General features: G+C 74.5%; 98 protein-coding genes (2 of these 98 running past the window's edge). 51 read left to right on the plus strand and 47 right to left on the minus strand.

All coding sequences use genetic code 11. The annotated features are described in order from the left end of the window. Window positions 1-66 carry the end of an EF-hand domain-containing protein gene (locus ACGFX4_RS03525; RefSeq protein WP_393069872.1) on the plus strand. It extends 498 nt beyond the left edge of the window, so only the last 66 of its 564 coding nucleotides appear in the window; the start codon falls outside the window, past its left edge; the stop codon is at window positions 64-66. Window positions 67-73: 7 nt separating this feature from the next. Here the strand turns inward: ACGFX4_RS03525 and ACGFX4_RS03530 are convergent, their stop codons facing one another. Continuing rightward, window positions 74-1,312, minus strand: coding sequence for a glycosyltransferase (locus ACGFX4_RS03530; protein WP_393069874.1), 1,239 nt, complete (start codon window positions 1,310-1,312; stop codon window positions 74-76). 69 nt (window positions 1,313-1,381) lie between these two features. Between ACGFX4_RS03530 and ACGFX4_RS03535 the strand changes: the two genes are divergently transcribed. Further along, window positions 1,382-1,807, plus strand: a complete 426-nt coding sequence (locus ACGFX4_RS03535; RefSeq protein WP_393069875.1) for a DUF4440 domain-containing protein — start codon at window positions 1,382-1,384, stop codon at window positions 1,805-1,807. A gap of 73 nt (window positions 1,808-1,880) precedes the next feature. On the opposite strand, the gene katG is transcribed toward ACGFX4_RS03535, so the two are convergent. After that, window positions 1,881-4,091, minus strand: coding sequence for a catalase/peroxidase HPI (katG, locus tag ACGFX4_RS03540; RefSeq protein ID WP_393069877.1), 2,211 nt, complete (start codon window positions 4,089-4,091; stop codon window positions 1,881-1,883). 278 nt (window positions 4,092-4,369) lie between these two features. On the opposite strand from katG, the gene ACGFX4_RS03545 reads away from it, so the two are divergent. Next, window positions 4,370-4,900, plus strand: coding sequence for a formyltransferase family protein (locus ACGFX4_RS03545; RefSeq protein ID WP_393069878.1), 531 nt, complete (start codon window positions 4,370-4,372; stop codon window positions 4,898-4,900). Here the strand turns inward: ACGFX4_RS03545 and ACGFX4_RS03550 are convergent. The 6 genes from ACGFX4_RS03550 to ACGFX4_RS03575 form a co-directional block, all read right to left on the minus strand. Continuing rightward, a complete protein-coding gene (locus ACGFX4_RS03550) occupies window positions 4,852-5,688 on the minus strand; it encodes a lysozyme (protein WP_393069880.1) in 837 nt (278 codons plus the stop codon). The two genes, ACGFX4_RS03545 and ACGFX4_RS03550, sit on opposite strands and share 49 nt — an antisense overlap. Window positions 5,689-5,860: 172 nt before the next feature. Next, window positions 5,861-9,790, minus strand: a complete 3,930-nt coding sequence (locus ACGFX4_RS03555) for an SAV_2336 N-terminal domain-related protein (RefSeq protein ID WP_393069882.1) — start codon at window positions 9,788-9,790, stop codon at window positions 5,861-5,863. Further along, window positions 9,787-10,818 carry an AAA family ATPase gene (locus ACGFX4_RS03560; RefSeq protein ID WP_393069884.1) on the minus strand — a complete coding sequence of 344 codons (1,032 nt, stop codon included), beginning with the start codon at window positions 10,816-10,818 and terminating at the stop codon, window positions 9,787-9,789. Before ACGFX4_RS03560 ends, ACGFX4_RS03555 begins: the two co-directional genes overlap by 4 nt. Next, complete coding sequence (locus ACGFX4_RS03565) at window positions 10,815-12,791, minus strand: hypothetical protein (protein WP_393069885.1); 1,977 nt, start codon at window positions 12,789-12,791, stop codon at window positions 10,815-10,817. The genes ACGFX4_RS03560 and ACGFX4_RS03565 overlap by 4 nt, the downstream gene beginning before the upstream one ends. A 172-nt stretch (window positions 12,792-12,963) precedes the next feature. Continuing rightward, a complete protein-coding gene (locus ACGFX4_RS03570) occupies window positions 12,964-14,202 on the minus strand; it encodes a cytochrome P450 (RefSeq protein WP_393069887.1) in 1,239 nt (412 codons plus the stop codon). 154 nt (window positions 14,203-14,356) lie between these two features. Continuing rightward, on the minus strand, window positions 14,357-14,767 hold the full coding sequence (locus tag ACGFX4_RS03575; protein WP_393069889.1) for an NTP pyrophosphohydrolase: 411 nt from the start codon (window positions 14,765-14,767) through the stop codon (window positions 14,357-14,359). A 149-nt stretch (window positions 14,768-14,916) separates the two neighbouring features. Here ACGFX4_RS03575 and ACGFX4_RS03580 point away from each other — a divergent pair, with 149 nt between their 5' ends. The 8 genes from ACGFX4_RS03580 (at window position 14,917) to ACGFX4_RS03615 (ending at window position 23,275) form a co-directional block, all read left to right on the plus strand. After that, window positions 14,917-15,084, plus strand: coding sequence for a hypothetical protein (locus ACGFX4_RS03580; protein ID WP_345700858.1), 168 nt, complete (start codon window positions 14,917-14,919; stop codon window positions 15,082-15,084). Window positions 15,085-15,232: 148 nt separating this feature from the next. Beyond that, window positions 15,233-18,565: a lantibiotic dehydratase gene (locus ACGFX4_RS03585; RefSeq protein ID WP_393069891.1), complete on the plus strand. Its 3,333-nt coding sequence runs from the start codon at window positions 15,233-15,235 to the stop codon at window positions 18,563-18,565. 290 nt (window positions 18,566-18,855) lie between these two features. After that, on the plus strand, window positions 18,856-20,181 hold the full coding sequence (locus tag ACGFX4_RS03590; protein ID WP_393069893.1) for a lanthionine synthetase C family protein: 1,326 nt from the start codon (window positions 18,856-18,858) through the stop codon (window positions 20,179-20,181). Between the two features lie 68 nt (window positions 20,182-20,249). Beyond that, complete coding sequence (locus ACGFX4_RS03595) at window positions 20,250-20,870, plus strand: flavoprotein (RefSeq protein ID WP_393069895.1); 621 nt, start codon at window positions 20,250-20,252, stop codon at window positions 20,868-20,870. A gap of 96 nt (window positions 20,871-20,966) precedes the next feature. Further along, window positions 20,967-21,494 (plus strand): GNAT family N-acetyltransferase, encoded by a 528-nt coding sequence (locus tag ACGFX4_RS03600; RefSeq protein WP_393069897.1) that lies wholly within the window; start codon window positions 20,967-20,969, stop codon window positions 21,492-21,494. A 135-nt stretch (window positions 21,495-21,629) separates the two neighbouring features. Then, window positions 21,630-21,818 (plus strand): hypothetical protein, encoded by a 189-nt coding sequence (locus ACGFX4_RS03605; RefSeq protein WP_393069899.1) that lies wholly within the window; start codon window positions 21,630-21,632, stop codon window positions 21,816-21,818. Window positions 21,819-21,986: 168 nt separating this feature from the next. Further along, the gene (locus tag ACGFX4_RS03610) at window positions 21,987-22,379 is read left to right on the plus strand and encodes a tyrosinase cofactor (protein ID WP_393069901.1); all 393 of its coding nucleotides are present in this window, start codon (window positions 21,987-21,989) and stop codon (window positions 22,377-22,379) included. 65 nt (window positions 22,380-22,444) lie between these two features. After that, complete coding sequence (locus ACGFX4_RS03615) at window positions 22,445-23,275, plus strand: tyrosinase family protein (protein ID WP_393069903.1); 831 nt, start codon at window positions 22,445-22,447, stop codon at window positions 23,273-23,275. On the opposite strand, the gene ACGFX4_RS03620 is transcribed toward ACGFX4_RS03615, so the two are convergent. Both ACGFX4_RS03620 and ACGFX4_RS03625 read right to left on the minus strand, forming a co-directional pair. After that, window positions 23,257-23,679 carry a YkvA family protein gene (locus ACGFX4_RS03620; RefSeq protein ID WP_393069904.1) on the minus strand — a complete coding sequence of 141 codons (423 nt, stop codon included), beginning with the start codon at window positions 23,677-23,679 and terminating at the stop codon, window positions 23,257-23,259. The two genes, ACGFX4_RS03615 and ACGFX4_RS03620, sit on opposite strands and share 19 nt — an antisense overlap. 192 nt (window positions 23,680-23,871) lie before the next feature. Then, window positions 23,872-24,447 (minus strand): hypothetical protein, encoded by a 576-nt coding sequence (locus ACGFX4_RS03625; RefSeq protein WP_393069906.1) that lies wholly within the window; start codon window positions 24,445-24,447, stop codon window positions 23,872-23,874. Window positions 24,448-24,646: 199 nt separating this feature from the next. On the opposite strand from ACGFX4_RS03625, the gene ACGFX4_RS03630 reads away from it, so the two are divergent. After that, window positions 24,647-24,877: a hypothetical protein gene (locus ACGFX4_RS03630; RefSeq protein WP_345700869.1), complete on the plus strand. Its 231-nt coding sequence runs from the start codon at window positions 24,647-24,649 to the stop codon at window positions 24,875-24,877. A 314-nt stretch (window positions 24,878-25,191) separates the two neighbouring features. Next, the gene (locus tag ACGFX4_RS03635) at window positions 25,192-25,827 is read left to right on the plus strand and encodes an HNH endonuclease family protein (protein WP_393069907.1); all 636 of its coding nucleotides are present in this window, start codon (window positions 25,192-25,194) and stop codon (window positions 25,825-25,827) included. 58 nt (window positions 25,828-25,885) lie between these two features. On the opposite strand, the gene ACGFX4_RS03640 is transcribed toward ACGFX4_RS03635, so the two are convergent. After that, window positions 25,886-26,374 carry a glutathione peroxidase gene (locus ACGFX4_RS03640; RefSeq protein WP_393069909.1) on the minus strand — a complete coding sequence of 163 codons (489 nt, stop codon included), beginning with the start codon at window positions 26,372-26,374 and terminating at the stop codon, window positions 25,886-25,888. Between the two features lie 159 nt (window positions 26,375-26,533). Here ACGFX4_RS03640 and ACGFX4_RS03645 point away from each other — a divergent pair, with 159 nt between their 5' ends. Continuing rightward, window positions 26,534-27,265, plus strand: coding sequence for a flavodoxin family protein (locus ACGFX4_RS03645; protein ID WP_393069911.1), 732 nt, complete (start codon window positions 26,534-26,536; stop codon window positions 27,263-27,265). Between the two features lie 50 nt (window positions 27,266-27,315). Here the strand turns inward: ACGFX4_RS03645 and ACGFX4_RS03650 are convergent, their stop codons facing one another. The 3 genes from ACGFX4_RS03650 to ACGFX4_RS03660 form a co-directional block, all read right to left on the minus strand. Then, window positions 27,316-27,711: a universal stress protein gene (locus ACGFX4_RS03650; RefSeq protein WP_393069912.1), complete on the minus strand. Its 396-nt coding sequence runs from the start codon at window positions 27,709-27,711 to the stop codon at window positions 27,316-27,318. Between the two features lie 65 nt (window positions 27,712-27,776). Continuing rightward, window positions 27,777-29,471 carry a GAF domain-containing protein gene (locus ACGFX4_RS03655; protein WP_393070272.1) on the minus strand — a complete coding sequence of 565 codons (1,695 nt, stop codon included), beginning with the start codon at window positions 29,469-29,471 and terminating at the stop codon, window positions 27,777-27,779. A gap of 186 nt (window positions 29,472-29,657) precedes the next feature. Then, window positions 29,658-30,059: a pyridoxamine 5'-phosphate oxidase family protein gene (locus ACGFX4_RS03660; protein WP_393070273.1), complete on the minus strand. Its 402-nt coding sequence runs from the start codon at window positions 30,057-30,059 to the stop codon at window positions 29,658-29,660. A 205-nt stretch (window positions 30,060-30,264) separates the two neighbouring features. Here ACGFX4_RS03660 and hemG point away from each other — a divergent pair, with 205 nt between their 5' ends. Then, window positions 30,265-31,683 (plus strand): protoporphyrinogen oxidase, encoded by a 1,419-nt coding sequence (hemG, locus tag ACGFX4_RS03665; RefSeq protein WP_393069914.1) that lies wholly within the window; start codon window positions 30,265-30,267, stop codon window positions 31,681-31,683. Window positions 31,684-31,817: 134 nt separating this feature from the next. Further along, entirely contained in the window at window positions 31,818-32,702 is an 885-nt protein-coding gene (locus ACGFX4_RS03670) for a DUF3105 domain-containing protein (protein ID WP_393069916.1), read from the plus strand. Between the two features lie 266 nt (window positions 32,703-32,968). Here ACGFX4_RS03670 and ACGFX4_RS03675 read toward each other — a convergent pair whose 3' ends face one another. Together ACGFX4_RS03675 and ACGFX4_RS03680 are read right to left on the minus strand one after the other, a co-directional pair. Next, on the minus strand, window positions 32,969-33,784 hold the full coding sequence (locus ACGFX4_RS03675; RefSeq protein WP_393069917.1) for a leucine-rich repeat domain-containing protein: 816 nt from the start codon (window positions 33,782-33,784) through the stop codon (window positions 32,969-32,971). A 123-nt stretch (window positions 33,785-33,907) separates the two neighbouring features. Next, window positions 33,908-34,768 (minus strand): haloalkane dehalogenase, encoded by an 861-nt coding sequence (locus tag ACGFX4_RS03680; protein WP_393069918.1) that lies wholly within the window; start codon window positions 34,766-34,768, stop codon window positions 33,908-33,910. 106 nt (window positions 34,769-34,874) lie between these two features. Between ACGFX4_RS03680 and ACGFX4_RS03685 the strand changes: the two genes are divergently transcribed. Then, entirely contained in the window at window positions 34,875-35,477 is a 603-nt protein-coding gene (locus tag ACGFX4_RS03685; RefSeq protein ID WP_393069919.1) for a TetR/AcrR family transcriptional regulator, read from the plus strand. A gap of 213 nt (window positions 35,478-35,690) precedes the next feature. On the opposite strand, the gene ACGFX4_RS03690 is transcribed toward ACGFX4_RS03685, so the two are convergent. Genes ACGFX4_RS03690 through ACGFX4_RS03710 form a run of 5 tightly spaced genes read right to left on the minus strand, consistent with a single transcriptional unit; the run spans window position 35,691 to window position 43,632 of the window. Then, on the minus strand, window positions 35,691-36,899 hold the full coding sequence (locus ACGFX4_RS03690; RefSeq protein WP_393069921.1) for a molybdopterin molybdotransferase MoeA: 1,209 nt from the start codon (window positions 36,897-36,899) through the stop codon (window positions 35,691-35,693). After that, window positions 36,896-37,666 (minus strand): respiratory nitrate reductase subunit gamma, encoded by a 771-nt coding sequence (gene narI / locus ACGFX4_RS03695; RefSeq protein ID WP_393069922.1) that lies wholly within the window; start codon window positions 37,664-37,666, stop codon window positions 36,896-36,898. The genes ACGFX4_RS03690 and narI overlap by 4 nt, the downstream gene beginning before the upstream one ends. After that, a complete protein-coding gene (narJ, locus tag ACGFX4_RS03700) occupies window positions 37,663-38,424 on the minus strand; it encodes a nitrate reductase molybdenum cofactor assembly chaperone (RefSeq protein ID WP_393069924.1) in 762 nt (253 codons plus the stop codon). The genes narI and narJ overlap by 4 nt, the downstream gene beginning before the upstream one ends. 4 nt (window positions 38,425-38,428) lie before the next feature. After that, window positions 38,429-39,940 carry a nitrate reductase subunit beta gene (gene narH, locus ACGFX4_RS03705; RefSeq protein WP_393069925.1) on the minus strand — a complete coding sequence of 504 codons (1,512 nt, stop codon included), beginning with the start codon at window positions 39,938-39,940 and terminating at the stop codon, window positions 38,429-38,431. Continuing rightward, window positions 39,940-43,632, minus strand: coding sequence for a nitrate reductase subunit alpha (locus ACGFX4_RS03710; protein WP_393069927.1), 3,693 nt, complete (start codon window positions 43,630-43,632; stop codon window positions 39,940-39,942). The genes narH and ACGFX4_RS03710 overlap by 1 nt, the downstream gene beginning before the upstream one ends. Window positions 43,633-43,850: 218 nt before the next feature. Between ACGFX4_RS03710 and ACGFX4_RS03715 the strand changes: the two genes are divergently transcribed. Beyond that, window positions 43,851-45,110, plus strand: a complete 1,260-nt coding sequence (locus tag ACGFX4_RS03715) for an MFS transporter (RefSeq protein ID WP_393069928.1) — start codon at window positions 43,851-43,853, stop codon at window positions 45,108-45,110. A 225-nt stretch (window positions 45,111-45,335) separates the two neighbouring features. Further along, window positions 45,336-46,010, plus strand: coding sequence for a CBS domain-containing protein (locus ACGFX4_RS03720; RefSeq protein WP_393069930.1), 675 nt, complete (start codon window positions 45,336-45,338; stop codon window positions 46,008-46,010). A gap of 115 nt (window positions 46,011-46,125) precedes the next feature. Here ACGFX4_RS03720 and msrA read toward each other — a convergent pair whose 3' ends face one another. Beyond that, window positions 46,126-46,632 carry a peptide-methionine (S)-S-oxide reductase MsrA gene (msrA, locus tag ACGFX4_RS03725; RefSeq protein ID WP_393069932.1) on the minus strand — a complete coding sequence of 169 codons (507 nt, stop codon included), beginning with the start codon at window positions 46,630-46,632 and terminating at the stop codon, window positions 46,126-46,128. 93 nt (window positions 46,633-46,725) lie between these two features. Then, the gene (locus ACGFX4_RS03730) at window positions 46,726-47,901 is read right to left on the minus strand and encodes a cytochrome P450 (RefSeq protein ID WP_393069934.1); all 1,176 of its coding nucleotides are present in this window, start codon (window positions 47,899-47,901) and stop codon (window positions 46,726-46,728) included. 92 nt (window positions 47,902-47,993) lie between these two features. Between ACGFX4_RS03730 and ACGFX4_RS03735 the strand changes: the two genes are divergently transcribed. After that, complete coding sequence (locus ACGFX4_RS03735; protein WP_393069935.1) at window positions 47,994-48,995, plus strand: DUF389 domain-containing protein; 1,002 nt, start codon at window positions 47,994-47,996, stop codon at window positions 48,993-48,995. A 66-nt stretch (window positions 48,996-49,061) separates the two neighbouring features. On the opposite strand, the gene ACGFX4_RS03740 is transcribed toward ACGFX4_RS03735, so the two are convergent. Continuing rightward, window positions 49,062-51,212 (minus strand): cellulose binding domain-containing protein, encoded by a 2,151-nt coding sequence (locus tag ACGFX4_RS03740; protein ID WP_393069937.1) that lies wholly within the window; start codon window positions 51,210-51,212, stop codon window positions 49,062-49,064. Window positions 51,213-51,466: 254 nt separating this feature from the next. Here ACGFX4_RS03740 and ACGFX4_RS03745 point away from each other — a divergent pair, with 254 nt between their 5' ends. From ACGFX4_RS03745 to ACGFX4_RS03770, 6 genes are all read left to right on the plus strand, one after another. Next, window positions 51,467-52,201, plus strand: coding sequence for an ABC transporter ATP-binding protein (locus tag ACGFX4_RS03745; protein ID WP_393069939.1), 735 nt, complete (start codon window positions 51,467-51,469; stop codon window positions 52,199-52,201). Continuing rightward, on the plus strand, window positions 52,198-54,903 hold the full coding sequence (locus ACGFX4_RS03750; RefSeq protein WP_393069941.1) for an FtsX-like permease family protein: 2,706 nt from the start codon (window positions 52,198-52,200) through the stop codon (window positions 54,901-54,903). The genes ACGFX4_RS03745 and ACGFX4_RS03750 overlap by 4 nt, the downstream gene beginning before the upstream one ends. A 76-nt stretch (window positions 54,904-54,979) precedes the next feature. Next, window positions 54,980-55,327 carry a PadR family transcriptional regulator gene (locus ACGFX4_RS03755; RefSeq protein WP_393069943.1) on the plus strand — a complete coding sequence of 116 codons (348 nt, stop codon included), beginning with the start codon at window positions 54,980-54,982 and terminating at the stop codon, window positions 55,325-55,327. After that, window positions 55,324-56,274 (plus strand): hypothetical protein, encoded by a 951-nt coding sequence (locus ACGFX4_RS03760; protein WP_393069945.1) that lies wholly within the window; start codon window positions 55,324-55,326, stop codon window positions 56,272-56,274. Before ACGFX4_RS03755 ends, ACGFX4_RS03760 begins: the two co-directional genes overlap by 4 nt. 146 nt (window positions 56,275-56,420) lie before the next feature. Continuing rightward, entirely contained in the window at window positions 56,421-57,344 is a 924-nt protein-coding gene (gene surE / locus ACGFX4_RS03765; RefSeq protein WP_393069947.1) for a 5'/3'-nucleotidase SurE, read from the plus strand. Between the two features lie 234 nt (window positions 57,345-57,578). After that, the gene (locus tag ACGFX4_RS03770; protein ID WP_393069948.1) at window positions 57,579-59,228 is read left to right on the plus strand and encodes a carbohydrate binding domain-containing protein; all 1,650 of its coding nucleotides are present in this window, start codon (window positions 57,579-57,581) and stop codon (window positions 59,226-59,228) included. Window positions 59,229-59,297: 69 nt separating this feature from the next. On the opposite strand, the gene ACGFX4_RS03775 is transcribed toward ACGFX4_RS03770, so the two are convergent. The 4 genes from ACGFX4_RS03775 to ACGFX4_RS03790 form a co-directional block, all read right to left on the minus strand. Then, on the minus strand, window positions 59,298-60,167 hold the full coding sequence (locus tag ACGFX4_RS03775; protein ID WP_393069950.1) for an endonuclease/exonuclease/phosphatase family protein: 870 nt from the start codon (window positions 60,165-60,167) through the stop codon (window positions 59,298-59,300). Between the two features lie 204 nt (window positions 60,168-60,371). Next, a complete protein-coding gene (locus ACGFX4_RS03780) occupies window positions 60,372-60,839 on the minus strand; it encodes an ATP-binding protein (RefSeq protein WP_393069952.1) in 468 nt (155 codons plus the stop codon). A gap of 136 nt (window positions 60,840-60,975) precedes the next feature. After that, window positions 60,976-61,347, minus strand: a complete 372-nt coding sequence (locus ACGFX4_RS03785) for an STAS domain-containing protein (RefSeq protein ID WP_393069954.1) — start codon at window positions 61,345-61,347, stop codon at window positions 60,976-60,978. Window positions 61,348-61,401: 54 nt separating this feature from the next. After that, on the minus strand, window positions 61,402-62,301 hold the full coding sequence (locus ACGFX4_RS03790) for a SigB/SigF/SigG family RNA polymerase sigma factor (RefSeq protein ID WP_393069955.1): 900 nt from the start codon (window positions 62,299-62,301) through the stop codon (window positions 61,402-61,404). 228 nt (window positions 62,302-62,529) lie between these two features. On the opposite strand from ACGFX4_RS03790, the gene ACGFX4_RS03795 reads away from it, so the two are divergent. Genes ACGFX4_RS03795 through ACGFX4_RS03805 form a run of 3 tightly spaced genes read left to right on the plus strand, consistent with a single transcriptional unit; the run spans window position 62,530 to window position 64,397 of the window. Beyond that, window positions 62,530-62,898 (plus strand): SRPBCC family protein, encoded by a 369-nt coding sequence (locus ACGFX4_RS03795; protein ID WP_393069957.1) that lies wholly within the window; start codon window positions 62,530-62,532, stop codon window positions 62,896-62,898. A gap of 37 nt (window positions 62,899-62,935) precedes the next feature. Then, window positions 62,936-63,331, plus strand: a complete 396-nt coding sequence (locus tag ACGFX4_RS03800; protein ID WP_393069959.1) for an SsgA family sporulation/cell division regulator — start codon at window positions 62,936-62,938, stop codon at window positions 63,329-63,331. Between the two features lie 37 nt (window positions 63,332-63,368). Continuing rightward, window positions 63,369-64,397: a mechanosensitive ion channel family protein gene (locus ACGFX4_RS03805; RefSeq protein WP_393069961.1), complete on the plus strand. Its 1,029-nt coding sequence runs from the start codon at window positions 63,369-63,371 to the stop codon at window positions 64,395-64,397. A 44-nt stretch (window positions 64,398-64,441) separates the two neighbouring features. Here ACGFX4_RS03805 and ACGFX4_RS03810 read toward each other — a convergent pair whose 3' ends face one another. Beyond that, window positions 64,442-65,269: a PIG-L family deacetylase gene (locus ACGFX4_RS03810; RefSeq protein ID WP_393069962.1), complete on the minus strand. Its 828-nt coding sequence runs from the start codon at window positions 65,267-65,269 to the stop codon at window positions 64,442-64,444. Between the two features lie 107 nt (window positions 65,270-65,376). Between ACGFX4_RS03810 and ACGFX4_RS03815 the strand changes: the two genes are divergently transcribed. The 5 genes from ACGFX4_RS03815 to ACGFX4_RS03835 all read left to right on the plus strand — a co-directional run bounded on the left by ACGFX4_RS03815 (window position 65,377) and on the right by ACGFX4_RS03835 (window position 70,203). Continuing rightward, complete coding sequence (locus ACGFX4_RS03815; RefSeq protein ID WP_393069964.1) at window positions 65,377-66,174, plus strand: glycerophosphodiester phosphodiesterase; 798 nt, start codon at window positions 65,377-65,379, stop codon at window positions 66,172-66,174. Beyond that, window positions 66,171-67,550: an MFS transporter gene (locus ACGFX4_RS03820; protein WP_393069965.1), complete on the plus strand. Its 1,380-nt coding sequence runs from the start codon at window positions 66,171-66,173 to the stop codon at window positions 67,548-67,550. The genes ACGFX4_RS03815 and ACGFX4_RS03820 overlap by 4 nt, the downstream gene beginning before the upstream one ends. Before the next feature lie 69 nt (window positions 67,551-67,619). After that, window positions 67,620-67,976, plus strand: coding sequence for a hypothetical protein (locus tag ACGFX4_RS03825; RefSeq protein WP_393069967.1), 357 nt, complete (start codon window positions 67,620-67,622; stop codon window positions 67,974-67,976). A 127-nt stretch (window positions 67,977-68,103) separates the two neighbouring features. Then, window positions 68,104-69,360 (plus strand): hypothetical protein, encoded by a 1,257-nt coding sequence (locus tag ACGFX4_RS03830; protein ID WP_393069968.1) that lies wholly within the window; start codon window positions 68,104-68,106, stop codon window positions 69,358-69,360. A 111-nt stretch (window positions 69,361-69,471) separates the two neighbouring features. Further along, window positions 69,472-70,203: a DUF2278 family protein gene (locus tag ACGFX4_RS03835; protein WP_393069970.1), complete on the plus strand. Its 732-nt coding sequence runs from the start codon at window positions 69,472-69,474 to the stop codon at window positions 70,201-70,203. Between the two features lie 14 nt (window positions 70,204-70,217). Here the strand turns inward: ACGFX4_RS03835 and ACGFX4_RS03840 are convergent, their stop codons facing one another. Together ACGFX4_RS03840 and ACGFX4_RS03845 are read right to left on the minus strand one after the other, a co-directional pair. Then, window positions 70,218-70,724, minus strand: coding sequence for a histidine kinase (locus ACGFX4_RS03840; RefSeq protein WP_393069971.1), 507 nt, complete (start codon window positions 70,722-70,724; stop codon window positions 70,218-70,220). Window positions 70,725-70,849: 125 nt separating this feature from the next. Beyond that, complete coding sequence (locus ACGFX4_RS03845) at window positions 70,850-73,306, minus strand: tetratricopeptide repeat protein (RefSeq protein WP_393069972.1); 2,457 nt, start codon at window positions 73,304-73,306, stop codon at window positions 70,850-70,852. Window positions 73,307-73,483: 177 nt separating this feature from the next. Between ACGFX4_RS03845 and ACGFX4_RS03850 the strand changes: the two genes are divergently transcribed. The 3 genes from ACGFX4_RS03850 to ACGFX4_RS03860 all read left to right on the plus strand — a co-directional run bounded on the left by ACGFX4_RS03850 (window position 73,484) and on the right by ACGFX4_RS03860 (window position 75,158). After that, complete coding sequence (locus tag ACGFX4_RS03850; RefSeq protein WP_393069974.1) at window positions 73,484-73,939, plus strand: carboxymuconolactone decarboxylase family protein; 456 nt, start codon at window positions 73,484-73,486, stop codon at window positions 73,937-73,939. 100 nt (window positions 73,940-74,039) lie between these two features. Beyond that, window positions 74,040-74,495, plus strand: a complete 456-nt coding sequence (locus tag ACGFX4_RS03855) for an iron chaperone (protein ID WP_393069975.1) — start codon at window positions 74,040-74,042, stop codon at window positions 74,493-74,495. Window positions 74,496-74,528: 33 nt separating this feature from the next. After that, the gene (locus ACGFX4_RS03860) at window positions 74,529-75,158 is read left to right on the plus strand and encodes a rhomboid-like protein (RefSeq protein WP_393069976.1); all 630 of its coding nucleotides are present in this window, start codon (window positions 74,529-74,531) and stop codon (window positions 75,156-75,158) included. A gap of 63 nt (window positions 75,159-75,221) precedes the next feature. On the opposite strand, the gene ACGFX4_RS03865 is transcribed toward ACGFX4_RS03860, so the two are convergent. Beyond that, window positions 75,222-77,570, minus strand: coding sequence for a hypothetical protein (locus ACGFX4_RS03865; RefSeq protein ID WP_393069978.1), 2,349 nt, complete (start codon window positions 77,568-77,570; stop codon window positions 75,222-75,224). A gap of 191 nt (window positions 77,571-77,761) precedes the next feature. Between ACGFX4_RS03865 and ACGFX4_RS03870 the strand changes: the two genes are divergently transcribed. The 5 genes from ACGFX4_RS03870 to ACGFX4_RS03890 are packed head-to-tail and all read left to right on the plus strand — an operon-like array spanning window position 77,762 to window position 83,684. After that, window positions 77,762-79,114, plus strand: coding sequence for an ABC transporter substrate-binding protein (locus tag ACGFX4_RS03870; protein ID WP_393069979.1), 1,353 nt, complete (start codon window positions 77,762-77,764; stop codon window positions 79,112-79,114). Further along, entirely contained in the window at window positions 79,111-80,037 is a 927-nt protein-coding gene (locus ACGFX4_RS03875; RefSeq protein WP_393069981.1) for a carbohydrate ABC transporter permease, read from the plus strand. Before ACGFX4_RS03870 ends, ACGFX4_RS03875 begins: the two co-directional genes overlap by 4 nt. After that, a complete protein-coding gene (locus tag ACGFX4_RS03880) occupies window positions 80,034-80,891 on the plus strand; it encodes a carbohydrate ABC transporter permease (RefSeq protein ID WP_393069983.1) in 858 nt (285 codons plus the stop codon). The genes ACGFX4_RS03875 and ACGFX4_RS03880 overlap by 4 nt, the downstream gene beginning before the upstream one ends. Before the next feature lie 5 nt (window positions 80,892-80,896). Further along, entirely contained in the window at window positions 80,897-82,651 is a 1,755-nt protein-coding gene (locus ACGFX4_RS03885; protein ID WP_393069985.1) for a glycoside hydrolase family 36 protein, read from the plus strand. Between the two features lie 34 nt (window positions 82,652-82,685). After that, window positions 82,686-83,684 (plus strand): LacI family DNA-binding transcriptional regulator, encoded by a 999-nt coding sequence (locus ACGFX4_RS03890; protein ID WP_393069986.1) that lies wholly within the window; start codon window positions 82,686-82,688, stop codon window positions 83,682-83,684. A 46-nt stretch (window positions 83,685-83,730) separates the two neighbouring features. Here the strand turns inward: ACGFX4_RS03890 and ACGFX4_RS03895 are convergent, their stop codons facing one another. The 5 genes from ACGFX4_RS03895 to ACGFX4_RS03915 all read right to left on the minus strand — a co-directional run bounded on the left by ACGFX4_RS03895 (window position 83,731) and on the right by ACGFX4_RS03915 (window position 89,727). Further along, entirely contained in the window at window positions 83,731-84,147 is a 417-nt protein-coding gene (locus ACGFX4_RS03895) for an ATP-binding protein (RefSeq protein ID WP_393069987.1), read from the minus strand. Window positions 84,148-84,262: 115 nt separating this feature from the next. Beyond that, on the minus strand, window positions 84,263-84,700 hold the full coding sequence (locus tag ACGFX4_RS03900) for an SsgA family sporulation/cell division regulator (RefSeq protein WP_393069988.1): 438 nt from the start codon (window positions 84,698-84,700) through the stop codon (window positions 84,263-84,265). Between the two features lie 168 nt (window positions 84,701-84,868). After that, window positions 84,869-85,963, minus strand: coding sequence for a PP2C family protein-serine/threonine phosphatase (locus ACGFX4_RS03905; protein WP_393069990.1), 1,095 nt, complete (start codon window positions 85,961-85,963; stop codon window positions 84,869-84,871). A 121-nt stretch (window positions 85,964-86,084) separates the two neighbouring features. Beyond that, complete coding sequence (fusA, locus tag ACGFX4_RS03910; RefSeq protein ID WP_393069992.1) at window positions 86,085-88,151, minus strand: elongation factor G; 2,067 nt, start codon at window positions 88,149-88,151, stop codon at window positions 86,085-86,087. A gap of 286 nt (window positions 88,152-88,437) precedes the next feature. Further along, complete coding sequence (locus ACGFX4_RS03915) at window positions 88,438-89,727, minus strand: cytochrome P450 (protein ID WP_393069994.1); 1,290 nt, start codon at window positions 89,725-89,727, stop codon at window positions 88,438-88,440. Window positions 89,728-89,904: 177 nt separating this feature from the next. Between ACGFX4_RS03915 and ACGFX4_RS03920 the strand changes: the two genes are divergently transcribed. The 4 genes from ACGFX4_RS03920 (at window position 89,905) to ACGFX4_RS03935 (ending at window position 92,871) form a co-directional block, all read left to right on the plus strand. Next, the gene (locus ACGFX4_RS03920) at window positions 89,905-90,780 is read left to right on the plus strand and encodes a hypothetical protein (protein WP_393069995.1); all 876 of its coding nucleotides are present in this window, start codon (window positions 89,905-89,907) and stop codon (window positions 90,778-90,780) included. A gap of 93 nt (window positions 90,781-90,873) precedes the next feature. Continuing rightward, complete coding sequence (locus ACGFX4_RS03925) at window positions 90,874-91,293, plus strand: hypothetical protein (RefSeq protein ID WP_393069997.1); 420 nt, start codon at window positions 90,874-90,876, stop codon at window positions 91,291-91,293. 73 nt (window positions 91,294-91,366) lie between these two features. Beyond that, the gene (locus tag ACGFX4_RS03930; RefSeq protein ID WP_393069998.1) at window positions 91,367-92,137 is read left to right on the plus strand and encodes an SDR family NAD(P)-dependent oxidoreductase; all 771 of its coding nucleotides are present in this window, start codon (window positions 91,367-91,369) and stop codon (window positions 92,135-92,137) included. After that, window positions 92,137-92,871: a polysaccharide deacetylase family protein gene (locus tag ACGFX4_RS03935; protein ID WP_393069999.1), complete on the plus strand. Its 735-nt coding sequence runs from the start codon at window positions 92,137-92,139 to the stop codon at window positions 92,869-92,871. The genes ACGFX4_RS03930 and ACGFX4_RS03935 overlap by 1 nt, the downstream gene beginning before the upstream one ends. Before the next feature lie 21 nt (window positions 92,872-92,892). Here the strand turns inward: ACGFX4_RS03935 and ACGFX4_RS03940 are convergent, their stop codons facing one another. The 3 genes from ACGFX4_RS03940 to ACGFX4_RS03950 are packed head-to-tail and all read right to left on the minus strand — an operon-like array spanning window position 92,893 to window position 96,079. Next, window positions 92,893-93,939, minus strand: a complete 1,047-nt coding sequence (locus tag ACGFX4_RS03940) for a hypothetical protein (protein ID WP_393070000.1) — start codon at window positions 93,937-93,939, stop codon at window positions 92,893-92,895. 59 nt (window positions 93,940-93,998) lie between these two features. Further along, window positions 93,999-94,937 carry an NAD-dependent epimerase/dehydratase family protein gene (locus tag ACGFX4_RS03945; RefSeq protein ID WP_393070001.1) on the minus strand — a complete coding sequence of 313 codons (939 nt, stop codon included), beginning with the start codon at window positions 94,935-94,937 and terminating at the stop codon, window positions 93,999-94,001. A 17-nt stretch (window positions 94,938-94,954) separates the two neighbouring features. After that, window positions 94,955-96,079 (minus strand): DegT/DnrJ/EryC1/StrS family aminotransferase, encoded by a 1,125-nt coding sequence (locus ACGFX4_RS03950; RefSeq protein ID WP_393070002.1) that lies wholly within the window; start codon window positions 96,077-96,079, stop codon window positions 94,955-94,957. 186 nt (window positions 96,080-96,265) lie between these two features. Between ACGFX4_RS03950 and ACGFX4_RS03955 the strand changes: the two genes are divergently transcribed. Then, on the plus strand, window positions 96,266-98,485 hold the full coding sequence (locus ACGFX4_RS03955; RefSeq protein ID WP_393070003.1) for an NADP-dependent isocitrate dehydrogenase: 2,220 nt from the start codon (window positions 96,266-96,268) through the stop codon (window positions 98,483-98,485). A gap of 69 nt (window positions 98,486-98,554) precedes the next feature. On the opposite strand, the gene ACGFX4_RS03960 is transcribed toward ACGFX4_RS03955, so the two are convergent. The 3 genes from ACGFX4_RS03960 to ACGFX4_RS03970 are packed head-to-tail and all read right to left on the minus strand — an operon-like array spanning window position 98,555 to window position 101,645. Beyond that, window positions 98,555-99,241 carry an SMI1/KNR4 family protein gene (locus tag ACGFX4_RS03960; RefSeq protein WP_393070005.1) on the minus strand — a complete coding sequence of 229 codons (687 nt, stop codon included), beginning with the start codon at window positions 99,239-99,241 and terminating at the stop codon, window positions 98,555-98,557. Then, window positions 99,238-100,047, minus strand: a complete 810-nt coding sequence (locus tag ACGFX4_RS03965) for an arylamine N-acetyltransferase (protein ID WP_393070275.1) — start codon at window positions 100,045-100,047, stop codon at window positions 99,238-99,240. The genes ACGFX4_RS03960 and ACGFX4_RS03965 overlap by 4 nt, the downstream gene beginning before the upstream one ends. Before the next feature lie 11 nt (window positions 100,048-100,058). Further along, window positions 100,059-101,645, minus strand: a complete 1,587-nt coding sequence (locus tag ACGFX4_RS03970; protein ID WP_393070007.1) for a serine/threonine-protein kinase — start codon at window positions 101,643-101,645, stop codon at window positions 100,059-100,061. Window positions 101,646-101,791: 146 nt separating this feature from the next. On the opposite strand from ACGFX4_RS03970, the gene ACGFX4_RS03975 reads away from it, so the two are divergent. Then, a complete protein-coding gene (locus ACGFX4_RS03975) occupies window positions 101,792-102,799 on the plus strand; it encodes an NADP-dependent oxidoreductase (RefSeq protein ID WP_393070009.1) in 1,008 nt (335 codons plus the stop codon). A gap of 8 nt (window positions 102,800-102,807) precedes the next feature. On the opposite strand, the gene ACGFX4_RS03980 is transcribed toward ACGFX4_RS03975, so the two are convergent. Next, the gene (locus tag ACGFX4_RS03980) at window positions 102,808-103,437 is read right to left on the minus strand and encodes a TetR/AcrR family transcriptional regulator (protein ID WP_393070011.1); all 630 of its coding nucleotides are present in this window, start codon (window positions 103,435-103,437) and stop codon (window positions 102,808-102,810) included. A 146-nt stretch (window positions 103,438-103,583) separates the two neighbouring features. Here ACGFX4_RS03980 and ACGFX4_RS03985 point away from each other — a divergent pair, with 146 nt between their 5' ends. After that, on the plus strand, window positions 103,584-104,837 hold the full coding sequence (locus ACGFX4_RS03985; protein WP_393070012.1) for a YncE family protein: 1,254 nt from the start codon (window positions 103,584-103,586) through the stop codon (window positions 104,835-104,837). A 61-nt stretch (window positions 104,838-104,898) separates the two neighbouring features. After that, window positions 104,899-107,829: an SCO7613 C-terminal domain-containing membrane protein gene (locus ACGFX4_RS03990; RefSeq protein WP_393070013.1), complete on the plus strand. Its 2,931-nt coding sequence runs from the start codon at window positions 104,899-104,901 to the stop codon at window positions 107,827-107,829. A 50-nt stretch (window positions 107,830-107,879) separates the two neighbouring features. Here ACGFX4_RS03990 and ACGFX4_RS03995 read toward each other — a convergent pair whose 3' ends face one another. Further along, the gene (locus ACGFX4_RS03995; RefSeq protein WP_393070015.1) at window positions 107,880-108,530 is read right to left on the minus strand and encodes a tetratricopeptide repeat protein; all 651 of its coding nucleotides are present in this window, start codon (window positions 108,528-108,530) and stop codon (window positions 107,880-107,882) included. A gap of 28 nt (window positions 108,531-108,558) precedes the next feature. After that, window positions 108,559-109,596, minus strand: a complete 1,038-nt coding sequence (locus ACGFX4_RS04000; protein WP_393070016.1) for an SMP-30/gluconolactonase/LRE family protein — start codon at window positions 109,594-109,596, stop codon at window positions 108,559-108,561. Window positions 109,597-109,787: 191 nt separating this feature from the next. Between ACGFX4_RS04000 and ACGFX4_RS04005 the strand changes: the two genes are divergently transcribed. After that, the gene (locus tag ACGFX4_RS04005; RefSeq protein ID WP_393070017.1) at window positions 109,788-110,774 is read left to right on the plus strand and encodes an aldo/keto reductase; all 987 of its coding nucleotides are present in this window, start codon (window positions 109,788-109,790) and stop codon (window positions 110,772-110,774) included. Window positions 110,775-110,799: 25 nt separating this feature from the next. Here the strand turns inward: ACGFX4_RS04005 and ACGFX4_RS04010 are convergent, their stop codons facing one another. Then, window positions 110,800-111,212, minus strand: partial view of a dihydrofolate reductase family protein gene (locus ACGFX4_RS04010; protein WP_393070019.1) — the 3' portion only. The gene runs 157 nt beyond the window's last position; only the last 413 of its 570 coding nucleotides appear in the window; the start codon falls outside the window, past its right edge — the gene reads right to left on this strand; the stop codon is at window positions 110,800-110,802.

The following is a 111,212-nucleotide window of genomic DNA, read 5'->3' on the forward strand; positions in this document are numbered from 1 at the left end:
TGGACCAGCACCGACCCCGACGCCCCCGGCAACTGGTGGACCGGCCGCCCGACGACCGCGCGGTAGCGCCGGCTCAGCCGGGCAGGGCGGCCAGGACCGGTGTGGTGGAGTCCTCGGCGGCCAGGCGGCCGGCGAGGGTGCGGGCGCGGTCGGTGAAGGCGGGGTCGACGGTGGCGGCGCGCAGGGCGGCGGCGAGGTGTCCGGGGGACACCCGGCGCAGCGGGAGGGCTGCGGGGGCCACGCCGAGGGCGACCTGGCGGGAGGCCCAGAACGCGGCGTCGAACTGGATCGGCACCGGTACGGACGGCACCCCGGCCCGCAGGGTCGCGGCCGTGGTGCCGGCGCCGCCGTGGTGCACCACGGCGGCGGTGCGCGGGAAGAGCAGGCTGTGCGGCAGCTCGTCCACGGTGAGCATGTCCTCGCCCTCGGCGTGGAGTTCGGCCCAGCCGCGCTGGACGATCCCGCGCAGGCCCGCGGTGCGCAGCGCGGTGACGACGGTCCGGCTGAGCCGCTCGGGGTCGGGCACGGTGGCGCTGCCCAGCCCGACGTACACCGGGGGCGGGCCGGAGGCGAGGAAGTCCTCGACCGCGTCCGGGAGTCGGGCGTCCGGCGGGTCGTACGGCCACCAGTAGCCGGCCAGTCGCAGGCCGGGCCGCCAGTCGCGCGGCCGGGGGACCACCAGCGGGCTGAAGCCGTGCAGCACCGGCCAGTCCTGGCGTTCGCGGGCCCGCCGGGAGGCCCGCGGGCCGCTCGGCGGCAGGCCGAGGCGGCGCCGGACGTCGCGTACCGCGTCGCGGAAGACCTCCTCCAGGGCGAGGTTCACGCCCTGCCCGGCGAGCCGGTTGGCGTGCGGCCCCCAGGACCGGGCGGTGACCAGGGGCGGCGCGAACACGGCGGTGGCGCCGATCGGTTGGAGGTTCAGGCCGACGGTGGGCAGGCCCAGGCCGGTGCCGATCGCGTGGCCGAGCGGCGCGAAGGAGGCGGACAGTAGCAGCGCGTCGGACTCCCGGGCGGCGGCGAGCAGGTCGTCGGTCATCCGGCCGACCAGCGAGCGGGCCATCGACAGCATCCGGACCAGTTTCGCGGCACCGCCGGCACTGCGGTGCAGGCCCTGTCCGCGGCCGGACTCCAGGACCGCGCGCGGATCCACCGGCAGGGCGTGGAAGCCCAGCCCGGCATCGGCGGCCAGCCCGGCGAAGCGCTCGTGGGTGACCAGGGTGACCCGGTGGCCGGCCTGCTCCAGCGCATGCCCCAGGCCGGTGAACGGCGCCACGTCGCCCCGCGACCCGGCCGTCATCAACGCCACCCGCATACCTGCCAGTATCGACGAGCGCCCGCCCGACGGACAGTGCGCCGCGCCGGTCGTGCTAGCTTCGCGCGCATGTCCGGACCCGATACCACCGCCGACACCACCGCCGAGATCACTGCCCTGACCGGCGCGTTCTTCGCCGCCTTCGACAGCAGGGAAGGCCGAGTGCCGCCGCTGGAGATGCTGCGCGAGCTGTTCGTGCCGGGTGGGCTGCTGGTCGTCACCGCGCCCGCGTACGCGTGCTGGGGCGTGGAGGAGTTCGTCGAGTCGCGGCGCGCGGTGCTGCTGCCGGGCGGGCGGGTCACCGAGTTCGCCGAGTGGGAGACCGGGGGGCGGACCGAGCTGTTCGGCGGGATCGCCTCGCGCTTCGCCGAGTACGCCAAGTCGGGCCGCCTGGACGGGGATCCGTTCACCGGCGGCGGGGCGATCGCCTTCCAGTACGTGCGCACCCCCGAGGGCTGGCGGATCACCTCCGCCGTCTGGCACGACCACGCCTGAGCCGTGCGCACCCGGGTCCGGGAACGCCGGACCGGGCCGGCCCGTGGTGGGCCGGCCCGGTCGGGGGAGTGCGTCAGACCAGGTCGAACCGGTCCAGGTCCATGACCTTGGCCCAGGCCGCGACGAAGTCCGCCACGAACTTCTGCTTGGCGTCGTCGCTCGCGTACACCTCGGCCAGCGCCCGCAGCTCGGAGTTGGAGCCGAACACCAGGTCGGCCCGGGTGCCGGTCCACTTCACCGCGCCGCTCGCGTCGCGGCCCTCGAACGCGCTGCCGTCCGAGGAGGTCGCCGTCCAGGTGGTGCCGAGGTCCAGCAGGTTGACGAAGAAGTCGTTCGTCAGCGTGCCGGGCGCGGTGGTGAGCACGCCGTGCGCCGACTCCTGGTGGTTGGCGCCGAGCACCCGCAGGCCGCCGACCAGGACGGTCATCTCGGGCGCGCTCAGGGTGAGCAGGTTGGCCCTGTCGATCAGCAGGAACTCGGCGGGCAGGCGGGTGCCCTTGCCGAGGTAGTTGCGGAAGCCGTCCGCGGCCGGCTCCAGCGCGGCGAAGGACTCGGTGTCCGTCTGCTCCTGCGAGGCGTCGACGCGGCCCGCGTGGAACGGCACCTCGACCGTGAACCCGGCGTCCGCGGCGGCCTTCTCGACGCCCGCGTTGCCCGCGAGGACGATCAGGTCGGCCAGCGAGATGTGCTTGCCGCCGGTGTTGAAGGACGCCTGGACGCCCTCCAGGGTGCGCAGCACCTGGGCGAGCCGGTCGGGGTCGTTGGCCTCCCAGGCGCGCTGCGGCTCCAGGCGGATCCGGCCGCCGTTGGCGCCGCCCCGCTTGTCGCTGCCGCGGAAGGACGAGGCGGCGGCCCAGGCGGTGGAGACCAGCTGGGCGACGCTCAGGCCGGAGTCCAGCACCTGCTGCTTGAGCGCGGCCAGGTCGGCGGCGGTGGGCAGTTCGCCGGTGCGGGCCGGCAGCGGGTCCTGCCAGATCAGCTCCTCGCCGGGCACCTCCGGGCCCAGGTAGCGGACGACCGGGCCCATGTCACGGTGCGTCAGCTTGTACCAGGCGCGGGCGAAGGCGTCCGCGAACTGGTCCGGGTGCTCGTAGAAGCGCCGGGAGATCGGCTCGTACACCGGGTCGAAGCGCAGCGACAGGTCGGTGGTGAGCATGGTCGGCAGGTGCTTCTTGGTCGGGTCGAAGGCGTCCGGGACGACCGCCTCGGCGTTCTTCGCCACCCACTGGTTGGCCCCGGCCGGGCTCTGCGTGAGCTCGTACTCGTACGCGAAGAGGTTGTGGAAGAAGTTGTTGCTCCACTGGGTCGGCGTGGTGGTCCAGGTGACCTCCAGGCCGGAGGTGATCGCGTCCGCGCCCTTGCCGCTGCGGAAGCTGCTCCGCCAGCCGAGGCCCTGCTCCTCCAGCGGAGCGTCCTCGGGGTCGGCGCCCACGTTGTCGGCCGGGCCGGCGCCGTGGGTCTTGCCGAAGGTGTGGCCGCCGGCGATGAGGGCGACGGTCTCCTCGTCGTTCATCGCCATCCGGTAGAAGGTCTCGCGGATGTCGCGGGCCGCCGCGATCGGGTCCGGATTGCCGTTGGGGCCCTCCGGGTTGACGTAGATCAGGCCCATCTGGACGGCGCCGAGCGGGTTCTCCAGGTTGCGGTCGCCGGTGTAGCGCTCGTCGCCCAGCCAGGTGGTCTCCGGGCCCCAGTAGACGTCCTCCTCCGGCTCCCAGACGTCCTCGCGGCCGCCGCCGAAGCCGAAGGTCTCGAAGCCCATCGACTCCAGCGCGACGTTGCCGGCCAGGATCATCAGGTCCGCCCAGGACAGGCTCTGGCCGTACTTCTTCTTCACCGGCCACAGCAGCCGGCGGGCCTTGTCCAGGTTGGCGTTGTCCGGCCAGCTGTTCAGCGGGGCGAAGCGCTGCTGTCCGGCGCCCGCGCCGCCGCGGCCGTCGCTGATCCGGTAGGTGCCGGCGCTGTGCCAGGCCATCCGGATGATGAACGGGCCGTAGTGGCCGAAGTCGGCGGGCCACCAGTCCTGCGAGGTGGTGAGCGCCGTCTCGATGTCCCGCTTCACCGCGGGCAGGTCCAGCGCCGTGAACGCCGCCGCGTAGTCGAAGCCCTCACCGAGCGGGTTCGCCACCGCGGGGTTCTTGGCGAGGATCTTCAGGTTGAGCCGCTGCGGCCACCACTGGCGGTTGCCACCGCCCTGGGTCGGATGCAGCGCCCTGCCGTGCGGGACCGGGCAGCCGCCACCCCCCTGGGGCTCCTCGGTGACGATGGGGTCGTTGTTCTCAGACATGGGAATCCTTCCGGAACTGGGCGGATCACGGTGCTGAAGAAGCGATTTTGTTTGACGTCCTCGGAACCGATCCTACGGTGGACAAGATCCAAGTCAAGAAACGAACCAGACCTGAGGATGTCTGCGTTGTAGGCTTGCCATGTGACATTGCACAGCCCTGTCGAACCCGTCCGAGCGGCCGTCCCGGTGTCCCGTGCCGGGTCCGATCTGCAAGCCCTGCGCCAGGCCTCCACCAGGCCTCCACCAGGCCCGATGCGTCCTTCGCGGTGGCGCTGGTGGTGAGCAACAACAGTGGCGCCGGCGGCCTCGCGTACGCGCGGGCGCACGGCATTCCCGTGCGCCACCTCTCCGGGCGCACGCACCCGGACGCCGACGAACTGGACGCCGCGCTGCACGCCACCCTGGTCGAACACCGGGTCGAGCTGATCGTGACCGCCGGATATCTGAAGAAGCTCGGCCCGCGCACGCTGCACGCGTACGCGGGCCGGGCCGTGAACATCCACCCCTCCCTGCTGCCCCGGCACGGCGGCCCCGGTATGTACGGCGAGGCCGTGCACCGCGCCGTCCTCGCCGCCGGCGACCGGGTGTCCGGGGCCTCCGTCCACCACCTCGCCGGCGAGTACGACCAGGGTGCGGTGATCGGGCGCCGCGAGGTGCCCGTGCATCCGGACGACACGGTGGAAGCCCTTGCCGCCCGGGTGTTGGCCGCCGAGCACGAACTGCTGCCGGCCGTGGTGGCGCGGCTCGCGGCGGTGGTGCGTCAGCCGTTCGCGAGGGCCTGGACGCGGTCGAAGGCGCCGTTGAAGTAGTTCTGGTCGCCCGGGAAGGTGCCGGAGTCGGCGTACTGCCAGATGGTCTGGTAGGACCAGCCGGCCGGCAGGGTGCCGACGGAGGACGCGTAACGGGCCACCCAGAGCGGGTTGGTGGCGCCGAAGGAGGAGTTGTTGCCGGTGCAGGTCTGCCACCAGTTGGTGGTGGTGTAGATGACCGGGTACCGGCCGGTGCGGGTGTGCACCGTGTTGGAGAAGGAGCGGATCCAGCTGACCATCGAGGACTGGCTCAGGCCGTAGCAGGTCGCGCCGTACGGGTTGTACTCGATGTCGAGGGCCGGCGGCAGGGTCTTGCCGTCCTTCGACCAGCCGCCGCCGTGGTCGACGAAGTAGTTCGCCTGGGTGGCGCCGCTCGACTTGTCCGGGAGGGCGAAGTGGTAGGCGCCGCGGATCATGCCGGCGTTGTACGAGCCGTTGTACTGCTGGGCGAAGTACGGGTTGGTGTAGCCGGTGCCCTCGGTCGCCTTCACGTAGGCGAACCGGGCGCCGTTGGCCCGGGCGGTGCTCCAGGCCACGTTGCCCTGCCAGCCGGAGACGTCCATGCCGGGCGTCTGGGTGGCGGCCAGTGCGGCGATCGGCGCGCCGGCGCCTCTTCCCTCGTGGGCGGCGACGGTGGAACCGGCGTAGTCGAGCTCGGGGTGGAACGCGGGTGTCGGCTTGGCCGCCTGCGCGGGTACCACGGCGGCGGTGCCGAGCAGCAGGGCGGAGGTGGCGACCGCGGTGGCGGTGCGGCGGAGCAGGAGTGCGGTGGTGCCGGGAGCGGGCATGACGTCTCCTCAGTCCGTGGATCTGGACGTGGACGCGGCCGGGGTCGGCCGCGTACGCAGCAAGATATAGTCATGCCCGCGACATTCAACAGGGTGTTGACGTTACATCGTTGAAAGTGTGAACGTGTGACGAACACACATATCTGGTGCTGTGAGCAGGAGTTGGGAGTTCTCAGCCGCCGGTGACCCGCCGGGCGGCAGTGAGTTCGGCGGGGAAGAAGGGGCCCGAGCGGCGCAGCACGACCTCCGGGGCGAGCTCGATCTCGTCGCCGGGGGCGAAGGGCTCCGCACGGTCGAACGGGAGCGCGCTCCACGGGACGGGGGCGCTTCCTGGGCGGGCCGGGTCCGCCCTGCGCAGCCGCGAGCCGTTGCGGCCGACCGAGCGGGCGGTGAGGACGCCCTCCGGGCTGGCGAGGACGAGGTGCGTGCGGCTGACCGCCTGGCTGCGGACCCCGGCGAGGCCGGACAGGTCGACATCGACCGCGTCGCCCCGGCCGAGAACCGTCTCGGCCCCCTGCTCGACAGTGAGCTGGAGTGCGCAGACACCGCCGACCAGCAGCTTCAGCAGGGTGGTCGGGGGGCGCGGGCCGGCCTCGACCAGCCAGAAATCGTGGATCTCGCAGACCGGCACCGAACCGGAGAGCCGGGGCAGCCGCGGGCGGGCGGTGTAGAGCGTGCAGCCGTCGTGGGGACAGCGCCAGCGGTGGCCGACCAGGTGGCCGAGGTGCGTGCTGGGAACGGGCGCGGCCTGCGCCGGGCCGGGGGCGGTGGGCGACGGGTTGGTGTGCGACACCAGGCGGACCGTGCCGTTCGGGCGGAGCGCCGGCTGCAGCAGGAGGTGGGAGGAGTACGTCAGCCAGGGGTGGTCGGCGTGGAACGCGACGAAGCGGTCGGAGCTGATCAGGGGGATGCCGAGGAGCTCGGTGAGTTCCACGAGGCGCTGGTCCGCGTGGCGGGACGGCTCGACCAGTCCGCGGGCCAGCCAGTCGCGGAAGGTCGCCGCCTCGGAGCCCAGCAGGGCCGGTGTGGAGGCGTCGAGGGCCGGGAACACCGCGATGGTGGGGTCGCCGGTGCGGGCGATCAGGGCCCGCAGCACCAGGAAGACGCGGGCGAGGGGGCCGGTGTGCCGGTCGCCCAAGCGCTTGTTGTGGACCACGTTCGACAGGTCGAGCAGGAAGTCCGCCGACTCCGCGGTGGCGGTGAAACAGCCCTCGACCAGGCGGAGTTGCTCGCTCCTGGAGGGCAGCCTCGAGGCGGCGGCGCGACCGGCCAGGTCGGCCAGCCGCGCCAGTGCGGTGGCGACGGCGGAGCGGTCCTCCAGTGTCTCGGCGGTGTTGTGGGCGTTCGCGTAGTACCGTTCGGCCTCACCGAAGTCGAGCCGGTCCAGCGCCCGGTCGCCGGCCTCGACGGCGCGGGTGAACGCGCCGTGGTCGACGCCCAGGTCGAGGAGGACCGCGTCGACGCCCAGGAGGCGGCGCCGACCGTTGCGGGTGCCGATCACCAGTCGGATGCCGACCGTGGCGAGCGGCCGGAGGAACTCGTCGACGATCCGTTCCCGCTCGTCCGGTGACGCCTCGTCGAGCGCGTCGATGATCACCACCGTCAGGCCGGGCAGGGCGGCGAGGGCGCCGAGCATCTCCGAGACGTCGTCGACCGACGGGACCAGGCGGCCCGCCAGGGCACGCCAGAGTCCTTCGGCGTCCGCCGCGGTGGCGCTGAGCAGGACGGTCCGCAGGGCGCCGGCGGCGAGGTGGAAGCGTTCGAGGACGGTGCTCTTCCCGCAGCCGGGCGGCCCGGTGACGATCCGTGGACGGCGATCGGACTCGACGGTGTCCAGCCACGCGGACAGCTGGTCGAGCACCCTGAACTGGGCGTCCGCGTACGCTGCGCTGGTGGCGGCCGAGGCGGGACGCGGCGGGGGGAAGAACGGCAGCGTGAGGGCCGGGGGTACCCAGAGCCGGTGCAGCACGACCCCGTCCCGGTCGGCCACGCTTCGGGTCAGCCGGTCGAGGAAGTCTCTGACTCTGACGGCCGGGAAGTCGGCCGCGGCGACCGGGAGTTCCGCGACGAGGGCCGCCGCGATGGAGGGAGGCGAGGGTTGCGAGGTCTCCGGGGCCCCGGTCGAAGGCCGATGGACGAGCATGGTCCTCGGGTGGACGCCGTGCGGGGCAGGGTTGTTGAGCGGGGCGTCGACGAAGTACACCACCCCGCCCGCGGCCTCGAACACCGGGTGCATGCGCTCGTGGGGCAGATCGGCGCCCGCGTAGGCGACGGGTGCCTGCCGGGCCAGGGACAGGACGGCGTCGGCCCGGGAGCCGTCGGCCACGTACACCGTCACCAGGTCGGTCGCGCGGAGGTCGGTCCGCTCTGTCCAGTCCTGCAACCAGCTGATCGGATCCTGCGCCGGTATGGCGTCGGTGAGGTAGCCGGCGCGGTTGAAGGACGCGCGGACGGCTTCGGCGGTTCCCTGGGCGTCGGCATCGGCGGCCGTGAGGAGGAAGTGGCGGCCCGTGGGGAGCGGGCGCGCGGGGGCGGTGCGGCGGCGTCGGCGGGGGGCGTAGGCCCAGGGGCGGGCGGTGCCGGGGAGGGGGAGCGGGCCGGAGGGGTCGGTGAGCGCCGCGGTGAAGCGGGGGCCGGCCGGGTGGGACTCCAGGTGGGCGGAGACCAGCGTGACCACCTGGTCCGCCTCGTCGCGGCGCAGGGTGGCGACCAGCCGCTCGCGAATGCCGGGAGCGAACTCGTAGGCCCGGGAGAGGGGTTCGGCCGGCTGCTGGTCGGCGGTGTGCAGGATGCCGCTGAAGACGATCTCGGCCAGGTCGGAGGGCGGGCTGTCGGGCAGCAGGACGGACTGCACCAGCCGCATCACGGCGAGGTTGAGCGGGGCGACGGCGAGGTACGCGGCGAGGCGGAACACCCGAGGCTGCGCCTGGGCGAGGAACTCCTCGAAGGTGACCGTGCGGTGCGGCGGCGCCGGGTCGGCGGGCGCGGGCGTGCCGGGCGCCAGCAGGACCGCCGCGGCGTCGAAGCCGGCGGGTGCGGCGACGGCCCGGGCCCAGGGCGCGAGCCAGTCGGGGGTGAGGCCGAGGACCGGGACCGGGACGGCGGCGGCGGAGCCGGGAGCCGGGGCGAAGGCGTACGGGGTGAAGTGCGGGTGGGAGCCGCCCGGCACGGTGCGGAAGCGTCCCGGTTCGGGGGCGAGCGCGGTCTGCGGCCACAGGCGTTCCGGCAGGGTCTGCAGCAGCGCGGTGGGTCCTGCGCAGGCCCAGCGGTGGAGGGCGGCGCGCAGGGCGGGGCCGCCCCAGGCGGGGTGGACGCCGTCGGTGAGGACCAGGGTGGCGGTGCGCCCGTCCGCGGGGCCGAGGGCGGCGGCCCGGCCCGGTGCGGAGCGTCCGCCGGTGGTGAGGACGGGGACGCCGTCGTGGTCGGTGAGGCGGTGGTGCCGGACGTCCCGGAACACCCCGGAGCGGGCGAGCACGGCGAGGAGTTCGCGGCTGAGCGGCTCCCAGAGCTCGGCGCTGTCGCCGTGGGCGTCGACGACCAGGTTGACGTCCAGTCGCCGCTCGGCGGCCGGGACGAGCACCGGCCACCAGCGGGGGTCGTGGGCGAGGCGCTCGGCGGTGGCGTCCTCGTCCAGCACGGAGCGGCTCGGCGAGGGCACCGGGCCCCTCAGCGGACGCAGGGCGCGGGCGAGCGCGCGGTGCCGGGGGAGGACGGCCGCGGTGCCGAGCCGGACGGGTGCGGCGCGGTGGGCGCCGGGGGCGGTCCCGGAGCCGGTGGGGAGGTAGAGGTGGGGCTGGTCGGGGCGCGGTGCCGGGTCGGGTGAGGAGGCCGGGCCGGGCTCGGCCGGCGCGGGGCCGGGCGGGTCGGGTGCGGCGGCCGGGGGCATCGCCGCTGTCGGCCCGTCGCCGTCCGGCGGGCGTGGCGGGATGCCGCCGACCAGGGAGCCGAGCCAGATCAGTTCGGCGACCTCGCGGGGTGTGGGCGCGGGGCCGTCGTCGGCGAGGGCGCGCAGCAGCCCGGCGAGCCGGTTGACAGCGTCCGGTGGGGCGCCCGGATCCGGCCGGTCGGGCGGATGCGACTGGTCCGGCGGATGCGGCGTCACATTGTGTCCGTGGCGGTCGTGTTGAGGTGCTGCATCACCAGCCGGACCAGGCGTTCGGGGTCGGGTACGCCGTCGCCGGTGGGCGGCGTGAGCAGGTAGACGGCGTTCAGGAGCTGGTCGGTGGCGAGTTCGCCGGTGGCGGCGCGGGAGAGGAACGCGTCGATAGCGGTCTCGGCGGCGGCGTCCGCGCCGGGCAGGTGGGCTTCGACGATGGCCCGCAGCCGGTCGCGGTCCTCGTGCGCGGAGGGCAGGTGGAGGCGGATGCAGCGGCGCAGGAAGGCCGGTGGGAACTCGCGTTCGCCGTTGCTGGTGAGGATGACGAACGGGAAGTGCCGGCACTGGACCGCGCCCCGGGTGACGGGGATGGCGGGCCCGCCGTCGAACGGGCGGACCGCGACCGTTGGCTGCTGATCGGCCGCGCGGGTGAGTTCGGGGATCTCGAACCCGCCCTCCTCGAACACGTCGAGCAGGTCGTTGGGCAGGTCGAGGTCGCTCTTGTCGATCTCGTCGATCAGCAGCACCCTGGGCAGGGAGTACGGTGCAAGGGCGGTGCCGAGCGGGCCGAGGCTGACGTAGCGCCCGAGGTCGGCCGGGGCGGCGGGTACGCCGGCGTCGAGCTGGTGACGGGCCAGCCCGGCATCCTCCAGCCGGCCGAGCGAGTCGTAGCGGTAGAGGCCGTCGCGGAGTGCGGTACGGCTGTTGATGGACCAGCGCAGCACCGGGCCGAGGCGCAGTTCGCGGGCGACGGCGTCGGCCAGGGTCGACTTGCCGACGCCGGGGTCGCCGGTGACCAGCAGCGGGCGGCGCAGGTAGAGCGCGGTGTTGACGGCGTCGACGGTGCGCTCGTCCGCCCGGTACGCGGCGCCGGAGGGCAGCCGGCGCCGGCCGCTGCCGGTGGCGTCCCGGTCGACCACGGCGACCGTGTCGTCCGCGCCGTCGTCGAAGCGGCGCCATGGCGGCGGGGCGGGCAGTTCCGAGATCCGGTCGTGGGGCTGGTCCGCGCCCCGGTAGATCCGCCAGTGGGTCATCGCTGTCGTCCTTCCTCCGCGCGGCCGCCGGCCGGGGTGAGCCTGGTGCGGGGGATCTGTCGGGCGGGGTCGTCCCAGAGCAGGACCACCCGTTCGCCCACGGGTTCGTCGGAAGTGCCGTGGAGTTCCGCCTCGTTGCGCAGCTGGCAGACCCGGTGGGGCACCGCGTCGCGGTGGGTGTCGGCGAGTGCGGCGCGCGCCTGGTGCAGGAACCGGCCGTCCGGGCAGTCGCTCAGGCCCGGTGCGCCGCAGCTGCGGCCGCAGTCCAGCGGGGCCGGCTCGGCGCCGCGCTGCCACAGCATCACGGGGACGCCGGAGGCCAGTGCTACCCGGTAGGCCTGGGCGACCGGACCGGAGCGGGGCGATCCGGCCAGGGCGAGCGCGGTCAACTCGGGGTTGGTGTTGAAGGCGGCGTCCAGCGTGGTCTGGCGCTGCAGGTCGCGGCCGCAGACGCAGACCAGCGCTTCGCCGACCGCCTGCCCCGCGAGCTTCCCCCACCGGCGCTGCCAGGCGTCGTAGAACCGGGGTTCCTCGTGCCGCTCCAGCGGACGGACCACCAACTGGTGCTTGCGGCCCAGCGTCCACCACTCCAGTCCGGGCCACGGCTGCCAGCCGGCGAAGTCCTCGTCGAGGGCTTCGCGGGGCAGGATCAGTTCGACCAGGGGATCGCGGTCGGTGGTGTCGAGCGCCTCCAACTGGGCGGGGAGCAGGGTGCGGAGCCACTGCAGGGCCTCCGGGAGCGGAACGGCCGGGGACTCGGGACCGGCCGGGACGATGTCCCCGGCCGCCCGGAACCGCCACACCATCACGTGGTACTGCTCGTGGTCGCGGACCGAGTGCCGGATCCGGCCGATCACCGACGGGCGGGGCGGCTGTTCGGCCGGGTCGGCGAGGCGGCCGCGGACCTGCTCGCCGAGCCCGAGCTGCCCGGCACGGAGCAGCAGTTCGTCGCGCAGCCGCAGGGTGCGCGGGTCGCTCGCGGGCAGGGTGCGCACCAGGTCGGCGCAGTAGGCCAGTTCGTGGGGGAGCTCGTCCTCGGCGGCCGGCTCGTGCGCGGCCAGTTCCAGGTACACGTCGCGGTGCGCGAGCAGCGGGTACCGCGGCGGGGGCGTGCCCGGAGCGGCGGCGGCCAGGAAGGCGCCGGTGTGGCCGGCGGGGCGCGCGGCGCGGTCGCCGTCCGGGGCGGGAACGCCGGGGGCGGTCAGCTCGGCGAGCAGGGCCAGGAAGCGGCGGTCGGCGGCGCGCAGCTCCCACTCGGTGTCGTCGTGCCGGTCGGCCAGCCGGTCCGCGAGCCCGCGCCAGCGGTGGTCGGTCAGGTGGAAGGTGTCGTGCGCGGCGAGGACCAGCCGGTACACCCGCGGATCCAGCAGCCTCAGGGCGGCCACCGGCACCGCGTGGCCGCCCTGAGGGGTGCCCGCCCGCCGGGTGGCGCCGACGACCGCGCACACGCCGCCGGAACGGTGGCTGAGCACCGGACCGCCGGAGTGCGCCGCGTCGATCCCGGCGCCGAGCAGTTCGAGCAACGGCCCGCCGGGGGGATCGGTGCGGCCGTCATGGCGAAACTCGGCGGTGCGACCGGCGGTGACCGGGTCGACCCGGCCGGCGACCGTCAACGTGGTTCCGGAGGACGGCAGTTCGGTGTCGAGCCAGACGCAGGGATGGTGCGGCGGCCGGGTGGTGAGCTCCAGGACGGCGAGGTCGGGGAACGGGTGGGCCTCGCCCGGCCGGGGCGGCGCGGCGGAGGCGGCGAGCAGCGAGGCCCGGTGGGCGACGCCGGCGTGCACGACGGTGAGCGGGCGGGCGGGGTCGGTCCCGGTGACGTGCGCGGAGGACAGGACGAACCCGGGCGCGACCAGGAAGCCGCTGCCGGTGGTCCGGCCCTCCACCGTGACCCGGCACTGCTCCAGCAGCCTGGCGAGCGCGGGCAGCGGATCGAGGGAGGGCGAGGAGCGGCCTCGGTGGGCGGCGCTCACGCGGTGGCGGTCCGGCCGTCCGGCCGTTCCCGCCGGAGCAGCTCCTGCTGCACGGTGCCCCCTCCTGCCGACGACTCGCTGGAGGCCATGGTAGGAGCCGGAACGCCGGCTCGTGGGTGAAACCGGGTGTCCCGTCCGGCCGTTGGGCCTACGGCCGGACGGTGGCCCGGTCTCAGGGGCGGAGCAGGACCGGCAGCTCCCGGTGGCCGTTGGAGATGAAGGACTCCAGCGGGCGCAGCTCGGCCGGCGGGACGGCCAGGGTGAGCCGGGGGAAACGGTCGAAGAGCGCGGCGAGCGCGATCCGGGCCTCCAGGCGGGCGAGTTCGGCGCCCAGGCAGTAGTGGGTGCCGTGGCCGAAGGAGAGGTGGTCGCGGCGGGTCTCGCGGTCGAGGTCGAAGCGGTCGGCGCTCTCGCCGTGCAGGCCGGGATCGCGGCCGGCCGCAGCGAAGTTGACGACCAGCATCTCGCCGCGCGGAAAGGTGATGCCGGTCTCCTCGTCGTGCAGGTCCTCGACGGCGAAGCGCGGGATGATGCTGGCGACCGGCGCCTGGTGGCGCAGGGTCTCCTCGATCGCGTCCACCCAGCGGGCCGGGTCCTTGCGGACCGCCTCCAACTGCTCCGGGTGCGCGGTCAGGTTGACCACGGCGTGGTCGAGCAGGTTGACGGTGGTCTCGTGGCCCGCGCCGATCAGCAGCAGGATGGAGTCCAGCAGCTCCTGCTCGGACAGGCCGGTGCCGGTCTCGTCGTCGTGCGCCTGGATGAGCGCGCTGGTGACGTCCTCGCCGGGCTCCTGCCGCTTGGTCTCGACCAGGCGGGCCAGCAGCGCGTACACCGCCTGCGCGTTGAGCACGGCCTGCTCGGCGCCGGCGTCGGTGTCGAACAGGCTGCCGACGGTGTTGCGGAACGCGTCGTGCAGGTCTTCCGGCACGCCGAGCAGGGTGTTGACCACCATCAGCGGCAGCACCCAGGTGAAGCGGGCGTGCAGGTCGACGGGCGTCCCGGCCGGCTCCTCGGCGAGCCGGTCGACCAGCTCGGCGGTGATCCGCTCGATCGCCGGGGCGAGCGCGCGGACCCGGCGGGCGGTGAAGGCCGGGCCGATCAGCCGGCGCAGCCGGGTGTGCTCGCTGCCGTACGCGGTCAGCGCGTTGCGGACGTCCACCCAGATCCGCAGCGGCCAGTCCTCGGCTATCTCCCCGTCGACGTACGCCGGCCAGTGCTGGTGGGCGTCCTTGGACACCCGCGGATCGGTCAGCAGCCGTTTGATCAGGCCCGGGTCCGTCACTGACCACGCCCGCAGGCCGCCGGGCAGCTCGACCGGCGTCGCCGGGCCGAGCGCACGCAGCGCGGCGCCCTCGCCCTGCACGTCCGCACCGGCCGGGTCGATCCGGAACGGGCAGCGCTGAGTGTCCATCAAGAGGCCTTCCTGGGAGGTGAATCGGGCCTCGGGAGGTCGGCCCGCCTGGATCGGACTGTACCCGTACGGTCGGAGCGGCGGGCGCGGAATTCCGAACACGCCTGCGATTCCCGGCCTGTGGGCGGGGGTCGGCCCGGCGGGGGATAGTCGGTCAGGCCGGGCGGACGGTGCGTGGGCCGGTGACCTCGGCGCCCAGGGCGGTGACGCGGGAGCGGAGTTCGCGGTCGGCGGTGACCACCAGGCAGGCGCGGCCGGGCGCCTCGGCCAGCGCCCCGGCGACCAGCTCGACGATCCGGTCGTCGCCCGAGCCGCTCGCTGCCACCACCCGTACGGCGGGCACCGGTTCCACCGCCCTGGCGGCGCCCTCCACCACCAGGACCACCTCCAGCGGCCCGGCCCACGGCCCGCCGGGCAGCCCGTCGGCGGCCACCGGGACCAGCGCGTCGCGCAGCCGCTCCGCCGCGCCCCGGCGGTCGCGCCACCAGCCGTCCGGCACCGAGCCCACCACGTTGGCGGCGTCCACGACCAGCAGGGGGAGGGGCGGCTGCACGTCCGTGTCCATGGGCCCAAGCCTGTCACGCCCGGTGCGGGGGAGTGCTCCGGCGGCGCTCCAGGGGATCTGCAGATCGGTTCGAGGGCGACCGGGAACAGTGGGACCGCGCACGTGCGAAGGAACCGTTCGTCCATCCCTACCGAGCCCCAGGAGGCACCATGCCCACCGCGACCCTCCCCGTCGACGTCGACGCGGCCCAGCTCGACGAGCTCTTCGACCTCGACGTGCGCATCGAGGTGACGGAGACCGGCGCCGAGGCCGGCTTCACCAGCTTCGGTTGCAGCCTGACCTGCAGCTCCTGCGTGCCGAGCACCTGCTACTGCTGACCCGCCGCCGTCGCTCGTCGACGGTCCGTCGCGGGTGCTGAAGCCCGCCGCACCGGGCCCGGCGGTCCCGTCCGACCGCCGGGCCCCGGGCCCCGCGCCCGCAGGCCGCTCCGTCCGCCCACCGTTCCGACCCCGGGGGACCGACCCGATGCCGTCACCGCACGCCGCACCGCATCCGCCGCTCTTCCGCCCCGCACCGGTCGCCCTGCTCCGGGCCCCCGCGCGCGGCCGCGACCGCCGCCCCGGCTGGGCGCGGCCCGCCGCCGGTGCCGCCACCGACCCGTGGGCCGGACTGAGCCCCGCCGCCTGCCGGGACCTGCTGCGCGGCGCGGCGGCCGACGGCCCGTTCATGGACGCGCTGCGGGTGGCCAGCCCCTCGCTCGCCCGGCTGGTCGACGCCGCCACCCGCCCCGCCGGACTCGCCACCCGGACCGACGCCCAACTGCGCCGCGCCGTCGTCTCGGTGCTCCGCTACGAGCTGCGGCTGCGCTCGCGCAGCACCCCGTTCGGGCGCTTCGCGGGCGTCGCGCCGGTGCGCTTCGGGGACGGCGGCACCCCCGTCAAACTGGCCTGGGACGCCCCGGACTCCACCCGCACCCGGGCCGACCTCGACTGGCTGTTCCGGGTCATCCAGCAGTTGGAGCGGGACCCCGAACTGCTGCCCCACCTCACCCTGCACGCGCACGCCGGGATCCTCACCCGCGGCGGCCGGCTGGTGATGGCCGCGCCGTCCAACCCGGGCGCGGGCGCCGGCGACGCCGCACGCAGCGAGGTGTCCGTGCGGCTCACGCCCGCCGTCGCGGCGGCCCTCGAACTCTGCGCCGACGGCGCGGAGTTCGGGTCGGTCGTCGGGGAGCTGGAGCGGCGGTTCCCGCAGGCTCCGGCTGGGGCGTTCGCGGGGATGCTGAGCACGCTGGTGGGCCAGGAGTTCCTGATCACCGGCCTGCGTCCGGTGCTCGACGGCGGCGACCCGCTCGGCCGGGTGGTGGACGTGCTGGCGGCCGCCGAGCACGCCGCCGGCACCCGGCTGCCGATGCTCGCCGCGCTGCGCTCGGTCGCCGCCGACCGCGACCGGTACGACGCCGCCCGCCCGGCCGGGCGGACCGCCGCCCTCGCCGCACTGGAGGACGGCATGCGCAGGCTCGCCGACTCCGACCGGCTGGTCCACGTCGACCTCGCGCTCGGCGCGGAACTGCACCTGCCGTCCGCTGTCGCCGAGGAGGCGGCCCGGGCCCTCGGCGCGCTGTGGCGGCTCTCGCCGCCCGGCCCCGGGATGCCGACCCTGCGCGGCTACCACCGTGACTTCCTGGAGCGGTACGGCACCGACCGGGTCGTCCCGCTGCTCGAACTCCTCGACGAGACCGTCGGCCTGGGCGCCCCCGCCGGGTACCGGTGGCCGCAGTCCACCCGGAGCGAGGACCCACCGCGGCCCGCCGATCGCCAACGCGACCTGCTGCTCGGCCGGTTGGCGGCGGAGGCGGTCCGGGACGGCCGCCGGGAGGTCCTGCTCGACGACGCGCTGGTGGACCGCCTCGCCCCGGCCGGCGCGGACCGGGCCCGGCCGCCGCACTCCTGCGAACTGTTCTGCACCCTGGTCGCCGCCGATGAACAGGCCCTGGCAGAGGGGGAGTTCCTGCTGGTCGGCGGCAACGGTCCCGGGCCGGCCGAGGCGGGCGCGACGTTCGGACGCTTCGCGGGCCTGGCGGGCGGGGTGCACGAGGAACTCGCCGCGCTGCTCCACCCGCCGGGCACGGAGGCCGGGCAGGGCGCCGGGGACGGGCCGCTGGAGCTGGCCGTCGCGTACCAGCCGCGCACCACGCGCGCGCTCAACATCGCCAACAGCCCGCGGACGGTGGCGCACCAGGTGGCGATCGGACTGCCGCCCGACCCCGAGGCCACCACGGTGCCACTGGACCGGATCGGCGTCGCCGCCACCACCGAGTACCTGTACGCCGTCCACATGCCGTCCGGACGGCGCCTGCGCCCGCACGCCCACCACGCCCTCGACCTCCACGGCCAGGCCCCCAACGCCGCCCGCCTGCTGCTCGAACTCGGCCGCGACGCCCACCGCAGCTACGCCGCCTTCGACTGGGGCGCCGCCGCCGGCGCACCCTACCTGCCGCGCGTCCGGTACGGTCGCACCGTCCTCGCCCCCGCACGCTGGCGGCTCGACGAGCTCGCCGACCACGCCACCCTCCCCCCGGACCGGTGGCACGACGCCGTCGCCGACTGGCGCCTCCGCTGGCGCGTACCCCGGCAGGTCGTCCTCACCAGGATGGACCAGCGACTTCCCGTCGACCTCGCCGAACCCTGGCACCGCGAACTCCTGCGCGACGCCCTCACCAAGGACCCCGACCTCATCGCCGTCGAACTTCCCGGCGGCGAGGACCGGCCGGACGGCTGGCTCCTCGACCGCCACGGCCACCCGCACACCGCCGAACTCGCCCTCGCCTTCACCGCCGCCCGCGACGAACCGCCCGCGCGGGCCTTCGAGCGGCCCTTCGACCGGGCCACCGAACGGGCCGCCGAGCGGACCGCCGACCGGGCCTGCGGCGACCACGCCGGCACCCGCACCGGCACCCGCGCCGCCGAACCCGGCGGCGACTGGCTCTACGCCAAGCTCTACCTCGCCGGACGCCAGACCGAGGCCTTCCTCACCGAACGCCTCACCCCCTACCTCGCCGCACTCCCCGACGACGTGCGCCAGGTGATCGACCGCTGGTTCTACATCCGCTACCGCGACCCCGACGACCACGTCCGCCTGCGCTTCCACGGACCCGCCGAACGCCTCTGGGGCGACCTGCTGCCCCGACTCCGCACCGCCGTCTGCGGCTGGACCGCGGAAGGCCTCGTCGGACGCGTCGTCCTCGACAGCTACGAGCCCGAATGGGAACGCTACGGCGGCCCCGAGGCCCAACCCGCCGCCGAACGGTTCTTCGCCGCCGACAGCCGCACCGCCCTCACCCTGCTCCGCGTCGCCCGCGGCACACCCGTCACCATCGACGGCATCACCTGGGACCGGGAGACACTCACCGCCCTGTCCCTCGCCTCGATCGCCCACGCGGCCGGCATGCCACCCGGCGACACCCCCCGGTACTGCGAGCCCGCCGCCGCCTGGCTCGCCGACAGCGCCGCGGCCGGCGCCGACCTGCCCGACGGATTCCGCGCCCGGCGCGCCCACTGGCTGCGCCTCGTCGACCCCGCCGGCGGCTGGCCCGCCCTCGACCTCCACCCCGCCGGGGCGGCCGTCCGCGCCGCACTCCAGGACCAGGCCGCCCACCTGCACGCCTACCGGCAGGAACTCGACGCCCTCGCCGCCCGCAACGCCGACTGGTCACCCCTGCCCCGGGTCGTCGCCGGACTCCTGCACATGTCCTCCAACCGCCTGCTCGGCCCCGACCACGAAGCCGAACGCCGCGCCCTCGCCCTCGCCCGCGCCTGCGTCCTCGGCAACGCCGACCGCCGCCGCCACCAGCCCTGACCACCCACCCGGGAGACCCGCCCATGCGTACCCAGCCGCCTGCGACCACGGACACCCCGCCCCCGCCCGAGCCGGGCACCGCACGACCGTCGGCCGCGCCGAGCGGCAGCCCGGATCGTCCGGCGGGTGGGGCGCCTGCGGCGGATCCGGCGGGTGGTCGGCCGGCCGGGGCTGCGGCGCGAGCAGGCGCCGGCTCGGACGCGGTGGCGGGACCGGACGCCTCCCGGCGAACCGGGGCGGCGCCGAGCGGCGGTGCCGGCCGTCCGGCGGGTGCTCGCGGGGAGGACTCGGTGACTGCGGACGGGGCGGTCGGTGACGTCGTCGGGCGGGTGGCGGCGGCTCTGGCCCGTGGGGTGGTGGGCGGGTCGGCGGTGGCGTTGGAGGGGGCGGCCGGGGCGGCGCTGTTCCTGGGGGAGCTGGCCCGGCGGGACGCCCGGTGGCGGGCGGCGGCGCACACGCAGGTGGTCGCCGCCGCGAACGCGCTGGCGGGCACCGGCTCCGCCGGGCTGCAGTACGGTCCGGCGGCGGTGCTCGCCGCCGTCCAGGTCGCGGCCCGTCCGGGCGGCCACTACCCGCGGCTGCTGCACACCCTGACCTCGCACGTCGCGGGCGAGCAGCAGCAGCGCCTCGCCGCGGACCCGCCCGGCCCGGGTGTGGGCTGGTCCACGTACGACGCGATCAGCGGTGCCGCGGGTACCGGGCGGCTGCTGCTCGCCGCGGTCACGGAGGGCGACGCGCAGGAGCGGGCCGCCGCCGAGCCGGCGCTCCGCGACACGCTCCGCCACCTGGTCGCGGTGGCCCGGCCGGTGACGGTCGACGGCCGCCGGCTGCCCGGCTGGTGGGTGCCCGCGCACCGGCAGCCGACCGACGCCGACCGCCGCCACTTCCCGCGCGGGGACGTGAACCTGGGTCTGGCCCACGGCATCGCCGGCCCGCTGGCGCTGCTCGCCCGCAGCGCCGAGCTGGGGGTCACCGTCGACGGCCAGCCGGAGGCGATGCACCGGATCGGTGACTGGCTGGCCGACCGGGCCGACCACGACGCGTACGGCCCGTACTGGGAGCCACGCCTCCCGTACGACGACGAGCTGGCCCGGGCCCGCGGCGAACGCACCCCGCCGTCCGGGTTCGCGGCCGCGGAGTCCGGTGGCGCTTGGTGCTACGGCGCGGCCGGTGTCGCCACCGCGCTGCTGCGGGCCGCGCTGGTGACCGGTACGGGCGCCTGGCACCGGCTGGCGGTGGCGGGCGCGCACGCCCTGCTCGCCCGGCCGCACACGCTCGCGCACCTGAAGGGGCCGTCGCTCTGCCACGGCGAGGCGGGCCTGGTGCAGTGCCTGTGGCGGGCCGGCCGGCTCGCCGGGGACGCGGAGCTGACCGGTCACGCCCTCGCGCTGGCCTCGCGGCTCGCCGGGCAGTGGGACGCCGACGCCCCGTACGGCTTCCGTCACCACGCCCCCGCGGACCGCGCGCTCGGCTGGGACCGCGCCCAGCCGCTGGTCGGCGAGGACAACCCGGGCATCCTGGAGGGCGCGGCGGGGGTCGGGGCCGTGCTGCTCACCGCGCTCCCGCACCCGGACGACCCGGACCCGGTCTGGGACCGCGTCCTGCTCCTCTCCTGACCCCACTCCCAGGTCCCCTTCCCGCTCCCACGTCCCTTTCCCGCTCCCGCTCCGGAGGACCGCTCGCCATGACGACCGAACCGGCTGCCGCAGGCCCGCGGCCCCCGCTGGAACTGCCGCGCGGACAGGTGCTGCTGGTCGGTACCGGCGCGTTCGCGGTGGTGAACCTGCCGACCTGGGCGATGTGGCTGCGGGGCAGTTGCGGGTGGTCGGTGCGGGCGTGCCTGACGGCGTCCGCCGAGACGCTGGTGTCCCGCCGCGCGGTCGCGGTGGCGACGGGCGCGCCGGTCAGCGGGCCGGGCTGGGACACCGAGCAGGGCACCATTGCGCACCAGGAGCTCGCCGCCTGGGCGGACCTGGTCCTGGTGCTGCCCGCCACCACGAACTTCGTCGGCAAGCTGGCCAACGGCATCGCCGACGACCTGGCGCTGACGACCGTCCTGAACACGGAGGCGCCCGTGGTGGTGGGCCCGGCGATCCCGGCGACCGCGCTGCGCCGGCCGGCGGTGCGGCGGAACCTGCGCACGCTGGCCGAGGACGGCTACCACCTCGTTCCGCGCAGCCGGGGCCACTCGCTGCACGAGGGCCGCACCACCGACGGCTGGGCCAGTGACCTGCCCGCCGCCCTGGCGTGCGCGGCGAAGGCGCTGGGAGCGACGGCGGAGGCGGAAGCGGAAGCGGCGGGGTAGCGGCCCGTTGCCCGTGATGATCCGCTGCCCGTGATCCGTTCGGGTGGGCGGCTGTGGCACGATGGCGGCGGTTTCCGTACGACGTCTGGAGCATCCGTGGCACCCGAGCTGACCTTCCGCACCGCCGAGCAGACGGACGTCCCGGCGCTGGTGGCGCTGGTGGAGTCCGCGTACCGGGGCGACGCCAGCCGGGACGGCTGGACGACCGAGGCGGACCTGCTGGACGGGCAGCGCACCGACGCGGCCGGCGTCGCGGAGGTGATCGGCAAGCCGGACTCGGTGGTGCTGGTCGCCGAGCAGGACGGCGAGCTGCTGGCCTGCTGCCACCTCGAACGGCGGGGCGACAGCGCGTACTTCGGGATGTTCTCGGTCCGCCCGGTGCGCCAGGGCGGTGGTCTCGGCCGGGTGGTGCTGGAGCGTGCCGAGCGGCTGGCCCGCGAGGAGTGGGGTGTCGCGGAGCTGGAGATGACGGTGATCGAGCAGCGGGCCGACCTGATCGCCTGGTACGAGCGGCGCGGCTTCAGCCGGACCGGCGAGTTCTCGCCCTTCCCGTACGGCGACGAGCGCTTCGGCATCCCGCTCCGGGCGGACCTGCGCTTCGAGCGTCTCGCCAAGGCTCTCTGAGCCCTGCCCCGCCCCAGCCCGCCCGTTCCCGGAGGCCCCGCCCTGTCCGCGCAGTCGCCCGCATCTCAGTCCGCATCCCGGCCCGCACCGCAGTCCTCGCCGCCGTCCCCGCCGCCGTCCGTGCACGTCCGCGCGGTGATCACCTGGCTGGCGATCTTCCCGCTGGTCGCGATCGGGATGACCGCCATCGCCCCGGTGTCCGCCGACTGGCCGCCGGTGCTGCGGGCGTTCGTGCTGACGCTGGTCGTGGTTCCGCTCGCCGTGTACCTGGTCGTCCCCGCCCTGCTGAAGGGGTACGCCCGGCTGGCGGGCCGCCGCAGGTAGCAGCGGGTGCGACTCCGCCGATCGACCCCCGCCGATCGGCCGTTCCGCCCGCCCGGACCGGTTTGCGATCATGAAGGTGTCACCGCGAACGGGGAGTCGCGGTGCGCGCGCCTGCCCACCGTTCGTGGGCGCGCCTTCCACCACCTTCGCAACCCGGGGGGTTCCCGCATGCCTGAAACCGGCATCACCACCACCGAACTGACGCGCCGTCGGATGCTCCAGGGCTCCGGCGTCGCCCTCGCCACCGCCGCCGGCCTGGCCGTCGTGGGCCGTACCGGCCCCGAGGCCCAGGCCGCACCGGCCGCAGGTCACCAGCACCCCGTCGAGGGCTTCGACGAGGTCTACCGGGGCCGCCGCATCCAGGGCCGGCCGTCCGCCGAGCACCAACACCACGGCGGCTGGACCGTCCTGATCGACGGTCAGGAACTGCACGCGATGCAGAACGCCGACGGCAGCTGGATCAGCGTCGTCAACCATTACCAGACGTACGGCACTCCGCGGGCGCTCGCCCGTGCCGCCGTGCTCGACCTCCAGGGCGCCGCGCTGCTCCCGATCGGCTGACGCCGAACCGCCGTCAGCCGTACGGCACCACCCGCAGCAGCAGACCGACCCCCGAGGAGCCACGCATGGCCACCGTCCGCAAGAACCAGTCCACCTTGACGCCCAAGGAGAAGCGCGACTTCGTCGCCGCCGTCCTGGAGCTCAAGCGCCAGGGCAAGTACGACACGTACGTCTCCACCCACAACCGCTTCATCGTCGGCGACACCGACAACGGCGAGCGGACCGGGCACCGCTCGCCGTCCTTCCTGCCCTGGCACCGCCGCTTCCTGCTCGACTTCGAGCGGGACCTGCAGAGTGTCAACCCCGAGGTCTCCCTCCCGTACTGGGACTGGACCGCGGACCGCACCGCCGACGCCGGCCTGTGGGGGCCGGACCTGCTCGGCGGCAACGGCCGGTCGAGTGACGGACGGGTCACCACCGGGCCGTTCGCCGCCTCCGGCGGGCGCTGGACGCTCGGTGTCCGCCCGGACACCCGCGACTACCTGCGCCGCTCGCTCGGCACTGCCGTCGCCCAACTGCCCACCCGGGCCGAGGTGGAGACGGTGCTCGCGATCGAGACGTACGACGCGCCGCCGTGGAACAGCGCCTCCGAGGGCTTCCGCAACCGGCTGGAGGGGTGGCGCGGCGCCAACCTGCACAACCGGGTGCACGTCTGGGTGGGCGGCCTGATGTCCACCGGCATGTCGCCCAACGACCCGGTGTTCTGGCTGCACCACTGCTTCATCGACAAGCTGTGGGCCGAGTGGCAGCGCCGCCATCCGGACCGGGGCTACCTGCCGACCGCCGCCACCCGCAACGTGGTCGCGCTGACCGGCACGATGAAGCCGTGGAACGACACCACCCCGGCCGACATGCTCGACCACACCCGGCACTACACCTACGACAGCGGCTTCTGAGCCGCCTGCGCGGCCTGTCCCTCCGGACCGGCACCGCCGGCCAGCCACTCCACGTACCGGCCCGACTCCCGGGTCAGGCCGGACAGGAACCAGAGCAGGACGGCGGTGTCGTCGGTCCAGCCGAGCACCGGGATGACGTCCGGGACCGCGTCCAGCGGGCTCACCAGGTACACGCCGACCAGCAGCGCCAGCACCAGCAGCTTCCCGCGGCCCACGCCCGGGTAGCTGCCGCGCAGCACGTCCCGCACCAGGCGGGGCAGCGCGGCCAGCCGCGACCCCATCCCGGGCGCGCCCGGCCGCTTGGTCTCCATGTACAGCCCCCACGCGGAGCGGCTGACGGCATCCCCGTCGAGTCCGCGCGCGCGGCGCCCGGAAGCGGGGCGGGACGGAACGGACTTGCTCACGGAGGCCTCCAGGTCGGGTACGGTGCGGCCTCCACGGTACGGCAGCGGGCCCGTCCCGCCCCAGGGGTGTAGCGGAACCGTGGCCCACGTGATGCCCGCACGGGTCATTGCCGTCGCGGGCATCCGGCCGCCCCGGGGCGGCCGGGGTCCTTGCCGCCCCGGGTGCACCGCGCACCGGCGGTCCCGGCCGCCTCAACCGCCGTAGAGGCTGCGGCAGATCCGGGCCTGCTCCGAGCCCGGCGCCCACTCGCCGACGCGCTCCGCCGCCGCGCAGAGCTGCACGGAGGAGAGCGGCGCGGCGCCGTCCGACGCCTTCGGCGAGGCCGCCGCGCCGGCCGGGCGGCGGGACGCCGAGGGCTTCGGGCGGGTCGTACGGCGCGGGCTCGGTGCCGCCGAGGCCGACGGCGCACCGGTGGCGCTCGGTGCGGCGGGCGTCGCGGAGGGCGGCGACGACCGAGGCGAGGGCGGCGGGGTCGGGCTCGGGTTCGCGGCGTCGGGGGTGCCGGTGGAGGACGGGGCCGAGGCGGACGGTGTGGGCAGGCGGCCGGCGGTGAGCACGGCCCGGTCGGGGTCCTCGCCGCCCCCCGAGCACATCGCGAGCGAGCCGCCGAGCAGCAGGGCGCCGCCCAGCGTGGCCGCCGTGACCCCGACCGCGCGCCGGCGGCGGCGCGGCGGCGGGGCGACCGGTGGCGCCCACGGTGCGGGCGGCGGGGGAGCGGGCTGCTGCTCCCAGCCGTACTGCCACGGCGGCTGCCACTGTTCGTTCACGTCCGTCCTTCCGTGCCGTACCGTCCCGCCGACCGGTCGGCCCGGCGGGACGTCCTGCTCAACGAGCCGCGGGCGGATCCGGCACGTCCGCACACCGCGGAGCCCCGGTGTCACGGCGGCGCGCCGAGGGGCCCGGGCGTTGCCACCGCACGGAGGACGCGGGCGTGCATCCGCGCGGCGGGCGCCCGATGCTGGCGGCATGCAGAGCAACAGCACCGAGGAACCACTCGTCAAGGTCGCGGAGTTCCGCACCGACAGCCGCTACCGCCTGGTCCATTTCCAGGGCTCGGGGTGGAAGCCCCTCGCCCCCGAGGAGTTCGAACCCGAGGTCAAGCACCACTTCCCGGACCTCGACCCGCACGACCCGGTCAAGGTGGTGTGGGACGACCGCCCGTGGGAGTGGCCCGCCTGGCACCCCGGCGAGGCCTGACCGTCCGTCCGGCCCCCCGGCGTCCGACCCCGCGTCCACCACGTCCACCGCAGCTCATCCATCGCACCGCCCCCACCGCCCCCGTCGGCCTCGCCGGCGGGGGCGGTTCGTCGTGCGGCCCCGCTGCTCCGCGGACGGGGTGCGACAACCGGTGTTGCCCGGCAGACGTCTGACGGGGGTTCGGGTGTTCGGAAAAGTTAACGTCCCGGGTCTACCCGCGTAGCCCCCGGGCGCGGCATGCTGACACACCGTCCGGCCGGGATCCCCGAGCACCGGATGCTTCCCCCTGCCCCCGCGCCCCCTGGGAGTCACGCATGTCCGCGATACGCCGCACCGCCGCCGCCCTCAGCGCCGCCCTGCTCGCCGCGACCGGCCTGCTCGCCGGTGCGGGCACCGCCAACGCCGCCCTGCCGACCCCCGTCTCCACCGCGACCGCCAAGACCTACCTGGCCTCGCTCACCGTCGCCGCCGAGTCGCACACCACCACCTACGACCGCGCGCTCTTCCCGCACTGGATCACCATCTCCGGCGCCTGCAACACCCGCGAGACGGTCCTCAAGCGCGACGGCAGCAACGTGGTCACCGACTCCGCCTGCGCCGCGACCAGTGGCAGCTGGTACTCGGTGTACGACAGCGTCTCCACCACCACCGCCTCCAGCTTCGACATCGACCACCTGGTGCCGCTCGCCGAGGCCTGGCGCTCCGGCGCCTGGAACTGGACCACCGCCCAGCGCCAGAACTTCGCCAACGACCTCACCCGCCCGCAGCTGATCGCCGTCTCCGCCAGCTCCAACCGCTCCAAGGGCGACCAGGACCCGGCGCACTGGCTGCCCCAGTCCTCCTACCGCTGCACCTACACCCGCGCCTGGGTGCAGGTGAAGTACTACTACGGCCTGAGCGTCGACAGCGCCGAGAAGTCCGCGCTGACCAGCCTGCTCAACGCCTGCTGAATCGTTCCTGCGCTGTGACCGGCCTGCCCCGCCGCATGCGGGGCAGGCCGGACCGGACTCACGCCGGCAGCTGCGCCTCGATGGCCGCGACCAGCTCCGCCGCCTCCGGCTCGGTACGCGGACGGAACCGGCCCACCACCGTGCCGTCCGGCGACACCAGGAACTTCTCGAAGTTCCACTGCACGTCGCCCGCCTCGCCGGCCTCGTCCGCTACCTCGGTCAGCCGGGCGTACAGCGGGTGCCGGTCGTCGCCGTTCACGTCCAGCTTCTCGAACAGCGGGAACGACACCCCGTACGTGGTCGAGCAGAAGGTCTGGATCTCCTCCGCGCTGCCCGGCTCCTGCCCCAGGAACTGGTTGCACGGGAAGCCCAGCACCGTGAAGCCGCGCTCGCCGTACTGCTGCTGCAGCCGCTCCAGGCCCGCGTACTGCGGGGTCAGCCCGCACTTCGACGCGACGTTCACCAGGAGCAGCGCCTTCCCCTTGTGGTCGGCCAGCGAAGCGGGCTCGCCCGCCAGGGTGCGCAGCGGGATGTCGTACAGGCTCATGAGGGTTCTCCTAATCGGAACGGGACCGGTCCGCCAGCCAAGAACTCACCCGCCGCCCGGAATGTTCCCGACCCGCCGGGAATCCTCCCGACCCGCCGGAGTGGGCCGGACGGGGGACGATGCTCGACCCCGCCGGGACGGTGTGCTGGCATGGCGGGCATGACCAGCCATGGCGATGAGGCGGCCGGGCCGCGATTCGACGGACTGTCCGCCCTGTTCATCAACTGCACGCTCAAACGCTCCCCGGAACGCAGCCACACCCAGGGCCTGATCGACATCAGCACCGGGATCATGCAGCGCCAGGGCGTCACCGTCGACCAGCTGCGCGCCGTCGACCTGGACCTCGCCACCGGCGTCTGGCCCGACATGACCGAGCACGGCTGGGAGACCGATGAGTGGCCGGTGGTCTACTCGCAGGTGATGGCCGCCGACATCCTCGTCCTCGCCGGCCCGGTCTGGCTCGGGGACAACTCCTCCGTCATGAAGAAGGTGATCGAGCGGCTGTACGCCTGCTCGTCGATCCTCAACGAACACGGCCAGTACGCGTACTACGGCCGGGTCGGCGGCTGCCTGATCACCGGCAACGAGGACGGTGCCAAGCACTGCGCGATGAACGTCATCTACAGCCTGCAACACCTCGGCTACGTCATCCCCCCGCAGGCCGACGCCGGCTGGGTCGGCCCCGCCGGCCCCGGCCCGTCCTACCTCGACGAGGGCTCCGGCGGACCGGAGAACGACTTCACCAACCGCAACGCGACCTTCATGACCTGGAACCTGCTCCACCTCGCCCGCATGCTCAAGGACGCCGGCGGAATCCCCGCCCACGGCAACCAGCGCTCCGCCTGGGACGCCGGCTGCCGCTTCGACTTCGAGAACCCCGAGCACCGCTGAGCGGCGGACCGGCGGACCGGCTGAGTGCGGCTGAGTCGGACGGGGCGGGCTCAGTCGTGCGGGACGACCGCGACCGGGCAGTGGGCCCGGTGGAGGACGGCGCGGGCGACCGGGCCCAGGCCGGGCGTGCCCATCGGGTGGCCGCCGGTGCGGCGGCCCACCACCAGGAGGGAGGCGGTGCGGGAGGCCTCGGCCAGGCTCCGGGCCGGACTCCAGGCGATCACCTCGGCCTCGGCGCGGACCTCGGGGAACTTCTCCCGCCACCGGGCGAGGGTGTCCTGGAGGCGTAGCTGCTCGGTGGCCGCCAGCGAGTCCCTGATCTCCCGCTGCTCGATCGGCGCCTCGGTGGTGTACGGTCCGGCGGGCTCGGTCCGGCTCTGCACCGCGCGCAGGGCCATGCCCCGCTCGGCCGCCTGCTCGAAGGCGAGCGCAGGACCGCGTCGCACGGCCGGCTGCCTCCACGCCCACCACCACGTCTCCGCCAGCCGGTCCGGCGTGCCGCCGGGGGCGGTCAGCCCAGTGGTGCCGACCAGACCAGCCGGGTGCCGCCGTCCGGCGCGGCCGCCAGCTCCAGCGTGCCCCCGACGCTCTCGGCGCGTTCCGCGAGATTGCGCAGACCGCTGCGCCGGCCCTGCTCCGGGATGCCCACGCCGTCGTCCTGCACGGTCAGGACGACGCGGCTCCCGACGGCCTGCAGCGCCACCTCGACGCGGCGGGCCCGCGCGTGCCGGGCCGCGTTGCTGAGTGCCTCACCCAGGACCGCCACCACGTGATCGGCCACCTGCGCCGGCACGTCGGTGTCGAGCAGGCCCTCCATGCTCAGTCTGGGCGCGAAGCCCAGTGCCGGCTGCGCCTCCTCGACCACCCGGACCACCTGGGCGCGCAGGCCCTGGATCGTGTGCTCGTCCCGGGCGCGCAGGCCGAAGATCGTCGACCGAATGATCTTGATGGTCTCGTCCAGGTCGCCGACCGCCCGCAGCACCCGGTCGGACGCGCCGGGATGGTCGATGAAGCGGGCCGCGCTCTGCAACGTCATCCCGGTCGCGAACAGCCGCTGGATCGCCAGGTCGTGCAGGTCGCGGGCGATCCGGTCGCGGTCCTCCAGCATGGCCAGCTGCTCGGCGTCCTTGCGTCGCTCCGCGAGCTCCAGCGCCAGCGCGGCCTGGTCCGCGAAGCCCACCAGCGGGCCGATCTCCCGCTCGGTGAAGGCGGGCTCACCCGAACGCCTGGCCAGCAGCAGCACGCCCTCCACCTGCCCGGCGGTCCGGCCGAGCGGCACCGCCACCGCCGGCCCCAGTCCGTCGAAGCGCCGGGGGCCGGCCGACAGCCTCGGGTCACCGGCAAGGTCGGCAGTCGTCGCCGGTGCACCCGTGGCGCGGGCCTCACCCGACAGCGAGCCGGCCAGCGGCACCACCAGGCCCAGCCGCGCGGCCTCGTCCGCACCCAGCGCGAGCTCCACCCGCACCGCATCGGTGTCCGGCACCGGCACCGACACGTCCGCCAGCTCCGCCCCGGTGATCTCCCGGGCCCGCTGGGCGATCAGCTCCAGCACCTGCGACCGCGACCGGCCGGACAGCAGCCCCCGGGTGATCTCCGCACCGGCACTCAGCCAGCGCTGCTGGCGCTGCGCCTCCTCGTACAGCCGGGCGTTGTCGATCGCCACACCGGCGGCCACCGCCAGCGTCGAGATCACCGACTCGTCGTCGGCCTCGAAGTCCTCGCCGCCGCGCTTGTCGGTGAGGTACAGGTGGCCGAACACCTCGTCACGCACCCGCACGGGTACGCCGAGGAAGGTCCGCATCGGCGGATGGTTCGCCGGGAAGCCGTAGGACCCCGGGTGCGCGGACAGGTCGGACAGCCGCAGCGGCTCGGGATGCCGGATCAGCTCGCCCAGGATGCCCCGGCCCGTCGGGTGCGGACCGATCTTCGCGATCTCCTCCTCCGACAGCCCCACGGTGAGGAACTCCGACAGGGTCTCGCCGTCGGGGCCGATCACGCCGAGCGCCGCGTACTGGGCGTCCACCAGAACGGCGGCGGCTTCGACGATGCTCCGCAGCACGTGGGTCAGATCCAGCTCACGGCCCACCGACAGCACGGCCTCCAGCAGGCTGTGCACCCGGTCCCGGGTGCCCCGGGCAGCGTCGATCCTCGCCTGGAGTTCCGTCAGCAGCTCGTCCAGCCGCAGCTGCGGAATCCTCGGACGCATCTCGTTCCCGTCCAAGGGGAGCCTCCCGACCTCTGTATCCGCTCTTGTGTTCGACCGCCTGATTCTCGCAGACAGGCGTTCCGGGCAGAACAGGCCGCAGGCACGGCGGAGCCTGCCGCGATCGTGCCGCGGCCGGCCGGCCGCCCCGGGCGGGCGGCAGCGGGGCGTGGACGAGTTGTGGGTGCGTCAATCCGCGGTGAGGCGGAAGCCGGTGACCAGGTCGGGCCGGATGCGGACGACCGAGTCCATCGCGCCCTCGATCCAGGGGTGGACCTGCCGGGAGTACCGCCGGATCTCGGCCGGATCGGTGACCAGTTCGGCGAAGCCCGTGACCACGATGCTCCAGCCGAGGCGGTCGACCGGGTCGATGGCGTCGGCCTCGAAGGCGACCACCACGCCCCGGGTGTCCGGGTTCTGCGCGGCGATGGTCAGCGCGCTGCCCTCGTTGGTCCGGATCACCACTGCCCCGTCGACGACGACGTGGTTGACCGGCCTGATGGCCGGCAGCGCGCGCTGGGTGAAGACGATCCGGCCGAACGGGACGCTGCCGGCGAGGCGGAGGCACTCGGCCGGGTCGAGCGGCTCCATCCGCCGGGCCCGCCCCGGGGTGCCGGTGATCAGCTCGCTCACATCCTCGATCCTTCCGCGATACCGGGCGCGGGCATTCGCACCTGTGTTCCCCCACCCTGTTCCGGCCGTCCACGGACAGGAAGGGCCGAACGGCCCCAATGACGCGGATCGGGGGTCGTTCGGCCCTGGCCGGGGCACGGCCGGCCACCCGAGGGTGGCGGCCATGAACAACAACAGCGCACGTTCGGGGCGGGTCGTCGTCATCGGGGGCGGAATCGCCGGGCTCGCCGCCACGCACCGGCTGGCCGACGCAGGCCTGCGGGTGACGGTCCTGGAGGCGGACGGCCGGGTCGGCGGCAAGCTCCGGGCCGGCGAGATCGCCGGAGCGCCGACCGACCTGGGGGCGGAGGCCCTGTTCGCCCGGCAGCCGGAGGCCGTCGAACTGGCCCGCGCGGTCGGCCTCGCGGACCGGCTGCAGCCCGCCGCCACCACGGCCACCGCGCTGTGGAGCCGCGGGGCACTGCGGCGGATGCCCGCCGGGCACCTGATGGGCGTACCCGGCGACCTCGACGCGCTGGCCGCCTCCGGCGTGCTCTCCGCCTCCGGCCTCGCCCGGATCGCCCAGGACCGGGTCCTGTCGCCCACCGCGATCGGCGAGGACGTCGCGATCGGCGGCTACGTCGCGGAGCGCTTCGGCCGGGAGGTGGTCGACCGGCTGGTCGAGCCGATGCTCGGCCTGTACGCCGGCGGGGCCGACCGGATCTCGCTGGGTGCCGTCCTGCCGCGGCTCCTCGAAGCGGCCCGCAAGCACACGTCGCTGCTGGAAGCGGTGCAGGAACTCCAACGCCCGGCCGCCGCCCGGACGGACGGGCCCGCCGGACCGCTCTTCCTGGGCATCGACGGCGGCGTCGGACTGCTCGCCGACGCGGTCGCCTGCAAGATCCGGGCCGCCGGCGGGGAGTTCCTCCTCGACCGGCCCGCCCGCGCCCTCGCCCGCACCGGCGCCGGCTGGGAGGTCCGCACCGACGACCGGGTGCTGGCCGCCGACGCCGTGGTGCTCGCCACGCCGGCCCGCCCCGCGGCCACCCTGCTCGCACCGCACGCGCCCGGCGCGGCAGCCGAACTGGGCACCGTCGAGTACGCCTCGACAGCCCTGGTGACCATGGCGTTCCGGCGCGCGGACATCGGAACCCTGCCGGAAGGCTCCGGCTTCCTGGTGCCACCCGTCGACGGACGCACCGTCAAGGCCGCGACCTTCTCCGGCACCAAGTGGCGCTGGATCACCGACGCCGCGCCCGACCTGTACGTCCTGCGCACCTCGATCGGACGCCACGGCGACGAGCAGCAGATCCGATGGGACGACGCCGACCTGGTCGCGGCCTCGCTGCGCGACCTCGCGGACGCCATCGGCCTCACCGCGCAGCCGGTCGCGACCGAGGTCACCCGCTGGATCGACGGACTGCCGCAGTACACCCTCGGCCACCCGGCCCGGGTCGACCGCATCCGCCGATCGGTCGCCGACCTGCCCGGACTCGCGCTGTGCGGCGCCCACCTCGACGGCATCGGCGTCCCCTCCTGCGTCGCCGGCGGGCAGCGCGCCGCCGAGCAGACCCTGGCGGCACTCGCGGTACCGGCCCACTGAGCCGGACCCGACGGGCGTGAGCGCGCTGCCCGTCCGGCCACCGGGGACAGGGCCGAACGGCCCCGGACGACGGCCGCACGGCGAACCTACGGTGGCGTCACCTCGACCGCCACCCGCGCGTGCCCAAGGAGCGGATGCCCCACGAGTACGTGCCGTGGAGCCGGCGCCGGGACTTCGACGGGCCGCTCGACGGGGAGCCCCGGCCGGTCGGGCAGTCGCCGCTCACCCAGGGCAACCTGCCCAGCTACCACCACGAGACCCACCACATCGTCAGTCCGGCAGGCCCCCGACAGGGACAGGCCGGAACCGCTTACTCAAGGATCAGGACACCTGCCATGGGCCCCACCACCGACCGTCCGGACCGACCGGCCGACCGGCGCACCGAACGCGCGGTCCGTCGAGCCCGCATCGCCGAGCTGCGCGAGCAGGAGCAACGGCGCGAACGCCGACGGAGACTGACCACCTTCGCGGCGGCCGGCGCCGTCCTGGCCGGCCTCGCGGGCGGCGGCACGCTGGCCGTGCTCCACGCCAAGGACGACCGCACGGCGCGGGCCGACGCCCCCGCAGCGCCGATACCCGGCGTGCGGACCTACGACCACCTCTCCCGGACCCACGTCACCGGCAAGGTGGCCTACCCGCAGACCCCGCCGGTCGGCGGCGACCACAACCCGGTCTGGCTCGACTGCACCGGCAAGGTCTACGACCGGCCGGTCGCCGACGAGAACGCCGTCCACTCCCTGGAGCACGGCGCCGTCTGGGTCACCTACAACGGCCGGGCCACCCCGGAGGACATCCGGACCCTGTCGGCGAAGGTCGAGGTCACGCCGTACTCCTTCATGAGCCCCTACCCCGACCAGCAGGGCACCGTCACCCTGACCGCCTGGGGCACCCAACTCGTCCTGGACAGCGCCTCCGACCCCCGGGTGGAGAGGTTCTTCACCACGTACGTCCAGGGCCCGCAGACCCAGGAGCCAGGTGCGTCGTGCAGCCCCGGATCCATGCCGCTGACCAACGGCTGACGACAGAACAGACCCGCAGAGGAGTCCCCGATGGAGGCCGGCGCGTCGCTGGTAGCGGGTGCGGAGGCGCTTGAACGGTGCGGCGTGCCGTCGCACATCGCCCAGGTCATCGCCGGGCACTTGGACATCAATGTCACCCTCGGCCACAAGGCGGTCCATCCCGATGAGGCCGTCCGAGCCCACCTGGCTTTCCCGGCCCGCCGGCGAGCCATCCACGAGCGCGCCTGCTGCTCTGAACTACGGGCTTCTTCTGGGTCCGCACCGCGTCAGCGAGGCTGTCGGCCGGCCGGCGGCTGCTCGACGCCTGGCCCGCCGGAGTGCGGCACCTGGACGTAGCCTTCGGGCGGCACGGACAGCGCCTCGATGCACGTCGTCGAGCAGGCGTTGACCAGCAAGGGCAGAACGTCAGCGCCTGACGTCCATAGGGAGATCCAGGCCTGGTGGAGGTTCACGCCCTCGATGTGCTGATCGCAGACGCTGCACGTACGGATCGAGGTGGCACCCCATACGCCGGGGTCGAGGTCTTCGAGGTCAATGCCTTGCGTGCCGGTCGCTGCGGCTGACAACGACGGAAACGGCGGCCGCCGCTTGTCATTTCCGTAGATGGCGCGAGTGCTCACCGTGCTGCGCCGCAGATCGGGGCACCGGGTGATCTCGTACGGGAACCAGTGCAGGCGGTAGGAGGTGTACGGGGTGAACTCCTCAAGGCTTCGCATAGCGCCGATCTCAGGCGGGATACGCACCAGGTTGCTGCCGTACAGCACGAGGTGCTTCACCGAGGTGAGTTTGGCGATCGTCGGCGGGAGCGTGACGACCTGGCGCCGCTGTTCCGCGGTGAGTTCGACCAGCGGCTTGAAGACCTCCCGTCCGTCGGCGGCCGCCTCTTCAACAAGCTCGAGAAGGCGGATCCAGCCCGGTGCAGTGGTGTCCTGGCGTTCCCGATGGAAGCGTGTCGGTCGCTGCGGCTCTGTGCTGATCTGCTCGATGCACCCGCAGAGATCACGAGGCGAGCCGTGACCGCCAGGACCAACGGCGTCAGCCCAGCGGTTCGAGAACACCTGCGGTTTCAACTCCTCACTCATCCGCTCACAGTAACGTCACAGCCGGCGAGCTGTGAGTGTGATTTCGGGGCTCACCGGCGAAATCACCCCGACCTGGCGCGGAACCTGACCGTCAGGAGTCAGGACCAGGGACGAAACGCCCAGTCAGGGGAATCGTTCGATGATCGCTGCTGCGATCTGATCCGGTGCGTCTTCCTGGATGAAGTGCTTCGCCTGGCGGAGTTCGACAATGTCGAGTTCGATGAACGAGGAGCGAATCCGTGGGATGCATGCTTTCGGTCGGAACACCATGTCCCGCATGCCCCATAGCGCCAGAGCGGGTTTGTTGCCGAGGCGGGCAGGTACCTCTTGGGCGAGTTTCTCCAGCAGCGGTCGTGCGGCGCGGATCTCCCCGGGCATGACCGCGAGTCCGCGTCGGGCTTCCTTCGTGGGTTGCACCATGCGGTAGTGGTCGGCCTCGGCTGCGGTCAGGGTGGGGCCGGTTCTGCCGAGTAAGAACTGTTCTACGAGAAGGTTCTGTTCGAGGATGCGCCGTTGCATGGGGCGACTGCTCATGATCACGCTGAACGCCCGGTTCGCCAGCGGCTCGATCGGCCAGAACGCGGTGTTGCCGAGCACGATGCCCTTGACGCGATCTGCGCGTGTGGTCGCTGCGTCGAGCCCGATGGGGCCACCCCAGTCCTGTCCCATCAGGACGAAGTCATCGAGCTGCAGATGGTCGATGAGCTCACCTACGACTGCCGTGTGATCCGAAATCGTATAGCCGAAGCCGGCCGGACGCTCGGACAGGCCGAAGCCCAGGTAGTCGACGGCGATGCAGCGATACCGATCGCGAAGGCCCTTCACGATGTGGCGGTAGAGGAAACTCCAGGTTGGGGAGCCGTGGCAGAACACGATCGGCGGACCCGTCCCCTCGTCGATGTAGTGAACCCGACCGGCGGACGAGTCGAACCACCGTGATGCGAAGGGGTACAGGCTCGGGTCGGGAACGAAGTCGATCATCATTGCGCTCTCCTCCTGGTCTGCGCCGCATCGTGTCGGCCTGACCCACATTGCCACTACAGGTGTAGAGCCTCCGCGAGTCGAGACTCTACACCTGTAGCATCAGGTCGTGGCTCTGAATGCGGTAAGTGGCAGTGAGCGGCGGGAGGCGATCGCCGACAGCGGGATTCGCATCATCGCCCGCGACGGTGTTCGCGCCCTGACGCATCGGGCTGTCGACCGCGAAGCGGGCCTACCGCAGGGATCGACCTCCTACCATGCGAAGACGCGGCTCGCGCTCGTGGAGCTCATCGTCGATGCGCTCGCTGCCCGTTCAAAAGCTGACGCCGAAGAACTCGCCGACTCTCTGAGCGCGACGTTCGAGCCCGACCATCGGCTCGGCATCGGCGAGCTTGCCGCGCTGATCGCAGGACTCGTCGAAACTCTCGCGTTCCGCCGCGACGACATGAGGGCCCGATACGCCCTCATCCTCGAACTCGATGACGCGCCGCATCTTCGTGCAAAGCTGACGGCGGAGTCCGAAGTCCACGCCATCACCCAACAGGTGACGGTGTCGGCCCTGACCAGAGCAGGACTGCCCCACTCGGACGCGCACGTCGAGGAACTGATCGCCCTCACGGACTCGCTGGTGTTCTACCGGACCGCCATCAACGAGACCACCTCGCTACAGACCATTCTGGCCGCGTACCTGCACGGCACAGCCTTGGCCTGACTTGATCTCCAACCTGAGCCGCGAGGTCGTGGGGTTGTTGCACACGGGGCATGAACTACTCAGGCATCGCCCGCTCGACGGCGCCAGCAGGGCAGGGGCACGAGGACCGGGCGGGAGAAGCGCGGTGAGGTCCAGGCGGGTGTCCATGTCGAGATTCACTGTGATCTTTAACTGGGCGTTTCGTCCCTGACCGTCAGGACCAGGACGAAACGATCAGTAAACCGTGCGGCCGGGGACGTCCAGCAGTTCGACGACGTCACCGGCCGCACGGCCGCCGGGTGGGACGACCGCGAGGGCGTCGGCGAGGGCGAGGCCGCGGAGCATGGCCGGGCCGTCGAAGGGCAGTGGCGCCGCGGCGTGGCCGACGAGGCGTACGGGCTGCAGGCGGGTGTCCCGCGGATGGCCCGGCAGGTCGGCGGTGGTGGTGGCCCGGCGGGGCGGGGCGGGCTGCCCGGCGAGCCGGGCGAGCAGGGGCAGGGCCAGGGTCACCGTGCCGGCCACGGCGGCGAGCGGGTTGCCGGGCAGCCCGACCAGGTGGCGGCACGGACGGCCGGCGGCGGCCGGCAGTTCGGCGAGCAGCATGGGGTGGCCGGGCCGGACGGCGACGGAGTCGACCAGCAGCCGGGCGCCCGCCGAGGCGAGTGCCCGGTGCAGGAAGTCGGCGGGCCCGGCGGCGGTGCTGCCGGTGGTGACCACCACGTCGGCGGGCGAGTGGTGCAGCGCCTCGGTCAGCAGCCAGGGATCGTCGACCAGCCGCCGGACGGCGACGAGTTCGGCGCCGGCGCCGCGCAGCCAGGGCGGCAGCAGTGGGCCGAGGGCGTCGCGGACCCGGCCCCGCCCGGGCAGCCCGGACTCCAGCAGTTCGTCGCCGAGCAGCAGCAGTTCCACGGTGGGCCGACGGTGGACCGCAAGGCGGTCGTACCCGGCGGCCGCGGCCAGGCCCAGCACGGCCGGGGTGACCACGGTGCCTGCCGGGAGGAGCAGCTCGCCCCGGCGGCACTCCTGGCCCTGCGGTCGGATGTCGTGCCCCGGGGCCAACGGACCGGGCAGGGACGGGTGCAGGAGGCCGTCGGGAGCCGTCGGCCCGCCGTGCTCGCGGCGGAGGACCGCCGTTGCGCCCGGCGGCAGTTGGGCGCCGGTGGCGACGGGCACGGCGGTGCCGTGGTCCAGCGGCCCGGCCGGTGCGCCGGCCAGGACGCCGGGGCCGCCGAGCCGCCAGGGCCCAGGCCCGGCCACCGCCCATCCGTCCATCGCGGAGGTGGCGAACGCGGGCAGGTCGGTGAGGGCCGTCAGTGGCTCGGCAAGGGTGTGACCGAGTGCGGCGGGGAGGTCGCGCGCGACGGCCGGCAGCGGTCCTCGGGCGGTGTCCCGCGCGAGGGCCCGGGCCCGGTCCCACGGCGCGGTCGTGAGTGTCGCGGTCACCACGGGCTGCGCACGGCCGCGGCGCGCCGGCGGTAGACCAGGTACGGGCGGACCAGGTAGCCGACCGGGGCGCTCCAGACGTGGACCAGGCGGGTGAACGGCCAGGCGGCGAAGAGCAGGCAGGCTGTGAGCGCGTGCAGCTGGAACAGCAGCGGGGCGTCCGCCATCGCCTCGGGGTGGGGGTGCAGCGCGAAGACGCCGCGGAACCAGACCGAGACCGTCGACCGGTAGTCGTAGCCGCCGCCGATCACGTTGTGCACCGTGGTGGCGGCGATCCCGAGCAGGACGGTGAGGGCGAGCAGCGGGAAGAGCAGCTTGTCGCTCCGGTCGGTGGTGAGGCGGATCCGCCGGGTCAGCAGCCGGCGGGCGCAGAGCATGCCCAGGCCGGTGAGCATCGCCAGGCCGGCCAGCGTGCCGAGCGAGACCGCCGCCAGGTGGTAGGCGTGCTCGGAGATCCCGGCGGCCTCGGTCCAGCCGGCCGGGACGGCCAGCCCTACGACGTGCCCGCCGATCACCGCGAAGGCGCCGAGGTGGAACAGCGGGCTTCCCCAGCGGAGCCAGCGGTGTTCGAGCAGTTGGCTGGTGCGGGAGGTCCAGCCGAACTGGTCCTGGCGGTAGCGCCAGACGTGCCCGACCGTGAAGACGGCGAGGCAGATGTAGGGGAGGCCGACCCACAGCAGCAGGTCGGCGGCGCTCGGCGTGGCGGCGGGCGCGGCGGCGAGCGAGGCAGCGGGTGCGGCGGCGAGCGCGGTACCTGCGGGGCTCATTGGTGGTCCTCCAGGGTCCGGGTCGGCAGCAGCGGAATCAGGGTCGGCGGGGCGGGGGCGGGCGGCACGAAGGTCTGCGGCGGCGCGAACAGGCCGCCGCCGTACGGTTCGAGGCCGACCTCCTCGACGGGCGGGCCCTGGGCGGCCAGCTCGGCCACCGCCGCCAGGTCGGCGGTGGTCGGCGGCGGGAGAAGGGCGAGGAGCGCGGCGAGCAGGTGCCGGTAGGGGGAGCCCGCGTCGGCCAGGGCGTGCCGGATCAGCTCCAGTCCGCGCCGGTGCTGGCGCAGCGGCGCCTCGCCCGGGCCCGGCCCTTCGAGTGCGGCGAACTCGAGGACGACCGGGAGGTGGTCCGGGAGTTCGGCGGCGTCGGCGTCCCAGCCGGCGGCCTTGTAGCGCTGGGCGAGGGCCAGCAGCGCCACGCCCCGGCGGCGGGTGTCGCCGTGCAGGTAGTAGGTGAGGTAGAGGCTGCTGCGGCGGCGCAGGTCGAAGACCTCGACGTAGTGGCGTTCGAGCACGTCGGCGGGCTGCCCGGCGAACCAGGTGGTGAAGGCGGCGAGTCCGGCGGCAGTCGGTGACGGCTCCAGCGCCTCGACGGAGGCGACCAACTCCGTTCGCGTGGAGGTAAGTTCGGCGTCCGGGTACTGCAGCAGCAGGGAGAGCAGGCGCAGCAGGAGCAGGCGCTGCTCGGTCTGCTGCGCCGTGTCGGCCGGGCGGGTACGGCGGGCCCACGGCCGGATGCCGATGTGCGGTGCGTTCATGCCGCTACTCCCCCGTCCTTCTGCGCAGGGTGGGGATGCCGAGCATCACCCGGCCGCCCCGGTCGCCGGAGACCTCGACCGGGCAGCGGTCCTCGATCCCGGCGAGGGCGGCGGCGTCCTCCTTGTGCGCGGCCGGCACGACGTACCGGTCGGCGTACTTGGCGACGGCGAGCAGCCGGTGCAGGTCCTCCGCCTCGCGGGCGGTGAGCCCGACCGCCTTCAGCGCGCTTTCGTCGCCCGCCTCGCCGAGGGTGCGCCCGCGCATGTGGGAGCGCAGCGCGGTGAGCTTCATCAGCACGCCGGCCACCACCTCGGTGTCCCCGGCGCTGAACAGCTCGGCCAGGTACTCCAGCGGGATGCGCAGCCGGGTGACGGCGGCGAAGACGTGGTCGGGGTTGTCCTGGTTGCCGCCGGCCGAGTCCACCGCGTCGAGCACCGGGGAGAGCGGGGGGACGTACCAGACCATCGGCAGGGTGCGGTACTCCGGGTGCAGCGGCAGGGCGACCTTGTAGGTGGAGACCAGCGCGTGCACGGGGGAGCGCCGGGCGGCCTCCAGCCAGTCCTCGGGTATGCCGGACTCCCGTGCCGCCGCGATGACTTCGGGGTCGTGCGGGTCGAGGAAGACACCGCGCTGGGCGTCCAGCAGGTCCTTCTCGTCGGGGGTGGCCGCGGCCTCGCCGACGCGGTCGGCGTCGTACAGCAGGAGGCCGAGGTAGCGCAGCCGGCCGACGCAGGTCTCGGAGCAGACGGTGGGCTGGCCGGCCTCGATCCGCGGGAAGCAGAAGGTGCACTTCTCGGCCTTGCCGGTGGCGTGGTTGACGTACACCTTCTTGTACGGGCAGGCGGTGACGCACATCCGCCAGCCGCGGCAGCGGTCCTGGTCGACCAGGACGATGCCGTCCTCGACCCGCTTGTACATCGCGCCGGACGGGCAGGCCGACACGCAGGCCGGGTTGAGGCAGTGTTCGCACAGCCGGGGCAGGTGGAAGAGGAAGGTCTGCTCGAACTCGAACTTCACCTTCTCGGCCCACTCGCCGGTCAGGTTGGGGTCGCCGCCCGCGTGTTCGGGCGCGCCGCCGAGGCCGTCCTCCCAGTTGGCGCCCCAGGTGATCGCCGTCGGCTGTCCGGTGAGGACGGAGCGCGGGCGGGCGACCGGGACGTCGTTCCCGGCCGGGGCGCTGACGAGGTTGTCGTAGTCGTAGGTGACCGGCTCGTAGTAGTCCTCGATGGACGGCAGGCCGGGGTTGGAGAACAGCGACAGCAGCCGCTTGACGCGTCCGCCCGAGCGCAGGACGAGCCGCCCGCGCGCGTCGAGCATCCAGCCGCCCTTCCACTTCTCCTGGTCCTCGTAGCGGCGCGGGTAGCCGACGCCGGGCTTGGTCTCGACGTTGTTGAACCAGGCGTACTCGACGCCGGTGCGGTTGGTCCACGTCTGCTTGCAGGTGACCGAGCAGGTGTGGCAGCCGATGCACTTGTCGAGGTTCATCACCATGGCGATCTGAGCCATGACGCGCATCAGTACTCCACCTCCTGGGAGCGACGCCGGATCACGGTGACCTCGTCGCGCTGGTTTCCGGTCGGGCCGTAGTAGTTGAAGGCGTAGGTGAACTGTGCGTAGCCGCCCGCGAGGTGGGTGGGCTTGAGCAGCAGCCTGGTCAGGGAGTTGTGGATGCCGCCGCGCTTCCCGCTGACCTCGGTCTTCGGCACGTTCACGTTGCGGTCCTGGGCGTGGTACATGTACACCGTGCCCTCGGGCATCCGGTGGGTGACCACCGCCCGGGCGGCGACGACGCCGTTGCGGTTGTACGCCTCGATCCAGTCGTTGTCCTGCACGCCGATCTTCTCGGCGTCGCCGGTGGACATCCAGATGACCGGGCCGCCGCGGGACAGGTCGAGCATGTACTTGTTGTCCTGGTAGTTCGAGTGGATGGACCACTTGGAGTGCGGGGTGAGGTAACGGACCGTCACTTCGGCCCGGTCGCCGCCCAGGTGCTCGTCGCCGTAGTGCCGGGGCGAGTTCAGCGGGGGCCGGTAGACGGGGAGTTGCTCGCCGACCTCGGACACCCAGTCGTGCTGGACGAAGAAGTGCTGGCGGCCGGTGAGGGTGTGCCAGGGCTTCTTGTGCTCGGTGTTGATGACGAACGGCGAGTAGCGCCGGCCGCCGGTCTCCGAGCCCGACCACTCGTACGAGGTCAGCACCGCGCGGGGCTGGGTGCGGGTGTCGGCGAAGGTGATCCTTTCCGCCTCGCGTTCGGCGGCGAGTTCGACCAGGCCCTCGCTGCCGGTCTGCCGCTCCAGCACCCGGAAGCCCTCGGCGGCCAGCCGCCCGTTGGTGGTGCCGGACAGCGCGAGGACCGCCTCGCACATGTGGCTCGCGGTGGCGAGCGAGGGCCGTCCGGCGGCGATCCCGTCCCTGACGGTGCCGTTGCGGTGCCGGAGTTCGTCGATCTCCTTGTCGGGGACGACGGTGACGCCCTTGGTGGTGGTGCCCAGGGTGTCGAGCAGCGGGCCCACGGCGCGCATCTTCTGCGCGATCGCGGTGTAGTCCCGTTCGACGACCGCCAGCTTCGGCATGGTCTTCCCGGGGACCGGTTCGCATTCGCCGGTCTTCCAGTCCCGCACCACACCGCCGGGCTGGGCGAGTTCGTCCGGGGTGTCGTGCAGCAGCGGTACGGCGATGACGTCGGTGCGGGTGCCGAGGTGGTCGGCCGCCAGCTCGCTGAACCGGTCGGCGAGGGTCAGGAAGGTGTCGTAGTCGGTGCGCGCCTGCCAGGGCGGGGCGATGGCCGGGGTGAAGGCGTGCATGAAGGGGTGCATGTCCGTACTGGACAGGTCGTCCTTCTCGTACCAGGTGGCGGCCGGGAGGACGACGTCGGCGTACAGGCCGGTCGAGGTCATCCGGAAGTCCATGGTGACCAGCAGGTCGAGCTTGCCCTCGGGTGCCTCCTCCCGCCAGACCACGTCCTTCGGACGCCCCTCGGGCGGGGTCTCCTCGGAGCGGACGGACCCGTCCGTGCCCAGCAGGTGGCGCAGGAAGTACTCGTTGCCCTTGCCGGAGGAGCCGAGCAGGTTGGCCCGCCACACGGTCAGCACGCGCGGGAAGTTGGCGGGGTCGTCGGGGTCCTCGGCGGCGAACCGCAGCCGTCCCGACTTCAGCTCGTCGACGATGTGCTCGGCGACCGGCCGGCCGGCCGCGGCGGCTTCGTCCGTCAGGTCGAGCGGGTTGCGGTTGAAGCCGGGGTGGCCGGGCGTCCAGCCCAGTCGCACGGCCTGCGCCAGGCAGTCGGCGAAGCCCTTGCCCTTGAACCGTCCTTCGCCGAGCGGGGAGGCGATCTCGTCGGGCCCGAACGCCTCGTAGCGCCACTGGTCGGAGTTCAGGTACCAGTACGAGGTGCCCGCCATGTGCCGGGTGGGCCGCTGCCAGTCGAAGGCGAACGACAGGTGCTGTTGCCCGGTGACCGGGCGGACCTTCTCCTGGCCGACGTAGTGTGCCCAGCCGCCGCCGTTGACGCCCTGGCAGCCGGTCATGGTGATGAGCGCCAGGAAGGCCCGGTAGATGGTGTCGGAGTGGAACCAGTGGTTGGTCCCGGCCCCCAGCGCGATCATGGACCGGCCGTTGGTGCGCTCGGCGTTGCGGGCGAACTCGCGGCCGATGCGGGCCGCCTGCTCGGCCGGCACGGAGGTGATCGTCTCCTGCCAGGCCGGGGTGCAGGGCTGCGACGCGTCCTCGTACGAGGACGGCCAGCTGCCCGGGAGGCCGGGGCGGTGCACCCCGTACTGGGCGAGCATCAGGTCGAAGACGGTGGTGACGAGCCGGCCGCCGATCCGGCGCACCGGCACCCCGCGCACCAGGAACGAACCGCCCTCGGTGGCACCCTCGTCGAAGCGGGGCAGCGCGATCTCGACGGTCTCCTCGGCCCGCTCCAGCAGGCTGAGCTCGGGCACGACGTCGCCCAGGTCGAGGTTCCAGTGGCCCTGTTCCTTCGCCCAGCGGAAGCCGAGCGAGCCGTTCGGCACGACCGGCTCGCCGGTGGCCGAGTCGACGAGGACGGTCTTGGACCCGGCGTGCTCGGTGTCCTGCCCGAGGTCGGCCGCGGTCAGGAAGCCGTCCGGGACGAGACCGTGCTCGTGCTCGCGCAGGGCCACCAGGAACGGGGCGTCGGTGAACGTGCGCAGGTAGTCCCGGAAGTACGGCACCTCGCGGTCGACGAGGAACTCGCGCAGGACCACGTGGCCCATGGCCATGGCCAGCGCGCCGTCCGTACCGGGGTGCGGGGCGAGCCATTCGTCGGCGTGCTTGACGTTGTCGGCGTAGTCGGGGCTGACCGCGACGATCTTGGTGCCGTTGTAGCGGGTCTCGGTCAGGAAGTGCGCGTCGGGCGTCCGGGTCACCGGGATGTTGGAGCCCCACATGATCAGGTAGCCCGCGTTCCACCAGTCCGCGGACTCCGGCACGTCGGTCTGGTCGCCCCACACCTGCGGCGAGGCGATGGGCAGGTCCGCGTACCAGTCGTAGAACGACAGCAGCGTCCCGCCGATCATCGAGTGGTACCGGGCCCCGGCCGCGAACGACGCGATCGACATCGCCGGGATCGGCGAGAAGCCCGCCACCCGGTCCGGACCGTACGTCTTGACGGTGTGCACCTGGGCCGCGGCGACCAGCTCGGTCACCTCGTCCCACTCCGCGCGCACCAGGCCGCCCTTGCCCCGCGCCCTCTTGTACGCCCGCGCCTTCGCCGGGTCACCGGTGATCTCGGCCCACGCCGCCACCGGATCGCCGAGCCGCCGCCGGGCCTCGCGCCACAGCTTCAGCAGCTCGCCGCGTACGTACGGGTAGCGCACCCGGCTGGGCGAGTAGGTGTACCAGGAGAAGGACGCCCCGCGCGGGCAGCCGCGCGGCTCGTACTCCGGGCAGTCGGTGCCGATGGAGGGGTAGTCGGTCGCCTGGTGCTCCCAGGTGATGATCCCCTCCTTGACGTACACCATCCACGAGCACGAGCCCGTGCAGTTGACCCCGTGGGTGGACCGCACCACCTTGTCGTGGGACCAGCGGTCCCGGTAGAAGCCCTCCCACTCGGTGCCGCCCTCGCCGAACACCGCCCGGCCGTCGGCCGACACCTCACGCCGCGTCAGCAGGCGCCTCGCCGCCAGCGGCCATCGCTCCCCGTCGCGGGCGCCGAGGGGGCCCGCGGTCTCGTCATGCTCCATGACGCGAAAGCTAGGCGACCCGCGCGGCGGTCCGCGTGGGCCGAACGGCCCTGGTCGGGGTGGCCGACGAGTCCCCTCCGCGGGGCGGAACGGGGCCCTCCGGCCCGCGATCACGGGCCCATCGGCACGGACGGCGACCGCCCCCCGCCCAGCATGCTGGCGCTGCCGGCCACCCGAACCGTGCCGGCCGGCACCATCAGGAGAGGTGACACACCGCCATGGACACCGAGCAGAACCCGGACCGACCCGCCGCACCGGCCGCAGCGGCTGCACCCGCCGCATCGGCCGCACCGGCCGACCCGCCGACCTCCGGGCGACGGGCGCTGATGCTGACCCTGGCCACCCTCGGCTTCGCGCTCAACTTCTGGGCCTGGGCGCTGCTCAGCCCGCTCGGCACGCGGTTCAAGGACTCCCTGCAGCTCGACTCCTTCCAGGTGTCGCTGCTCGTCGCCGTCCCGGTGGTCGTCGGATCCCTCGGCCGGATCCCCGTGGGTGCGCTCACCGACCGCTACGGCGGGCGCGTGATGATGCCGCTGGTGTCCGCCGCCACCATCGTCCCGGTGCTCTACCTCGGCCTCGCCGGGCACACCTCGCTGACCGCCCTGCTGATCGGCGGCTTCTTCCTGGGCATCGGCGGCACCTCGTTCGCGGTCGGCGTGCCGTTCGTCAACGCCTGGTACCCGCCCGAGCGGCGCGGCATGGCGATCGGCGTCTTCGGCGCGGGCATGGGCGGCACCGCGATCAGCGCGCTCACCACCGTGAAGCTGGTCAAGGCGAACGGCCTGGCCACCCCGTTCGTGATCACCGCCGTCGTGCTGGCCGTGTACGCGATCGTCGCGTACCTGCTGATGCGGGACGCCCCCGGTCGCCAGGTACCCACCGAGCCGCTCGCCCGCCGCCTGCGCGACACGCTCCGCCTGGGCGTCACCTGGCAGGCCTCGGCCCTGTACGCGGTCGTCTTCGGCGGCTACGTCGCCTTCTCCGTCTACCTTCCCACCTACCTGAAGACCGCCTACGGGCTCCAGCAGGCCGACGCGGCGAACCGGATGGCGGGCTTCGTCCTGCTGGCCGTGGTGATGCGCCCGGCCGGCGGCTGGCTGTCGGACCGGCTCGGCCCGGTCCGGATCCTCACCGGGGCGCTGGCGGTGGTCGCGGCCGCGGCGCTCGTGCAGAGCGCCACCCCGGCGCTGGCCCCGCTCGGCACCGCCGCCTTCCTCGCCATGGCCGCGGCCCTGGGTGCCGGCAGCGGTGCCACGTTCGCCCTGGTCGCCCGGCTCGCACCGGCGAGCAAGGTCGGCACGGTCACCGGCGTCGTCGGCGCGGCCGGCGGCCTCGGCGGGTTCGTTCCGCCGCTGGTGATGGGCGCGCTCTACGGCGCGTACCAGACCTACGCGGCCGGACTGGCCGCACTGACCGTCGTCGCGGCCGCGACCCTCGCCTTCACCGCCGTCCGGGTACGGCGGGCGGCCACCGCCTGAGACCGCACGGCGTGGAGGTCCCCCGGGCGGCTACGGCGCCCGGGGGACCTCCGTCATGTTCGTGAGCAGTTGGCCGGGCCCTCGCGCGGGTGGGCGGTGCGCCGCACCGGACTGAAGGTCCCGGCACGGCCGGACCCGACGGCCCTGTGCGCGGTCCGGCCGAGGGCCGAGGGTTGGAGGCAGTCGGGGCGGCAGGCCCGCCCCCGGACGAGAGGAGGACCGGCGATGCGACACCGGATCGTGGGAGAGCTGATGACGTCCGCCGTCGTGCACGTGGGGCCCGACACCGGATTCAAGGAGATCACCCGGCTGCTCGCCGAGAACGACATCACCTCGGTGCCGGTCCTCGACGACCAGGACCGGCCGCTCGGCCTGGTGTCCGAGGCCGACCTGATCCTCAACCAGGCCGCCCAGGAGGACCCCGCAGGGCTGCTGATCACCCCTCACCTCCCGTCCGCCGCCCGGGCCAGGAGCCGCGCCACCACCGCCGGCGAGCTCATGACGAGCCCGGCCGTGTGCGCCCGGCCCGAGTGGACCGTCGTCGAAGCCGCCCGCCTGATGCAGCGCAAGCGGCTGAAGCGGCTCCTCGTCGTCGACGAGGCGGGACGCCTGGTGGGCATCGTCAGCCGCGCCGATCTGCTGCGCGTCTACCTGCGCCACGACCGGGCCATCCGCGAGGAGATCCGCAACGACGTCCTGTTCCACGTCCTGGGGATCGCCCCGGACTCGCTGGACGTCCAGGTGGCGGACGGGCAGGTGTCGCTCGCCGGCCGGGTCGACCGCCGCAGCGTGATCCCCGTGCTGGAGCGGCTGTGCCGGAGCGTGGACGGCGTCATCTCCGTCACCAACCGGCTCGACCACCGGACGGACGACGCCGCCCCCCTGCAGACGGCCGGCTGACCCACCCGCCCTGGCCCGGGCCCTCGCCCGGACCGTCCGCAGCATCGGCGCGCTGCACTTCCGAGCTGTCCGCCGAGGACCGGCCTCACCCCGACCGGCCCTCGGCGGGACGGGGTCAGGCGCCGGCGCGGCGGGGGAGCTTCCAGCCGGGGCGGGGGAAGTGGCAGGTGTACCCGTTGGGGAACTTCTGCAGGTAGTCCTGGTGCTCGGGCTCGGCCTCCCAGAAGTCCCCGGCCGGGGTGACCTCGGTGACGACCTTGCCCGGCCACAGGCCCGAGGCGTCGACGTCGGCGATGGTGTCCTCGGCGACCTGCTTCTGCTCGTCGGTGAGGTAGAAGATCCCCGAGCGGTAGCTGGCACCGAGGTCGTTGCCCTGGCGGTCCCTGGTCGACGGGTCGTGGATCTGGAAGAAGAACTCGAGCAGGGCCCGGAAGTCGGTCCGGGCGGGGTCGTAGAGCACCTCGATGGCCTCGGCGTGGTTGCCGTGGTTGCGGTAGGTGGCGTTCGGGACCTCGCCGCCGGTGTAGCCCACGCGCGTGGACACCACTCCGGGCTGGCGGCGGAAGAGCTCCTCCATGCCCCAGAAACAGCCTCCGGCAAGGACGGCCTTCTCGGTCGCCATGGTCTTCTCCCTCAGTGACGGTCGTCGGGTTGCCCTGGTACTGACAACCTACGAGGCCGCCGTATTCCTGCGCACCGCCGAGCGGCGGCCCGGTCACGGCAGGACGGGCAGCGAGACCAGGCCGCGCATCAGGCGGGTGTGCCGCCACTCCAGGTCCTCGGCGGGGACGGCGAGGCGGATCGCGGGGAAGCGGGCGAGGAGGGCCCGGAGCGCGACGGTGGCCTCGGCGCGGGCCAGGGGTGCGCCGAGGCACCGGTGGATGCCGTGGCCGAAGGCGAGGTGCCCGGTGGTGTCGCGGTCGAGGTCGAGGCGGTCCGGCTCGGGGAAGCGGGCGGGGTCGCGGTTGGCGGCGCCCGGCGCGATGAGGACGGGCGATCCGGCGGGGATCTCGGTGCCGCCCAGCGTGATGTCCTCGGTCGCGAACCGGAAGGTGGCGGTGCTGACGGGGGAGTCGAGCCGGAGCAGTTCGTCGACGGCCGTTCCGACCAGGTCGGGGTTCCGGTGCAGGCGGCGGAGGGCCTCCGGGGTCCGGAGCAGGGCCAGGAGTCCGTTGCCGATCAGATTGGTGGTGGTCTCGTGCCCGGCGACGAGGAGCAGTGCCGCGAGGGAGACCAGCTCGTCCTCGCCGAGGCGGTCGCCGCCGTCGCGGACCCGGATCAGCTCGGTGAGCAGGCTGTCGTCGGGGCTGCGGCGCTTGGCCGCGACGAGGCCGGCGAGGTAGTCGGCGACGGCGTGGGAGGCGGCGTCGATCCGGTCGGGCCGGCCGGCCGCGAAGAGGTCGTTCGACCAGCTGCGGACCGCCGTGCGGTCGGCCTCGGGGACGCCCAGCAGCTGGCAGATGACGGTGACGGGCAGCGGGGCGGCGAGGCTCGCGACGGCGTCGGTCCGGTCGCCGGGCACCCAGGCGTCGAGCAGCTCGTCCGTCACGCTCTCGATGTACGGCTGCAGCCGGGCGACGGCCCCGGAGGTGAACGACTTCGCCACCAGGCCGCGCAGCCGGGTGTGCTGCGGCGGGTCGGTCGCCAGCATGCTCCGGGAGACGGCCGGGTGCAGGTTGCGCCCGGTGTCCCGGCCGGCGAAGAAGCGCGCGGTGTCCTTCGACAGCCGGGGGTCGGCGAAGGCCTCCCGGGCTTCGGCGTGTCCGGTGACGAGGTAGCTCGACCGGCCTCCGCCGCCGGGTACCTGCTGGACCGGCGAGGCGCTGCGGAGGGCCGCGAAGGTGGGGTACGGGTTCCGGAGGAACTCCGGATCCTGGAGTGGGTTGCTCACACCCCGAGCGTAGCCAGGGGTTGATGGCCCGTTCGGAGTGCCGGTGCGTGTGGTGCGGGGGCGGACGGGCCGTGCGGTGTGACAATCGGCTGGTGCTCAGCAGCCTCCGTGATCGTGTCCTGCCTGATCATCAGCGGCGCTCCCTGGAGGAGCTGGAGGAGGACCTGGACCTGTCGGCGGGGGACCGGCGCTCGAAGCAGTCGGCGTTCTGGACGATGCTGGTCCTGGCGGCGGTGATCGCGGCCGCCGGGGTGCTGACGGACTCCACGGCCACCGTGATCGGCGCGATGATCATCGCGCCGCTGTCGACGCCGATCATGGGGATCGCGCTCGGCGCGGTGCAGCGCCGCAGGTCGACGGCGGTCCTGTTCGTGACCGGCGGCGGACTGCTGGTGGTGGCGATCGGCGCGCTGGCCTCGCTGGTGGTGCCCGCCTCGTACGACCTGCTGTCGGACAGTCAGATCTCCAGCCGCACCTCGCCGGGGCTGCTGGACCTGGTGGCCGCGCTCGCCACGGGCTTCGCCGGGGCCGTGGCCCTCTCCCGCCGGGACGTCGCGGCGGTCCTGCCCGGGGTGGCGATCGCGATCTCGCTGGTGCCGCCGCTGGTGGTGACCGGCGTCTGCGCCGGGCAGGGGGCGTGGTGGCTGGCCCTGGGTTCCTTCGTGCTCTTCGTGTCCAACCTGGTGGCCCTGGTGGCGGCCGGTATGGCGGTGTTCGGCGGCCTGGGGTACGCGACGGCGGGCCGGCGGCGCGAGACGGGTTCGGTCCGCCGTACCTACGTGGTGCTCGGGCTGCTGTTCGCCGCGGCCGGACTGGTGCTGGCGGCGAACACCGCGGGCGCCTTGCTGGTCCAGCTGTGGACGACGCGGGCCACGAACGCCACGGCCGACTGGCTGGCGGACTCGCCCGGGGCGTCCGTGGTCAACGTCCAGGCGCACTCGCGCACCCTGTACGTCCAGGTCCGCGCCCCCGCGGACCTGCCACCGGTCGAGTCGCTGCTGGCCGCGCTCCACGGGCAGATCCCGGACGGCGTGCCGGTGGTGGTCACCACCACCGAGGGCCGCCAGATCCAGGCCGGCCGGGTCGGCGACTGAGCCCGCGCCGCGTCCGGAGCGGCACCCCGGGTGGGGGCGGAGGGCCTCCACCCGGGGTGGTGCGGGTCAGCTGACGGTGCGGCAGACCGTTCCGTTGAGGCGGAAGACCGTCGGGGTCGGGTTGGCGCCGTTGTTGGCGCCGACGAAGCCGAAGCTCGCGGTGTTGCCGCCGTTCGGCGCGAGGTGCGCGTTGGAGTCGCCGTTGGTGACACGGACGTGCTGTCCGTCCCCGTGGACGACGGCGTTCCACCAGGAGGTGGCGGACTGCCCGGTGGAGGGCCAGTCGAAGTCGAGCGTCCAGCCGTTGATGTCGGCCGGGCCGAGGTTGCTCACCGCGACGTCGGCGACGAAGCCGTTGCCCCAGCCGGTGGTGACCCGGTAGGTGACGGCGCAGGTGCTGTCGCTCGGCGTGCCGGTGGTGAAGGTCAGCGGCTCGGAGGGCCGGGAGAGGCGCCCGGCCTGGTCCCGGGCCAGGACGTTGACGGTGTGCCGGGAGCCCGGCGGCAGGTTGTGGAGGGTGGCGGTGGTGCCGGTGGACGAGCCGAGCAGTTGGAGGGTGGTGCCGAGCTGCTCGTAGACCTCGTAGCGGTCGACCGCGCCGCCGGCGGCGGGCCAGTCGAGGGCGACGGTGTTGGCGTCCACCGAGGTGGTCCGCGGGGTGCCGGGGGTGCCGACGGTGGCGGCGGAGGAGCCGGTGCCGCTCTTCGGGTGCAGGGTCAGCACGGTGAGGGAGTACGGGGCCAGGGTCACCGAGGTGGCGGTGGCGGTGCCGGTGGCGTCCACCAGGCCGTCGTCGCCGGGCGCCCAGCGCTGGACGGCGGGGGCCGCGGGGCCGGCGGTGAAGCCCAGGTACCGCAGGTCGACGGTGTGCTGGGCGGAGGAGCTCTTGTTGAGCAGCAGGACGCCGAGGTCGCCGTTGGCGCGGAGCACCGCGTGCGAGGAGACGTCCGAGCCGGAGGAGCCGGAGGAGCCCGAGGAGCCGGAGGAGCCCGAGGAGCCGGTGGAGCCCGAGGCGACCATGGTGTCGCCCGGGTCGCCGAGCGCGCCGAGGGCCTTGATGCCGTGGTACGGCGCGAACGGGGTGTTCACCGCCGGTTCGCAGACGCTGCCGGTGCAACTGCCGTTCGACAGCATGCCCATGTCGCCGTAGTCGGTCTCGCCGCCCACGGTGGTGATGGCGCCGGCGCCGTTGTGGGTGTCCCACCAGTCCACGGTGAAGACGCCGTTCTCCAGCGCCGTGCTCATGGCCTCGGCGGCGAACAGGCCGTTGGGGCGGGTGGTGAAGGCGCCGCCGCCGGCGTTGGAGTTCACCTCGGTCATCGCGATGCCGATGCGGGCGGAGTCGGCGCCCGCGTACCGGTCCAGCAGGTCGCGCACTTCGCGGAGCTCGCCGGGCAGTTGCCGCACGGCGGCCAGCGACTGGTCGCCGGTGCTGGTGTTGGGGTACCAGTGGACGCTGACGAAGTCGACGTCGTGGGCGACGGCGGCGAGCACGGTGTGGTTCCAGTCGCCGGTGCCGCCGGCGGCGACGATGCCGTCCGGCCAGTTGCCGGGCATGGTGAGCACCGCGCCGATCTTCACGGTCGGGTCGACGGCCTTCATCGCGGCGGCGTACGCCTTGACCTCGCGGGCGTACTGGTCGGGCGACTTGTCGGCGTGGGTGTCGTTCTCCCAGCCGCTGCCGTAGACGCCGTTGCCGTAGATCTCGTTGCCGATCTCCCAGTACTTCGCCCCGTAGCCCTTGGTGAGGTTGGCGTAGCGGACCCAGTCGGCGGCCTCCTGGGCGGTGCCGGAGCCGTAGTTGGCGATCAGGATCGGCTGGGCGCCGGTGGCCCTGACGGTCCCCATGAAGGCGTCGAAGCCGGTGCCCGGGGCGACGTAGCCGCCGGGCGCGGTGTTGTCGACCCAGTGGTAGATGTCGGAGTAGGAGCCGCCCGGGTAGCGCAGCGCGCCGATCCCGGCGGCCCGGTAGAGGGTGGCCACCTCGGGGTCGTTCATGGCCGAGTCCCAGATGGCGGTGTTGGCGCCGAGCGCGGCGGGGCCGACGGTGCCGAGGCCCGCGCTCGCGTTGATCGTGACCGTGGTGTCCGCGCCGGCGGCCGGGTCGGCCGCGGCGGGGGTGGACAGTGGCAGGGCGGCGGCCGCCAGGACGAGGGCGGCCGAGGCCGTCACGGCGAGGGGGCGGCGGAGCCCGGTGGGTCTCCTGCGGAACAGCATGGGGTGTTCCTCCCGGGTGGGGGACGCCGACCCGGGGCCAGGCCCCGGAGCCGGTCGGTGGACGGAGGACGGTGCGGCGCGGGTGCGCCGCGTCCGGCCGTCGACGACGCGTGCGACGGATGGGGCGTGGGAGCGCTCCCATCATGGGAGGGTGCGTCGGGCATGTCAATCGCCCCGGCGGCTGAGCATACTCAGCTAGACTACTTATGTCGTGCACTTGAGTATCGCGCCCGACCTCGCTATACATACTCGGTATGCAACATGATTCGTTGATCCTTGAGGGCGTCAGTCGGGTGCACGGCAGCGGTGCGGCCGAGGTGTACGCATTGCACGAGGTGGACCTCGCGGTGCACGCGGGGGAGTTCGTGGCGGTGATGGGCCCGTCCGGTTCCGGCAAGTCCACGCTGCTGGCGCTGGCCGGGGGACTGGACCGGCCGACCGGCGGCCGGGTGCTGGTCGAGGGCACGCCGCTGGAGGGGCTGAGCCGCGGCCGGCTGGCCGATGTGCGCCGCCGCTCGGTCGGGTACGTGTTCCAGAACTACAACCTGATCCCGGCGCTGACCGCCGCCGAGAACATCGCGCTGCCGCGGGAGTTGGACGGCTGCTCCGCCCGTACGGCCCGGCGCGAGGCGCTGGCCGCACTGGAGGAGCTGGGCATCGGCGAGCTCGCCGAGCGCTTCCCCGACGCCCTGTCGGGCGGCCAGCAGCAGCGGGTGGCGATCGCCCGCGCGCTGATCGGTGAGCGCCGCCTGGTGCTGGCGGACGAGCCGACCGGCGCGCTGGACTCCGCCACCGGCGAGGCGGTGCTCGGCGTGCTGCGGGCCCGCTGCGACGCGGGGGCGGCGGTGGTGATGGTCACGCACGACCCGGCGCACGCGGCCTGGGCGGACCGGGTGGTCTTCCTGCGCGACGGCCGGATCGTCGACCAGGCGGTGCAGCGGCGGATCACCGACCCGTCCCTGCGCGCGCAGGCCGGGGTGACCCGGTGAGCGCCGGGTCGTGGCGGGTGGCGCTGCGGATCGCCCGCCGGGACGCCTGGCGGGCGCGCGGCCGCAGCGCGCTGGTGGTGGCGATGGTCGCGCTGCCGGTGCTGGGCGTGGCCGGCGCGGACGTGGTGCACCGCAGCGGACAGCTGACCGCGGCCGAGCGCTCGGACCGGCTGATGGGCCGGGCCGACGCGCTGATCGGGGCCTACGCCCCGGGGCGGACGGTCGAGCAGGCGGTCTTCCCCGACGACGGGGTGCGCACCCTGCCGCAGCCGGCGGGCGCCGCGCCGAGCGCCGAGCAGCGCCGCGCGGCGGAGACCGAACCGACCGCGCTGCTGGGCGGGTTGCTCCCGGCGGGCAGCTGGTTGGTGCCGGCCCGCAGCGGGCCGGTGGCGGGGGTGCGGACCCCGGACGGGCTGACGCCGGTCGAGACCTTCGAGGCGGACCTGACCCGGCCCCTGTGGCAGGGGCGGCTGGACCTGGTGGCCGGCCGCGCGCCCGCCGCCCCGCGCGAGGCCGCCGCGACCCGGGAGTTCCTGGCGGAGACCGGGCTGCGGCTGGGGGACACGGTGACCGTCCAGGGGCTGGAGTCCGCGCCGTTCACCCTGACCGGGACGGTGGAACACCCCGGTGACCTGCGCAAGGTCGAACTGGTCGCCCGCCCTGGCGAGTTGTACGGGCAGTTGGACGGCGCCCAGGCCGCCGCGGGCCTCGCGCCGCTCGGCACGCAGGCGGACGAGGCCGCCGCCCGCAAGGCCGCCTGGCTGGTCCAGCTGCCCGCCGGCGCCACGCTCGACTGGGACCGGGTACGGGAGTTGAACCGCTACGGCTACACGCTGGCCGCCCGGCAGGTGGCGCAGAACCCGCCCGCCGCGGCGATGGACCGGCAGGAGGCGATCGGCGCAGCGGACCAGCGCGAGCGCACCGCGATGGCGGCGGCCACCACCGCGGCCCTGGCGCTGCTGGAGGTGACCCTGCTGGCCGGCCCGGCGTTCGCGATCGGCGCCCGGCAGGCCAGGCGCCGGCTCGCCCTGATCGGCGCCGCGGGCGGCCGGCCCGGGCACGTCCGCGCGGTGGTGCTGGGCGGCGGCCTGGTGCTGGGCGCCGTCGGGGCCGGGCTCGGCACGGCGGCCGGCTGCGGCCTGGTGGCACTGCTGCGGCCCTGGATCGAAGGGGCCGGCGGCAGCCGGTTCGGGCACCTGGCGCTGCGTCCGCTCGACCTGGCGCTGATCGCCGCGACCGGCGTGGCGACCGCGCTGCTGGCGGCCCTGGTGCCCGCCGTCCAGGCCGGGCGGCGCGAGGTGCTGGCCGGACTGAACGACCGTGACACCGTCCGCCCGCCCGGCCGCTGGGTGCCGTTGCTCGGGCTGCTGACCGTCGCCGCCGGGGCCGGGCTCGCCCTGTACGGCGCGGTCGCCGGGCAGGCCGGCGGGGAACCGGTGCTCGCCGGGCTGTCCCTGCGCACCCTGTCGGTGCTGGCCGGGGCGGTCACCGCCGAACTCGGGCTGCTGCTGCTCACCCCGTCGCTGCTGGCCCTGTGCGGCCGGCTCGCCGGCCGGCTGCCGCTGGGCCCCAGGCTCGCGCTGCGCGACACCGCCCGGCACCGCTCCCGGACCGCTCCCGCGGTGGCCGCCGTGCTCGCCGCGGTGGCCGGAGCTGTCGCCGTCGGCGTGCACACCACCGGCTCGCAGGTCCAGGACCGGGCCGCCTACCGACTCCAGCGGCCGGTCGACGCCGTCCAGTTGGAGATCCACGGCGACGCGGCGGCCCTGCCCCGGCTGCGCACCGCGCTCGCCCAGGACCTGCCCGGACTCGGCGAACGCGCCGACCTCTACCAGGCGGAGTACCTCTTCTGCGAGGGCTGCCGGGCCACCGTGTACGCGGACGGCGGCCGGCGCTACGGACAGCCCGTCACCAGCCCGGTGACGGTCGGCGACGCGGCCGTCCTGCACAACCTGCTGGAGCTGCGCGACCCGGCCGCCGAGGCCGCGCTCACCGCCGGGAAGGCGGTCGTCACCGACCCCGGCTACCTGCACGACGGGCGGGTGCTGCTGCGGATGCAGGGCGCGAACGGCGCGGTGCGGGAGGAGAGCGTGGCGGGCGTGCTGGTCGAGCAGCCGGCCGACCGGCGCTACGCGCCGCTGGTGCTCGGCCCGCAGACGGTCCGCCGGATGGGGCTGGCGGTCGAGCCGACCGGCTCGATCTGGCTGCCGTCGGCCCCCACCCCGGAGAAGGCCGAGCGGCGGGCCGCCGCCACGGTCGTCCGGCTCGCCCCGTACGCCACCCTGGAGGTGGAACGCGGCTACCGGCCGACCACCGGCCTGACCGGCGTGGCGCTCAGCGCCTTCGCCGCCCTGGTGGTGCTGGGCGCCGCGGTGGTGGCCACCGCGCTGGCCGCCGCCGACGCCCGCCGCGACCGGGCGGTGCTCAGCGCGATCGGCGCCCGGCCGCGTACCCGGCGCACCCTGGCCGGACTGCAGGCCGGTCTGATCGCCTTGCTCGGCGCGGTGCTCGGCACGGTCAGCGGCGCCGTTCCGGCCTTCGCCCTGCTGCGCTCGCGGGCCGCCGGGCAGCCGGGCTCGCCGTCGGTCCACCTCGCCGACGCGCCGTGGCCGACGATCGCCCTGCTGGTCCTGGTACTCCCACTGCTGGCCGGCCTGCTGGGCGCGGCCCGACGGGAGCGCGGCGGGCACCGCTACGGGTGAGCGGGCACCGAGCGGTGGGCGGTGGGGGGGTGTGTGCATTGGCCCGGATAGGACGTCCGGCGGTATATGTAGTCCCATGACCGAACGTGCGATGCAGGAGTCCACCCTGCTGCTGCTCACCGCCCTCGCCGACGCCCCCCGGCACGGATACGCGCTGATCGGCGAGGTCGACGCGATCTCCGGGGGGCGGGTACGGATGCGCACCGGCACGCTCTACGGAGCCCTCGACCGGCTGCTCCAGCAGGAGCTGATCGAGATCGCCGCCGAGGAGGTGGTCGACGGGCGGGCCCGCCGCACCTACGCCCTCACCGCCGCCGGGCGCGAGGTCCTGGCCGTCGAGGCCGAACGGCTGCGCACCGTCGCCGCCGAGGCGCAGCGCCGCCTCGGCACCGCGGCGGTCCGCCCGCGCGGGGCCGGCGCGTGACCGCCCGTACGGCGGCGCTGCGCACCGCCCTCGCGCTCTACCCGGCCGGCTACCGCCGCGAGCGCGGCGCCGAACTCGCCGAGGTGTTCACCGACACCACGGCCGGCGCCGGGCCGCTGGCCTGCGCCCGGGAGACGTTCGACCTCGCCGCGTACGGCCTGCGGCTGCGCACCGGCGTGGCCGCCACCGCCGTCGGCGGGCGGCTGCTGGCCGCCACCGCACCGCTGCTGGCCGGCGCGCTGGCGGGGCTGGTGGCCCTGCCCGGCCTCGCCGACCCGCGCACCCGCGAAGTGCGGGTCGCCGCCCGGGCGGGCCTCGCCGCACCCTGGGCCGAACTGCCCGGCCACCTCGCCGTGCTCGGCCTGACCGTGGTCCCCGTCCTGCTGGCCGCGGCGGCCGCGCTCGGCGCCTGGCGGGCGGTCCGGACGCTCGCCCTCGGGACGGCCCTGCTCGGCACGGTGCGGATCGGCCTGCTGGCCGCCGGTGAGCCGGACGGCTGGCTGCTGATGTACGGCGCCACCGCGCTGCTGCCGTACCTGCTCGGCGGCGTGCTGCTGACCGCCGCCCCGCCCGACCTGCTGGAGCGGCCGGACCGGCGCTCCCGGCTGCTGGTGCTCGCCGGCCTGGCGGCCGGCTTCGCGCTGACGCGGGCCCAGGGCGGCTACGACACGCGGTACCTGATGGACGGCTGGTGGCCGCTCGCGCTGCTGGTGCTGCCGGCGCTGCTCGCGGCCGTGTGCACGGCCCGCGGCCGGCTGCGCACCGCCGCCGCCGGGGTCGCGGTGCTGCCGCTGACCGCCTCCTTCAGCCTGTTCAGCCTGTGGGAGCAGGCGGGCGGGGTGTTCCGGCTGCTGCCCGGGGCCGCGGCCGTCGCGGTGGTGGTGGCCGCGGTGGCCGTCGCGGCCCGGCGGTGGACGGGCGGTCGGCCACGCCGGATGGCCGGGTGACCGGGTAGCCGGTGGGCGGCCCGCCGCGGGGGCGGGATTCCTGGCGTCATGGGTCTGGTGCTGTTCCGTGGGCGGCTGCTAGACATTGGTTACACGTGTAACTGATGGCACGTGCAACCACCCCCACCCCATGGAGTCGACCCCGCGTGAGAACCTCCAGATCGCTCCCGCTCGCCGCCGTCCTGCTCTCCCTCGCCGCGCTCGGCCCGGTCGGCCCCGCGGCGGCCGAGTCGGCGGCCGAGTCCGCGGCCGGGCCCGCGGCCCCCGCCCGGCCGCTGCGGATCCTGCTGTCGAACGACGACGGCTACGACGCCCCGGGCATCCGTGCCGTGTACGAGCGGCTGACCGCCGCCGGGCGCGAGGTGACGATCGTCGCGCCGCTGCACAACGCCAGCGGATCCGGGACCAGGGTCACCCTGCCGCCCGTCCTGGCGGTCGAGCACCCGGAGCCGCGGGTCTGGGCCGTCGACGGCACCCCCGGTGACGCGGTGCTCTTCGGGCTGCGCCAGGTCTTCGCCGGCCGCGCGCCGGACCTGGTGGTCTCGGGCACCAACTTCGGCCCCAACTACGGCGGCATCGCCAACCACTCCGGTACGGTGGGCGCCGCCGTCGCCGCCCTGGAGAGCGGCGTTCCGGCGATCGCCGTGAGCACCGACCTCGACCCGGCGGCCGGGCCGCAGCCGACGCTGAACGCGATGCGCCCGACCGCCGAGTTCGCCGCCCGGCTGATCGACCGGCTCCGGGGTGGCGCCAAGTCCCGCGGCCTGCTGCCGCCGGGCGTCGGACTGAACGTCAACTACCCGGTGATCGGCGACGGCACCGGCACCCCGGCCGGCGTGTCGGTCACCACCCAGGACGCCCAGCCCGTGCTGGTCCCCGACTTCGCCGACCGGGGCGACGGCACCTGGAAGGTCACCGTCTCGTACGCCCCGCGCACCCCCGCCAGGGGCTCCGACCTGGCCGCGCTGGGCGAGGGCCGGATCTCGGTCGCGCCGATGAGCGCCGACTGGAACGTCGGCCCGGCCGACTTCGCCGGCGCTGCCGCGCGACTCGCCGGCCTGCGCCCGTAGCGGCTGCCGCCGGGCCCGGGTCGCGGTCCCGGCCGGGGCCCGGCGGCGTGCGGCTGACCCTCGCTCAATTGGTCCATACCCCTTGTATTGGTCCAGACCTATTGACGGGACTTGCCGCCCCTTTCTACGATCCGGTCCGGCACACCCCCACATGTCCCCACCTCACCCAGAGCCGGGCGTCACGCCCCCACGCGTCGGTCATGCCCATGACGCTCGGCGGGAAGGGAGCACAGCATGTTCCGCGCATCGCAGGTGAACCGGATCAGTCATGCCGAGAACCGACCAGTGGCGCTGAGGCGTTCACTCGCCGGAGTCAGCGCCGCCGCCGTCATCGCCGCGGGCCTCGCCGTCACCGGCTCGGTCACGGCCGGCGCCGCCGTCCCCAACCTGGTGTCCAACGCCGGCTTCGAGGACGGGCTCTCCGGCTGGACCTGCACCGGTGGTTCCGGCGCGGTCGTCGGCAGCCCGGTCCACGGCGGCACCTCCGCGCTGAAGGCGACCCCGTCCGGCCAGGACTCCGCGCAGTGCAGCCAGACCATCAGCGTGCAGCCCAACTCCCAGTACACGCTCAGCGCCTACGTGCAGGGCAGCTACGTCTACCTGGGTGCCACCGGCACCGGCGTCAACGCCTCCACCTGGACGCCGAGCAACGCCTCGTACGGGCAGCTCAGCGTCGCCTTCACCACCGGGGCGAGCACCACCTCGGTGACCGTCTTCGTGCACGGCTGGTACGGCCAGCCCGCGTACTACGCGGACGACCTCTCGCTCACCGGCCCCGGCGGCACCAGCCCCTCGCCGAGCACCAGCACCAGCGCGAGCCCGTCCACCAGCGCCAGCCCGTCGACCAGCGCCTCGCCGAGCACGAGCACCAGCGCCAGCCCGTCCAGCAGCACCTCGACCAGCCCCTCCCCGACCGGCACGGGCACCGAGACCTGCGCCACCAAGCCCAAGCCGGCCGGCAAGGTCCTCCAGGGCTACTGGGAGAACTGGGACGGCGCCTCCAACGGCGTGCACCCGGGCATGGGCTGGGTGCCCATCACGGACAGCCGGATCGCCGCGCACGGCTACAACGTCATCAACGCCGCGTTCCCGGTGATCCTCTCCGACGGCACCGTCCTGTGGCAGGACGGCATGGACGCGGGCGTCAAGGTCTCCACCCCCGCCGAGATGTGCCAGGCCAAGGCGGCCGGCGCGACGCTGCTGATGTCGATCGGCGGCGCCGCCGCGGGCATCGACCTGAGCTCCAGCACCGTGGCCGACAAGTTCGTGGCGACCGTCGTCCCGATCCTGAAGAAGTACAACTTCGACGGCATCGACATCGACATCGAGACCGGCCTGTCCGGCAGCGGCAGCATCGGCACGCTGTCCGCCTCGCAGTCCAACCTGATCCGCATCATCGACGGCGTCCTCGCCCAGATGCCGGCCGGCTTCGGCCTCACCATGGCGCCGGAGACCGCGTACGTCACCGGCGGCAGCGTCACCTACGGCTCGATCTGGGGCGCGTACCTGCCGATCATCAAGAAGTACGTCGACAACGGCCGCCTGTGGTGGCTGAACATGCAGTACTACAACGGCAGCATGTACGGCTGCTCCGGCGACTCCTACTCCGCCGGCACCGTCCAGGGCTTCACCGCCCAGACCACCTGCCTCAACAACGGCCTGACCATCCAGGGCACCACCATCAAGGTGCCGTACGACAAGCAGGTGCCCGGCCTGCCGGCCCAGCCGGGTGCGGGCGGCGGCTACATGGCGCCGAGCCTGGTCAGCCAGGCGTACAGCTCCTACAGCGGCCAGCTGAAGGGTCTGATGACCTGGTCGATCAACTGGGACGGCTCCAAGGGCTGGACCTTCGGCGACAACGTGAAGTCCCTCCAGGGCCGTTGATCGCAGGCGGTCACCGCTGAACAGCCGTGCCCCGGGCCCAGGCCCGGGGCACGGCTGCGTGCCGCGTGGCTACAGGTGCAGGTCGACCACCAGCGGCCGGTGGTCCGAGACCGCGGCCCTGGGGGCCCGCGCGGGGGCGGTACCGGGCAGCACCGGGCCGGCGGCGAGGACGTGGTCGAGCTGGACGCGCGGGCGGTGCGCCGGGAAGGTCCGGACCCGGGCCAGTGCGCGCCAGGGGGAGCGGGGCCGTGACGGGCGGAGCAGTTCGGCCGCGCCCAGCACGGCGGCGGGGAGCGGCCCGGCGAGGTTGAGGTCGCCCAGCAGGAGGTGCGGCCGGGGCAGGTCGGCGATCCACCGGCGCACGGCGAGGAGTTGGAGGACGTTCCACCCCGGGACGAACGACAGGTGCAGCGCCACCGCGGTGAACGGGCCGCGCGGCCCCGCCAGCACGGCGGCCAGGGCGGCCCGCGGATGGTCGCGGACCACGGTGAGGCCGGCCCGTCCGGCCAGCGGCAGCGGAACGGCCAGCGGCGGCGCGGGGAACCGCCGGGAGTGCCAGCTCAGCACCGGGAGCCGGGAGAGCAGCGCGATGCCGTGCGAGGGGAGGTCGCCGTCGTGGCCCCCGTCGTGCGGGCCGTGCACCCGCAGCCCGGGTTCGGCGGGGTCGCGGGCCCAGGTCCGGCCCGGCAGGGCGCGGGCGTGGAAGGCGGAGGCGTAGCGCCAGTCGGCGGCGCCGGTGGCCTCGGCGACCGCCCGGGCCTGGTCGAGGCGGCCGGAGCGGGGTTGGCGGCGGTCGAGCTCCTGCAGGGCCAGTACGTCGGCGTCCAGCGCGGCGACGGCGTCGACCAGCGGGCCGGCGGTGGCGGGTTCGGGGCCCGGGAGCCGTCGCCCGTGCAGGACGTTGAAGGTCGCGACGCGTACCCGAGGGGAGCCGGTCATCGTCCGACGGTACACCGGCGTCCGGCCGGCCGATGACGGGAGGTCAGCCAGCGTCGGGTGGCCGGCCAGCGGCGGGTGGCCGGCCGGTGACGGGCCGCCGCGTCATCAGCGCCGACGAGCACGGTGCCGCGGCCGGACGATGACGAGTGGTCCATCGATGACGGCCGGTCAGTCGGCGGCGTTCAAGCGGTCGATGACGGTCGGTCAGTCGCCGGGGTGCGGGGGGTGGGCATCGATCTCGGCCCAGACCGTCTTGCCGTCGGTGTGCGGCTGAGCGCCCCAGCGGGTGGCGGCGCGTTCGACGATGAAGAGGCCGTGGCCGCCCGGCAGGCCGGGGCGGTGCGGCCGGCGGGGTTCGGGGAGGTCGGTCGACCGGTCGCGGACCTCGATCCGCAGGCGGCTCGCGGAGGCGTCGAGGACGAGGTCCACCGGGCCGCCGGCGTGCAGCATCGCGTTGGCGACCAGTTCGGCGACCAGCAGCACGATGTCGTCGGCACCGGCGCCGCCGGTCGGCCACGACCAGTCGGCGACGGCCTCCGCGGTGTACGCCCGGGCGCGGGCGACGGGCTTGGGCAGACCGGCCAGGTGCAGGCGTCGGCGCTGGCCGCCGGATGGCAGCGTGGGGCCGGTGCCCGGCCGGTCGCCGTGGAGGGCGGCCCGGCTGGTCGTCATGGGCGGTCCCCCTTTCGGTGTCGGCGCGGTGGTCGTTGCGTCTGCTTCCCAGTGGTGGCCGGATCATGCGTGCTGCCCGCGGCGGCCGGGTGTGCCGGGGGCTCTGTGCGCCCCCGCCGCCGACCGGCGGCGGGGGTCAGAGCGGTGCGGCGAGGGCCTCGTCGAGCGACGGGTGCAGCGAGAACACGGTGTCGGCGCAGGTGAGTTCCAGCAGTCGCTGCACGGTCGCGGAGGGTGCGGCGAGGCGGAAGCCCACCTGCGCGGCGGCGGCCGTCAACCGGGTCTGCAGCAGCAGGTTCAGCCCGGAGGAGTCGCAGAAGTCGATGCCGCGCAGGTCGACGACGAGCAGCGGCGGGTGCTGCTCGACCAGCTCGTCGAGCGCCCGCCCGGCCGGGGCGAGGGTCTCGATGTCGAGGTCGCCCGCCAGCGTGCAGACGGCCGCTCGGGTGTCGGTGTGCCAGGTGCGGACGAGCAACCCCGGCTCGGGCATCGTCTTCTCCGCCTGCATCGTCGTCGTGTTCCCCTCCCGCGGCTGTGCCGTCCGAGTTTACGTGAGACCGGCTCAGTCGGCCACGAGTTCGGCGTGGAGCTGCTTGAGTATGCGGCTGAGGATGCGGGAGATCTGCATCTGGGACAGCCCGAGCCGTTCGCCGATCTGCGACTGGGTGAGGTCCTCGCCGAAGCGCAGCGAGAGGACCAGCCGGTCGCGCTCCGGCAGGGCGGCGATCGCCGGCTTGAGGACGACCAGGTCCTCGGTGGTGGCGAACCGGGAGTCCTCCCGGCCGAGCCGCCGGGCGAGCGGGTTGGAGTCCTCCTGGCCCTCGGCCACCGGGGCGTCCAGGGAGCCGGCGGTGTGGCCGTTGGCGGCCGCGAGGCCCTCGATCACCTCCTCCTCGGGCAGGCCGAGGTGGTCGGCGAGCTCGGCGACGGTCGGCGCCCGGCCGAGTCGCTGGAACAGCACGTCGCGCGACTTGGCGAGGGTGATGCGCAGCTCCTGCAGGCGCCGCGGCACGTGGACGGCCCAGGTGGTGTCGCGGAAGTGCCGGCGGATCTCGCCGAGGATGGTCGGCACGGCGTACGTGGTGAACTCCACGCCGTGGTCGGGGTCGAACCGGTCGATCGCCTTGATCAGGCCGATCGAGCCGACCTGCAGCAGGTCCTCCTGCGACTCCCCGCGGCCGCCCACGCGGCGGATCGCGTACCGGACCAGCGAGAGGTTGAGCTCGATCAGGGTGGAGCGCACGTACGAGTACTCGCGGGTGCCCTCCTCCAGCGTCGCGAGCCGGACCAGCAGGACCCGGGTCAGCTCGCGGGCGTCGGCGGGGGCGACCTGCCGGGCGTCCTCCAGGTCGGCGAGCTCCGGCACGGCGGTGCGAGGGGTGCCGGGAGGCTCGACCTCCGCGGCTGCGGGCCGGCCCGGAAGCGTCGCGCGGTGGAGGAGTTCGTCACTGGTCGTGGCCATGTCGGTCCTTTCCCCTCGGCATTCGGTCCGTCCCTGGGTACCCGGTGACGCGGCATCCATGTGCCCTCCGGCCGTGAGGATTTCGTGAACGACCGATGATCCGGCCGGTCGGGCAGCGGTCGCGCCCCGCCGTGCATGCCCGCGGGGGATCGGGGCACCCGGACTCCGGCAGGCCGCCGCGGCGCCTTCGCGGCGGCGGGACGGGGAGCGGAGTCCGAGGAGGAGACGATGGGACGGATAGAGGAGTCGGTCGAGGTGGCGGCGCCGCTCGACGAGGTCTACGGGCACTGGGTCCGCTGCGAGGACTTCCCGCAGTTCATGCGGGGCGACGGGAGCGAGAACGTGACCACCGAGGTGGTCGAGGGCGAGCGGGTGGCCTGGGAGGGCGCGACCGGCCCGGTGCGCCACAGCGGCGTGGTCACCTTCCACCAGGTGGACGCCGGGACCACCCGGCTGATGCTGCAGCTGGAGATCGAACCGCACGGCCTGTGGGAGCACCTCGCCGAGGCCCTGGGCTTCGTCGACCGGCGGGTCATCGACGACCTGTACGACTTCAAGCACCACGTGGAGGAGCGCGCCACCCCGATGGCCGGCTGACCCGGCGACCACGACCGACGAGGAGGGGAACCCGCCCGTGGAACGACTCACCACCCGGATCACCATGCGCCTGATCACCGGCGACGACCGCAGCCGCGACCTGGACGTCGATTGGACGTACCGGACCGACGACCCCCACGCGGTCGAGCTCGACTTTGCCCCCTTCCAGCCGGGCGCCGTGTGGCTGCTCTCGCGCGACCTGCTGATGGCCGGCCTGGACGCCCCGGCCGGCGAGGGGGACGTGCACGTCGCGCCGTTCGACGACACCCGGGTGCTGATCGCGCTGGAGGGCCGCGACGGCATCGCCCTGCTCGCCGCCCCCGCCGCGGCGGTCTCCGGGCTGCTGGCCGCCACCGCCCGGCTCGTCCCGCCCGGGGCCGAGGGCGGCGCGACCGACTGGGACCAGGGACTGAAGGACCTGCTGGCCGCCTGAGCCGCCGCGGCAACGGGGAGCGGAAGGAGAACCGGACATGTGGTGGAGCCTGCTCCGCCTCGCGGTCGTGGTCGGCGCGGCCGTCCTGGTCGCGTACGGCCTCGACCGGACGGCGCAGCTGCTGGCCCGGCGGCTGCGGGTGCCCGGCAGCACGACCGGTGCGCCGGGCCTGGTGCGCCGGTGCCGGCGGCCGGTACTGGCGCTGACGGTGTGCCTGCTGCTCGCGGTCGCGCTGCCGTGGATCGACGCGCCGCCCGCCGCCCGCGCGGGGCTGCGGCACCTGGCCGTGGTGCTCGCGATCGGCTCCGGCGGCTGGCTGTGCGCCCGGCTGGCGGCGCTGGTGGTGGAGTTCGGCACCCGGCTGGCGGTGTACCGCCGCGATCCGGAACTGGCCGGCCGGGCCCGCACCCAGGCCGGTCTGCTCGGCCGGATCTGCCAGGCGGTCGTCGCGGTGGTGACCCTGGGCGCCGTGCTGATGACCTTTCCCGCGGTGCGCGGGGTCGGGACGAGCCTGCTGGCCTCCGCCGGGCTGGTCGGCCTGGTGGCGGGCGTGGCGGCGCAGAGCACCCTGGCCAACGTCTTCGCCGGGGTGCAGATGGCCTTCGGCGACCTGGCCCGGATCGGCGACGTCGTGGTGGTGGCCGGCGAGTGGGGGAAGGTCGAGGAGATCACCCTCACCGCCGTGGTGATCGCGACCTGGGACCAGCGCCGGCTGGTGATGCCGATGTCGTACTTCGTCGGCCGCCCGTTCGAGAACTGGTCGCGCCGCTCCAGCCACATCACCGGTACCGCGACGCTCCACCTGGACCACCGCGCCCCGGTGGGACGGCTGCGGGAGGAGTTCGAGGACTTCCTGGCCAAGTGCGAGCTGTGGGACGGGCAGGGCTCCGCCCTGCAGGTGGTCGACACCACGCCGACCACCATCGTCGTCCGGGCGCTGGCCACGGCGGCCGACGCCGATGACGCGTTCGAGCTCCGCTGCCGGCTGCGCGAACACCTCATCGGCTACCTGTGCGAGCACCACCCGCAGGCGCTGCCCCGGATCGCCGCGGCCGGCCCGCCCTGACGGACCGCACAGGGTCGGCCGGACCGCGCAGGGTCGGCGCAGGGTCAGCGCAGACCGGCGAAGAGGTCGTCCTCGGGCAGCGGGGCGTCGGTGGTGTCCCGGACCCGGACGAAGGTCTCCACGCCCATCAGCTCGGCGAAGCGCTCCTTGCCCATCTTCAGGAAGAAGATGTTCTCGCCCTGGCTGGCGTGCGCCGCCAGCGAGTCGAACTTCTGCCCGGCGTACGCGGTGGTGTCCACCCAGGTGGTGATCTCCTCGTCGGGGAGGCCGATCTCGGCCAGCGCGGCGGCCTCCGCCGGGTCCGGCTCGGTGCCGCCGAACTCGTGCATGATCTCGCCGAAGCGCTGCATCGCGGAGCGCGGCGCGGTGGTCCAGTACACCTTCGGGGTCTGGCCGGTCAGCTCCAGCGCCGCCATGGTGATGCGGTTGGCCTGGATGTGGTCGGGGTGGCCGTAGAACCCGTTCTCGTCGTAGGTCACCACCACGTCCGGCTGGTAGCGCCGCAGCAGCTCGGCGAGGCGGGCGGCGCCCTCCTCCACCGGCGTGCCCCAGAACGCGCCGGGGGCCTCGTTCGCCGCCCAGCCCATCATCCCGGAGTCGGCGTAGCCCAGCAGCTCCAGGTGATCGATCCTCAGGACCTGGCAGCTCGCCTCCAGTTCCTGCCGGCGCATCGCGGCGACGGCCGCCGGGTCGTGCCCGGGCTCGCCCGGCTTGACGCCCCCCGGACCGTCGCCGCAGCCGCCGTCGGTACAGGTGACCAGGACCGTCCGGACGCCCTCCGCCGCGTACCGGGCGAGGACACCCCCCGTCCCGGTGGCCTCGTCGTCGGGGTGCGCGTGCACCGCCATCAGCGTCAGGGGCCGGTCAACCATCACAAACCATCCTCGGGTCGGAGAAACGCTCGGTCCGAGTCTGCGTCACCGGACCCCCTCTGCGCACCGACGTTACTGGTTGACATGATGCGTAATACTGTAACGCCATGCACCCCTTCCTCGACCATCCCGGCCCGCTGGCCTTCGCCCACCGCGGCGGCGACCTCGGCCGCCCCGAGAACTCGCTCGCCGCCTTCGAGGCCGCCGTCGCCCTCGGGTACCGCTACCTGGAGACGGACGTGCACGCGACCGCCGACGGGGTGCTGGTCGCCTTCCACGACTCCCGCCTCGACCGGGTCACCGACCGCACCGGCGCCGTCGCCGACCTCCCCTGGCAGGCCGTCAGGCAGGCCCGGATCGGCGGCACCGAACCCGTGCCGCTGCTGGAGGACCTGCTCGGCGCCTTCCCCGACGCCCGGTTCAACATCGACGTGAAGGCGGCGCCCGCCGTCGCCCCGCTGGTCGAGGCGGTCCGCCGCACCGCCGCCTGGGACCGGGTCTGCGTCGGCGGCTTCTCCGACCGACGGCTCGCCGCCGTCCGCGCCGCCGCCGGCCCCCGGCTCGCCACCTCGCTCGGCCCGCGCGAGGTCGCCCGGCTGCGCCTGCGCTCGCTCGCCGGCCCGGCGGCCGGCCGGGCCCCGTTCGCCGGGATCTGCGCCCAGGTCCCCGAACGCCAGTGGGGCGTCCCGGTGGTCGACCGGTCCTTCGTCCGCACCGCCCACCGCCTCGGCCTGCAGGTGCACGTCTGGACCGTCGACGATCCCACCCGGATCCGGGCTCTCCTCGACCTCGGTGTGGATGGCATCATGGCCGATCGCATCGACGTCCTGCGGGACGTCCTCGGCGAGCGCGGCTGCTGGACCGACGGCAGCACCGGCTCCAGCACGGTGATTGGAACCCCATGAGCACCGCGACCGACCTGCCGGAGCACCCGGCGACCGACGACGACGGCCGTACCCTGCGCCGGCAGCAGTTCGGTTGGTACATCAACGACTGGGCCAACGCGGCCTTCTCGGCCACCGTCCTGACGGTCTTCCTCGGACCGTACCTGACCAGGGTCGCCGAGAGCGCCGCCGACGCGTCCGGCGACGTGCACCCCCTCGGCCTCACCATCCGGGCCGGCTCGTTCTTCCCCTACACGGTCTCCTTCTCCGTGCTGCTCTCCGTCGCCGTGATGCTGTTCACCGGCACCGTCGCCGACCGCACCGGCCGGCACAAGGAACTGATGTGCGGCTTCGCCTACATAGGCGCCGTCGCCACCATGGCCATGTTCTTCCTCGGCGGCGACAACTACCTGCTCGGCGGCGGCCTGCTGATCGTCGCCAACATCGCGTACGCGGTCTCCGTCGCCCTCTCCTACGCCTACCTCCCCGGCCTCGCCACCCCGGACCAGCGCGACTCGGTCTCCTCCAAGGGCTGGGCGTACGGCTACGCCGGCGGCGGAGTCCTGCTGATCGCCAACCTCGCCCTGTTCCAGGGCCACGACGCGCTCGGAATCTCCACCGGTACCGCCGTGCGCATCTGCCTCGCCTCGGCCGGCCTCTGGTGGGCGCTGTTCACCGTCGTGCCGCTGCTCCGCCTGCCCTCCCGGGCCGGCGTCGCCCCCGGCCACACCCCCGTCGTCGCCGACCGGCCCGCCTCCGGCAGCCTGCGCGAACTCGCCGCCACCCTGCGGGGCATGCGGAAGTACCCGCTCACCCTGCTCTACCTCGGCGCCTTCCTCTGCTACAACGACGGCATCCAGACCGTGGTCTCCCAGGCCTCCCTCTTCGGCAGCGAGGAACTCGGGATGGATGAGTCCACGCTGGTCTCCGCCGTCCTGCTGGTCCAGATCGTGGCCATCGGCGGCGCCCTGCTGCTCGGCCGGATCGCCGCCACCCACGGCGCCAAGAAGACCATCCTCGGCTCGCTGGTCGCCTGGGTCTTCACCCTCGCCCTCGGCTACCTGATGCCCGCCCACGAGCCGATCTGGTTCTACGCCCTCGCCTGCATGATCGGCCTCGTCCTCGGCGGCAGCCAGGCGCTCTCCCGCTCGCTGTTCTCCCACCTCATCCCGGCCGGCCGGGAGGCCGAGTACTTCAGCGTCTACAAGATCAGCGACCGCGGCACCAGCTGGATGGGCCCGCTGGTCTTCGGCCTCGCCTACCAGATCACCGGGAGCTACCGCTCCGCGATCATCTCCCTGCTGGTCTTCTTCGTGATCGGCTTCGTGGTCCTGCTGAAGGTCCCCGTCCGCCGGGCCATCGAGGCCGTCGGCAACCCGGTGCCCGAACGCATCTGACATCCGTCATGCCGAGGGGATGCGGCACGACACTGTCGGTGGCTCCTGGCGCTGCCTAGGGTTTCGTCCATGACGAACAGTGAGAAGCAGGGCGAGCAGCGGAACAGCGGCGTGCGGGTCAGCCTGATCGGAGGCACCCGGCTGGAGGGCGAGGAAGTGCCGGTCCGGACGGTGTCGGTGTCGCTGGTGGGCGGCGCCGACATCGACCTGACCGAGGTGGACATCCCGGACGGTGCCGAGCTGAAGATCACCAAGGTGAGCCTGGTCGGCGGCGTGCACCTGACGGTCCGCCGGAACGTGCGGGTGGTGGTGCGGGGCATACGGCTCGGCGGCGTGAGCGACGACGGCCCGAGCGGGGAGGCCGGGCCGACCGTCCACGTGGACGCGTGGGGACTGGTCGGCGGTGTGCGGGTGACGCGCGTCTGAGTCGGCGAAGATCCATCCGACACGTGTACATAGTCGGTTAAATCGGACTAATCGCATGTCAGGATGGCGACGCTGCCCGCCGGGCGGCCCGCTCCACGCGGCGTCACCCGACCGGAAGGCCCCGGCCATGGCCCGGCGTACGGCTCCACCCCCCGCCCGCCCGCTCCGACCCGTCGCCCTCAGTGCGGCGGGTCTCGCGCTGGGCGGGGCGGTCACGGCGGGCGTGATCCTCTCCGGCTCGCCGCAGGCGGGGGCCGCCCTGCCGCCCGGCGCGCTCGCCGACGCCGTGCTGGTGCAGCTCACCAACCAGAACGTGCCGGCGATCAACCTCAGCGCCTACCGCGGCACGTACGGGCGGGCCGTGAGCACCGCCGAGGGCCAGAGCGACAACGGGGACTTCACCGACCCGGACGGCATGCTCAACCGGATGACCATCAGCACCATGACCAACCGGACCGACGCCCAGTCCGCCAAGCACTACGCGCAGTCCCAGCTCACCGGGCTGGTGCTGCAGCTCAACTCCAAGGACCTGGTGCGGCTCGCGCCCTCCGCGGGCTCGGTCGGCTCGATGGACTCGTACGCGGAGTGCGTGCCGCCGCCGGTCGGGCCGTGGGCGCTCGCCTACAACCGCACCGACGCCGAACTGATCACCGTCCTCGGGCAGAAGGTCGGCCTCGGCACCACCCGGCTGCAGATCACCGGCAGCGACCTCGGCGTGGCCACCATCGGGCCCAGCCGACTGACCGTCACGGTCACCCAGCACCAGGACCCGGCGGTCCAGTCGCAGCAGTACACGGCCGAGGCGTGGCTGGACATCACCGTCGACGGCACGCTCAACAACCTGTCGGGCAGCCAGGTGTACGACGGGCGGATCACCGCGCTGCGGCTCGGCGAGGTGGAGGTCACCTGCCGGGCGACCACCCCGAGCCCCTCGCCCAGCGACACCGGCACCGGCAGCCCGTCGCCGTCCCCGTCGCCCAGCGACTCGGCCAGCGGCAGCCCTTCGCCGTCGCCGAGCGGTAGCGCCAGCCCCTCGCCGAGCCACTCGCCCACCGGCAGCCGCAGCCCGTGGCCGTCGCCCACCGGCAGCCGCAGTCCGTGGCCGAGCCACTCGCCGAGCGGCAGCCGGAGCCCGTCGCCGACCAAGTCCCACACCGTGACCCCGACCCCGAGCCCGACGAAGTCCTCCTCGCCGAGCGCGAGCGCGAGCGCGAGCCGGAGCCGCTCCGCCCACCCGGCGCCCTCGGCGAGCGGCGGCACGCTGCCGAAGACGGGCTCCGGCCCGGTCGGCGTGCAGGCGGCGCTCGCGGGCGGTCTGGTGCTGCTCGGTGCGGCGGCCGTGATGTTCGCCCGCCGGCGGACCGGGCGGACCGGGCGGCACTGACGGGTGCTCCTGCGGGTGAACATCGGGTGACGGGGCGTCCGCTCCGGGGCCGGGTGCGAGAGGGTGTGGGCGAGGAAGCCGCCCACACCCCGTCCGCCGGGAGGACACCGGATGCCCATCGACCACTACGGCGTGCTCGCCGCCCGGGCCGTCGACCGCCGCCGTGAGGGCGCGACGGACACCCCGCACTACCAGATCCACCTGCTCGACGAGTCCGGCACGCACTTCCGCGCGGCGGTCAACGTCGAGTCCCAGCAGGCGCCCTCGGAGCTGCTGTACGTGGTGGACGAGGACTTCTCGCACCCGGTGACGGCGCTGCTGCCGGCCACCGCGGCGGGCTGGCGGGCGCTGCCGTCGCGGCAGGGCGGCGCCGCGCTGGACTTCGTCCGCGGCAAGCTGTTCGAGCGCTCGGCGATGCGGACGCTGCCGCCGGACCGGCCGGGTGCCGACAACGACCTGCCCGACCTGCTGGACCGCCAGGTGCTGCGGGCGATCGAGGACCCGGCGGCGGTGCTGTACGTGTTCGGCCAGCGCTGGCCGGCCGAGCCGGGCAAGCCGGACAAGGTGTTCGGCTTCAAGCCGGGCAACGGGGTGCACGACGTGCACATGAACCAGGGCAACAGCGGCCGGTTCCGGGGCGACGACGGGGTGTGGCAGGACGGCGCGCTGCTGATCCACCTGCCGTCCGAGTCGCGCTGGGTGGGCGTGTTCCTGGCGTTCCAGTCGCAGGCGTGGCACACCGACGACCGCACCGGCCACGCACTCGACAGCCACCAGCCGAAGCCCCCCAAGCCCCCGAAGCCGCGCGGCGGGCACCACTCGCCCGCCGCCGGCCCCGCCTAGCGCAGGGGGTCGGGCTACTCGCCCTCGGGCGGGGTCTGTTCGGCCGCCTCGCGGGCCTTGCGGACCTCCTCGGCGAAGTCCTCGGCCGCCCGGCGTTCGAGGTGGCCGCCGTGGTCGGCGGCCAGCTGGTCGGCCGGTCCGGGGTCGGACTCGGTGATGTCGACGACGAGCATCGCGGTGCCGTCCTGCACCTGGGCGCTGAGCAGGATGAGTCCGGCGCCGCCGTCGCGTTCCCAGTTCTGCTCGGCGGCGTTGCCGATGGCCGCGCCGGCGGCGAAGCCGAGCAGGGCGCCGATCGGCCCGGCGAGCAGGCCGACGAGTCCGCCGACCATGCCGCCGCCGACGGTGGGGACGCCCGCGCCGCGGGTGTGGCTCTCGGGGACGTCGATGATGCCGTCGGCGGAGCGTTCCAGCACGGCGGCCTGCCGCAGGCCCGGCAGGTGCTTGGCGTCCTCGTACGCGAGGCGGCAGGCGGCGGCGTCGGTGAAGCCGATCAGCAGGACGTGGTGGCGGTCGCTCATCGTTCCGGTCTCTCCCGTCGGGTGCCGTGCGGGCCCACCGGGTCGCCGGGCCCGCCCGCCATCCTCGCCGCTGGACCGGCCGGATCGTCCGACCGGCGCGCCGGTCGGACGGCCCGGGGGAGGGCTCAGCAGCCGGTGCCGAGGTCGGCGCGCAGCGCCTTCGCGGCCGTGCGGTGCTCCTCGGCGGCGGCCGGGTCGGTGCCGGCGAGCAGCGCGGCGAGCCCCTCGTGCGCCTGCGCCTCCTCGTACCGGCGGCCGAGCCTGGGGGCGAGGTCCAGGGCCTGCCGGTGCAGGCGCAGCGCGTCCTCGGTGAGGCCGGCGAGGCGGCAGGTCTCGGCGTAGCCGTTGAGGAAGCGGAGCTTCCAGTGCTCCTCGAAGAGTTCGTCGAGCAGGGCGAAGGCCTCGCGGTGGTGGGCGAGTGCCTCCTCGTGGCGGCCGGCCTGGCGGTGGGCGACGCCGAGGCAGTTGAGGCACCAGGCCTGGTTGTTCAGGTGGCCGTCGGCGCGGGCGAGTTCGAGCGCGTGCTCCAGGTGGGCGACGGCTTCCTCGGGGTGTTCCTCGGCGGTGGCGACGCCGAGGGTGATCCGGGCGGTGAGGGTGGGCGGCCAGGCGGGGTCCTGGTGCGGGACGGCGAGGACCTCGCGGGCGAGTCCGGCGGCCTCCTCGCGGTGGCCGAGCTGGAGCAGCGCCCAGGCCTGGGCGGCGGAGGCGTGGGCGGCGCCGCTGGGGCAGTCGGAGCGCTCGTACAGCCGGCCGGCCTCCCGGAAGAGTTCCAGCGGTTCGGTGGTGCCGCCGCGGTCCCAGCTCAGGTAGCCGCGGCGCATGGTGAGTTCGGCGGCCGGGCGGAGGTCGCCGGCGGCGGACATGGGTGCGGCGGCGGCCGCGTACTCGGCGTCGGCCTCGGCGAGCCGGCCGGCGTTCCAGCGGGCGAAGCCGAGGTCGCTGCGGGCCTCGGCGAGCTGCAGCGGGTCGCCGAGGCGCTCGGCGGCGGCGACGGAGCGTTCGAACAGCACGTTGAGGTGGGTGGTGCCGCAGCGCCGGGCGAAGTACGAGCGCAGGTAGCGGGGGAGTTCGAGGACGTGGGTGTCGGCGCCGACCGCGGAGGCGGCCTCGAAGGCGCCGATCAGGTTCTCGTACTCGCCGGCCAGCCAGGCGAAGGCGGCGTTCTTGTCGGCGAAGCGCGGGAGTTCGGCGGGCGCCGGGCCGGCCGTGGGCGCCCGGCCGGGGACCAGGAAGGGCATCGCGGCGTCGGCGGCGGCGGCCGCGTGGACGTAGTAGTCGAGCAGCCGGCCGAGGGCGCGCTGCTGCTCGGCGGGGGAGTCCTGTTCGGCGCCGGCCCGGCGGGCGTGCTGCTGGACCAGGTCGTGCAGCCGGTAGCGGCCGGCGGTGGGCTGCTGGACGAGGTGCGCGTCGAGCAGGTCCTCCAGGATCGCCCGGGTGGTGCGCAGCGGCAGGTTGGCGAGCGCGGCGGCCAGGTACTCGTCGAAGGTGCCGCCCGGCAGCAGCCCGAGCAGGCGGAACAGCCGGGCCTGGGCGCGGTCCAACTGCCGTACCGACATGGCGAAGGCGGTGTCGAACTCGGTGGCGCCCTCGGCGAGGCGCTCGACCAGGATGCCGACCGTCCAGCCCGGGCGGTGGCGCAGCCGGGCGGCGGCCAGGCGCAGGGCGAGCGGCAGCCGGCCGCACAGGCGCAGGACCTCGGCGGCGTGCTCGGGTTCGCGGGCGAGCCGGCCGTCCGGGCCGGCGGGGTCGCCGCTGGCGCGGGCGAGCAGTTCGGCGCTCTCCTCGGCGGTCAGCACGTCGAGCGAGACCGGGGGCACCTCGTCCAGGCCGAGCAGCCGGTTGCGGCTGGTGACCAGGACGACGGACGGTCCGGCGCCGGGCAGCAGCGGGCGGACCTGGGCGGCGTCGACGGCGTTGTCCAGCAGCACGACGGCCTTGCGGCCAGCGAGTTCGGAGCGGAAGCAGGCGGAGAGCTCCTCGAGGCTGTCCTGCGGCACCTTCTCGGACGGGACGTCGAGCGCGCCGAGCATCATCCGCAGCGCGGAGCCGGGGTCCATCGGGTCGCGGCCCTCGGTGAAGCCGTGCAGGTCGACGTAGAGCTGGGCGTCCGGGTAGTCGGCGGCGAGCCGGTGCGCGGCGTGCACGGCGAGCGAGGTCTTGCCGACGCCCGCCATGCCGTCCAGCGCCACCGCGCCGTGGCTGTCCAGCGCCGCGAGGACGGCGTCGAGCTGGGCGCCGCGGCCGGTGAAGTCCGGCAGGTCGCGGGGCAGGTCGTTGCGCGGCCGGGGCCGGCCCTGGCGGCTGGCCTTGGGCGGCGCGGGCAGCGGGTTGGCGGTGCGCTCCCACAGCGGGCGCAGCGGACGGGGGTCGCGGGCGACCAGGCGGCAGAGCGCCACCACGGCGGGCCACGGCGGGACGGTCTGCCCGCCGAGGTAGCGGGAGAGCGAGGAGGAGCTGAGCCCGGTGTCCCGGGCGAGGGCGCGCACGCCCCGGCCGGAGAGCTCCTGGAGCAGCCGCAGCCGCCCGGCGAGTTCCTCGATGGGATCCGCGATCCCGTCCTGCTGTGCCGTCCCGGTCATTGCACGCCCCCCGTGTCCCGCCCCGACAGAAATCGTCCCGGCCGGATCCGTGCTGGTCGTGGCCGCATCGACTGTCCCACAGTGTCCCACGGCCGTGGTCCGGCGCGGCGGCCTCGGCTGTGATGGTGTCACGCCCCGGGGGAACGGGGCACCGACCACGAAGAGGGAGTCACCACGATGCAGTCCCGTATGAAGAACCCCGCCGCCGTCCTGCCCGGCGCGATGCAGTCGATCCAGGGCCTCCTGAAGGCGACGGAGGCCGGCGGCGTCGAGGGCGACGTCCTGGAGCTGGTGCACCTGCGGGTCAGCCAGATCAACGGCTGCAGCGCCTGCGTCGACGGCGGCGTGAAGACCTCGCGCAAGGCCGGGGTGAGCGAGGACAAGCTGGCGACCGTCGCCGCCTGGCGCGAGGCCCCGTACTTCACCGACGAGGAGCGGGCCGCGCTCGCCCTCGCCGAGGCGGCCACCCGGCTGGCCGACCGCCCGGACGCGGTCGACGACGGGATCTGGGACACCGCCGCCACCTACTTCGACGAGAAGCAGCTCGCCTCGATCGTGCTGATGGTGGGCGTCACCAACCTGTTCAACCGGCTCAACGCCACCACCCGCCAGATCGCCGGCGCCTGGGGCTGAGCCGCGCCGCGCCGAACACCCGTCAGTTCCGAAGAGGCCGCCCGCGCGGCCGCCCGCTGTGAAGATGTCAGAGCACCTCGACCCCGAAGGGAACCCCACCATGGCTGCCACCTCCGACTCCGCGTCGTTCGACGGTTTCAGCAAGGAAGAGCGCGAGGCGATGAAGGAGCACGCGAGGGAGCTGAAGGCCGCCTCGCGCCGCGCCAACAAGGCCGAGAAGGCCGCCGAGGAGGAGGCCGCCGTGGTCGCCAAGATCGCCGAGATGGCGCCCGAGGACCGGGTGATGGCCGAGCGCCTGCACGCCGCGGTCAAGGCCGCCGCGCCGCACCTGGCCCCGAAGCTCTGGTACGGCATGCCCGCGTACGCCAAGGACGGCAAGGTGCTGTGCTTCTTCCAGAGCGCGGAGAAGTTCAAGAGCCGGTACGCGACCTTCGGCTTCAACGACGTCGCCCGGCTGGACGACGGCGCGATGTGGCCGGTGGCGTACGCGCTGACCGAGCTGACCGAGCAGGACGAGGCCCGGATCGCCGAGCTGGTGAAGCGGGCGGCCGGCTGACCGGCCGGTGCCGCACCCGGTCACACTTGGATCATGGACTACGTGCGGCGCTCGCCCCTGGCCTTCGGCTACCTGTGCCTGCTGCTGATCGGGCACGCCTGGGTGGTGTACGGGCCCTCGGCCGGCCTGCTCGACTACCTCGGCACCAACCTGGACAACCTCGGCGACCACCCGGTGCCCGCGCTGTTCGGCAGCGCCCTGTTTTTCGACGGGACGCTCACCGACCTCGCCTCGACGGGGATCGTCGGGACGCTGATCACGCTCGGGCTGGGCGTGGGCTGCTTCCTCGCCTGGGCGGAGCGGCGCTGGGGCTCGGCCCGGGCGGCGGCGGTCTTCCTCGGCGGGCACCTCGCGGCGACGCTGCTCACCGCGGCGGTGATCGTGCTCGCGCTGGACCGGGGCTGGTACCCGCCGGAGGTGCGGCACGCCTCGGACTTCGGGATCAGCTACGGCGCGCAGACCGTGCTGGCGCTCGGCGTCCTGGCGGTGCCGCGGTGGGCCCGGATCCCGTGGGTGCTGTTCGTCCTCGGCTGGCCGCTGGCCGGCGCGGAGTGGCCCGGCGGCCCGCTCCCGGACTTCACCACGGTGGGCCACCTGCTCGCCGCCGCGCTCGGCTTCGCCCTGGCGGCGGTGCTGGGCCCGAGCCGCCCGCCGACCACCTGATTCCGCCCCCTCCGGCAGTCCGGAGGGGGCGGAGGCGTTCGGGCGAAGCCCCGAGCGGGTCGGTCAGGAGGCGTCGACCGTGACGGTGGCGCCGGGGGCGACGGTGACGGTGGCACAGCTGTAGACGGTGCCGTCGACGGTCCGGGTGGTGGCCGCCCGGGCGACGCCGTTGACGGTGACGGTGGCCCGGGTGCCGGGGAAGCGCGCCTCCCAGCTGTAGGCGTCGGTGCCGGTGGTGTTGGTGAGGGTGGACCTGGTCGCGCCGTCGTGGCGCAGCGTGAAGGTGTTGTGCCCGATCGCCAGGTCGCTGACCTGCAGCCAGCCGGTGCCGGTGGGCAGGTGCGGGGCGGTGGCCAGGGCGCGGGCCGGGGCGTTCGGGGCGACGCCCATCAGTCCTTCGACGGTCTGGCCGACCAGGGTGAAGGAGACCTCGGGGTAGTCGCCGTTGGGGCCCTGCTGGGCGACGGTGTGCTGGTCGTCGCGCCGGTCGTAGACGTACTGCATCCACTTCCAGGCGGTGTCGTTGCGGTTGTGGGCGAAGAAGGTGTCGGGCAGGTAGGTGTAGGCCTCGATGTTGGCGGGCCGGTCGGCGCCGGCGGCCTGCTGGTCGACGTAGTCGAGGTAGGCGTCGTTGCGGGGGCCGGGGTCGATGATCCGCTTCATCGGCATGAACCAGCTGTTCTCCTTGCCCCAGCCGGTGATGGGGGTGCCGCCGGTGGAGTAGCCGCGGACCATGGCCGCGCCGGAGCCGGTGCCGCTCCAGGTGGTGTTGAAGTAGGTCTTCAGGTCGGCGGCCTTCTGCGCGTACTGGGCGGACAGCGCGCTGTCGCCCTTGCCGGCGGCGAGGTCGGCCATGGCGAGGAACGCCTGGTACTGGGAGCCGATCGAGTCGCCGGCCTCGGCGAAGTGCTCGCCGCCGCTCTCGTCGTAGCTGGCGGCGCCGGAGAAGATGCCGTTCCCGGTGCCCTCGGCGACGCCGTTGGGCTTGGCGGAGTCGTGCAGCTCGACGAACTCCTTGGTGGCGTGCCGGTAGTAGTTCCACAGCGCGCGGTCCTCGACCCAGGCGGGGTCGCCGCTCCAGCGGTAGGCCTTGTCGGCCTGCTCGACCAGGTCGAAGGCGGCGGGCACCTCGCGGACGAAGCTGGTGGGGCCGTAGTAGTCGATGGACAGGTTGGTCCGGTCGTCGAAGTTGAGCGCCCAGACGGGGTAGTACTGCTGCTCGGCGGTGGAGGTGGCGGCGAACGCGCCGAGCATGCTCAGGTTCTCGGTGCCGAGGCCGAGCGCGGCCGCGCCGGCGACCTGGTGGGAGGTGTCGCGGCTGTAGAAGGCGCTGCGGTGTGCGTAGCCCGCCCAGTAGGAGGCCTCGTAGGTGGCGCTGCCGGTGCCGGAGGTGTTGCCCTCGTCGACGTTGACCGGGCCGGTGGAGCCGGGGAGCTGGACCCAGCTGCCGGCCTTGCGCTTCGCCCAGTCGAACAGCGCGGCGATCCTGGGGTCGGAGGAGGTGACCTGCGGGTCTACGGCGGGCGCGGGGGAGACCATCACGTCGTCCACGTTGATCCAGCCGGTGCCGGAGGTGACGGCGATCTCGACCTGGTCGCCGGGGTTCACACCGAACCGGCCGACGGTGTAGCGGGCGTAGCCGGAGCGGGCGGGGAGGGCCACGCTGCCGGCCGTCGTCCCGTTGACGCGCACGGTGAACGCGCCGCCCGCGGCGCCGGTGGCGATCCAGGCGGAGACGTTGTAGGCGCCCGAGGTGCGGGCGGTGACGGTCTGCCAGATCTTCTTGCCGGCGCCGGCGTCGAGGTAGGCCAGCCGGGTGCCGGCGTGCGGGTTGTTGGTGGCGGTGCCGGTGCCGGTGGTGAAGTTCCAGCCGGTGCCGCCCTGTTCGAAGCCCGGGTTGGCCACGGCGGGTCCGGACGCCGCCACGGAGACGTCGTCGGCGTTGATCCAACCGGTGCCGGAGGTGAAGGCGATCTCCACCTGGTCGCCGCTGTGCACGGCGATCCCGGGGAGGGTGTACCGGGCGTACGCGGCGCGGGACGGCAGCGCGAGGCTGCCGGCGGCCGTGCCGTTGACGCGGACGGTGAACGCGCCGCCGCCCGCGCCGGTGGCGATCCACGCCGAGACGTCGTAGCTGCCGTCGCCGGTGGCGGTGACGGTCTGCCAGATCTTCTTGCCGGCGCCGGCGTCGAGGTAGGCCAGCCGGGTGCCGGCGTGCGGGTTGTTGGTGGCGGTGCCGGTGCCGGTGGTGAAGTTCCAGCCGGTGCCGCCCTGTTCGAAGCCCGGGTCGGCCACGGTGAGGGCGCCGGGGGAGACGGCGGCGGCCGGCGGCAGGGCGCCGATCGGTGCGAGGGAGGCGGCCAGGCAGATCGCGGCGAGCAGGGCCGCACGCGTGGGGCGGAAGGGGCGCATGGGGGCTCCGGGGGCGGTGAGGGTGGAGCCGGACGCTAGCACTCCGATTGGGAGACGCTCAATAGACTTGCAAACTTTCAATGACGGATCCGTCAGAAAACTTCCAATGACATCTTGCAAGTGATGCGGCGCGATTGCTAGCGTCCTGCCCCGTCGGCACGTCGGCCGACCTGGAGCAAGGTGGTTCGATCATGGACATCACTCGTAGAGGCGTTCTGAGAGCCGGTGGCGCGCTCGCGGCGGGCGCCGGGCTGTCGGGCCTGGCGGCCTGCAGCGGCAGCGGGGCCGCGGGCGACAGCGGCTCGGGCGGGGCCGGATCGGCGACCAAGGGCGAGATCACCGTCTGGAGCTGGGCCGGCCCGGCCGCCGAGATGAAGGCGCTGGTCCCCGCGTTCAACGCGCAGTACCCGGACATCAAGGTGACCGTCCAGGACATCGGCAACCCGGCCATCTGGGACAAGATCACCACCGCCCTGGCGGCCGGCGGCAGCGGCCTCGCCGACGTGCTGCACATCGGCGTCGACTACCTGCCCGGCTACGTGGAGAAGTTCCCGAACGGCCTGGCCGACCTCTCCAAGCTCGGCGCGAACCAGTACAAGGACGCCTTCGCCCAGGGCATGTGGGCCACCGTCGCGCCCAAGGGCGGCCGGGTGAACGCCCTGCCGTGGGAGGCCAACTCGGCGGGCTTCTACTACCGCGCCGACGTCTTCGAGCAGGCCGGCGTGGACGTCAAGGCGCTGGACACCTGGGACGACACCATCGAGGCCGGCAAGGTCATCAAGGCGAAGACCGGCAAGTACCTGCTCGGCATCGACAAGCCCGCCTCCCAGCCGGACGCCGCGAACTTCTTCCAGATGCTGCTCCAGCTCCAGGGAGCCTTCTACTTCGACCTCGACGGCGGCATCACCCTGGACTCGCCCCAGGCCGTCCGCGCCATGACCCTCATCAAGCAGCTCAACGACGCCGGCCTGGTCAGCGACGCCTCCGGCGGCTGGAACGCGCTGATCTCCTCCATCAAGGCCGGCACCAACGCGGTGGTGCCCTGGCCGACCTGGTTCGGCGGCATCATCGAGGAGACCGTCCCCGAGGAGAAGGGCAAGTGGGGCGTGCGCCTGCCCCCGACCGTCCGCCGCGGCGGCAGCAACGCCGCCACCGTCAACTCCACCCACCTGGCGATCGCCGGCAGCAGCAAGCAGCAGGCCGCCGCGTGGAAGTTCGTCGAGTTCGTGCTCACCCGCCCCGAGAACCAGGTGAAGATCTACAAGGAGAAGGGCATCGCCCCGGCGCTGATGAAGGCGTACGAGGACCCGGTCTTCCACGCCCCCTCGGAGTTCTTCTCCAACCAGAAGAAGGGCGAGATCTTCCTGAACGCCCTGGAGGCGCCGTCCCCCGCGTACAACTACAGCGCCGACTACGCCCGCGCGCTCAAGGTCGTCACCGACGCGCAGACCAAGGTCCTGCTCAAGGGCGCCGACCCCGCCGAGGTCCTCAAGCAGGCCGCCGACCAGCTCGCCCAGCAGACGGGCCGCAAGGTCGTCCGATGAGCACCGCCACCACCGAGCGGCCCGCACCCGCGCGAAGGGCGGCCCCCCGACCGGGGCCGCCCCGGCTGACCGGCCGCCGCCTGGCCCCGTACCTGTTCGTCCTGCCGGCCCTCGCGCTGTTCGCCGGTTTCAAGCTCTACCCGATCGCCTGGTCCTTCGTCCTCAGCCTCCACAAGACGATCGACGGCACCGACACCTTCGTCGGCGCCGACAACTACACCCGGCTGCTGGACGACCCGCTGTTCTGGACGGCCCTGAAGAACACCGCCGTCGTCCTGCTGGTCCAGGTGCCGGTCATGCTGGCGCTGGCCACCGGCCTTGCGGTGGCGTTCGACTCCGCGATCCTGCGGGCGCGGGCCGTCTTCCGGCTCGGCTTCTTCCTGCCGATGGTCACCGGCCTGGTCGCCTACGGCGTGATCTTCTCGGTGCTGCTGAACGAGAAGTACGGCCTGGTCAACTGGCTGCTGCAGTCGGTCAGCCTCGACGCGGTCCCGTGGCTGACCGACCCGCTCTGGGCGCGGATCTCCCTCGGACTGGCGCTGACCTGGCACTACACCGGCTACAACGCGGTGATCCTGCTCGCCCGGCTGCAGTCGATCCCGCGCGAGCTGTACGACGCCGCCTCCGTGGACGGCGCCGGGGCGCTCGGCGCCTTCCGCCACGTCACCCTGCCGGGCCTGCGCCCCGCGCTGCTGCTGACCACGGTGCTCTCCACCATCGGCACCCTGCAGATCTTCGACGAGCCGTTCATCCTCACCCACGGCGGTCCGGACAACGCGACCCTGACCATCGGCGTGTACCTGTACCAGAACGCCTTCACCTTCTTCGACTTCGGCTACGCGTCCGCCATCGCCTACGCCCTGGCCGTCCTGATCGGCATCCTCGGGCTGGTCCAGTTCAAGGTGCTGGGAGACAAGTCATGACGCCCACCCACCGCGCCGGGCGCAAGAGCGCCCCCGGCCGCCTGCGCAACAGCATCGTCCTCACCTGGAGCCTGGCCATCCTGCTGGCCGCGGTGCTCCTGCCGTTCTACTGGCTGGTCGTCGCCGCCACCCACAGCAGCAACGAGATCTTCGACTCGCCGCCGCCGCTGATGCCCGGCGGGCACCTGCTGGACAACCTGCAGAGCCTGCAGACCACCGCGCAGTTCGGCCGGGTCGTGCTCAACTCCCTGCTGATCGCCGTGCTCTACACGCTGTGCGCGGGCACCGTGTGCACCCTGGCCGGCTACGCCTTCGCCAAGTACCGCTTCCGGGGCCGCGACGCCCTCTTCGGCGTGCTGATGCTGGGCCTGGTCATCCCCGCCCAGGTCACCCTGGTGCCGCTGTTCAAGATGATGGCCGACCTGGAGTGGCTCAACACCTACCAGGCCGTCATCGTGCCCAACCTGGCCCTGCCGTTCGGGATCTTCCTGATGCGCCAGTCCATGGGCACCGTCCCGGACGAGCTGCTCGACTCCGGCCGGGTCGACGGCTGCGGCGAACTGCGGCTGTTCGTCCGGGTCGTGCTGCCCCCGATGAAGCCGGCCCTCGCGGCGCTTGCGATCTTCCTGTTCCTCTTCCAGTGGAACGACTTCGTCTGGCCGCTGATCGTGCTGCGCGACAGCGCCTCGCTGACCATCCCCGTGGCGCTCGCCTCGCTCAAGGGCGTGACCGACACCGACTACGGCGCGATCATGGCCGGCACCGCCGTCGCCGCGATCCCGATGGCCGTCGTCTTCCTCGCCCTCCAGCGCCACTTCGTCTCCGGCCTGCTGGCCGGTGCCGTCAAGGAGTAACCACCGTGACCACCCAGGCCCCCGAGGCCGTCACCACCGCCGAACTCGCCCCGGCCCGCTACACGCCGCTGCTCGACGAGGTCGAGGTCGCCGTCCTGGCCGACGGCACCGACGCGGACTGGACCCTGGAAGAGGCCGCGCCGGGCGTCCGGGTGCTGAGGATCGACGCCCCGCGCGTCCCGGTCGAGGTACGGCTGTCCGTCCCGCTCGGCGACGCCGCCGGCTACTGGCACCCCGGCGCCGACTGGCGCCGCACCCTGGTCGCCGACTGGGAGGGCCGGTCCACCGTCAGCCTGGTCGACGGCCTGGCGGCCGGCTGCCTGTACGACTACGCGGGCGCCACCCTGCTCACCTTCGCCACCGCCGACCCGGTGCCCGAAGTCGCCCTGCGCTACGGCGTCTCGGAGGAGAACGACACCCACGTCGTCCACCTCCACCTGCCGCCCGCCGAGCGGCCCCACCGCCTGCTGCTCGTCCCGCGCGCCCCCTCGGTCGCCGCCGCGCTGCGCCCGCTGCGCGCCTGGTTCACCGACCGCACCCGCGCCATGCCGGTGCCGGAGGCCGCCCGCGTCCCGCTCTACTGCACCTGGTACGCCTACAACCAGAACGTCACCGCCGGCGAGGTCGAGAAGCAGGCCCGGCTCGCCGCCGGCCTCGGCTTCGGCGCCCTGATCCTCGACGACGGCTGGCAGGAGCACGGCAGCGGCCGCGGCTACGCCGGCGTCGGCGACTGGACGCCCGACCCGCGGAAGTTCCCCGACTTCGCCGGCCACGTCGCCCGGGTCCGCGACACCGGCCTGCGCTACCTCGCCTGGGTCGCCCCGCTGCTGCTGGGCCCCAAGGCCGCCTGCCACGAGCGGTGGAAGCCGTACGCCCCCGTCGCCGCCGGCGTCCCCGGAGCGAACGTCCTCGACCCGCGCCGGCCCGAGGTCCGCGCCCACGTCGTCGACCTGTGCGTGCGCCTGGTCCGCGAGCACGGACTCGACGGCCTCAAGGTCGACTTCCTCGACGAGGCGATGGTCTACGCCCACGACGGCGGCGGCGACGTCGGCCGGGCGCTGACCCTGCTGCTCGCCGACCTGCGCGCCGGCCTGGAGGCCGTCCGCCCGGACGTGCTGCTCGAACTGCGCCAGCCCTACGTCGGCCCCGGCATGGCCGCCTTCGGCAACATGCTGCGCTCCTTCGACTGCCCCGGCGACTCCACCGGCAACCGGGTCCGCACCATCGACACCGCGCTGCTCGCCGTCGGCGGAGCCGTCCACAGCGACCCGCTGATGTGGGAGGCAGGGGCGCCCGTCGAGTCCTGCGCCCGCCACCTGATCAGCACCCTGCACGCCGTCCCGCAGGTCTCCGTCCGCCTGGACACCCTGCCCGAGGAGCACCTGGCCGCGCTGCGCTTCTGGCTCGCCCAGTGGCGCGCCCTGCGGCCGCAGCTGCTGGACGGCCGGGTCGAGCCGGGCCGCCCCGACGAGCTCTACACGGTGGTGGAGTCCGTCGCCGACGGCGTGTGCGTGCTCGATGTGCACACCGGGCGCGCGGTGCCGCTGCGCCCGGCCGACTTCACCGAAACCGTACTGGTCAACGGGAGTTCGGCGGACCGCCTGGTGCTGGAGGTGCACGGCGGGGAGCTGGCTGCGGAGATCGAGGTGCACGCCGCCGACGGCCGTATGATCGACCGGGTCCAGACCACTCTCGTGCCGGGCCTGCGCAGCGTGCCGGTCCCGCGGATGGGGCTGGCCCGGATTCGAAGCAGCGTGTGAACGGCCCGGTGGACCGTCCGGTGAAGGGGAGGACATGAAGATCGGCATCGTCGAGATCGCCGCTCACGCGGGTGTGAGCGAGGCGACGGTCAGTCGGGTGATCAACCGCCGCCAGGGCGTGGCGAAGAAGACCCGGGACGCGGTCGAGCGGGCCATGGCCGAACTCGGCTACGAGCGCTCCGTCCAGGGGCAGATCGTCGCCGTGGTCACCGAGCACGTCTCCAACCCCTTCTTCGCGGACGTCGCCGAGCGCATCGAGTCGGCGCTCGCGCCGCACGGCCTCAAGACGGTCCTGTGCCCCTCCTTCCCCGGCGGCGTGCAGGAGCGGGAGTACATCGCCGCGATCATCGACAAGGGCATCGCCGCGGTGGTCTTCCTCTCCGCCTCCAACACCGTGGACGGCGCGGACACCGACATCTACGAGATGCTGCGCACCCGCCGCATCCCCTACCTCGGGGTCAACGGCGAGTTCGCGGACGGCGTCCCGGTCCCGGTGTTCTCCACCGACGACCGGCTGGCCGCCGAACTGGCCGTCGACCACCTCCACCGGCTGGGCCACCGGGTGATCGGCATGGCCTCCGGCCCGGCGGGCAACCAGCCGGCCGACCGCCGGGTGCAGGGCTTCCTGGAGGCCATGGCCCGGCGCGGCGCCGTCGAGCCGGAGCGCCTGGTGATCCGGCAGTCGTACACGGTGGAGGGCGGGCAGGCCGCGGCCGGCGCGCTGCTCGACCTGGGCGCCACCGCGATCGTGGCCGCCAGCGACTTCATGGCGCTGGGCGTGGTGCGCGGGGCGCGCCGGCTCGGCCGCTCGGTGCCCGAGGACCTCTCGGTGGTCGGCTACGACGGCTCGATGATCACCGAGTTCGTCGACCCGCCGCTGACCACGGTGCGCCAGCCCGCCGACCGCCTCGCGCTGGAGGTGGGGCGCAGCGTGCTGGCCCTGGTCGGCGGCCGGGACACGCCCACCGGCGAGCTGCTGTTCGACCCGGAGCTGGTGATCCGCGCGACCACCGGGCCGGTGCCGACGGCGTGAGCCCGCCCGGCCCGCGGCGGGGGCGGGCGGTGCGGGTCAGGGCGGGTCAGTGCGGGACGAGGTCGGCCCAGACCCGCTGGCCGAGGTCCAGGCGGTCCACGCCCCAGGCGGTGCTGAGCGCGGAGACGATCATCAGCCCCCGGCCCGCCCCGTCGGCGTCGTCCTCCCAGGAGGCGACCACCGGCTCCGGGAGGAAGCCGGGCCCGGCGTCGGTGACCGCCAGGCGCACCCCGCGGGCCGGCAGCAGCTCCAGGGTGGCCCTGGCCGGGAGCTCACCGTGGAGCAGGGCGTTGCCCGCCAACTCGGTGGCGATCAGTTCGAGGTCGGGCGTCAGCGGCTCCAGCCCCCAGCGACGCAGGCTCCCGCACACCCAGTTGCGCAGGTGACCAGTGACGTGCCCGCCCGGCTCCAGCCGGAACCCGGCGCTGTCGACCGCGGCGGGGCGGACGTGGACGCGGTTCATCGGGTCTCCCGGGGGACGGCCGGACGGTTGACGCGTCCCACGGTCGGCGCATCCGGGGGTCGGAAACAATACGGGTCGCCGATGTTGGGCAGTGCGCCATCATCCGTAGTCCGGCTCAGGCGGCCCGTGGCCCGTCGCCGTCCAGGAGGTGGACCAGGATGCCGTCGATGTCCAGGTGGTCGGTCTCCGACCCGGCGGGCACCAGGGCGAAGCACTCGGCGAGGAACGCCGCCACGGTGTCGGTCGGGGCGCTGAGCACCGCGTGCCCGTCCGGTCCCTGCAGGGTGATCAGCACGCTGCCCGGCCCCCCGGGCCGGACCTCGACGTCGCCGAGGCCCGCCGGGGCGTGCCGGCCCTCGTTGAGCAGGTCGCGGCTGAAGTACCAGCACAGCCGCAGCCCTTCGTCGGCGCAGCCGCACTCCGCCACCGGGAACGCCAGGCACGCCGCGTACGGGCGGTCGCTGTCGAAGCGCAGCTCCGCGGCGACGGGGACGTCGGGCTGCGGGCTCTGCGGCAGCGTGACGGACACCGGGTGGACGGCGGAGTTCGACATCGGATCGCCCTTCTGTGACCGCCCCGCCCCGGCCGGGGCGGGTGCCGGTAACGGCGGCGCGTACCCGTCCTCCGGGCCGGCCACGCGGCCCGGCCGCCATCTCCACAAGCTCCGAACGCGGTGCGCACCGCTGTGACGCAACCGTGTGCACCCGAACGGTCGTGCGGTTCAGTGCAGCGCCGGGGCGCGGCGCAGCGAGAGCGCCGCGATGTCGTCGCGGCGGGCCCCGGCGGTGAAGCGGTCGATGTCGGCGCGCAGCGCGGTCACCAGGTCGGCGGCGGGGAGCCCGGCGAGCTCGGGCAGCCGCTCCTCCAGCGGGTAGAAGGCGCCGCTGCGGTCGCGGGCCTCGGAGACCCCGTCGGTGTACAGCAGCAGGGTGGTGCGCTCGGGCAGGTCGAACCACTGCACCACCCGCGGCTCGGAGGAGAGGGCCGCGAGGCCGAGCGGGACGGCGGTGTCCGCGAGGTCCAGCGGGCCGTGGCCGCCCGGGCCGTCGAGCACGTACGGCGGCAGGTGCCCGCAGTTGACGGCCTGCACCTCGGGTTCGCCGTCGATGCTGAGCACCAGCGCCGTGACGAAGCGGGTCGGCTCGCCGCTCTGCTCGGCGAACTCGTTGTGCCGCACCACCGCGTCCTCCAGCGCGTCGACCACCGCCGACAGCGTCGGCTCCCGGTACGCGGCCTCGCGGAACGCGCCCAGCACCGCGAAGCCCGCGCCGATCGCCGCCAGGCCCTTGCCCTGCACGTCGCCGATCAGCACCCGGGTGCCGAACGGCGACTGGACGATCTCGTAGATGTCGCCGCCGACCTGCCGGTCCTCCTCGACCGGCGCGTAGACGCCGTGCATCAGCACCTCCCGGGTGACCACCGGCAGCGGCCGCAGGATCTGCCGCTGCAGCGCCACCAGGGTGGTGCGCAGGCGCTCCAGCTCCCGCTCGCGGTGGGTGCGCCAGCGGCAGGCGGAGACCGCGAGGGCCAGGAAGGCGATCGCCGCGACGGTCTCGGTGACCCCGTCGGTGACCTGCTCGGGCGGCTCGTAGGCGAAGGACACCCCGAGCAGCGCCAGCACCCAGCCGGAGGCGATCAGCGTCTGCCGGACGGAGCCCAGACCGGCGGCCAGCGCGGGCAGCACGATCAGCAGCGGCGAGAGCCGGGCCGTGGTGCTGGAGAGCAGCGAGAGCAGCACGACCAGCAGCGTGGCGACCGCCAGGGCGGACCAGAACAGGCGGGGGCTGAGCCGGGTACGCAGGGTGGTCGGTGTCATGCGGTGCAGTACCTCGCTCTCCGTACCCGGTAACGATTGCCCCGGTATGCGAGTTCCGTCCCCCTTTCACTGTGCCCCGGACGGCCCCCGCCCGCGCATTCGCCCGGACGGGGGCCCGCTGCTACCCGGCTGCCACCGCGGCCGGAGCCGGGGCGTAGCCCGCCGGGCGGGTGGTGAAGCCGCCGCGGCCGCTGGTGCGGCTGCGCAGCCGGGTCGCCCAGCCGAACAGTTCGGCCAGCGGCACGGTCGCCGTGACCACCGCGGTGCCGCCGCGGGCGGTGGACCCGCTGATCCGGCCGCGCCGGGCCGACAGGTCGCCGACCACCGCGCCGACGCTCTCCTCCGGCACGGTCACGGTGACCTCCGCGACCGGTTCGAGCAGCTGCACCGCGCAGCGCCGCAGCGCCTCGCGCAGGGCGAGCCGCCCGGCGGTGCGGAAGGCGAGCTCCGAGGAGTCCTTGACGTGGGTGGCCCCGTCGGTCAGGGTCACCCGCAGCCCGGTCACCGGGTGGCCGCCGAGCGGCCCCTCGGCGAGGGCGTCCCGGCAGCCCGCCTCGACGGCCTGCACGTACTCCTTCGGCACCCGCCCGCCGACCACGGCCGAGCCGAACACGAAGTCCGCCTCGGCGTGGTCGAGCGGCGCCACGTCCAGCACCACCTGGGCGAACTGCCCGGCGCCGCCGTCCTGCTTGGCGTGCCGGTAGGTCAGCCCGGTCACCCCGCGCACCACGGTCTCGCGCAGCGCGACCTGCGGCCGGCCGACGGCGACCTCCAGCCCGGTGGCGCGGCGGACCTTCTCCACCGCCACCTCCAGGTGCAGCTCGCCCATGCCGGACAGCACGGTCTGACCGGTCTCCGGATCGGTCCGGACGGTCAGCGACGGGTCCTCCTCCACCAGCCGGGCCAGCGCGACGGCCAGCCGGTCGGTGTCGACGGTCCGCCGGGCCTCGACGGCCACCGAGACCACCGGGTCGGCCGCCGTCGGCGGTTCCAGCAGCAGCGGGGCGTCCGGCGCGCACAGCGTCGCCCCGGTCGCGGCCGCCTTCGGCCCGACCACGGCGACGATGTCGCCCGCCACCGCCTCCGGCACCTCGGTGTGCCGGTCGGCCCGGACCCGGAAGATCCGCCGGACCCGCTCGGTCCGGCCGGTCCCCGCGTCCAGCACGGTGTCGCCCCGGCGCAGCGTCCCCGCGTACACCCGCAGGAAGCCGAGCCGGCCGCTGTCGCCGACGGTCACCTTGAACACCAGCCCCGCGAACGGCGCCGCCGGATCGGCCGGCCGCTCCACCAGGTCCCCGTCCGCCGCCGCCCCGACTGCCGCCGCCCCGACCGGCAGGCCACGCACCGGCGGCACGTCCGAGGGCGAGGGCAGGTAGGCGGTGACCGCGTCCAGCAGCGGCTCGATGCCCCGGTTGCGGTACGCCGAGCCGGCCAGCACCACCACGCCCTGCCCGCCGTGCGTCAGGTCGCGCAGGGCGGCCGTCAGCGTGGCGGGGGAGAGCGCGGCGGTGGTGCAGTACTCCTCCAGCGCGGCGGGGTGCAGCTCGGCGACCGCCTCCTCCAACAGCCGGCGACGGCGGTCCGCCTCGGCGCGCAGCTCCTCCGGCACCGGGCCCACGGCGACCCCGTCCGTGCCGTCGGGCCAGCTCAGGGCCGTCATCTGGACCAGGTCGACCAGACCCGTGAAGGCGTCCTCGGTGCCGATCGGCAGCTGCACCACCAGCGGGACGACGCCCAGCCGCTCGCGGATCGAGGCGACCGCGAGGTCCAGGTCCGCACCGGCCCGGTCGAGCTTGTTGACGAAGGCGATCCGCGGCACGCCGTGCCGGTCCGCCTGCCGCCACACCGTCTCGCTCTGCGGCTCGACACCCGCGACCGCGTCGAACACCGCGACCGCGCCGTCCAGCACCCGCAGCGAACGCTCCACCTCGTCGGTGAAGTCGACGTGCCCGGGCGTGTCGACGACGTTCAGCCGGTGGCCGTCCCAGACGCAGCTGGCGGCCGCCGCGAAGATGGTGATGCCCCGGTCGCGCTCCTGCGGGTCGAAGTCCGTGACGGTGGTGCCGTCGTGGACCTCGCCCCGGCGGTGCGTCAGGCCGGTCAGGAAGAGGATCCGCTCGGTGACGGTGGTCTTGCCGGCGTCCACGTGGGCGAGGATGCCGAGGTTGCGGGTGAGGTCGATGCGCATGGCCCGATGGCCTTTCGAGGTGGAACCTGAACGGGGCGGCGCAATTGGCCCTGACGGAACGTCGGAGCGAGGTGTCGCGTCAGGACGTCCGGTGGCGGCCGCGCAGCCGGCACCGGGCGGACGGGGACACCAGGATCACCTCGAACCGCGACGCGGGAACGACGAGGACGCAGCGCTCACGCATGCCCCTCGCCCCCCTCCGGACCCGTCACGGCGCGCGCGGCCCGAACCGGCAGCGCGCTCTGGGAGCCGAGTCTAGGAACAACCCGCCTGCCCGGCCACGCAATTAGTTGATGGTCGCCGGGGTCGGGCCGGTCGGGCGGACGGTGAGGCCGAAGGCGGCGGCGGGCGCGGGCGCGTGGAACGCCACGGTGTGCGCGGGGAGCAGCAGTTCGAGCAGGGCCAGCATCTCCCGCTGGGCGAAGCGGATGCCCAGGCAGGCGCGGGCGCCGATGCCGAACGGCAGGTACGCGCCCTGCTGCGCGGGCCGCCCGCCGGGCTCGGTGAACCGGCGCGGGTCGAAGCGCCCGGGCTCCGCCCAGAGCCCGGGATCGCGGTGGGTGAGGTACGGGCAGCTGAGGACGTCGCTGCCGGCCTCGATGCGGTGGCCGAGCAGCACGTCGTCGACGACCGCCCGCCGCGGCAGCATCCACGCCGACGGGTACAGCCGCAGCGCCTCGGACGCCAGCGCGTCGATCGCCGCGCGGCGCTCCGCCGAGCCGTCCGGCCCGGCGGCGAGCGCCCACCCGCGGGCCTCGGGGGCGCCGTCGAGCAGCAGGTACAGCCAGGTCAGGGTGGACGCCGTGGTCTCGTGCCCGGCCATCAGCAGGGTCACCAGCTCGTCCCGGATCAGCGCGTCGGTGTACTCCGGCCGCTCCTCGCCCGCCTCGACCAGCAGGTGCAGCAGCCCCGGCCCGTCCGGACCGGCCTCACCCGTCCGGGCGGCCGCGATCGCCTGGTGCGCGACCTCGTCGATCCGCGCCAGGTCCGCCGCGACGGCCGGCGGCGGCTCCACCGCGTCGGCGGGCAGGCTCGGCAGCGCCTCGACGACCGCCGCCACCCCGCCGAGTGCCTGCGCCGTCGCCGCGTCCACCGGATGGCCGGTCAGCGCCCGCCAGACGGTGTCCAGCGCGAAGAGCCGCATCTCCTCGCCGATGTCCACCGGCTCGCCGGTCCGCGCGTGGCCCGCCCAGCGCTCGGCCGTCGCCCGGGCCGCCGCCTCCAGCCGGTGCTGGTAGCGGCGCATCCCCGGCCCGGTGAACTGCGCCTGCAGCAGCCGCCGCTGGTTGCGCCACGCCTCGCCGGACGCCGACAGCACACCGTCGCCGACCAGCATCCGCGCCCGGTGCGAGCGCTTCGCGTACGTCTCCGGGTTCAGCGCCAGCACGTGCTGCACCGCCGCCGGATCCGTCACCACCACCGTCGGCGGCCCCTCGCCCAGCCGGAACCCCGCGACCCCGCCCAGCTCCCGCTGCGCCCGCGCCATCAACTCCACCAGCGGCCGCCGCCCGGCCCGCCACTCGGCGACCGCGGCGGCGTCCAACTCGGGTACCTCACGGACGACTGCGGTGGCCATCGGGCTGCTCCTCGGCGACGTACGACGTGCGACGGGCCTGACCTGACGGAGTGTACGCAGGCGATGACGCCCAGGGAGCGCGGTTCCCCGGCTCGCCACCGCCGACCTGCGCCGAGCGGCCCGCCCGGCCCAGACTGGTGGCGGACCACCCACCGCCGTACCCGGCCGGAGGCGCCGATGCTGCTCGGACTGACCGCGGCCCTCGCCGCGACCGCGTGCTTCGGCTTCGGCTCGGTCTTCCAGGCGCGCGGCGCCCGCGCCGCGCCCCACGTCGACCGGGTCCGGGCCGGACTGCTGGCCGCGCTGGTGCGCAGCTGGCCGTTCGTCCTCGGCACCGTCATGGACATCGCGGGCTTCGCGCTGAGCATCGTCGCCCTGCGCACGCTCCCGCTGTTCACCGTGCAGGCGGTCACCAACGCCAGCCTCGCGGTCACCGCGCTGGCCGCCGTCCGGATGCTCGGCACCCACCTGCACCGCAGCGACACGGCGGGCATCACCGCCGTCGTCGCCGGCCTGCTGCTGCTCACCGTCGGCTCCGGCACCGAGGGCCGGGAGGACGCCCCGCCGGCGTTCCACCTGGCGCTGCTCGGCACCACCGTGCTGATGCTGGCCGGCACCGCCCTGCTCGCCCGCCGGGCCGGCAACGCGGCCGCCGCCGGGATCGGCCTGCTCGCGGGCGTCGGCTTCGGCATCACCAGCCTCGCCGTCCGGGTGCTCGACGCGAGCAGCCTCACCGCGGTGCTCGCCGACCCGGCCACGTACGCGCTGGCGCTCGGCGGCGTCGGCGGCTACGTCGCGTACGCGCTCGCCCTGCAACGCGGCACCGTCACCGCCGCGACCGCGGCCGGAACCCTGTCGGAGACCTTCGGCCCGGCGGTGATCGGGGTGCTGGCGCTCGGCGACACCGCCAGACCCGGCTACGCGTGGTGCGCGGTGCTCGGCTTCCTCCTCGCGGTCGGCGGCACCTTCCTGCTCGCCCGCTTCGCCGAACCCGAACCCGGCACCGACCCCGCCGCGGACCACCCCGCCGAACGCACCCCCGCGCCCCGCTGAGGCCTGTCGGACAGGCCTTGGACCGTCCACCGGAACCAACCGCCCCGGTTGCTCGTCGTCCGTGTCGAAACGACGTCACCTGGGGGGAACCGGATGCTGCTCGACATCCTGCTCGGAGTGCTGACCCTGCTGCCGGTGCCCGGCGGCGGCGAGCGGCGGCGGGCCCGGAAGCTGACCGCGGCGGTCGAGGCGGGGCAGGTGGTGAGCTTCGAGGGCAGCGCGATCGGCGACCGCCCGTACTGCCGGCCGACGCTCGGCTTCCTGAGCGTCTCCCGGAGCACGCTCGCGGTCGCGCCGACCGAGGAGCCGGGCCTGAACCGGCGGCCGGTCCCGCTGGTGCACCTGGAGCTGGTCCGGGTGCGCGAGCGGGCGAAGACCGACCCCGCCGCGGTCCGCCGCTACTGGCAGGTGGCAGAGTGCCGCGACCGCGGGGAGCCGGTGCTGTTCGCGTGCTCCCCCGCGTACATGCCGCTGCTGACCGCCACCCTGCGCGAGCCGGTCGCCACGGGCTGACACCCCGGTCGCCCGGCGGGCGGTGCGGTGGGATCGTGGGGAGCCGAACGTACCCCCGACCGGGCAGGTGCACATGGGCTCGGACGACACCCGACAGGGCGAAACCCCGGTGGCGCTGATCACCGGAGCCTCCTCCGGCATCGGCGCCGCCACCGCCGACCGCCTGGCCGGAGCAGGCTGGCGCTTACTCCTCTCCGGCACCGACCCCGACCGGCTGGCCGAGGTCGCCGACCGCACCGGCGGCAAGGCACTGCCGCAGGACCTCGCCACCCCGGACGGCCCACGCCTGCTGGCCGACGCGGCGCTCGCCGCCACCGGCCGGGTGGACGCGCTGGTCGCCAGCGCCGGGCTCGGCTGGCGCGGCCCGTTCGTCCAGACGCCGCCGGACGCCGTGGACCGGATGCTGGAGGTCAACCTGGGCGCCCCGCTGCGCCTGGCCCGGGAGCTGCTGCCCGGCATGCTGGCCCGCCGGCACGGCCGGATCGTGCTGCTCGGCTCGATGGCCGGCCAGGTGGGCGTCCGCGACGAGACCGCGTACGCCGCCACCAAGGCGGGGCTGGCGATGTTCGCGGAGAGCCTCTGGTACGAGCTGCGCGGCACCGGCGTCGATGTCCGGATCGTGCTGCCCGGCCCGGTCGACACCCCGTTCTTCGCCCGGCGCGGCACCCCCTACCAGCGGGAGCGGCCCCGCCCGGTGTCCGCCGGGAAGGTCGCCGACTCGGTGGTCGCCACCATCACCACCCACCGGGACCGGGTGTTCGTCCCGGCGTGGCTCGCCGGGCCGGCCCGCATCCACGGCCTCGCGCCGGGCACGTTCCGGCGGCTGGCGGCCCGGTTCGGCTGATGCGCGCCACCGGAGCGACCGGCGCGGCCGCGGCGGCGGCCGCGGGCGTCGAGCTGCTGCACCTGGCACCGGCCGCCGTCCGGCTGCCGCCCGTCCGCCACCACCTGGCCCGGCGCACCGCCGGGTACGGCGAACGCCCCGGGCACGTCGCGCTGACCTTCGACGACGGGCCCGACCCGGCCGGCACCCCGCCCGTCCTGGACGCCCTCGACCGGATCGGCGCCCGCGCCACCTTCTTCCTGCTCGGCGACGCCCTGGAACGCCACCCCGACCTGGGCCGCGAGCTGGTCCTGCGCGGCCACGAGGTCGCCGTGCACGGCTGGTACCACCGCGTCCCGTGGTACCCGGCGCCCCGCCGCGACCTGTCCGAGCTGCGCCGCACCCGGGACGCCGTCACCGCGTACTGCTGCGACGAGCCGCAGTGGTACCGGCCGCCGTACGGGGTGCTCACCGCGGGCCTCGCGGCGGCGTCCCGCCGGCTCGGGCTGCGCACCGTGCTGTGGACGGCCTGGGGCCGCGACTGGACCGACGACGCCACCCCCGCCTCGGTGCTCGCCACCGCCGCCCCCCGCCTGCGCCCCGGCGCCACGCTGCTCCTGCACGACTCCGACTGCACCTCCGCCCCGGGCTCCTGGCGGACCACCCTGGCGGCCCTCCCCCTGATCGCCGACCACTGCGCCGACCGGGGCCTGGCCCTCGGCCCGCTCCGCGACCACGCCGTCCCGGCGGCCTGACGCCCGTCCCGGGGTGCCGGGTCAGGCGGTCGGCAGGCCCAGGTCGGCGAGGGCCTTGGTGAAGCCGGTGCGCCACGGGGCGGGGGTGGCGCCGGGGGACGGGGCGGGGGTGGGGCGGTCGAGGGCGGCGAGGGCGCTGCGGACGACGTCGGAGGGGTGGGCGGAGGTGACGTCGGCGTGGCCGAGCTCCAGTTCGTGCTGGAGGTTGTCGCGGCCGTGCCCCTGGACGACGTCCAGCAGCAGCAGGCGCCGCCCGATCGCGCGGGCCTCGCTGCAGGTGTCGCCGGAGCTGGTGACGACCAGGTCGGCGGCGGCCATCAGCGCGGGCATCCGGTCGGTCCAGCCGTACGGGTGCAGCCGGGGCCGGGAGCGGGCGGCGGCGCGCAGCCGGCCCTCGAGCTCGGTGTTGCTGCCGGCGACGGCGAGGACGTGCGGGCCGGCGTCGGAGAGCTGGGCGGCGGCGCGGGCGAGCGGCCCGAGCCCCCAGGAGCCGGACATCAGCAGCACGCACCGGGCGTCGTCGGGCACCCCGGTCTCGGCGCGGGCCTCGGCCCGGGTGGGCGGCCGGTAGAAGGGATCGCGCAGCGGCGCGGGCAGGACGGCGACCGGTGCGTGCGGCCGGTAGCGGCGGACGGCGCAGGCGGCGACCTCCGAGGTGACCAGGAAGAGGTCGGTGCCGTCCTGCACCCAGAGCCGGTGCGGGGTGACGTCGGTGCACAGCACCATGTGCCGGACGCCGGCGGGCCAGGTGGCGAGCAGCTGGTTGACGGCGGAGGTGGCGGTGGCGAACACCGAGACGACGAGCTGGGGCCGCTGCCGGGCGAGGAGCCCGCGCAGCGCCGGGACCAGGCGCCGCCGGGCGGCGGCGTCGGCGGCGAGGGCGATCCGGGCACCGGGCCGCAGCGCCGAGAAGTGGAAGGCGTCGTACACGCCGGGCAGGGCGAGCAGCCGGCGGAAGACCGCCTCGCCGGCCGCGCCGGAGTGGTCGCCGAGCAGGGCCATGGCGTCCACCGTGTCGGTGGTCCAGCCGTGTTCCTCCAGGGTGTCGGCGCAGGCCCGGGCCATCACGTCGTGGCCCTGGCCGAGGGAGCCGGAGACCAGCAGGGCGTGCGGCGGGCGGTCGCCGCTCAGCGCGGCCCGCCGGTGGTGGAGCGGTACCAGTCGGCGTACTGCTGGACGCCGTCGGAGAAGCTGGTCCGCGGCGACCAGCCGAGCAGACGCTTGGCGGCGGCGTTGGAGATCCGGCGGCCGGCGTAGTCGGCGGTGCGGGCCTCGCCCTCCTCGACGGTGATCGGGCCGAGCAGCCGGTCGACGGTGTCGGCGATCTCCCGGATGGAGATCGCGGTCGCGCCCTCCAGGGCGAAGGTCTGGTCCTGCGCGGCGGGGGAGAGCGCCCGGACGTGGGCGTCGGCGAGGTCCTCGACGTAGACGAAGTTGCGGGTCTGCAGGCCGCCGCCGGCGATGGTGATCGGCCGGCCGGCCAGCGCGGCCTGCACGAAGCGGGCGACCACCAGCTCGTCGCGCATCCGCGGCCCGTACGGGATGCCGTAGCGCAGGATGGTGAAGTGCTGGCCGTACAGCTCGCGGTAGCTGTGCATGAGCATCTCGGCGGCGAGCTTGGTGGCCACGTAGAGGTGGCCGCTGCGGTCGAGGTCGATGGGGGTGTGTTCGTCGAGTTCCTGCTCCTCGCCGTCGAGGGTGGGCTCGGCGAGGGCGGCGCCGTACACCCAGACGGTGGAGGCGAGGACGGTGTGGCCGAGCCCGGCGCGGCGGGCGGCCTCCAGGACGGTCTCGGTGCCGTCGATGTTGCAGCGGACGGCGCCGACCGGGTCGGCGGTGACCTTCTCGACGTCGGCCATGGCGGCCAGGTGGAAGGCGACCTCGCAGCCCTCGAAGGCGCCGGTGAGGCCGGGCAGGTCGAGGATGTCGAGGCTGACGTGCTCGGCGGACGGGTTGAGGTAGCGGTCGGCGGTGTCGACGACCAGCACCTCGTGACCGGCGGCCAGCAGCCGGTCGACGACGTGCGATCCGATGAACCCGCAGCCTCCGGTGACGGCGACGCGCACGGCGGTGTTCCTTTCTGTCAGCCGGCGAGGCGGCGGTGGACGGCGGTGACGGCGCCGATGACCTGGTCGGTCTCGTCCTCGGTCATGTCGGAGAGCACCGGCAGGCAGACCTGCCGGGCGCAGACGTCCTCGGCGACCGGCAGCCGCAGGTCGCGGTGGGCGGCGAGGACGGGCTGGTGGTGCAGCGGCAGGTCGTACACCTCGCCGGAGAGGCGGACGCCGTGCTCCTCGGCGCAGAGCCGCTTGAACTCGGCCCGGTCGACGCCGGACGGCAGCAGCGCCACGTACTTGTAGTAGTTGGACCGGCTGCCGGGCGGCTCCAGGACCGGGGTGAGCCCGTCGAGCGCGGTGAGCGCGGCGTCGTAGCGGCCGGCGACCCGGCGGCGGGTCTCGACGAACTCCTTGAGCCGGCGCAGGTGGACGGTGCCGACGGCGGCGTTCGCCTCGCTGAGCCGCCAGGAGGCGCCCTCGCGGACGTGGTGGTTGGTGCCGAAGGAGCCCTTGCCCTGGTCGCGGTGGATGCGGGCCTCGTCGCGCAGCTCCGGCGACTCGGTGAGGATCATGCCGCCCTCGCCGCTGGTCACCACCTTGGTCGGGTAGAACGAGAAGGCCCCGGCGACGCCGAAGGTCCCGGCCGGGCGGCCCTGGAAGCTGCTGCCGTGGGCGTGCGCCGCGTCCTCGACCAGCGGGATGCCGCGGGCCTCGCACAGTGCGGCGAGGGCGTCCACCCCGGGGGAGATCAGCCCGCCGATGTGGACCAGGACCACCGCCGCGGTGTCGGGGGTGAGCACGGCCCCCACGGTCTCGGCGCTGAGTGCAAGGGTGTCCGGGTCGACGTCCGCGAGCACCGGGCGTCCGCCCGCGTGCAGCACGGCGCCGGCGGTGGCGTAGAAGGTGACCGCCGGGACGACCACGTCGCGCCCCCGGACGTCCAGGGTGCGCAGGACGATTTCCAGCGCTGCGGTGCCGCTGGCCACCGCGACGGCGTGCGAGGCGCCGTGCTCGGTGGCGAAGGACTGCTCGAAGCGCTGGGTCCACGGTCCGAGGGTCAGCGCGCCGGTGCCGAGCATCTCGGTCACCGCCTCGGCCACGGCGGCGCGGTCGGCGTCGTCGAACACGATGCGGGCTGCGGGCACCGCCACGGTCCACCTCCAGGAGTCACTGCGGAAACAGCTCTGCGGGATCGGGACGAACCCGGACACACCACGCTACGTCGGGCGGGCCCGGATATGGGGAGGCGTGGTCGGCCGGGCGGGTGAGAGCGTGCTCCCGGGGCGTGATGAGATATCTTGATGTCAAGACGTTCTAGACGTGGAAGCGGAGTACCGGTGACAGACTCGACCATCATCTACACCCACACCGACGAGGCCCCGGCCCTGGCGACGTATTCGTTCCTGCCGGTCGTGCAGGCCTACGCCGCGACTGCGGGCGTCAGTGTGGAGACCCGCGACATCTCGCTGGCCGGGCGCATCATCGCGAGCTTCCCGGAGCGTCTGGAGGAGGGCCAGCGGATCGCCGACGCCCTCGCCGAGCTCGGCGAGCTGGCCAAGACCCCGGCCGCCAACATCATCAAGCTGCCGAACGTCTCGGCCTCCATCCCGCAGCTCAAGGCCGCCATCGCCGAGCTGCAGTCCCAGGGCTACGCCCTGCCGGACTACCCGGACGAGCCGAAGACCGACGAGGAGCGCGACACCCGCGCCCGCTACGACAAGGTCAAGGGCAGCGCCGTCAACCCGGTCCTGCGCGAGGGCAACTCCGACCGCCGCGCGCCGCTGTCGGTCAAGAACTACGCCAAGACCCACCCGCACCGGATGGGCGCCTGGTCGGCCGACTCCAAGACCAACGTCGCCACCATGGGCGTCAACGACTTCCGCTCCACCGAGAAGTCCGCCGTCATCGCCGAGGCCGGCGCGCTGCGCATCGAGCACGTCGCCGCCGACGGCACCGTCACCGTGCTGCGCGAGACCGTCCCGGTCCAGGCCGGCGAGGTCGTCGACGCCTCCGTGATGCGCGTCGCCGCGCTGCGCGAGTTCCTCGCCGCCCAGGTCGCCAAGGCCAAGGCCGAGGGCGTGCTGTTCTCGGTGCACCTCAAGGCCACCATGATGAAGGTCTCCGACCCCATCGTCTTCGGCCACGTCGTGCGCGCCTTCTTCCCGCAGACCTTCGCCCAGTACGGCGAGGTGCTGGCCGCCGCCGGCCTGAACCCGAACAACGGCCTCGGCTCGATCCTGGCCGGCCTGGACGCGCTCCCGCAGGGCGCCGAGATCAAGGCCTCCTTCGACGCCGAGATCGCCGCCGGCCCGGCGCTCGCCATGGTCGACTCCGACAAGGGCATCACCAACCTGCACGTGCCGAGCGACGTCATCGTCGACGCCTCGATGCCGGCCATGATCCGCACCTCCGGCCACATGTGGGGCCCGGACGGCCAGGAGGCCGACACCCTCGCCGTCCTCCCGGACAGCAGCTACGCGGGCGTCTACCAGACCGTCATCGACGACTGCCGCGCCCACGGCGCGTTCGACCCGGCCACCATGGGCTCGGTGCCGAACGTCGGCCTGATGGCCCAGGCCGCCGAGGAGTACGGCTCCCACGACAAGACCTTCGAGATCGCCTCCGCCGGCACCGTCCGCCTGGTGGACGCCAACGGCGAGACCGTGCTGGAGCAGGTCGTCCAGGCCGGCGACATCTTCCGCTCCTGCCAGACCAAGGACGCGCCGATCCAGGACTGGGTCAAGCTCGCCGTCTCCCGCGCCCGCGCCACCGGCTCCCCGGCCGTCTTCTGGCTGGACGCCGAGCGCGCCCACGACGCCGTGCTCATCGGCAAGGTCAACGAGTACCTGCCGCAGCACGACACCGAGGGCCTGCAGATCGAGATCCTCTCCCCGGTGGAGGCCACCGCCTTCTCGCTGGAGCGCATCCGCCGCGGCGAGGACACCATCTCGGTCACCGGCAACGTGCTCCGCGACTACCTGACCGACCTGTTCCCGATCCTGGAGCTCGGCACCAGCGCCAAGATGCTCTCGGTCGTCCCGCTGATGAACGGCGGCGGCCTGTTCGAGACCGGCGCCGGCGGCTCCGCCCCGAAGCACGTCCAGCAGCTGGTCAAGGAGAACTACCTGCGCTGGGACAGCCTCGGCGAGTTCTTCGCCCTGGCCGCCAGCTTCGAGCACCTCGCCCAGGTCGCCGGCAACCCGCGCGCCAAGGTCCTGGCCGACACCCTCGACCGCGCCACCGGCACCTTCCTCAACGAGGACAAGTCGCCGAGCCGCCGCCTCGGTGGCATCGACAACCGCGGCAGCCACTTCTACCTGGCCACCTACTGGGCCCAGGAGCTGGCCAAGCAGACCGACGACGCCCAGCTCGCCGAGGCCTTCGCCCCGCTCGCGAAGACCCTGACCGAGCAGGAGGAGACCATCGTCGCCGAGCTGATCGCCGTCCAGGGCTCCCCGGTCGAGCTCGGCGGCTACTACCAGCCCGACCCGGCCAAGGCCGCGGCCGTGATGCGCCCGTCCGCCACCCTCAACGAGGCCCTGGCCTCCCTCGCCTGACACCCGGGCGACCGACGCGAAGGCCCCGCAGCCCCGGCTGCGGGGCCTTCCGCGTGCCGCGCCACCGGCTCAGCCGCGGTCCGGCCGGTCCGGGGCGCAGGCGGCCTCGGCGGCGGCGAGCCAGCCGAGGTACCAGGCGGCGAAGTCCAGCGGGGTGCCGTCGGTGTCCCGGAGCGGGTGCAGGTCGTGGCCGTCGGAGCGCGGGTCGCGCCACATGCGGCCGCGCTCCGGGCCCGAGACGACCAGCCAGGCCGTCAGCCCGCAGCCCTCGTCGCCCAGGCAGAGCGCCCCGGCGGTGCCCTGCGGGTCGTACTGGACCTGGGCGCGCTCCTCCTCCCACAGCTCCAGCGCCGCGTCGAGGTCGGCCAGGTCCTCGTACTCCTCGCGCAGCGGCCGCGCCGCCAGGGTCCGCGCGGTGGCCAGTGGGTCCGCGCCGCCCGGGAACAGCCCGGTGAGCGTGCCCGGCGCGACCTCCTCGGGGACGTCGCCGACCCAGTGCCAGCCGCCCGCGCCGTCGCGCCGCAGGGGGAAGAGGCCGTAGTCCGGGCCGGCCCCGCCGGTGCCGACCAGGAGCAGGAACGACCGGTAGTCCTCGGGCAGTTCGACGCCGAGCCACTCCTCGGCCTCGGCCAGCTCGGCGGCGGTCAGCGGCGCGTCGAGCGCGAAGCCGTGCCCGGCCGCCCCGAAGACCCGGTCGCCGCCGGGGGATCCGGCCAGGGCGAGGACCCGTTCGCGGATGCCGGTCCAGTCGGTCATGACGCCGGGCCGGTCGCTGCGGCGGGGTCGGCGGGGAGGCGGTCGAGGGTGATGCCGAAGTGGTCGCGGTAGGCGGCGAGGGCCTCGGGTTCGGTGAGGCGGCGGACCTCGCGGGCGCCGTCCGGGGCGGTGCGGATCAGGCGCAGGCCGCTCAGGGTGGTCCGGCCGCCGTCCGGGGCGAGCAGGGAACAGGTGGTGGAGCGGGTGAAGTGCGACGCCGGGGAGGTCGCCTGCCACCAGCAGGTGGGGGCGAAGTCGGTGAGCTCGTACGGGCGCGGGTCGAGGCGGTACTGGGGCTCGTCGCCGAGGGCGACGTCCAGGTCGGTGCCGTGCTCGGTGACGGTGAACCCACCGGCCGGGTCGTGCTGGACGCCGCGTTCGTCGAGGCGCAGCGGGCGGGTGCTGAAGCGGCCGAAGCCGACGTCGACCAGCCACGGCTCGTCGAGCTCGACGCGCAGGGCGAGGTGGTCGAAGGGCGGGCCGAGGCGGCCGTCGCCGAACACCCGGGCGCCGAGCAGGGACACCCGGTAGCCGAGTGCGCGCAGCAACTCGGCGAAGGCGCCGTTGAGTTCGTAGCAGAAGCCGCCGCGGCGGCGGTCCAGCAGCTTGCCGAGCAGCGCGTCCCGGTCGAGGTCGATCGGCTCGCCGAGGTGGATGGCGAGGTTCTCGAACGGGACGCTGGTCAGGTGGGCGTGCTGGAGCCGGGCGAGGGCGTCCGCGTCGGCCCGCGCGGGGCGGGCCGCGCCGATCCGCCGCAGGTAGGCGTCGACCCGGTCGGGGCTGAGTGGGCTGTCCACCCCGCCCACCCTAACGGCGGTCACTGCTGGCGGGAGAGGCGGACGTCCTCGAACCCGTCCTGCTGGGCGATCAGGTGGCCGTCCTCGGTGAGGGTGAAGACGATCTTCAGGGCCACGTCGCCGGCGCAGCTCGCGCTGACCGAGGTGGTGGTCTCCAGGACGGTGACCGTGTTGCCGCTGACCGAGGCGAGCTCGTCCACGGAGGCGCAGGGGACGCCGGTGGACTCCCAGGTGGTGGAGGCGCGGCCGACGTTGGCGCCGGGGTTGCCGGGGGTGAACTGGATCCGGTACTTGCCCTGGTTGCCCTTGTCGGTCTGGTGGACGTCGCCCTGCCAGACCCCCAGGAAGGCGGCCGGCACCAGGCTGGTGGGGGACGGCGAGGGGGAGGGCGACGGGGACGGCGAGGGCGAGGGCGAGGCGGAGGCCGAGGTGGGCGGCGGGGCGGCGGCGGTGCGGCCGCCGTCGCCGGGGCCGGAGGTGGTCCGGTCGCGGTTGAGCCACAGGACGCCGCCGACGGTCGCCGCGGCCGCGACGGCGGTGGCGAGGACCAGCGGGAGGGCGCGCCGCCGCGGCCTGCTGTGCGGCTCGGTCCCGGTGCCGAGCACCACCGCGTGCTCGCCGGAGGCCCGTTCGCCGGTCGCGGTGCCGCCGTCGAGGACGGTCGGTGGGTGGCCGGCGTGCGCCGGGACGGCGTCGGCGGGTTCGGTGTCCAGGGCGAGGAGCTCGACGGCGAGGCGGCCGACCGACTCGGAGACGGCCGACGGCAGCCAGCCGCGCTGCCCGAGCCGGACGGTGCCGGGGCCGGCGGTGGTCAGGCGGCGGCGCAGCTCGGCCGGGACGGGCCGGTCGTCCGGGTCCTTGGCGAGGCAGTCGAGGATGACCGCGCGCACCTCCCCGTCGAGCCCGGAGAGGTCCGGGGCCTCGTGCAGGACCCGGTAGAGCAGGACGGCGGCGCTGACGCCCTCGCCGAACGGGGCGATGCCGGTGGCGGCGTACGCGAGGGCGGCGCCGAGCGAGAAGACGTCGCCGGGCGGCCCGGCGGGGCGGCCGTTGGCCTGCTCGGGGGACATGTAGCCGGGCGAGCCGACCACGTACCCGGAGCGGGTCAGGGCGGTCGCCGCGTCGAGCGCGCGGGCGATGCCGAAGTCGATCAGGCGCGGCCCGTCCAGGGCGAGCAGGATGTTGGACGGCTTGATGTCCCGGTGGACCAGGCCGGTGCCGTGGACGTGCTCCAGGGTCTCGGCGAGGCCGGCGCCGAGCGCCCGGACCACGGCGGGCGGCAGCGGGCCGAAGTCGCGGACCGCCTCGCCCAGCGGGGGCCCGGCGACGTACCCGGTCGCCACCCAGGGGTGCTCGCCCTCGGTGTCGGCGTCCAGCACCGGCGCCGTCCACTGCCCGCCGACCCGGCGGGCGGCATCGACCTCCTGCCGGAACCGGCTGCGGAACTCCCGGTCGGCCGCGTACTCGCCGCGGACCAGCTTCACCGCGACGGTGCGCCCGCCCGGACTGCGGCCCAGGTACACCTCGCCCATGCCGCCCGCGCCCAGCCGCCGCAGCAGCCGGTACTCGCCGACCCGGCGAGGATCGCCCGGTTCGAGCGCCTCCATGCCCCACCCCCCACTTCGACCTGTCTCCCCGCACCGAGACGGTACCGGTAGCGGGGGACAGCGGGGCGGCCTGGTCAGATGACTAAGCGCTTGCTTATGATGCTCGGGCTCAGGGCAGCCACCCTCGTCGACGTCAGGAGACCCCCATGCCGGGCACCAACCGCCAGATCCGCCTCGCCGCCCGCCCGGTCGGGGAGGTCACGTCCGAGGACTGGAACCTCGCCGAGGAGCCCGTGCGCGCGCCCGGTGAGGGCGAGTTCGCCGGGCGGACGCGGTACGTCTCGCTCGACCCGGCGATGCGCGGCTGGCTGGACGACCGGCCCTCCTACCTGCCGCCGGTCGGTCTCGGCGAGGTGATGCGGGCCGGCTCGGTGATCGAGGTGACCGAGTCGCGGCACCCCAAGTACCAGCCCGGCGACTTCGTGGTCGGCACCTTCGGCGTCCAGGAGCACGTGGTCTCCGACGGCAAGGGCACGCTCAAGGTCGACCCGGCCCTCGCCCCGCTCTCCACCTACCTCGGCGCGCTCGGCATGCCCGGCATGACCGCGTACTTCGGCCTGCTGGACGTCGGCGCGCTCCAGGAGGGCGAGACCGTCGTGGTCTCCGGCGCCGCCGGCGCGGTCGGCACCATCGTCGGGCAGATCGCCAAGGTGAAGGGCTGCCGGGTGGTCGGGATCGCCGGCGGCGCCGACAAGTGCGCGATGCTCACCGAGGAGCTGGGCTTCGACGCGGCGATCGACTACCGCTCCGAGGACGTCCGCAGGGCGCTGCGCGAGCACGCCCCCGACGGGATCGACGTCTACTTCGACAACGTCGGCGGCGACATCCTCGACGCCGCGCTCACCCGGCTCGCGATGCGGGCCCGGGTGGTGGTCTGCGGCGCGATCAGCCAGTACAACAGCGAGTCCGGGGTGCAGGGCCCGTCCAACTACCTGAGCCTGCTGGTGCGCCGGGCCCGGATGGAGGGCTTCGTGGTCTTCGACTACGCCAAGCGCTACGGCGAGGCCGCGCTGGAGCTGGCCGGCTGGATCGCCGAAGGCCGGATCAAGGTCAAGGAGCACGTCGTCCGCGGCGGGGTCGAGGAGTTCCCCGCGACCCTGCAGATGCTCTTCCGCGGCGAGAACACCGGCAAGCTGGTGCTCGAACTCCCGTAGCCGGTCTCCTACTGCGGGCGGGAGGCGCCCCGCAGCAGGGCGGTGAGTTCGGTGACGACGTCGTCGAGGGTGGCGGTGACGCGGCCCGCCGTCCAGTCGTGGAGCAGGCCGTTGACGGCGCCGATGAAGGCGGTGGCGGCGATCCGGTAGTCACGGGTCGCCGCCTCGCCGCGTTCGGCGGCGGCTTCGGCCTCGGCGACGATCAGGTCCACCCAGCGGGCCCGGCGGTCCAGCCGCTGGGTCTCCAACGCCTCGCTCACGCCGACGATTTCGACGAACGCGATGCGCAGCCGCCGCGGGTCCTCGGTGGCCGCCGTGACGTACGCGCGCAGGACCGCGGCGATCCGCTGCTCGAACGGCAGCCCGGCGGCGGCCGGCAGGGCGCTCAGGACGGCCTGCTCGGCGAGGTCGTTGACCCGCAGGTGGAGATGGGCCAGCGCGTCCTCCAGGTTGCGGAACTCCTCGTAGAACTGCCGGGTCGACAGGCCGGCCGCCTCGCACAGGCCCGCCACCGACGCCGCCCGGTAGCCGGGCCGGCTGCCGAACTGGTCGAGCGCCGCCGCGAGGAAGCGCTCGCGCCGCTCCGCCCGGCGCGCCTCGGCCGTCCGCCCGCCGTACTGCCTGTCCGGTCGTGCCACGTGCTGTCCCCGCCCTTCGAGTGCCGTCGGTGAATTGTGGCGGACCGGGGTCTTGTCAGCGGCCGGGGCCGGTCCCTACCGTCGAGTAGCGCCAAATCTGACTACCGTTCGTTTCAGAATTCGTGCTCGCTGCCGAGGAGTTGGCGATGGCCCTTTCCCGCTCTCTGCGCCTCCGGGCGGTGTGCGGCCTGGCCGCCGCCCTGACGCTCGCCCCGCTCACCGTCGCTCCGACGGCCGCCGCCGCACCCGCGGACCTCCGCGAGGTGATGTTCGTCGGCAACAACTGGGACGGCACCGCCGACGTGATCCGCTCCGGCGGCGACCTCGCCCGGATCGGCCGGATCAACGTCGTCCCCGACCGCGACCAGCGGCTCACCGAGATCTACCTCAACCCGGTCAAGCTCGCGTACTTCCTCGGCGTCCGGCTCGGCCCCGGCGAGGGCCACGACCAGTTCGTCGACGACATGTACTCCACGCCCGACGGCACCGCCGTGGTCGTCTCCCGCCCCAGCTTCGCCGACGTGGTCTCCGTCGACATCGCCACCGGGCGGATCAACTGGCGCTTCCCGGTGGCCGGTTACCGCGCCGACCACATGGCGCTCTCGCCCGACGGCACACGCGTCGCCGTCTCCGCCTCCACCGCCAACACCGTGCACGTCCTCGACGTGCGCACCGGCCGACAGCTCGGCTCCTTCGCCACCGGCGACAAGCCGCACGAGAACCTCTTCACCGACGGCGGCCACCGGCTGTGGAACATGTCCATCGGCGAGGTCACCACCGCGCTCGACGCCCCCTGGCTCGACTGGACCAAGGGCGACCGGCACATCACCGTCGTCGACGCCGACACCTACGCGCCGATCCGCACCATCGACATGCGCCAGCGCCTCGACGCCTTCGGCCGCGCCGACCTCTCCGACGCCGTCCGGCCCGCCGCGTTCAGTCCCGACGGGCGGCAACTCTACTTCCAGGTCTCCTTCTTCAACGGCCTGGTCGAGTACGACGTCGCCGCCGACCGGATCACCCGGGTCAAGACCCTGCCCAAGAACCCCGCCACCAGCGAGGACCGCACCACCTGGGTCAACGACTCCCGCCACCACGGCCTCTCCGTGAGCCCCGACGGCAGCAAGCTGTGCGTCGCCGGCACGATGGACGACTACGCGACCGTCGTCGACCGCGCCACCCTCACCGAGGGCCCGCTCGTCCCCGCCCAGAAGCCCTACTGGGCCACCGTCAGCGGCGACGGGAAGTCCTGCGTCATCTCCGAGAGCGGCGCCGACCGGGTCACCGCGATCGACTTCGCCACCGGGCAGCCGACCGCCAGTGTCGCCGTCGGCGACCACCCGCAACGCGTCCGGCTCGGCCACGTCCCGGCGGACTGGACCGGCCCCGCCGGACCGTGATCCGCGAGGTTGAGTAGCCGTACTCATGTACGGCGGCCGCCCGGACCGCCACACTCTCGGCATGACCAGCCCCGTGCCGCTCTGCCCCGACTGCCGCACCGCCCTCGGCCCCGGCGCACACACCGCCTGCCCGCACTGCCGCCTGCCGCTCACCGGCCCCGACGCCGGAGCGCTCTGGCAGATCGAGGTCGCGCTCGGCATGGTCGAGCAGCAGCGGGCCACGCTGCTCGCCCAGCGGGAAGGACTGCTGGCCCGGCTGCGGGCCCTGCGGGACCGCCCCGCGGGCGCCGGCGCGGCCGCGGCGTGGGGCGGAGCCCCGGCCGCCGCGGGCTGGGCGGCCGGCGCGGGTGGTCCGGTCGGTCCGGTGTGGACCGTCGGCGCCGGTCAGCAGGCCGGCGGCGGGCGGGCGGAGGTGTCGGGGCGGTCGGCCCAGACCGTGCTGCTCGTCCTCGGCGGCCTGCTGGTCAGCGTCGCCGCCCTGGTCTTCACCGTGGTCAGCTGGGGCTACCTCGGGATCGGCGGGCGCGCGGCCGTGCTGCTCGCGCTCACCGCGATCGCGCTCGCCGTCCCGAAGCCGCTCCTGCGACGCGGCCTCACCGCCACCGCCGAGGCGGCCGCGGGCATCGGCCTCGGCCTCGTCCTGCTCGACGGGTACGCGGCCCGCGCCGCCGGCCTGGCCGGGCTCGACGGCGGCGACGGGGCGGCCTACTGGGCGGTCGTCACCGGCGTCGTCGCGGCGGGCGCGCTCGGGTACGGGTGGGCGCTGCGCCTGCGCTTCCCGCTGGTGGTCGGCTTCCTGACGACGCGGATCCCCGTCCTGCTCGCGCTCGTCGCGGCGGAGGTGGTGGCCGTCCAGGCGTACGCGGCGGCGATGGTCGGTGCGACCGCGGTCGACGTGCTTCTGCTCGGCGCCGCCCGCCGGACCTCGCGCCTGGTGCGACCGGCCCCGACGGCCGGCGCTTCGGCGGAAACCGGCACGCCGACGGGCGACGGGCCGACCGGCGACGGCGCGGGGCTGCCGGGTGCTGCGGCCGGGGCGGTGGCCGGTGCTGCGGCCGGTTCTTCGAACGCTGCGAGCGCCGGTGAGGCGAAGACGGCCGCGGGCGGTGCGCCGGCCGGTGCGGGTGCCGCGCCGTGGGCGGCGGGCACGGCCCTCCCGGGCGGTGCCGCCGGGGCATGGCCGGCGGGTGCCTTCCCGGCCGGGCCCGGCGGGACGTGGCCGACGGCGGGCCCGGCGGGTCCGCGCACGGTGCGGGACGGCTGGTCCGTGCTGTGGCAGTGCGTGGCGGGGTTCGCCGCGCTGTGGGCGATGGTCGGCGGGCTGCTCGCCGGGGCCGGCTCCGCGGCGGCGGACGGTGCGGGGGAGGCCGCGTGGGCGGTGCTGCCGCTCGGTGGACTGGCCCTGCTCGGACTGGCGCTCGCCGGGCAGGCCGCGGTGCCGTCGTCGATCCGGCCGCTCCCGGCCGCCGCGGCCGGGGTCGCCCTGGTCGTCGCCCTCGGCGGCGTCCTGCGGCACCTGGCGGACACGGACTGGACGGCCGTCGCGTACGAGGCGCCGGCGCTGCTGCTGCTCGTCGCCGCGAGCTCCCTGCGCCGTACGCCGGTCGGCGTGCGGCGGGTCGGGACCGCCCTCGGGCTGGCCGGTGCGGGCGGTGGTGCGCTGCTGCTGACCACGCTCGCGGCCGTTCCGGCCCTGCTCCGGGCGATCGCGGAACCGGTGGCGCACGCCGACGCGGCCTGGGCCGGCGCGACCTCGCTCGGCTGGACGTGGGAGCTGGGCGCCGCGCCGCTGGTCGGACTGGCGCTGTGCGCCGTCGCGGTGGTCCTCGCGGACGGACTGCGGCCGGTCGGCACGGAGGCGGCGGCCTCCGCGATCGGCGTGGTGACGGTGGCGCTGCTGCCCGTGGCGGCCGGTGCGCCGTACGGCGTCGCGGTCGCGGTGCCCCTGGTGCTCGGGGTGCTCGCCACCGCGGCGACGGTGCTGCGCGGCGCCCGGCCGGGTGTCCTCGCGGCGCTGTGCGGTGCGCCCGCGCCGGCGCTGCTGTGGGCGTCGGCGGACCGGTCGGCGACGGTCGTGGTGCTCGGGGTGTGCGTACTGCTGGCAGCGCTGCTCGCGTGGCGCGGCGCGGCGGTGGCGCCCGTGGCGGGCGCGGCCGGTGTGCTGCTGCTCGGCGGTGAGGCGGCCGCGGTCGGCACGGTCGGCGGACTGTCGACGTCCGGCGTGGTGCTCGCCGTCCTGGCGGTGGCGGTCCTGTCCGCGCCGCTCGCCGCCGTGCTGCGGACGGAGGCGGCGCCCGCGCAGGCCGATCCGGCCGGGTCCGGGCGGGCGGCCGGGGCGCTGTCCCTGGCGGTGGAGTTCGCCGGGTACGCACTGGCGGTGGTGGCGCTGCCGCTGCTCCTGAGCCACCCGGGGGTGCTGGCGTTCGCGCTGGCGGTGAGCGGGGTGACGGCGCTCGGCGTGGCGCTGCGGGCCGACCGGCGGGTGCCGGCCGCCGTGGCGGCGGGAGTGCTGCTGACCTGCTCCTCCTGGGTGCGGCTCGCCCTCTGGGACGTCCGCACGCCGGAGGCGTACACGCTCCCGCTCGCGGTCGTCGCCCTCGCGATCGGCCACCGGCGGCACCGGCAGGAGCCGGACGCGGCGTCCTGGTCGACGTACGGCCCCGGCCTGTCGCTCGCGTTCCTGCCGAGCGTGCTCGCGCTCTGGTCGGACGGGCACTGGGTGCGGCCGCTGCTGCTCGGCGTGGGCGCGCTCGCCGTCACGGTGGCCGGCGTCCGGCTGCGGCTCCAGGCACCGCTGCTGCTGGGTGCCGCGACCGCTCTGCTCACGGCCGGGCACGAGCTCGCGCCGACGGTCGTCCAGGCTCTCGGCCTGCTGCCGCGCTGGGTGCCGCTCGCCCTCGCCGGCCTCCTCCTGCTGGCCCTCGGCGCCCGCTACGAGCAGCGCCTGCACGACGCCCGCCGCCTGCGGGAGTCGCTCCGCACCCTGCGCTGACCGGGGCGCGGAGCGAGGAGCGGGCGCCGCGCCCCGTGGGTCGGGGCGGCCTACGACAGGTCGAGGCGTTCGCGGGCTTCGGTGACCCAGCGGCGGACGGCGTGGGCCTCGCAGGCGGCGGCGAGGGTGTCGGCCTCCGCGAGGAGGGCGGTCGCGTCGGCGGGGCGCTGCTGGTCGGCGGCGACGTGGGCGAGGGCGATGAGGTTGGCGGCCACACCCGGCCGGAAGTCCAGCTCGCGGCGCAGGCGGGTGGATTCCTCGAAGAGGGGGAGGGCGGCCTCGGGCCGTCCGGCGTACTGCTCCGCGAAGCCCAGGTGGCGCAGGACGTACGAGAGGGTCAGCCGGTCGCCGGCCTTGGTGGCGAGCTCCAGGGCGCGTTCGAACGCGGGCAGGGCGGTCGGGGTGTCCTCGCGGACGACCTGGTGGAAGGTGCCGATCCAGAACAGCGCCTCGCCCTCGCCGCGCGCGTCGCCGAGCCTGGCGTACAGCTCGGCGGCGCGCTCGAACAGCTCCAACTCCCGGGCGTCCTCGACCCGGTCGTCGAGGAAGCGGGCGTGCACCAGTCGGCCGCGGGCCAGGGCGAGGTCGGCCTCGGCGGCGTCGAGGCCGACCTCCGCGACGGTGAGGGCGTCGGTGTCGCCGGTGAAGACGGCGCGTTCGTAGAGGTGGCCGGCCCGTTCGATCCGTATGTCCGTGGTCATGGGGCCCACTCTACGGGCGGACGGACCGTCAGGTCCGAGGCACCGCAACCACGTTGAACGGCGTGGTGGGCAGCGGGTCGATGTCGAAGCGGGCGTTGGGCAGGTAGAGGCGGTCGCCGTACGCGGCGACGGTGGACGGGATGCGGAAGCGCGGGTCGGTGATCCGGCGGGTGGGGGCGGCCCGGCGGCCGTCCGGGGTGAGGCGCAGGACGGCGATCTCGTCGAGGAAGTTGCGGACCACGAACAGCTCGCAGCCGTGCCGCAGCAGGCCGTCGCCCCAGGTGAGCGAGGTGCCGCCGAGGTCGACGTCCTCGGCGACGCCGGTGCGCGGGTCGATCCGGTTCAGGCTGCCGGTGGTCATGTTGACGACCAGCAGGGCCCGGCCGTCGGGCGTGGTCTCGATGCCGTTGGCGCAGGTGCTGTCGGGGACCTGCTGGAAGGTGCCGGTGATCGGCCGCCGGACGAGGTCGGCGGCGTCGGGCAGCCGGCCGCCGGGGCCGAGCGGGAGGCCGTACAGGACGGCGTTGAGCGAGTCGGTGATCCAGACGGCGTCGCGGGTGACGACCAGGTCGTTGATGAAGCTGTCGCCGCCGGTGAGCCGGTACGAGGCGAGCGTGCGGCCGGTGCGGGAGTCGACGACGCGGGCGTCGCCGCCGTTGGCGCCGGCGACGAAGAGCCGGCCGTGCGGGTCGACCTTGAGGCCGAGCGAGGGCGTTCCGGCGGCCGGGCCGGCGCTGAACACCTCGCCCCGGCCGGTGGCGAGTTCGGCCCGGTACAGCGAGCCGTCGGCGAGCGAGCCGAGGTAGGCGCGGCCGCGCGGGTCGATCGCGATGCCTTCGGGACGGAACCCGTCGGGCAGGGCGAACTCGGTCGGCCAGGTGGCGCGTTCGGCCCCGGCGGCCTGACCGGCGGCCTGACCGGCGGCGTGACCGGCGGCGTGCGCGGCCGGGCCGAACGGGTCGAGCAGGGCGGCCGCGCCGGCTGCGGCGCCCAGGCCGAGCAGGCGGCGGCGGGTCAGCCGGCGGGTGGGCCCGGCGGGGCCGGGTGCGGGCAGGCGTGCGGACATGCCGAAGGTTCCTTCCCCCGTGGAACTGGACGGTGACACCCCAGCACACGCGGATCGCCCGTGTACGCAGGACGGCCACGGCTTCACAAGCGGATCGGCGGGGTCCGTCCCGGGATCGGGGCCCCGGGCGGGTTATCGTGGCACGAGTCCGGCCACGGACGGCCGGTACCCGGTAGAGAGGAACAGACGACGTGGAGCAGCGAGTGCTCGGCCGGACCGGCCGCGCGGTGTCGGTGGTCGGCCTGGGCACGTGGCAGCTCGGCGCGGACTGGGGCGACGTGGAGGAGAGCACCGCGCTCGCCGTCCTGGACGCCGCGGTCGAGGCCGGGGTGACCTTCTTCGACACGGCCGACGTGTACGGCGACGGCCGCAGCGAGCAGTTGATCGGCCGCTACCTGCACGGGCCCGGCGCGGGCGCCGGCATCTTCGTGGCCACCAAGCTCGGCCGCCGCCTGCCGCAGCTGCCCGAGAACTACGTGATGGACAACTTCCGCCCCTGGGTGGAGCGTTCGCTGCGCAATCTGGACACCGACCGGCTCGACCTGGTGCAGCTGCACTGCCCGCCGACCCCGGTGTACTCCTCCGGCGAGGTGTTCGACGCGCTGGACACCCTGGTCGCCGAGCAGAAGATCGCCGCGTACGGCGTCAGTGTGGAGACCTGCGAGGAGGCGCTCACCGCGATCGCCCGGCCGGGCGTGGCGAGCGTGCAGATCATCCTCAACCCGTTCCGGCTCAAGCCGCTGGAGGCGGTGCTGCCCGCCGCGCAGGCCGCCGGGGTCGGCATCATCGCCCGGGTGCCGCTGGCCAGCGGCCTGCTGTCCGGCCGGTACACCGCGGAGACGGTCTTCCCCAAGGACGACCACCGCACCTACAACCGCGACGGCTCCGCCTTCGACCAGGGCGAGACCTTCTCCGGCGTCGACTACGCGACGGGTGTCGAGGCCGCCGTCGAGTTCGCGGAGCTCGCCCCGGCCGGGGCCACCCCGGCCCAGACCGCGCTGCGCTGGATCCTGCAGCAGCCCGGCGTCAGCTCGGTGATCCCCGGCGCCCGCTCGGCCGAGCAGGCCCGCGCGAACGCGGCCGCCGCCGACCTCCCCGCGCTGCCGGAGGCGACGCTGGACGCGGTCCGCGAGCTGTACGACCGGCGGATCCGCGCCCAGGTGCACGGCCGCTGGTAGCCGGCCGCGCGTCGCCGACGCTCCGTCAGGCGGCTTCGTCCCTGTCGTAGTCGAGCAGGACCACGCCGTTGGAGAAGGTACGGCTGCGGGTCAGGGTGAGCGACTCCTCGAGGTCGGCCGGCGGGAAGAGCGGCTTCCCCCGGCCGATCAGTACCGGGTGCACCAGCACCCGGTACGCGTCGATCAGGCCCTGCTCCCGGAACGCGGCCCCCAGGTCGGCGCCGCCCACCACGATGTCGCCGCCCGGCCCGGCCTTCATCGCCCGCACCTCGTCCGGGTCCACCTCGTGGCGGACGGTGGTGTTCCAGTCGGCGTGGTCGAGCGTGCGCGAGTACACGACCTTCGGCATCGACCGCCAGATCCCGGCGAAGTCCGCGATCACCGGCGGGGCCTGGGGGTCCTGGTCGGCGGTCGGCCAGTACGCGGCCATCAGGTCGT

Origin of the sequence: Kitasatospora sp. NPDC048365 (genome assembly GCF_043200835.1) — a bacterium.
Lineage (GTDB): Bacteria > Actinomycetota > Actinomycetes > Streptomycetales > Streptomycetaceae > Kitasatospora > Kitasatospora terrestris.

What these genes read in the sequence shown, in the direction of transcription:
- ACGFX4_RS03530 (WP_393069874.1), bottom strand. Translation starts at nt 1,312, where the DNA reads ATGCGGGTGGCGTTGATGACGGCCGGGTCGCGGGGCGACGTGGCGCCG.
- ACGFX4_RS03535 (WP_393069875.1), top strand. Translation starts at nt 1,382, where the DNA reads ATGTCCGGACCCGATACCACCGCCGACACCACCGCCGAGATCACTGCC.
- ACGFX4_RS03855 (WP_393069975.1), top strand. Translation starts at nt 74,040, where the DNA reads ATGGCTGCCACCTCCGACTCCGCGTCGTTCGACGGTTTCAGCAAGGAA.
- ACGFX4_RS03835 (WP_393069970.1), top strand. Translation starts at nt 69,472, where the DNA reads ATGCCCATCGACCACTACGGCGTGCTCGCCGCCCGGGCCGTCGACCGC.
- ACGFX4_RS03795 (WP_393069957.1), top strand. Translation starts at nt 62,530, where the DNA reads ATGGGACGGATAGAGGAGTCGGTCGAGGTGGCGGCGCCGCTCGACGAG.
- ACGFX4_RS03860 (WP_393069976.1), top strand. Translation starts at nt 74,529, where the DNA reads ATGGACTACGTGCGGCGCTCGCCCCTGGCCTTCGGCTACCTGTGCCTG.
- ACGFX4_RS03845 (WP_393069972.1), bottom strand. Translation starts at nt 73,306, where the DNA reads ATGACCGGGACGGCACAGCAGGACGGGATCGCGGATCCCATCGAGGAA.
- ACGFX4_RS03925 (WP_393069997.1), top strand. Translation starts at nt 90,874, where the DNA reads ATGCTGCTCGACATCCTGCTCGGAGTGCTGACCCTGCTGCCGGTGCCC.
- ACGFX4_RS03915 (WP_393069994.1), bottom strand. Translation starts at nt 89,727, where the DNA reads ATGGCCACCGCAGTCGTCCGTGAGGTACCCGAGTTGGACGCCGCCGCG.
- ACGFX4_RS03810 (WP_393069962.1), bottom strand. Translation starts at nt 65,269, where the DNA reads ATGGTTGACCGGCCCCTGACGCTGATGGCGGTGCACGCGCACCCCGAC.
- ACGFX4_RS03780 (WP_393069952.1), bottom strand. Translation starts at nt 60,839, where the DNA reads ATGACGACCAGCCGGGCCGCCCTCCACGGCGACCGGCCGGGCACCGGC.
- ACGFX4_RS03970 (WP_393070007.1), bottom strand. Translation starts at nt 101,645, where the DNA reads ATGGAGGCGCTCGAACCGGGCGATCCTCGCCGGGTCGGCGAGTACCGG.
- narJ (WP_393069924.1), bottom strand. Translation starts at nt 38,424, where the DNA reads ATGAACGCACCGCACATCGGCATCCGGCCGTGGGCCCGCCGTACCCGC.
- ACGFX4_RS03680 (WP_393069918.1), bottom strand. Translation starts at nt 34,768, where the DNA reads ATGATGATCGACTTCGTTCCCGACCCGAGCCTGTACCCCTTCGCATCA.
- ACGFX4_RS03790 (WP_393069955.1), bottom strand. Translation starts at nt 62,301, where the DNA reads ATGGCCACGACCAGTGACGAACTCCTCCACCGCGCGACGCTTCCGGGC.
- ACGFX4_RS03550 (WP_393069880.1), bottom strand. Translation starts at nt 5,688, where the DNA reads ATGCCCGCTCCCGGCACCACCGCACTCCTGCTCCGCCGCACCGCCACC.
- narH (WP_393069925.1), bottom strand. Translation starts at nt 39,940, where the DNA reads ATGCGCGTCATGGCTCAGATCGCCATGGTGATGAACCTCGACAAGTGC.
- ACGFX4_RS03755 (WP_393069943.1), top strand. Translation starts at nt 54,980, where the DNA reads ATGACCGAACGTGCGATGCAGGAGTCCACCCTGCTGCTGCTCACCGCC.
- ACGFX4_RS03865 (WP_393069978.1), bottom strand. Translation starts at nt 77,570, where the DNA reads ATGCGCCCCTTCCGCCCCACGCGTGCGGCCCTGCTCGCCGCGATCTGC.
- ACGFX4_RS03805 (WP_393069961.1), top strand. Translation starts at nt 63,369, where the DNA reads ATGTGGTGGAGCCTGCTCCGCCTCGCGGTCGTGGTCGGCGCGGCCGTC.
- ACGFX4_RS03850 (WP_393069974.1), top strand. Translation starts at nt 73,484, where the DNA reads ATGCAGTCCCGTATGAAGAACCCCGCCGCCGTCCTGCCCGGCGCGATG.
- ACGFX4_RS03985 (WP_393070012.1), top strand. Translation starts at nt 103,584, where the DNA reads ATGGCCCTTTCCCGCTCTCTGCGCCTCCGGGCGGTGTGCGGCCTGGCC.
- ACGFX4_RS03570 (WP_393069887.1), bottom strand. Translation starts at nt 14,202, where the DNA reads ATGGACACTCAGCGCTGCCCGTTCCGGATCGACCCGGCCGGTGCGGAC.
- ACGFX4_RS03775 (WP_393069950.1), bottom strand. Translation starts at nt 60,167, where the DNA reads ATGACCGGCTCCCCTCGGGTACGCGTCGCGACCTTCAACGTCCTGCAC.
- ACGFX4_RS03745 (WP_393069939.1), top strand. Translation starts at nt 51,467, where the DNA reads ATGCAACATGATTCGTTGATCCTTGAGGGCGTCAGTCGGGTGCACGGC.
- ACGFX4_RS03895 (WP_393069987.1), bottom strand. Translation starts at nt 84,147, where the DNA reads ATGAACCGCGTCCACGTCCGCCCCGCCGCGGTCGACAGCGCCGGGTTC.
- ACGFX4_RS03825 (WP_393069967.1), top strand. Translation starts at nt 67,620, where the DNA reads ATGACGAACAGTGAGAAGCAGGGCGAGCAGCGGAACAGCGGCGTGCGG.
- ACGFX4_RS03990 (WP_393070013.1), top strand. Translation starts at nt 104,899, where the DNA reads ATGACCAGCCCCGTGCCGCTCTGCCCCGACTGCCGCACCGCCCTCGGC.
- ACGFX4_RS03975 (WP_393070009.1), top strand. Translation starts at nt 101,792, where the DNA reads ATGCCGGGCACCAACCGCCAGATCCGCCTCGCCGCCCGCCCGGTCGGG.
- ACGFX4_RS03675 (WP_393069917.1), bottom strand. Translation starts at nt 33,784, where the DNA reads ATGAGTGAGGAGTTGAAACCGCAGGTGTTCTCGAACCGCTGGGCTGAC.
- ACGFX4_RS03785 (WP_393069954.1), bottom strand. Translation starts at nt 61,347, where the DNA reads ATGCAGGCGGAGAAGACGATGCCCGAGCCGGGGTTGCTCGTCCGCACC.
- ACGFX4_RS03905 (WP_393069990.1), bottom strand. Translation starts at nt 85,963, where the DNA reads ATGACACCGACCACCCTGCGTACCCGGCTCAGCCCCCGCCTGTTCTGG.
- ACGFX4_RS03870 (WP_393069979.1), top strand. Translation starts at nt 77,762, where the DNA reads ATGGACATCACTCGTAGAGGCGTTCTGAGAGCCGGTGGCGCGCTCGCG.
- hemG (WP_393069914.1), top strand. Translation starts at nt 30,265, where the DNA reads ATGAACAACAACAGCGCACGTTCGGGGCGGGTCGTCGTCATCGGGGGC.
- ACGFX4_RS03575 (WP_393069889.1), bottom strand. Translation starts at nt 14,767, where the DNA reads ATGGACACGGACGTGCAGCCGCCCCTCCCCCTGCTGGTCGTGGACGCC.
- ACGFX4_RS03840 (WP_393069971.1), bottom strand. Translation starts at nt 70,724, where the DNA reads ATGAGCGACCGCCACCACGTCCTGCTGATCGGCTTCACCGACGCCGCC.
- ACGFX4_RS03615 (WP_393069903.1), top strand. Translation starts at nt 22,445, where the DNA reads ATGGCCACCGTCCGCAAGAACCAGTCCACCTTGACGCCCAAGGAGAAG.
- ACGFX4_RS03875 (WP_393069981.1), top strand. Translation starts at nt 79,111, where the DNA reads ATGAGCACCGCCACCACCGAGCGGCCCGCACCCGCGCGAAGGGCGGCC.
- ACGFX4_RS03710 (WP_393069927.1), bottom strand. Translation starts at nt 43,632, where the DNA reads ATGGAGCATGACGAGACCGCGGGCCCCCTCGGCGCCCGCGACGGGGAG.
- ACGFX4_RS03820 (WP_393069965.1), top strand. Translation starts at nt 66,171, where the DNA reads ATGAGCACCGCGACCGACCTGCCGGAGCACCCGGCGACCGACGACGAC.
- ACGFX4_RS03960 (WP_393070005.1), bottom strand. Translation starts at nt 99,241, where the DNA reads ATGACCGACTGGACCGGCATCCGCGAACGGGTCCTCGCCCTGGCCGGA.
- ACGFX4_RS03640 (WP_393069909.1), bottom strand. Translation starts at nt 26,374, where the DNA reads ATGAGCCTGTACGACATCCCGCTGCGCACCCTGGCGGGCGAGCCCGCT.
- ACGFX4_RS03830 (WP_393069968.1), top strand. Translation starts at nt 68,104, where the DNA reads ATGGCCCGGCGTACGGCTCCACCCCCCGCCCGCCCGCTCCGACCCGTC.
- msrA (WP_393069932.1), bottom strand. Translation starts at nt 46,632, where the DNA reads ATGGCGACCGAGAAGGCCGTCCTTGCCGGAGGCTGTTTCTGGGGCATG.
- ACGFX4_RS03560 (WP_393069884.1), bottom strand. Translation starts at nt 10,818, where the DNA reads ATGACCCACTGGCGGATCTACCGGGGCGCGGACCAGCCCCACGACCGG.
- ACGFX4_RS03670 (WP_393069916.1), top strand. Translation starts at nt 31,818, where the DNA reads ATGCCCCACGAGTACGTGCCGTGGAGCCGGCGCCGGGACTTCGACGGG.
- ACGFX4_RS03935 (WP_393069999.1), top strand. Translation starts at nt 92,137, where the DNA reads ATGCGCGCCACCGGAGCGACCGGCGCGGCCGCGGCGGCGGCCGCGGGC.
- ACGFX4_RS03655 (WP_393070272.1), bottom strand. Translation starts at nt 29,471, where the DNA reads ATGCGTCCGAGGATTCCGCAGCTGCGGCTGGACGAGCTGCTGACGGAA.
- narI (WP_393069922.1), bottom strand. Translation starts at nt 37,666, where the DNA reads ATGAGCCCCGCAGGTACCGCGCTCGCCGCCGCACCCGCTGCCTCGCTC.
- ACGFX4_RS03770 (WP_393069948.1), top strand. Translation starts at nt 57,579, where the DNA reads ATGTTCCGCGCATCGCAGGTGAACCGGATCAGTCATGCCGAGAACCGA.
- ACGFX4_RS03595 (WP_393069895.1), top strand. Translation starts at nt 20,250, where the DNA reads ATGACGACCGAACCGGCTGCCGCAGGCCCGCGGCCCCCGCTGGAACTG.
- ACGFX4_RS03880 (WP_393069983.1), top strand. Translation starts at nt 80,034, where the DNA reads ATGACGCCCACCCACCGCGCCGGGCGCAAGAGCGCCCCCGGCCGCCTG.
- ACGFX4_RS03610 (WP_393069901.1), top strand. Translation starts at nt 21,987, where the DNA reads ATGCCTGAAACCGGCATCACCACCACCGAACTGACGCGCCGTCGGATG.
- ACGFX4_RS03660 (WP_393070273.1), bottom strand. Translation starts at nt 30,059, where the DNA reads ATGGAGCCGCTCGACCCGGCCGAGTGCCTCCGCCTCGCCGGCAGCGTC.
- ACGFX4_RS03890 (WP_393069986.1), top strand. Translation starts at nt 82,686, where the DNA reads ATGAAGATCGGCATCGTCGAGATCGCCGCTCACGCGGGTGTGAGCGAG.
- ACGFX4_RS03585 (WP_393069891.1), top strand. Translation starts at nt 15,233, where the DNA reads ATGCCGTCACCGCACGCCGCACCGCATCCGCCGCTCTTCCGCCCCGCA.
- ACGFX4_RS03720 (WP_393069930.1), top strand. Translation starts at nt 45,336, where the DNA reads ATGCGACACCGGATCGTGGGAGAGCTGATGACGTCCGCCGTCGTGCAC.
- ACGFX4_RS03630 (WP_345700869.1), top strand. Translation starts at nt 24,647, where the DNA reads ATGCAGAGCAACAGCACCGAGGAACCACTCGTCAAGGTCGCGGAGTTC.
- ACGFX4_RS03900 (WP_393069988.1), bottom strand. Translation starts at nt 84,700, where the DNA reads ATGTCGAACTCCGCCGTCCACCCGGTGTCCGTCACGCTGCCGCAGAGC.
- ACGFX4_RS03645 (WP_393069911.1), top strand. Translation starts at nt 26,534, where the DNA reads ATGACCAGCCATGGCGATGAGGCGGCCGGGCCGCGATTCGACGGACTG.
- ACGFX4_RS04000 (WP_393070016.1), bottom strand. Translation starts at nt 109,596, where the DNA reads ATGTCCGCACGCCTGCCCGCACCCGGCCCCGCCGGGCCCACCCGCCGG.
- ACGFX4_RS03740 (WP_393069937.1), bottom strand. Translation starts at nt 51,212, where the DNA reads ATGCTGTTCCGCAGGAGACCCACCGGGCTCCGCCGCCCCCTCGCCGTG.
- ACGFX4_RS03715 (WP_393069928.1), top strand. Translation starts at nt 43,851, where the DNA reads ATGGACACCGAGCAGAACCCGGACCGACCCGCCGCACCGGCCGCAGCG.
- fusA (WP_393069992.1), bottom strand. Translation starts at nt 88,151, where the DNA reads ATGCGCATCGACCTCACCCGCAACCTCGGCATCCTCGCCCACGTGGAC.
- katG (WP_393069877.1), bottom strand. Translation starts at nt 4,091, where the DNA reads ATGTCTGAGAACAACGACCCCATCGTCACCGAGGAGCCCCAGGGGGGT.
- ACGFX4_RS03635 (WP_393069907.1), top strand. Translation starts at nt 25,192, where the DNA reads ATGTCCGCGATACGCCGCACCGCCGCCGCCCTCAGCGCCGCCCTGCTC.
- ACGFX4_RS03580 (WP_345700858.1), top strand. Translation starts at nt 14,917, where the DNA reads ATGCCCACCGCGACCCTCCCCGTCGACGTCGACGCGGCCCAGCTCGAC.
- ACGFX4_RS03995 (WP_393070015.1), bottom strand. Translation starts at nt 108,530, where the DNA reads ATGACCACGGACATACGGATCGAACGGGCCGGCCACCTCTACGAACGC.
- ACGFX4_RS03815 (WP_393069964.1), top strand. Translation starts at nt 65,377, where the DNA reads ATGCACCCCTTCCTCGACCATCCCGGCCCGCTGGCCTTCGCCCACCGC.
- ACGFX4_RS03920 (WP_393069995.1), top strand. Translation starts at nt 89,905, where the DNA reads ATGCTGCTCGGACTGACCGCGGCCCTCGCCGCGACCGCGTGCTTCGGC.
- ACGFX4_RS03930 (WP_393069998.1), top strand. Translation starts at nt 91,367, where the DNA reads ATGGGCTCGGACGACACCCGACAGGGCGAAACCCCGGTGGCGCTGATC.